Genomic DNA, 86532 nt, shown 5'->3' with positions numbered 1-86532 from the left:
GGGCCAGCTATGAGGCCCGCGCCGTTCTGTTCGTCAGCAAGGCAGCGCTCGAGACGATCGTCGCGCCCGACCTCATCCGGAAGCTCTTCAAGCTGACGCCGGCCGAGCTGCGCGTCTTCCTGGCCATCGTCGAAATCGGCGGGGCTCCTGACGTGGCCAGAGGCATGGGCATCGCCGAAACGACGATCAAGACCCATCTCACCAGGATCTTCACGAAGACCGGAACCAAACGACTGGCGGATCTGGTTCGGCTCGTGGCGGCCTTTACATCGCCCATCAAGATTTGAAGCCACCCCTGTCGCACCGGCCGCATGTTTGTCCGAAGAATGCTATAAATGCACCGGCGTGTGACGGAATCTGATCGAACATGATCGCAAAACTGCTGTTGCAGAACACGATCACCACCGCCGGCATGGGCGCGCTGCTGTTCGCTTGCGCCGGGACGATGCATTGGCCTTCGGCCTGGGTGTTCCTCGCCACCTGCGCCCTGCTCGGCCCGCTCTGCGGCTGGTGGCTTTATCGGGTCGATCCGGCGCTGCTCGCCGAACGTCTGCGGCCGGTCCTGCAAAAGGACCAGCCTGCCGCCGACAAGGCCTTCATGATCGTCTTCGTCATTGCGATGCTGGCCTGGCTGGCCGCGATGGGGCTCGACCGGCGCACGCAATCCTCCGACATGCCGGTTGCGTTGCAGGCGCTCGGTCTCGTGCTGTTCGTCCTCTCGACGCTGTTCATCCTGTGGGTGTTCCGCGAGAACTCGTTCGCCGCGCCCGTGGTGAAGCTCCAGGCCGCACAACGCGTGGTCTCGACGGGGCCTTACGCGCATGTGCGCCATCCCATGTACAGCGGCATGATCCTGTTCTTCGCCGGAGTGCCGCTGCTGCTGGGCTCGTGGTGGGGCCTTGCAATGGCGCCGGTCATCGTCGTTTTGTTTGCTGTCCGCATCGGCATCGAGGAGCGCTCGCTGCGTGAGGGCCTGCCGGGCTATTCCGACTATATGACGCGCGTGCGCTATCGCCTGCTGCCCGGCGTGTGGTGAGCCGCTATCCGGACCGGCTAATTGTCCAATTCCTTGTAGCGGCGGAAAATGCCCTGCTCGTTGAAGGGAATGCGGCGTTCGCTCGCAAGATAGGCCTTGATGTTCGGCCGCGCGGCGATGCGGTCGTGCAGGGCGACGAGGCCCGGGATATTTCCCTCGAACGCCTTCATGCGCTTGGGGAAGGCGTAGCGCAGCCCATCGACGATCTGGAACAGCGAGAGATCGACGTAAGTCAGCCTGCGACCGGTGACATAGGCACCCCCATTGCCGGCGAGAAGCTCTTCGAAATAGCCGAGATATTTCGGCACGCGCTCGTCCCAGAACTCGGCCGTGCGCTTCTTGGCCGCCGGCTTCTGATCTTCATAGTACATCGAAGGCCCGAGCGGGTGATGGGTGTCGTGGATCTCGGTCACGAGGTCGGTGATGGTGAGCTGAAGCTGGTGCACCCAGAGCTTGCCCGCCTCCGTCTTCGGCGCGAGTCCGTGGCGGGCGCCGAGATAAAACAGGATGTTGGCGGTCTGGCCGACGACGAGCTTGCCCGCTTTCAGGAACGGCGGCGCAAAGGGCGGCGTGCCCTTATGCGCATCCATCATCTTCATCATCGCAGCGGTGCCGCGCGGGCCGCGCGCAACGTCGACATAAGCGGCCCCCGCCTCCTCCAGCGCCAGCCGCACATATTCACCGCGGCCCTGGATCTCGGGCCAGTAGTAGAGCTCGTATTTCATGGGAGGGATCCGTGATTGCGTGCTCATCAGCGTAGCACGCAACCCCACGCTCCGTCATTGCGAGCCAACTGGGCCGCGCTTGGCGCGGACCCGTTGGCCCCCAATGACGATGAGGCGAGAGCAGACGTCCTCAGTTCACTGCAAAACAATACAGCAGCCCGTCGCCGCCGGTGCTTTTCAGGTCGGCCTGCGAACAACCGCCCTCCGATCCGCGCGAGGGATGGGCGGCGTTCCAGGACTTCACCGTCGGATTGGTCGCCGGGCCGTTGACATCGGAATGGCCGAGCATCGCCGCGCCTTGCGTGCTCGACGTCCAGTTCTTGCAGGTGCGGTCATCGGCGCCCGCGAACGCCGTACCGTCAGGCTGCGATCCCGTGAGAATGTCGTGACGGTTGGGCTGGTCGCCAAAGCCGTTGACCACCTCGCCCTTCTCGGTCAGCGAACTATCCTTGTTGACCTTGTTGGCGCTGTGCAGTTCAGCGACGTCCTTGGCGATCACGACGCCTTTTGCATTCTGCCAGGGTCCCTTGCCAATGCGGTCCTTGGCATTGACCGCCGGCTTACCGTCCGCGGCCTGTGTCGATAGATAGGCATGCCAGGTCTTGGTTCCGGCGCCGACCGTCTGTGCGAGCTTCTGGCACTGCGCATCGGCCCCTTCAAGGCCGCCGAGATCGGCTCCCTTGCCCGGCCCGCTCGAAGTCACAAAGAAGGTCATGTCGGCTGACTGCGCCTGCACCGATGGACTTGCGAAGAGCGCGAGCGCAACGCCTGCTGGCACGATGACCCTGGCAAAAATGCTCATCCTATCCTCCCGATTGTTCCTGCAGATTGTTCCTGCGATTGCTTCTGGCTGACGGTCTTTGATCTGCTGACATGAACCCGTCACGACAGACATTATTCCGGCGGCCATCCGCCGCACGGGCGTTGCCTCGAGCGRCGGCCCGCGACCGGTCGCCCCAAGGGCCATGTCGATTAATTGCTTCCCGAGACCGTAGCGCCGGGCGAGCATACCAACGCGGGGCCGATCCTCAAGCGATCGCCCAGGGGAGGACGCGGGAGTCCGTTGCGGAGCCGTTCAGGGCGGTATCCGCGATCACATCGGGGCTGCCGCCCGGCGCGGCGCGAGGGGAGATCGTCATGCACTGGAACACCGTCCGCCCAATTGCGGCAATCGCCGGCTATGCCGCGCTTTGCTACCTCGCCATTGGTCCGGGCTGCGCCTCGGCCGCGGAATTGCTCAAAGCCCGGCTTGCGCAAAACCTCGGACCGATCTCCGGCCTTGCGATCGTCGCCAAATCGAAGGGGATTTTCGAAAAGAAGGGACTGGACATCACCGTCTCGAACTTCACGTCCGGCAAGCAGTGCCTGGACACCGTGATCGGGGGCGGCGCCGACATCGCGACGACGGCGGAGGCGCCGGTCACCGCTTCGGCGATGGCAAACCAGCCTATCGCCTTCGTCGCCGGCATGGAATATTCCGACCTCAAGACGGTCGTCGTGGCCAAGGCCGGCGTCAAGACCAAGGCAGATCTTCGCGGCAAGCGAATCGGATTCACTGCCGGCACCGGCAGCGAGGTCTACACGGCGACGTTGCTGAAGTCGGCGGGATTGACTCCCAAGGATGTCACCCTCGTCAACCTGCGGCCGCAGGAGATGCTGCCGGCACTTGCAGCAGGAAGCATCGACGCGATCGACACTTGGGAACCCCACATCGCCAACGCCAAGAAGGCCCTCGGCGAAGCCGTCGCTGAGCTCGATACAACGGGCACTTACTCCGAGACGTTCAACATCGTCGTCACGAGACCCTATCTGGATGCCAACCCTGCGCTGGTTGAGAAGTTCATCGCCGCGCTGATCGACGCCGAGGTCTGGATGAAAGCACACCCGGATGAAGCGATCACGGTCGTGGCGGACGCGGTCGGCATGAAGCGGGACGACCTCGCTCCGATCTGGGCCGACTATGTTTACCGGGTGCGTCTCGACGACCGGCTGATCGAGATTCTCAAGACCCACTCCGCATGGCGCCTCGAGAGCGGCAACCATCCTCCGGGAGCGGTGATGCCCGACTTCAGCAAGGTCGTCGTCGCCGAGCCGCTGAAGAAGGTCGACCCCGCACGCGTCACGCTCTCGTGGAAATAGGCACCCGCACAGCCATGCAGGACGGCACCTCAGCAGGACAAGAAATTGCTCTCCGCACCGACGGTCGCGGTCGGCGGCCGGATTCAGTTCGTCTTCGCCGCATCAATATTCTGGTCGGGGCGCTTTCGCTTCCCCTGTTCGTCGGCCTCTGGGAACTGGTCTCCCGTTCCGGGGCCGTCAACATGGTGCTGTTTCCGCCGCCGACAGTGGTAGCTGCGGCGGTCCTTGAGTGGATACGAAGCGGACAGTTCCTTGGCGATCTACTGGCCAGCCTCTTTCGCGTCACCACGGGGTTCATCGTAGGCGGCCTGCTCGGCATCCTGCTCGGTATCCTCACCGGCCAATTCCCTGTTATTTCGAGCTTGCTGTCTCCGCTATTCCATATCCTGCGGCCAATTCCGCCGATTGCTTTCGTGCCGATCGTCATCCTCTGGTTCGGCCTGTCGGAGGCGGGAAAACTGTTCCTCGTCGTATGGGGCGTGTTCTTCACGGTTTGGCTTTCGACCCACATCGGCGTGCAGAAGGTTGACCGCGGCCTGATCAGGGCGGCGCTAATACTTGGCACGCCCCGGCGGCAGATGCTCCAGGAGATCGTGCTGCTGGGCGCGCTTCCCTACATCGTGGTCGGGTTGCGCACCGCCGTCAGCATCTCCTTTTACACGCTCGTCGCGGCCGAACTCGCAGGCGCTTTCGCCGGCATCGTCTACAGGATCGAGATTGCGCAGCAGAATTTGCAAACGGGCCAGGTCATGGGCGGGCTCGCAGCGCTCGGGTTGATTTCGTTCATTGCCGACCGGCTGTTTTCAGCTCTTGCGGAACGTACTGTCTGGTGGCGTTGATGTCGGGAGCTCGATCGATCATGAAACTGGCTCTGGCAAGTTCGCCAGCCCCCGTCGAATCGGTGCGGAGACAACCGRCCATTCAAGTCTCAAACCTGAGCATCGTTTTTGACACCCGCCGCGGGCAGACCATCGCGGTGGATCGCGTGTCCTTCGACGTGGCGCCTGGCGAGTTCGTTTGCATCGTCGGGCCCTCCGGTTGTGGCAAGTCGACGGTGCTCAATACGATCGCCGGACTGGAAGTGCCGTTTGAGGGCGACATCCTGGTAGAGGGCTCGCGTGTCTACAGCCCGCGACCCGATGTCGGCATGGTGTTCCAGCAGCCGCATCTTTTCCCTTGGAAGTCGGTCCGCAGGAACATCGCCCATGGCCCCAGGATGCTTGGGAAGTCCAGGATGGAAGCGAATGCCATCGCCGACGATCTGATCGCGACGGTCGGTCTCAAGCGTTTCGCCGACGCCTATCCGAACACGCTGTCMGGCGGCATGCAACAGCGCGTGGCGATCGCGCGAGCCTTGGCCAATCAGCCCCGCGTGCTGCTGATGGACGAGCCCTTCGGGGCCCTCGATGCGCAGACCCGGGCGGTGATGCAAGACAATCTGCTGGAGCTGCGCGACCGGATCAAGGCGACGATCGTGTTCGTCACGCATGACATCGATGAAGCCATCGTGCTGGCCGACCGTGTTCTCATCATGAGCGCGGGGCCCGGCCGCATCCTGCGCGAAGTCGCGGTCAAGCTGCCGCGCCCGCGGTCGAGTTCTGTCATGGTCGAGCCAACCTATCTTTCCCTCAAGAAGGATTGTCTCGACGTCATCCGCGCAGAAGGGCTGCGGGCGTTCAATCAGTCGGACGCGAGCTGATCGCCCAGAACTTGGAAATCGCGAAGCAGCCCGCAGCTCGCTGGCATGGTTCTTGAATAATCGATGCCGGGTCTCACGGTGGAGCCGGCGATGCACAGGGCGAATAGCGCGATAGCGGCAGGTGTGATGCTGGCCGAGTCGGACAATCTCGTCAGGCCGCTGCCCGGCTTGCTGGACGGTCTCAACCGGGCTGATTGCAATCGGCTGCGTGCGATCGGACGCGAGAAGGCCCTGGAAGCCGGCCAACTGGTTTGGTCTCAGGGCGACACACAGGCTGGGATCTACCTGATCAGCGAGGGACGCATACGCAGCTACTATGCGGCGCCGTCGGGGCGCGAGGTCACGCTCGCCTACTGGTTTCCCGGCAACTTCGTTGGCGGCCCCGATATATTCGGAACGGGCCCGCATATGTGGTCATCGGTTGCGGCCGAACCCAGCCTGTTGACGTTCATGCCGGGACTGGCGCTGCGGCGGCTTGCGCTGGAATCGCCGGCGATCGCCGTCGCCTTGCTGGATGCCCTGGCATTCAAGGCGCGATGCTATTCGGCGATGGCCCAGATGCTCGGGACGCGCTCGGTGACCGAGCGGCTGCATAGCCTGTTGATCTTCCTGTCGCACGTCTACGGCGTGAAGCGCGACGGCGAGGTCGTCATCGGGATGCCGTTTACCCACGGCGATCTCGCCAATCTCATCGGATCCACCCGCCAATGGGTGACAGTACAGCTCGCGCGGCTCCAGGAGGAAGGCGTGATCAGGTACGACAGATCCGTGATTTCGATCCTGGATCTTTCGACGCTCGAGCAAGAGATGGAATAAATTCCGTCCGTCAGCCGCCAGACTTCAATTCGAACGCCGCTCGGCCTGCACTGGCCTCGAACCGCCGCGCCAGTCCGATCAGCGCGCGATCATGCCAGGCCGGCGCCAGAAGGGTCACGCCCATGGGCATGCCGTTCGACAATGTCGCGTTCGGAACCGCCACGCCGCAGAGATCAAGCAGATTGGCAAAGTACGAGTAGTAGCCGAGGCGATTGTTGAGGGTGATCGGATCGCGCTCCATCTCCTCCAGCGTGAACGGCCGCGGTGCGGTCGGGACCACCAGCGCATCGATACCCGCAAAGATCGCCTCGGCGTCGCGGCGAAGCCGGTGCAGCCGGTGAATGGCACCAAATGTGTCGATCGCTGAATAGCCGGCGGCCGAGCCCAGCACGGTCCTCGTGACATCAAGCAGGGAGCCAGAATCGATGTCCATCAGCGAAGCGATGGCCGAGTGCCGCTCCGCGACCCAGGGTCCGCTGAACATCAACTCCCCGGCCTGGCGGAACGGCGCGAGGTCCACCTCGATCGCCGTTCCCCCGATCTGCGTGAAACGCTCGCAGGCGCGCTCATAGAGCTCGCCGCATTCCGGCATGCCGAAGCATTCGAGATCGGCGGACGCGATGCGGCCGAAGCGGAAGGATGGCACCGCCCCGCTGGCGAAAGAAAAGGCCCTGGGCAGGCGGCTGTAGGGATCTTCGAAATCGAACCCTTCGATAATTTCGAGGATTGCCTCGCCATCACTGACGGTATTGCAGAACACCGAGACGCAATCGATCGTCGGGCAATTCGGCACCAGCCCGCGTGATGACACCAGCCCAACGGTCGGCTTGATTCCGACGATGTTGTTGAAGCCGGCAGGTATGCGGCCGGACCCGCCGGTATCGGTGCCGAGCGCGAACGCGACGTGCCCGGCCGCGACGGCGACCGCGGACCCGGAACTGGAGCCGCCCGCAATATAGCGCGCATCGGCAACCGACGCGCAGGGGCCATAGGGCGAACGCGCGCCGGACAGGCCTGTGGCGAACTGATCGAGATTGGTCTTTCCGAGGCAAATTGCGCCGGCCGCGGTGAGGCGTTCGACGCTGTGAGCGGAATGCCAGGGCGTGTAGCTGAACGCCGGGCATGCGGCAGTGGTTGGCATTCCCTCGACATCGATATTGTCCTTCACACCAAAGGGAATGCCGAGCAGCGGAAGATTTTCGCCCGTCCGCGCGCGCGCCACGAGCTTCCGGCATGCTTCGAGCGCCTCCTCCCGCGGGCGAAGATAGATCCAGCAATTGCGGTCGCGCTCGGCCTCGATCCGGTCATACGCCGTTTCGATCGCCTCCAGCGGCAGGGACGAATTCCTGGCAATGGTTTCGTGATTTGTCCTGGAGCGCGCGACAGACTGGCTCACCGAATATCTCCCTCTCTAACCGGCAGGCGCGAAATTGCGGGAGCTCTGCGCGGGCAACAAGCAATTAAGTGCTTCGCGCAAAATGGTCGGCCGTATCGGGACATAAGCGGCTCAAAGAAAAAGGGCGCCGTGCCGAAGCACGACGCCCTTGTCTTTAATCTGCGTACGATCAGTTGGTCTGCTGGATCGCCGACAATTCCCAGCCGCTGCCCGGACGGCGGGCGAAGGTCCAGATCTCGGTCGCCTCGGCCGGCTGCTCGCTGCCGGCGACAACCGCACCGCTGTTGCGGTCCAGCGTCTTGTCGGTGAGGGCGAAGCGCAGCGCCACCGTGGCGTATTCGGTCTCGCCTTCGCGCCAGGCTTCCGCGAGGTCGCCCTGCAACAGCTTGACGTTGGTCACCTTGTTGACGACGTTGCGCGCGCGGTTCTGGCCGAGGTCCTGCTCGAAATAGGAGACCATTTCCGGCGTCGCGAGCGTGTGCAGCTTTGCCACGTCCTCGTTCGACCAGGCGGCCTGGACATCGCCGAGCAGGCGCTCGAACGCCTCATAGTCATCCGGCTTGATCTCGAGCGGTGCGTTGTTGGCGCCGCCGAAGCCGAAGCCGCCGAGACCACCGCCAAGTCCACCACCGACGCTACCGCCACCGAGGCCGCTGCGATAGTTCGGCTGCGGTCCCTGACCGCTGCCTGCATCAGCATTGGCATAGGCCGCCTGCTGCGAGTGGCGGCGCTGCCACCAGGACATCGCCAGCCGCACCACCAACACCACGAGCGCGATCTGGATGATCAGGCCAATGATTGACGACAGGCCGCCGAGGCCACCGAACAGGCCGCCGCCGAACAGCATGCCGAGCAGGCCTGCGCCGAGGAAGCCGGCCGCAAGGCCGCCCATGAAGCCGCCGGCGCGGCCGAACAGGCCGCCACGGGCGGGTGCGGCGGCAGCCGAATTCATGCCGGCACCCGGCTGGGTATAGGTGCGGTTGAACTGCGAGGTCGAGCCCGGCGCGGTCGTGGTCGAAGGCGGCGCCGAATAGGTGCGCGAGCCGCGCGAACCCGACGACATGCCACCACCGACGCGGGCGTCGGCGGACGAAATCACCAGCGCAGTCGGCAGCGCAAGCGCCAGCATGACGGCGAGGGTCTTGAAGAGAGTGCGGGAGCGTTGCGAGAAAGTCATGTGCGTTTCCCAAATCCCCGGCATGGGGACGTGCTCCTAAGATGGGCAGACTTCCCGAAAAGTGAAGCCGGTTTCGGAACTTATGGCTGCGGCCCTCAGTCGCGGGGATGTGGCAAAAGCCCATATTTGGCGGGGGTTTGGCCGGGGAGCCAGAGGAATTGCGGTCGCGGGTTACCGGCGGGTTTACGACAGGAATGCCGCTTTTTCCTCGTCGTTTCGAGGAACTCTCGCAAATCGACAGTGGTCGTCGCCGTCATCCCGCCTTTGCCATCGTCTCCTTTACGGCCGCCACGAGCTGGCTGAGCGTGAACGGCTTTGGCAGGAAGTCGAATTGCTGGCCTTCCGGCAGGCTCTTCTCGAAGGCGTCCTCGGCGTAGCCGGAGACGAAGATGAACTTGATGTCGGGATTCTTCTCGCGCATCGCCTTCAGCAGCGTCGGGCCGTCCATCTCAGGCATCACGACGTCGGAGACGACGAGATCGATCGCACCGCTTTGCTCCTCAAGGACCTCCATGGCCTCGACGCCGTTCTCGGCCTCCACCACGGTGTAGCCGCGCGAGCGCAGGCCGCGTGCGTTCAGCGCGCGCAGGCCCTCTTCGTCCTCGACGAGAAGAATGGTGCCCTGTCCGGTGAGATCGGTGCGCGGCTTGGCCTCCGCCGCCGCAGGCGCGGTCTCCTTCGCGGCGCCATTGGCCGCGCCGACCACTGCTGCGGGCTGCTCCTGCACCTCCGGCTCGGCGTGATGGCGCGGCAGGAAGATATGGAACGAAGTCCCCTGCCCCGGTTCCGAGTCCACGTAAATGAAGCCGCCGGTCTGCTTGACGATGCCGTAGACGGTGGAGAGCCCGAGGCCGGTGCCCTTGCCCACTTCCTTGGTCGAGAAGAACGGCTCGAAAATCTTGTCGCGGATATCGGCGGGGATGCCGGTGCCGGTGTCGGCGACCTCGATCCGCACATAGTCCGCAGCCGGCATGCCCTTGTAGGCGAGCTTGGCCGCTTCTTCCGCCGTGACGTTGGCGGTGCGGATGATCAGCTTGCCGCCGTCGGGCATGGCGTCGCGCGCGTTCACCGCGAGGTTGACGATCACCTGTTCGAACTGGGAGACGTCGACCTTCACCGGCCAGAGATCGCGGCCGTGGATGGTCTCCTGCTTGACCTTCTCGCCGATCAGCCGGCGCAGCAGCATGGCGAGATCGGACAGCGCATCGCCGAGGTCGAGCACCTGCGGCCGCAGCGTCTGCCGCCGCGAGAACGCCAGCAACTGCCGCACCAGCGTCGCGGCGCGCGTCGCGTTCTGCTTGATCTGCATGATGTCCTGGAACGACGGATCGGTCGGCTTGTGCGCGTTCAGCAGGAAGTCGTTCGCCATCATGATGGCGGAGAGCACGTTGTTGAAGTCGTGGGCGATGCCGCCGGCGAGCTGGCCGACCGTCTCCATCTTCTGCGACTGGTTGATCTGGTTCTCCAGCGCGCGCCGCTCGGTGGTCTCGAGCATGTGCACGATGGCGGCTTCGGCGTCGTTCTCGGCGGCATCCACCGGCGTGACGAAGAACTGGCCCCAGCGTTCCTTGGTTCCTTCGAGCGCCACCTCGACCGGCGCGACGTCGGCCTGGCCCTCCGCGGCCTGGTTGATGGCCGTGATCAAAAGGTGCCGGTCGCGCGAATTGACCGCGCGGAAGATCGACTTGCTGGCGCTGTCGAGCCCGAGGGCCTGCCCGAGCTTGGCGTAGCGCGCGTTGGCGCGCACGACGTTGCCGCCGCGGTCGACGGTCGCGATCGCCATTGGCGTGTGGTCGAAGAAGCGCATGAAGCGCACTTCGGCGGCGCGGTCGGGATCGCTGCGCTCGTCGCGGGCGCGGCTGATGACGAGCGTGCGCGAYGGCCCCGGCGCGCCGTCGGCGCCGAAGGCGAGCTTGTGATAGAGCCGCACCGGCATGGTCTTACCGGTGCGCATGCGCAGGTCGATGTCGAAGACTTCCGTCTTCACCTCACCCGGCACCGCAACGATCGCGGTGAGCAGCGAGGCGCCATCGCCGGAGACGATGTCGGTGAGCTTCAGCCCGCCCGAGCCGATCTCGGCGAGATCGTAATCGAGCCAGTTCGCCAGCGTCGCGTTGACATAGGCGAGCTCGCCGGCCGGATTGACCGAAAAGAAGCCGCAGGGCGCGTGATCGAGATATTCGATCGCGTGCTGGAGTTCCTGGAACACGTCCTCCTGGCGTTCGCGGTCGCGGGTAATGTCGGAGATCGACCACACCGCGTATTTCGCCTCGCGCTTCCCGGTGCCGAGCGGGCGCACCCGCATGCGCAGCCAGCGGCCCTGGCTGCCGTCATGGCCGGAGATGCGCACCTCTTCCTGCTGCCGTTTTCCTTCGCGCGCGGCCTTGAGCAGGCGGAACACGGCTTCGGAGACGTCGGGGTTGCCGATGAAGACGCGCTCCACGGGCCGCACCTCCTGCGGTCCGCTGGCACCGGTGAGCGTCAGATAGGCGGCATTGGAATAGACCACGTGGCCGCGGGGATCGGTCACGGCCAGGCCGTCGAAGGCGTGGTCGGCAATGCGCCCCATCACGGGATCGTCGAGACTACGGTCGACGAAGCGGATGATGCCGGCGGCGAAGGCGAACAGGTTGAACAAGCCGACCATCGCCAGCACGGCGAGGATGCCGAGGATATAGGGCTGCGCCTGCGCGCGCCCGAGCGTCATCAGCCCGACGGCGACGGCGACGAGGCCGGCGGCCACCAGCAGCACCAGCGCAATGCTGCCCGATCGCGGCGACGGCTCGTGCGCCGCAACGGGCTCGCGTGTGAGGTCGTGGTCGGTCTCGGCAGTCATTTCAAGCTGGCACAGCCTGTCGGCAGAGAATCAACGCGCTACGGGGCGCGTGGGGTCCTCCCTGCCTGAATCGGACCCGCAGGCGCAAGGGCAGCAAGGGCGAAAGGTACGCTGATTCCCAGATTACGGCCATTTCCGGTACTTTTCGGGCATTTTATCCGCGTCCGGCACCGAATCCGTGTTTCAGCCGCATGACGTAACCGATGACCTCGGCGACCGCATGGTAGTGCTCGGTCGGGATTTCCTGGTCGATTTCGACGGTGGCGTAGAGCGCACGGGCGAGCGGCACGTTCTCGACGATCGGGATGTCGTGCTCGCGCGCGATCTCCCGGATCTTGAAGGCGAGGTTGTCGACGCCCTTGGCGACGCAGATCGGCGCAGACATGCCGCGCTCGTAGGACAGCGCAATCGAATAGTGGGTCGGATTGGTGATGATCACGGAGGCCTTGGGAACCGCCGCCATCATGCGCTTCTTGGAGCGCTGCTGGCGCAATTGCCGGAGCTTGCCCTTGATGTGCGGGTCGCCTTCGGACTGCTTGAACTCTTCCTTGATCTCCTGGAGCGACATCTTCTGCCGCTGGAACCAACTGCGATACTGGAAGAAATAGTCGCCAATGGCGATGATCGCGAGCGCCGCGACCACTGCGCCGAGCAGATGAATGGTCAGGCTGGTGCTGGCGCCCAGCATGGCGGCCGGATCGAGCCTGACCATCGCCTCCATGCGATGGCGCTCCGGCCACAGGACCACGGTCATGACCGCGCCGAGCACGATCAGCTTGCCGAGCCCCTTGAGGAAGTTCGCGGCCGCCTGCTTGCCGAAGATGCGCTTGAGGCCCTCGGCCGGCGACAGTTTGCTGAATTTGGGTTTCAGGGATTCGGCCGACCAGACCAGGCGGTGCTGGAGCACGTTGCCGGCAATCGCCGCCAGCACCAGCATCAGCAGGGGCACGCCGATCGCTGCGAGCACGGCGACCTCGATCTGCTGCATCAGCGCGAGCAGAGCCCTGCCGTCGGTCTTGATCATCCAGGAATTGGCAAGCAGGTTGCGCATCGGCGTCACCAGCCCGCTGCCCACCGAGCCCGAGAAGGTGGAGACCACGAGCGTGCCGCCCGCGATCATGAACCAGGTGTTGATCTCCTGGCTCTTGGCGACGTCGCCGCGTTCGAGCGCCTCTTCGAGACGCTTTTGTGTCGGGTCTTCTGTTTGACTGTCGGGATCGTTGTCGTCTGCCATCGATCACCTATTTAAGCGGCATCATCTGGTGCATCACACCGATGAAATAGTCGAGATACGTGCCCATCATCGCGGTGAGCACCACGGCGAGCACCAGGAAGCCCACGAAGATCGACAGCGGCACGCCGACGAAATAGACCTGCATCTGCGGCATCAGCCGCGCCAGCACGCCGAGCCCGATATTGAAGACGAGGCCGAACACAAGGAACGGTCCGGAAAGTTGCAAGCCCAGGCTGAACGCGGCGGCAAAGGCGCGCGTCGCCAGCGAAGCGACGTCGCCGCTCGATACGGTCTCGCCGGGCGCGAAGATCGTGTAGCTGTCGTTCAGCGCTGCGATCACCAGATGATGGCTGTCGGTGGCAAACAGCAGCGTCACCCCGAGCATGGTCAGGAAATTGCCGACCAGCACGCCCTGCTGTCCCTGTGTCGGATCGACCGAAGTGACGAAGCCGAGCCCCATCTGCTGCGCAATCACGGCGCCCGCGACCTGAAGCGCCGACAACGTCACGCGCGCGGTCGCCCCCAGCACGATGCCGATCACGATCTCATGCAGCATCATGACCAGCAGCGGCGCGATCGAGCCCATGTCGACGTGGTAGGCGTTGCGATGCAGCGGCAGGATGATCAGCGTGAGCAGCAGCGCGATCGCCAGCTTGATCCGCGTCGGAATGTTGGTCTCGCCCAGCCCCGGCAACAGCATCACCATCGCACCGACCCGGGCGAAGGCGAGCATGAAAGAAGCGGCGAGCGCCGGCAGCAGCGAGACGTCGATGCGCATGACGGGCGCATTGTGCCTCAGCCGCCGATGATTCGCGACGAGATCCGCATCATGTGGGAATGGAGTGCGTCGGCCATGAACGGCAGCGCCAGCAGCATCGTGGCGAAGATGGCCAGGATCTTCGGCACGTAGATCAGCGTCTGCTCCTGGATCTGCGTCAGCGCCTGGAACAGCGACACGACGACGCCGACCACGAGGCCGACCACCATCAGCGGCGACGACACGATCACGATGGTCCAGATCGCATCACGCGCGACGTCGAGGGTTTCAGGTCCGGTCATGTGCAGAATTCCTTGTTCATTTCTCGCCTCCTCACCGCTGTTCCGAGCGAAGCAAAGGCTTATCCCCGTCTTTGCGAGCGCAGCGAAGCAATCCAGACTGTCGCCAGCGGAAAGATTCAGGATTGCTTCGCTGCGCTCGCAATGACGATTGGGGCGAGCGCGAGCGCCAAAACTCAGATCGGCATCTTCATGATGTCTTCATATGCCGCGATCACGCGGTCGCGGACCGAGACCAGCGTGGACACCGCGACGTCGGTGTCGGCGACCGCCGTCACCACGTCCATTACGTTGGCCTTGCCGGCGGCCATCGCCACGGTCTGGGCGTCGGACTTGCGGCCGGACTCCATGACGCCGCCGACAGCGTCTTTCAGGAGCGACGCGAAGGACTGCCCGCTCGCTTCGCTGCCCTTGCCGGCGCCGCTGTTCTCCAGCACGCGGGCGAGGTTGGCATAAGTATTGGCTGCGATTGTCGGTGATGCCATGGCTCAAATGTCCTGTTCAGCTCTTGAGGATGTCGAGCGTGCGCTGGATCATCCGGCGCGTCGCACTGATGATGTTGAGGTTGGCCTCGTAGGACCGCTGCGCGTCGCGCATGTCGGTCATCTCGACCACCGAGTTCACGTTGGGATATTTGACGTTGCCGGTCGCATCGGCGGCCGGATTGCTCGGTTCGTATTTGGTGCGGAAGTTCGACTGGTCCGGCTTGATCCTGCCGAGGGTGACGACCTGCGCGTCGAGCGTGCGGTCCAGCGCGGAGGAGAAGGTCGGCACCTTGCGCCGGTAGGGATCGCCACCTGATGTCTGCGAAGTCGAATCCGCGTTCGCGATGTTCTCCGAGATCACCCGCATGCGCCCGGCCTGCGCGCGCAGGCCGGAGGTCGCGATCGCCATCGAGCGGGCAAAGTCGCTGCTGTCATTCGCCATGATGCGCTTCCCTCAGCTCTTGAGCATGATCTCCGCGCAAACGCGTTCCGCGTTTGTCGCGAGGGAAAACCGCCCGCACACTTTTCCGGATCATGCTCTAGCCTTTGCCGATCGCGGTCTTGAGCAGATGCAGGCTCTTGGAATAGAGCGAGGTCGCCGCCGCGTAGTCCATCTGGTTGCTGGCGGCCTTCATCATCTCCTCCTCGAGATTGACGGCGTTGCCCGCGGGACGGGTCTCGAAACCCGCATTCCTGTTCTGGTCGAAGCCCGAGGCCGCGCCGGATGGCGTCATGTGGGAGCCGCTGGTGCGGGTGAGCGCCAGGGGGCCCATCGAGCCAGTGACGGCGCCTGATTTGTCGAGCTTCGGCTCGACCAGGTCGCGCGGCCGGAATTTGGGCGTGTCGGAATTGGAGACGTTCTCGGACAGGACGCGCTGGCGTTCCTGGTGCCACTGCATCTTGGTGCGAAGCGCCGACAGTACCGGGAGGTCGTTGATGGACATCGTTGCGGCTCCTTCCGCCTCTCGGACCAAAGGCCCGAAGCTAGGCAGAATTTGCCGCGTGTATGGTTAACAGGTGGTTAAAGGTGGCGTCGATGCATGTCCCTTGACGGAACACCAGTTTGCGCCCCCGTGATTCTACGCATCCAAAAGCGGCATTAACCCAACCGTTTGGCGGGCCATGCACAGGCCAAGAAGTCGTTTTGGATCGAGCGATTCATAGGTTATTAAGAGCTGGGGACGGCAAAACTTGCCGTGGGACGTTAAGAAATCGCAGTTTGGGGCATCCCACGCCGATGGTTGGCGCGTCTGACCATGGGCACGAGAAAAGCGCCATTTGTCGGGGACAAGTATGCAAGGCAGCCCAATCACCTTCATCGTGGCGTTCATCGTCGTTCTGGCGTTGATCGGCGTCGCCGCATRGTTGGTTCGCCGATTCGCCTCCAGCCGGCTCGGTGCCAACACCCAGCGCGGCCGAATGCCCCGGCTTGCCGTGATCGATGCCGCCGCGGTCGATGGCCGGCGCCGCCTGGTGCTGGTCCGGCGTGACAATGTCGAGCATCTTCTGATGATTGGCGGCCCCACCGACATCGTCGTCGAGCCCAATATCGTGCGCGCCGCGCCCGGCCGCGACCAGCTTCCGCAGCGTTCCAATGCCGCYGAGCCGCCGCGCCTTGCCCCGATGCCCGATACCAGCAGCTGGACCGACGAAGCTCCGCGGCCCGAACTGCTCGATCATCCCGAACCGCAAATGCCCGAGCCGCCGCCGCGGCCGCGTCCCTCCTTCGCCGACGAGGTACGCCGGCCCGCTCCCGCACTGGCCGAGCGCCGCAACGAACCGCCACTGGCGGGCTTTCCGCCCGAGCCGATCCTGCCGCCGCGCCCCGAGCGCGAGGCACGCCCCGAGCCGGTTCCGCCGCGCATCGCCCGCAGCGAGCCTCCGCTGATGCCACGTCCCCCGCGGCAGAGCGAGCCGGTGAAAGTGCCCCCGGTGCGCGCCGAGCGCGCGGCCGCGCCACCGCCTCCTCCGCCCGTGCCGCAGGCTCCGGCCGTTCCGCCGCCGGCCCCCGCTCCTGCCGCGCCCTCGAACGCCGAGCAGAATCTCGCCGAGATGGCGCAGCGGCTCGAAGCCGCGCTGCGCCGCCCCGCCGGCGAGACAGTCGCGCCTCCGGTTGCGCCCGAGCCGCCCGCGCCACCACCGCCCCGCGCCGCACGCAGCGAGCCGCCGGCCCCCCCGGCTCCGCCCGCAAAGCCGGCCGCGGAGAAGACCAGCTTTGAAAATCTCGAAGACGAGATGGCCTCGCTGCTCGGCCGTCCGAAGCCGTCTTCGTGAGGCTGCCGGCCCTCCCGCGTAGAGTTGTTTTTCTTTCTGTCCTGATCGCCGCGGCTTCGCTCGCGATGCCTGCGCATGCGCAGGACATCAGCATCAATCTCGGCGGTCAGGGGGGCGGCGTCACCGAGCGCGCGATCCAGCTCATCGCGCTGCTCACGGTGCTGTCGATCGCGCCGTCGATCCTGATCATGATGACGTCATTCACGCGCATCGTGGTCGTCTTGTCGCTGCTGCGCACCGCGATGGGCACGGCGACCGCGCCGCCGAACTCGGTGATCATCGCGCTCGCAATGTTCCTCACCTTCTTCGTGATGGGACCTGTGCTGCAGAAGTCCTACGACGAGGGCATCCGCCCGCTCGTCGCCAACCAGCTTGGCGTCGAGGACGCACTCCAGCGCGCTTCCGTCCCCTTGCGCGGCTTCATGCAGAAGAACGTGCGCGAGAAGGACCTCAAGCTGTTCCTGGATCTCTCGGGCGAGCCGCCGCCGGCCACGCCGGATGACCTCGCGCTTCGCATCCTCGTCCCCGCCTTCATGATCTCCGAGTTGAAGCGCGCCTTCGAGATCGGCTTCCTGCTGTTTCTCCCCTTCCTGATCATCGACCTCGTCGTCGCCTCCGTGCTGATGTCGATGGGCATGATGATGCTGCCGCCCGCAACGATCTCGCTGCCGTTCAAGCTGATCTTCTTCGTGCTGGTCGATGGCTGGTCGCTGGTGGCGGGAAGCCTGGTGCAGAGTTACGGGGGCGGATAGCTGCGGCTCCATCCGCCGTCATGCCCCGGCTTGACCGGGGCATCCGGTACGCCGCGGCCTTTCGATTTCATCACTGCGGTCTCTGGAATACTGGATCGCCTGATCAAGTCGGGCGATGACACCGAGAACGTGGCGTACAGTGAGACGGCGTCGACAGCGCCCCTACCCCTTCACGTCATACTGCTTGCTGAGGTGATCGCCGATCTGCACCAGCATGGCGACGCTTTCGGGGAAGCCCGGCTTATCCGTCGCGGCCTGGTCGGCATCGGCGCGGAATTCCCAGCTATCGCCGTCGCGGACGATCGAGATGACGAGGTCATCCGGACCATCGGCATGGACCTTCAATTCGGCCCGCGCCATGGCGATGAGTTCGGCTTCGGTCTTGGCAGGCTTGCTCATATCGACGCTCTCCCGGCATGAAGACGCGCAGGTTGCCGCTTCAACAGGCACCTGTCGAGAGGCCTCGTGGTAGCAGGGTTCCTACCGCGTCATCTTGATCTGCCGCACGACGGGGATCGTGGGCAGCGAGCCGGTGTGGTCGGCCTCGTCCTTGGCTTGCGGCGAGGCCGGCGCGCGGGCGGTTGCGTCGGGGAAGCGCTGCTTCATCTCGCGCAGGAAGCCGTCGAGCGTGTCGACGCTGGCAGCGAGCTTGGCGATCTCGGCGAATTCGGCGCTGGAGGACGCTGCCGGCTTGCTCGCGATGTCGAAGGCGACCCGGTCCGCACTCTCGCTCATCAGCGGCGCATATTTCTCGCGGAAGCGCGACAGGCCGATCGAATCGTCGGCAAGCGCATAGCCGACGGCAGCGCGGATGATGTCGCTCTTCTCCACCGCGTTGAGCGGCTTGAAGTCGCGGAAGCGGTCGCCGTAATAGAGCTCGATCTGCTCGGCGGATTCGCGCCAGCGCCGCGCCGCCCAGAAGATGTCGGAGCGCAGGCGGAGCACCTCGCGTCCGGAAACGTTGGAGACGATGTCGAGCGCGAGATCGTGGCGGCCGACGTCGCTTTGCGCGCGCGCCTCCAGCAGCAGCCGCTGCTGCCGCAGCTCGCCAGAGAGATCGCTGATACGGCTCGCGCGCAGCGCCGAGATCGCCATGTCGGGCTTGCGGTTGGCGAGGTAGATCATGGACAGGCGCGCGGCGACCTGGGCGCGGGCTGCGCCTTCGAGGCGATGGTCGACCTGGTACTGCAACAGCTCGGCGGCCTGGTCGAGCAGGTCGATCGAGGCGAGACGGTCGGCAAGGCGGCGGATCAGCTCGTCGCCGCGGCGGCCGATCGGCGTCAGCTCGCGGAACTCGTAGAACATCCCGAGCGCCTCGACCGGCGGCAGCTCGTCGCCCTTGGGCCCCAGGAAGATCTGCGTGAACAGGTCGGAGGCGAGGTCCTGCGCCTGACGCGAGGCCTCGGCGTTCGGCTGGAGCCTTGTCGCGGTGCGCGCCGCCCTGAGCGCGTCCCGGTAGCGCCCGTTCTCGGCATACATCTGCGACAGCATCTGGAGCGTCTTGACCTCGATCGAGTCGCCCCGCCAGGTCATCGACAGCGTCTCGAGCTCACGCAGCGCGTCTTCCTTGCTGATCTCGTCGCGCTTCTGCCGCAGCGCCACTTCGAGCTGCTTGGCCTCGGCCGCCGCCTGACGATCGTTCGAGGCAACCGCGAATTTGTAGTCGTCGAGCGCGTCCTTGTCGTGGCCGAGCGCCTCGGCGAGCCGGCCGCGCAGCACGGCGAAGCCGGGCGCCGCCTCTGGCGATATGCCGACCACCTCGATCTCGCTGCGGCGCTTGGAGGCACCGGCATAATCCTTCACCTCGAGCGAGGCGCGCATCGCCTCCATCGTCACGATGCGCTGGAGGTCGATCGGCAGCGAGGCGATGGCGAATTCGACGTTCTTGAACTTCTCGCGCGCATCCGCCCACTTGCCCTGGCGCGCATAGGCGAGCGCCTTCCAGAGTTGGGAATCGTGGCTGTTGCCGATCACGGGATTGGCGAGGTCCTTCAAGCCCTGCGCCGGCCGGCCGATCAAGATGTTCGCGATCGCATGCATGATCAGCGCGCYGCTCTCCTCCTTGTTGAGGGGATCGGCCAGCATCAGGTCGGTCACCGACTTGGCTTCGTGGTACATGGCGCGCGACATGTAGAACTGCGCGAGATCGAGCCGCGGCAGCGAGCGCTGCGCCGGCTCGACGGCCGCGATCGCCGTGATCAGACTGCCCTGGCGCGTCCAGAAATCCTCCGACTGGCCCTTGCGCCAGCCTTCCGGACTGAAGACCGGCCGCACCGCGGTCGGCGCGCGCTCGGCGGAGATATCGACCGGCGACAGCGTCAGTCCGCCCTTCTTGCCGAGAATGACCTTGTCGGATCCGACCTCGACGCCGACCTCGTCGGAGTTCGGCCGGATCGCGATGCCGTGCGCGGATTCCAGCAGCGAGAGATCGACGAGATCCTGCCGCTTGATGAAGCCGCGCACCGGCCKCTGCCCGGTGACGACATAGAGCGTGTCGCCGGCGTCGGGATCGGTCAGCTTGTGCAACAGGCCCGGATTGGCGAAGGGGATCGCGATATTGGCGAGTGCGGGGTCGGTGATGTTGCGCGACATCATCAGCGGCAGCGGCGTCGCCTGGATCTTGTCGGCGAGCGTCAGGAGCCAATTGGTCTCCTTGCCGACCTCCTCGCTCGTCAGCGAGTAGACCAGCGGCCGGGTGAGACGGATGCGGACCGCCTGCCCCTTGTCGAGCGGCATGCGGCTGACCTCGCCGATCATCGCACCGCCCCGACTGCGGATCGCCTCGACGTCGATCGGCTTCGGCGTATCGAACACCAGCCACACCGTATCACCGCGGCGGAACGCCGCCGCAGGCGTTGCCACCTGAAACGGGAAGATCACGCGCAAGCCATCGCTGTCGCGGCGGACATCGACGCTGGCCACGGTGGGCTGCGGCGCGGCCGGCGCCTCGGCAGGTGCGGCCTTGACGTTGTCCTTGACCGGCTCTTTCGCAGCCTCCTTCACGACCTCCTTGGGCGCTTCGGACACCGCGGGCTTGGCGGGCGCGACCGCAGCTTCCGTTGCCGGCGCCGCAGGCTTCGACAGGTCCTTGGGCGGTTCCGCGGCGTGCGGTGCTTCCGCCGCGGGAGCCGGCGCGGGCTTCGGTGCCTCGACCGACGGCATCGCCGCCGGAGCTTCCGGCTTCACCTCGGGCTTCGCTTCGATCCTGGCTTCGATCCCGGCTTCGATCCTGGCTTCGATCTTGGCTTCGCGCGCGATCGTCTCGGACGTCGGCGGCGCGATCTCGCGATGGACCTCCTTCGGCTTCTCGGCCGCCGGCTTTTCCGAAGCCGGTCCATGGCTTTGGGCCACAGGCTTCGCCTGCGCGATCACCGCCTCAGCCGTCGCGGCGGTCTTGCCCTTGTCGGGTTGGAAGGAGATGTCGACGACGTAATTCTTCTCGTCGCGGAAGGAGTGCACGTCCGAATCGCCGATCAGCGCGATCTCGACACTGGTCTGGTCGATGTCGGACTTCTGCTTGATCGAGGCGACGTTCGGGGGCGCGGCGACGACGGCGTCCGCCAGATCGAAATTGAGGCCGGCATTGAACGCCAGCGTCAGCTTCTGCTCGTTGAGCACGGAGGACACGCCGACGCCGTCGGGCATCTCGAACACGAAGCGCACGAAAGTCGGCTGCACCGAGGCGCGCACGCGGATCTGCGGACGCTTCTTGGTCTCTGCCACGGCGCGCTGGGCGCGCAAGGCACGTTCGGCGACACGCGCACGCTCGGCCAGTTCCTTGACCACGTCCATGGGCAGGCTTGGCGGCGGCCCCTTCCAGCCCTCCGGCAAGAGGTCGATGAATGTGCGCTCGCCGGCATTCATGGTGTTGACGGTGACGCGCCGCGCCAGCGACAGGCGGATGGCGCTGCCGTCGGGATCGCGGCGGGCAGAATTAACGTAGTCGGGCGCACCTTCCGGAACGCGATCGACGGGAACGTCGACCGCCCGGTCGAAGCGAATGATGAGAATGGAGCCGGCCGTCGTCACCTCGGAGGGAACGTCCTCGCCGAGCTTGATCACCAGACGGGCAAAGCCGCCACCGGCCGAGAAAGTCGCCTCGCCCCGGACCACATCGGCGGCGCGGGCGGGCGCACCAAGGCCGATAAGCAGGCAGGCCGCCAACACGGGCGCCTTGCGGACATGGCGCGACAACCCCCGCGCCAAAGCGCCGGCTCGCGACATAAATCCAGCGGCAGCTTTCTGCGCCATTGGCGGCGTTTCTTCCAATTCGGCGGTCCATGCCGGCACTGGCGCCGGCCCGTGCCGTCGACTGTAGGTTTTGCCAATTAAGGACTTGTTAATGCTGTAATGACGAATTCACCCGGCACAGTGCGTCGCGACGCCTGCTTGCGGGCTCGGGCGTTCGTGCTTCGAAATCTGGGGAGCAAGTGGTTAAGGAGGTGTTAACACCCCCTTCGTCCGCACCCGTCAGGAATGCCAATCAAACCCCGCGATTGGCCGGCAAGGCATTCAACTTGCCTCGCGCTTCGCGAATTGACTGCAAGGTCAATCGCTTTTCCGAGATTCGGCTCTCGATGTACTCACGCTCGAGATCGGTCAGCTGTGTGTTCAACAACCGCTGATAGCGACGAATGCTATCGTCGTGAGCTTGAATGAGCGCGAACCTTGCATCCATATTCACCTCCGATTCGTTCCGCCTCACCGGGCCAACTCAGTCGTAATCGACGCCATAACGAGCGAACTCGTCGCCGATGTTCTTCTGAATTGTCCTTGCAGTCGAAATGTCAGATTTTCCGCCGATCGCATCGCCTTGCTTCAGCTTGGCAAGCCCGCGACCAAAAAGCGCGCTCGCCAGTTCGGGGGCGACTCGCAAGGCAGCATTGTAGTCATCGATCGCCGCACCGAACTCACCCATCTTCAGGTGGATCAGCCCACGCGAGTCGTACACGGCAGCGCTGGTCGATCCCGACTGAAGCGCTCTGTCGCAATCCGCCAGCGCTTCTCGCGAGGCACCGAGAACCGCCCTGGTCCAACATCGTCCACTCCATGCCGCCCGCGAGGCGGGCTGGAGACGGATTGCCTCGTCGTAATCATGCGCCGCGCGCTGGTGGTCGTTCTTCTTCAGGTAGGCTCCGGCGCGGTTGACGAAGGCAGCGCCATAGCCGGGATCGAGCTTGATCGCATCATCAAAGGCTTCGATCGCGAGCTCATATTCACGTCTCCTCAAGTGAGCCACGCCGCGGTTGTTGAAGGCCTTTGCGTATGTCGGATTGAGTGCGATCGACTGATCGAAGTCGCTGATGGCGCTGTCGTAGTCGCCCTTTGCCGTGTAGGCGTTGCCGCGATTGTTATACGCGATTGCCAGAGCTGCCGACGAATCTGGACGCGCCTGTATGAAAGTCGTGCAGGCACCGATCCGGGCATCGAGCGAGGTGGTACCCGTCCCGTTGCACAGTTCGATATTGCTGAGATAGCTATCCTTCACGCTGGAGTTCTGGGCCACGACCGGCAAGCCGACCAGCATCAGGACGACAAGCGCCAGTCCGCCTTCGGCAACGGAGGATCCTGGTTTCATGTCAGGCTCCCGATCTTCTGAGATCTGGCGATTGCACGGGCTCGGACCAATTCTCTAGCAGCCGCGACAGATGTTCAGATTGAGCCTTTGCTCGGGTTGGCGTGGCCCCGCTGCGCCGGGCTTCTTCGTATATTTGTTCTTGCCCTCTTCGATCAGAGTGGAAAACCTGGTGGTTCCGTCGTCCGAGATTTCGACGTGAGGTGTAGTGCCTCGAATGCCCATCGTCGCGACCGGCGTTTCGATCTTCATGTCACCGGTCTTCGCAACCTGGCCGGCAACAAAAACGAACGTACCCTTGGTCAGGTTGAAGGCTGTCGAATTGGACTTTCCACCCGGCTCGTAGACGTATTCGTCCAATGTCATGCGGGCGTTGCTCGACAAGTTGAACGAAGTTCCATCGACGAAATTGATGCCGACCCGACTGTCGGCACCGGTTCGAACCACGTCGCCCAAATAGACGGGATCACCGACTTTCGTCTGGATGGATTCGGCCCCGACGTTTGCCTGGACAATGGCGGCGCCCGCATGCTCGATGATGACCGAGCCATCGGCTGTCACAACTTTCCCGATTGGCTTTGACGACGAGTCCAGCACGGCACGCCGCGGGGAATCGTCCTGCGCCTGAACCGGGCGGGGTGACGAAGCGGCCAGCGCAAGGACGAGACCTGCCACGAGAACAATCGCTGCACGAGTGCCCATGGCTTCCTCCTTTTCGAAGATATGATCCTCGAGCATCCGAACGGCTCCGACAGCGCCGACGAAAGCCATCGGGGATAATGGCAGACCAGCCGCAGCAAACCACGACAGCCAAAATGGTTATTCCGGGGTAATCCGAATGGCTGATCACCGTGTCCAAAAGAGTCACTATCCGCGCCGGGCAATTTCAAACAGCTTTTGGCGCTGAAAGCGGTACCGTCGGGCGAAACGACAGCAATTCTGCCGTGATCCACCTGGGCGGAATTCTCAGAAACGACAACTTTTTAGCGGGCATAGCTGAGGTTGCCGGCACAAAATTGTTCCCGATCGCGTGACGCGGCAAGCCGGCCAAGACGCGGCGGCATAGGGCGACGCCTGAGGCCGACCGCTAGGGCAATCGAGGTTGAAAAATGGCCGTCACGTCCACTGCAGAGCACGGGGGCGAGCGCGAAGCCGCTGCGGGCCTGCATCGCCGCGTGAAGACGGCGAAGAGCAATCCTCCTGATGTACCCGCTATTCAATCTCATGAGCGAGCCTCTGCCGGCCGTTTCGGGATGCTGTCGCTCACGGCATTGCTCTTCTCGATGATCAAAGAGGTCAGGGCCGCAGACCCGAACGCAACGTTCCTGGACGACGATACGATTACATACAAGGACTTTGCACACGGCACGTTCGAGCTCACGACCAAGGAATCAATCCCGCGGCACATCATCGTCGAGGACCCCGGACAAACGGTCGTGCTGAGCAAGGTCGGCTCCGGGCTTACCGTGAATCAGCTCGACAACAGCGCGACCCGCATGGAGGAGTTGCGGGTGGCCCAGCAGGAGGCGCTCGAAAATTTCTCGAAGGGATTTGGCAAGAACGGGTCCGGCACGCCTCCGTTCGTCGAATCTCTGCCGCTGGAGCCGATCAATTTCATAGCGCCCGCGGCGCCAAGCGCACTGCTGCCGTTGCAGCCGATCATCGTCACGGTGCCCGACATCATCACGCCCGTGACACCCGTGCGGACGCCGCCGATCTTGAATGTGCAGGCGGGCCCGCTTGAACTCGACACGGTCGCGTTCGACGTCTTCGCCGCAACGAGGGGAACCTTCAGCGCCAGCAGCTCCAGCGCCGCGCTGACTTTCGGCATCAGCGGAGGCGCTACGGGCGCTACCGCGCTGGAGGGAGCGATCTACGACGTATCGAAGACCAGCTCGTATGGCACGCTTTATCTGAACAGCTCGATTGGCGCCTATGCCTTCGTTCCCAACAGTGGCGCGATCAACGCGCTGAAGACGCCGACCACCGATAGCTTTGTGATCACCGTGTCCGACGGATCGCTTTCGGCTCAACAGGCCTTCACGATCAACATCAACGGAGCCGACGACGCGGCGATCATCTCCGGCACGACGACCGGCTTGTCAATCGAATCCGGCGGCGTCGCCAATGCCCCATCCGGCCCACCTGTCACAACCGGCCCACCTGTCACAACCGGCAAGCTTTCGGATATCGACGTCGACGACCCCGCCAACACTTTCTCGGCCGTCAATTCCCCGACGAAGAGTGCACACGGTTACGGCACTTTCACCATGACCGCCGACGGCGTCTGGAGCTACACGCTCGATCAATCCAACAGCGCAGTGCAGGCTCTGAACGTCGGCCAGACGCTGACCGACACCTTCACGGTGACCAGCATCGGCGGGACCCCGCAGTTGATTACCATCACGATCAACGGCTCCAACGACGCTGCCGTCATTTCCGGGACGACGACCGGCACCGTGACGGAAGCCGCGTGTTGGAAGCCCGGGACTCCGATCGCGACCGGCAAGCTTGCAGATACGGATGTCGACAATACTCCCGACAGCTTCACGCCGGTGACCTCGCCAAGGGCGAGCGACCATGGTTACGGCTGCTTCCGGATGACGGCTGACGGCGTCTGGACCTACACGCTCGATGACACCAATTGCGCCGTCCAGGCGCTGAACGCCCACGACACCCTGACCGACACCTTCACCGTGACCACCATCGACGGCACCGCGCAGGTGGTGACGATCACCATCCACGGCACGAACGATCCGGCCATCATCCACGGCTGCATCACTGGCTCGGTGACCGAGCCCGATTGCAGGGAACACGGCAAGCCGACGGCGAGCGGCAGACTGACTGACACCGACGTCGACAACACGCCGAACACATTCACGCCGGTCACTTGCGCGACACGGAGCGCGGGCGGCTACGGCGCTTTCACGATGACCGCCGCCGGTGTGTGGACCTACACGCTCGACACCACCAACTGTGCCGTGCAGGCGCTTCCTTCCTGCGAGACTTTGACCGACACCTTCACGGTCACGACCATCGATGGGACGGAACAGACCATAGCCATCACAATCCACGGCGCCGACGATCGCGACCATTTCGGCCACGCGGCAGCTCTCAATGCCGCCGATCCGCCCCACGCCACCGCGCCCCCCGAAGACAATGCGGCTGCGAGAGCCTTTGCCGCCGGTCCGACGGTGGCTGCGAGCACCCATGACGCGAACACGGATGGCATCGGCGCCTCCGGCGAAAGTCCGGATCATGGCAAGATCGGCACAAACGGCGGTCGCGACACCTCTCACGACGGGCACGAACAGACCCTTCTTGCCGGCGGCTCCAGAGACGATCATTTCGTCTTTGCCTCGACGTCGAATTCCAGTGCAGCTCGCCCTGATATCATCTCTGGCTTCAAGGCAGACTCTGAGCGGGGCGACCTGATAGCGCTCGGCGCGCTCACCCTCTCCGTTCTGGCACTCGCCCCCTCCAGCACGACAGTGCCCGCACATACGATCGCCTGGCTCTACGACAGCTCGGCGAACCAGACCATCGTTTACGTCAATCCGACGGATCAAAGCCTGAGCATCGGCGATTCCAGTCTGGTGGAAATCCATCTCGATGGCTTCTCCACCGTCCAGACGTCGGATTTCATGCTCGCGCTGGAAACGTCGGGTCATGCGATGGCAGCCGCGCCGGCCAATCTGGAACCGGGCGCGGACAACGACGCGACCGGTAGCCCGACGACGGCGGCCAGCCTCTCATCGGGCGAAATCGTCCATGAGCGAGCCGCCCTGATCGACGGAGAAGGGCCCGGGCAAGCTGCGAAGGCGAGCGGGTGCAGGTTCGATGCCGATTGCGACCGGATTGCCCTCGTCAGGCACACCGAGTTCGTTCAGCCCGACGATACGAACACGCGATCGGACGCCCCCACCGGCGGGAACGTGGCCTCCGCGGTGAGCCATGTGCAGGCCGTCCACCAGCTTCATTCCACGGCAGTCGCGGAGAATAGGTTCGTATTCGACAAGCTGACACCGTTCGACAACGGCAAGGAGATCGCGCCCGCTCCAGAGAGCGTGGCCGCCAAGGACAGCGGCCCGGTCGCACCGTCCACGGTCGACCCAAGCGTCGAGTCCGGCCCAGACTCCATCGAGACGTCACGCCACGAAAATCACTTGCGCGAGCATCATCATGGGGAGCCGATAGCCGAGAACGATCTTCCTCGAGTTGCTTTTGTTCACCTCGGGGACTCATTTCATTTCAAGCAGCACGGCTCTGACGGTTCGGGTGACATTGCGCCCGCGCCCTGGCACACGGCGGTCGAACCCTACGCCATCAAGGATGGCGCTGTGCATGGCCACCATTCAGAGCTCAGCGCAGGATGGGACGATCCTTCGGACCCGTCCGGTCATCACGAACATGCTGGCGTCGTCCACGGATTCAGGGCGGCGTCGATGCCTGAGCCGTCCCCGCCGCATATTGATCCGGCTCACGGCGCAGGCTCGGCTCACGCCCATGTGCCGCACGATCTGATCGTGTGATGTCCGCAGGGCAATTGATCTTCAGTGTTGTTTCCCCGTGCCATCCGATGCGGCGGAGCTGTCCCGCTCGGGACAAGCATCGTCAATGTCGCCATCCTCTTCTTGCGGCGGCAATGCATGCTGATGGTCAAGCGCGGATGTCCAGGCCAACGTCATCGCCGCGATGAGCAGCCGATTGACGGCTTCGATTGCGCGTTCTGCTACGGACGAGTAATTCATGGCTTCCGCCCGCGCGGCTGATTGCCGATGGCGGGAGCCTAGGACGAACTCTCCAGCACCACTGTACTCCAGTTCACAGTTGCACGCGTCAACTCATCGCAGCCTCAGAAGATGCCGCTTGCTTCAGCTGCATCTGCAACGCGAGCCGACGAGCTTCGTGCGGCAAAGACATCAAGCTCGCGATCACCCCACTCCCCGGCGCGTTTGATCTGCGTATTTGGTTGCCGAGTAGGCTCGCACAACCTCAGAGGTGTTGCGGTCCATCAACGACTCTGAATCAAATGTGATCATTGCGATGCGAATGCGATTGGTCAACTTTTTGGGGGAGCAATCAATGAGCGGAGAAGCCAACTGCATTGTATGTAGCCAGGCAAGAGCGGTCGTAGCCGTCTTTCCAATCGCGCGGGGCTATGCACTAAAGGTATACGAGTGTTCCTGCTGCCACAGCACCCTTCATCTCGTGACTCGCACGACGAAGGCTGCGCTGATCAGGCAGCACTGCGAGACCCTCCTTCCCGTCGAGAAGCCGCTGAGCGCGACGGGTCCCAGGGTTCAACAGCGGTTCGCGAACTAGACACGCAAGGCGTCTAGCCGCGTACAGGCCGAACGACCGCGCGATTGCGCGCAGGCTGCCGCAGCGCGCCGCGCCTCCGGAGCCTTCAATTCGGCTTTTGCGGCGGCTTGCCGTCGATCTTGGGGAGGTCGCCGGCCGCGGCCGATTGATCGCCGCCCCCATTGGCCCGGCGGGCCATCTCGACCGTCAGCCGCTCGGCGGCCTCCGGCGACATCACGCCCATGATGTCCGACATCTTTCGCGGCGCGATCTGCGAGGCGATCTCGATCAGCACGCCCATCTCGAGCCGGTCGAACACCCGCGCGGCATCCTTGGGCTTCATGCCCTCATACATGGTCACGAGGCCCTTCATGCGCTGGGCTTCAGCGGCCTTCTGCTCGGCCTGGGTCGCGGAGATGCGGGATTCCACCGCCTTCATCTCCTCGACCTTGTTTTCGATGCGCTTCTCGGCCGACTTCAGCAGGCTCTCGCGGATGTCGATCTCGCGCTGGCGGGACTCGATCTCCTGGCGGCGTGCCTGCAAGCGCTCAAGGATCGCGCGCTCGGAGGCCGAGACCTGCGGCTGGGCCTCGTCCATCTTGACCACGGTGCCCTCGGGCTTGGTCTCGGGCGCGGCGGGCTTCGGCGCCTCCTTCGGCGCGCCGTGGGTAGATCCCGTGATATCGGGGTCTTCCCGCCCCGTCGGAAAGTTCAGATTCTCCTGCGCCCAGGATTTCTTGATCTGGCTCGGCTGGTAGTCGAAGACATAGCCGCCATTGATCACGAGGCCCACGACCTTGAGCGTGGCGAGCCCTGCGACGGCGACCAGGACGACTGGAATGACGCGGATGTTACGAAAGGATTTCATACCCTGACTTTATGCCGCAAGGCCGTTGGATCGTCGGCGCTCGGAGAAGGCTTCGGCCGCAGCCGCCACCGCCTTCGCCGATGAGGGCTTGGCCGCGGGCACCGCGGCCGCTTCCGGGCTCGCCGCAGGGCGCGCGGCGATCGCGATCTTGGACAGGCGCCGCACCACATTGTCGGCTTCGCCGAGCTGCTTGTAGAGCTGGTCCGACATCTGCGTCGCCGCCGCCAGCTGGCTGCCGAGGTTCTCGTTGACGTCGCGTACCGCGAGCTTCAGCCCGCCAATCGCGCGCTCGGCGATCTCGGTGGCAGTGATCAGCTCGCCGATGACCGCCTTCAGCGAATGCTCGTCCGCCTTCAGCCGCGTCAGCCGCTTGTTGAGCATGACACAGTAGACGATGGTCAGCATCAGCAGGATAGCCACCAGCGTCTCGATCGCCATTCCCAGGGAGTGGTTCATGGGGCCTCCATCATCTTGTTCTGCTCGTCCACCTTCTCGAACATCGCAAGTGTCGTACTTGGCTTGCGCAGGGGTTTCGTCACCCGTATCGCGACGCGGTCGCCGACCCGACCCATCCGCCCCTCGGTCAGGGTGACGTCGCCGCAACGCACGGTCACGTTGGCATCCGCGCGCATGTCGAGCGGCAGGGTGTCGCCGACCTTGAGCCGCATCAGCTGCTTGAGCGGGATTTCGGCCTCGTAGAGCACGGCATCGACCGCGATCTCGGCCTGGTTGATCTCGGTGGCGAAATGGCCCTCCCAGATCGTGTCGCGGCCGAATTTTTCGCCCATGAACATCTGGAGCAGGACGCCCCGGATCGGCTCGATGGTCGCGTAAGGCAGCAGCAGCTCGATGTTGCCGCCGCGATCTTCCATGTCGATGCGCAGGCGCACCAGGATCGCGGCGTTGGCGGGACGGCTGATCGCGGCGAAACGCGGATTGGTCTCGAGCCGGTCGATCGTGAAGGTGACCGGCGACAGCGGCCGGAACGCCTGCTCGGCGTCGACCAGCACCACCTCGACCAGCCGCTTGACCAGCTCGGTCTCGATCGTGGTGTAGGGCCGGCCCTCGATGCGGAGCTGGCTCGCGCCGCGGCGGCCGCCGAGCAGCACGTCGATCATCGAATAGATCAGGCTGGAATCGACCACCGCCATACCGAAGTTTTCCCACTCCTCGGCCTTGAACACCGAGAGAACGGCCGGCAGCGGGATCGAGTTCATGTAGTCGCCGAAGCGCACCGAGGTGATGCGGTCGAGCGAGACTTCGACGTTGTCGGAGGTGAAATTGCGCAAGGAGGTCGTCAGCAACCGCACCAGGCGGTCGAAGACGATTTCGAGCATCGGCAGACGCTCGTAGGAGACCATCGCTGAATCGATGATCGCGCGAATGCCGGAATGATCGTCGAGCGTGACGTCGCCGACCGCGAAGCCGAGAAGATTGTCGATCTCCTCCTGCGACAGCACCCGCTCGCCGGAATTCTTGCCGGCGCCGAGATCGCGGCTGCCGTCCTCGACCATGGCCGCCCATTGCAGGGCCATGGTCTCGGATAGTTCGTTTTCGGCAGCAGCCTTCGCGGCCTCGGCGGGATCCTCGGAATCAAGCGAGGCCTCCCATTGGGCGGCAATTGCATCCTGGTCTGGTTGGTCGGTGCCTGCCATGATCCCTAGCCCGTCATGCTCACTGGATCACGACTTCCTTGAACAGCACTGCGCTGACCTGGACCGGGGCGACCGCCGCGTTGACGCGCTTGGTCAGCTCTTCCTTGAGGCGGAAGACGCCGGCGGACCCGTTGAGGTCGGAGGAGCGCAGCTCGCGCACATAGGTCTGGAAGATGTCGGTGATGCGCGGCATCGTCGGCTTGATCGCCTCGATCTGCTTCTCTTCCTTGAGCTCCAGCACGATCTTGAGCTTGAGATATTGCACGCGCTCACCGGGCGCGCCGGCGAGGTTGACCATGATGTCGGGCACGTCGACGAAGGCCGGCGGCTTCGGCGGCGGCGCCACCTCGGCGTGATGCTCGTCGTCGCCATGACGGAAGAAGAAGAACCAGGTCGCGGCACCGCCACCGAGGACGGCGAGCAGACCGACGGCCATGATGATGAGCTTGAGCTTGTTCTTCGGCGGGGCGGCTTCCGCGCCTTCGGCGGCTCCGCCGCCTTCCGCTTCATTGTCTGCCATGGTCGATAGGCTCGCTCATCTCATAAGGGGTCGAAAGAGCGAAGCCTCCTGGCAGACAGTGACGCGATACAACTGCCCCAGCGCAGTGCGCTCCTCTTACACGCAAACGCTACGGTAATAATGGTTAACGGAATCTTTCGATTGGGCCTCCACTAGGAAAAATCTGCCGGGCAAACATGGCTAACAGAACCTTTCTGCCGCCTCCCCACGCTCCTCAAAAATCGACAAGCCTTTGAAATTACACATCTTTACGAGTTGGCACGCCTTTCGCTCAGAGAGGACCGAGGCCGGAGGGTTTGGGAGAACCTGGCGGTCTCGTTCACGGGTCGGCCAAGGCGCTTGGGAGAGCGAGGTGGCAGGCCCACTCAGGGGAGATTTCCGATGCAGAACGCGCTTCTGATCGGGTTGTCACGGCAGATGACGTTGGAACGGCAGATGGATGTCATCGCCAACAACGTCGCCAATGCCAACACCAACGGCTTCAAGGCCGACCATTCGCTGTTCGAGGAGTTTCTCAACTCGAACGCGCGTGAGGACAATTTCATCGCGTCCGACCGCCGGGTCTCCTATGTGCAGGACCGCGGCACCTTCCGCGACGTCGGCCAGGGGCCGATGGAGCCGACCAACAACCCGCTCGACATGGCGATCGACGGCAACGCCTTCTTCGCGGTGCAGGCCAATGGCGGCGAACGCTACACCCGCGACGGCAAGTTCTCGCTCAACAGCACCGGCCAGCTCGTCACCTCCGACGGCAACCTCGTGCTCGGCACCGGCGGCCCGATCACCTTCCAGCCCACCGACCACGACATCAATGTCGCGCCCGACGGCACCGTCACGGTGCTCGAGGGCACCGCCAAGACCGACTCGATCCGCGGCAAGATCCGCATGGCTGCGTTCGACGATGCGGCGAAGCTGACCAAGCTCGGCGCCAACCTCTATGACGTCGGCTCCGCGACCCCGCAGGCCATCACCAAGTCGACCGTGCGCCAGGGCTACATCGAGAAGTCCAACGTGAACTCGGTCGGCGAGATGAGCCGCATGGTCGAGGTCATGCGCAGCTACACCGCCATCGCCAACCTGCTCCAGCAGCAGAGCGACCTCCACAAATCGGCGATCGAGAAGCTCGCCGACGTTCCGGCCTGATTAGGGGATCATTGACATGCAAGCGCTCCACACCGCTGCGACCGGAATGGCGGCCCAGGAACTCAACGTCCAGGTCATCTCCAACAACATCGCCAACCTGCGCACCACCGGTTTCAAGAAGCAGACGGCGGCGTTCCAGGACCTGATCTACGAGCACGTCCGCCGCGTCGGCGCGCAGGCCTCGGACCAGGGCACCATCGTGCCCGTCGGCGTCGACATCGGCGGCGGCGTCAAGACCGTCGGCACGCCGCGCAGCATGACGCAGGGCACGCTGTCGCAGACCGGCAACGACCTCGACCTCGCGATCTCGGGCGAAGGCTTCTTCAAGATCCTGATGCCAGACGGCACCTTCCAGTACACCCGCGACGGCACCTTCCAGATGGACAACCAGGGCCGCGTCGTCACCGCGCAGGGCAACCCGGTGCAGCCGACCATCACCATTCCGAACAACGCCTCCGGCCTCGCCGTCAACGAGCAGGGCCAGGTCTCGGTGACGCTGCCGGGTTCGTCGACGTCGGCCGTTCAGGGCCAGATTGGCGTGACCCGCTTCATCAACAAGGCGGGCCTCCAGCCCGTCGGCAACAATCAGTTCGTCGAGACGCCCTCTTCCGGCCCGCCGCAGGACGGCACCGCGAACTCCGAAGGCTACGGCAAGGTCACGCAGGGCAGCCTGGAGCAGGCCAATGTCGACGTCGTCTCGGAGATGAGCGACCTGATCGCCGCGCAGCGCGCCTACGAGATGAACGCCAAGGTCATCAGCGCCGCCGACCAGATGATGCAATCGACCACGGCGTTGTTCCGCTGAGGTGATGACGATGATCCGCACCAACCTCGCCACGATCTCCGCTTTCCTGCTGCTGGCGCTGCCGGCGCAGGCCGCCGACGATTTCATCGCAGCGCCGACGCTGCGCGCGAGCGTCACCGTGACCTCGGACGTGGTGCGGGTCGGCGATCTCATCGACAATGCCGGCTCGGCCGCGCTGATCCCCGTCTACCGCTCGCCCGATCTCGGCACCACCGGCGCGCTGCCGGTCGCGCATGTGCTGTCGGTGCTGCGCGCAAAGCAGGTGATCGGCGTGATGACCGGCGACATCAAGGAAGTCCAGGTCACCCGCCTCGCCCGCACGCTCGCCAACAAGGACCTCGAAACCGCGGTGGCCTCGGCGCTCGAGCGCCGCTTCGGCCTTGGGGAAGCCACCAACATCGCCGTCACGTTCGACCGCGGCGTCGCCGACATGCGGCTCGACGCCTCCAACACCGGTGCGCTCCAGCCGGTCGCAACCCGCTATGACGCCCGCAACGGCCGTTTCGACATCGCCTTCGAGATCAACAACGACAACAATCCGACGCCGACCAAGCTGCGCTTCACCGGCACCGCGATCGAGACGGTGGAAGTGGCCGTGCTGACGCGCGACATCGACCGCGCCGATCTCCTCAAGTCCTCCGACATCGCGCTGGAGCGCCGGCCCAAGGCCGAAATCACCGGCGAGCCCGCCTCGCGCGATCGCACACTTGGCATGCAGCTGCGCCGGCCGATGCGGGCGGGCATGCCGATCCGCGTCGCCGACATCGTCAAGCCCGACTTCGTGTCGCGCGACCAGAGCGTCACCGTCATCTACCAGGTCCCCGGGATCTACCTCACCACGCGCGGCAAGGCGCTCGAAAGCGGCGCCGAGGGCGACACCGTGAGCGTGCTCAATCTCCAGACCAAGCGCACGCTGGCAGGCATTGTCACCGGTCGCGGCCAGGTGACGATCCAGGGCGCGAGCCAGTCCGCGCCGATGGCGCCTGCGGTCGAGCAGACCTCCTCGCTCAAGCGCGACGAAACGCCCACCCCCGCGGCCGCTGCTGCAGCGCTCGCCCAGAGCCTGGTCCAGGCCCCCGCGTCTCCAGCCCAAGCCGCTCAAGCTCAGATCGCCCAAGCCCATATTCCGCAAGTTCGCGTCCCGCAAGCTCCAGCCAAGTCAGAGTAAGTCATGTCCAGGTTCAGTTCGGCTTCCCGCCTTCGTCGCGTCGCGATCTCTGGTCTGCTGCTGGCAGTTTGCGCGCTGGCGAGCGGCTGCTCCTCGATCGACCGCCTGTCGCAGATCGGCGAGCAACCGAAATTGTCGGCGATCGACAATCCGACGACGCAGCCCGGCTACAAGCCGGTGCAGATGCCGATGCCGAAGCCGGAAGTCGCCTCCTACAATCCGAACTCATTGTGGCGCAACGGCAGCCGGGCCTTCTTCAAGGATCAGCGCGCGACCCATGTCGGCGACCTCCTCACCGTGACCGTGAACATCACCGACAAGGCCAACATCGCCAACGAGACCCAACGCAGCCGCACCGCCAAGGAGGATTCGGGGATTACCGATTTTATCGGCAGCCAGACGATCACGCAGCCGCTCAAGATCCTGCCCGGCCGCCTTCTCACCACCGACTCGACATCCTCCGCCGACGGCAAGGGCTCGGTCAATCGCACGGAGGCCTTGCAGACCAACGTCGCCGCGGTCGTGACCCAGGTGCTGCCGAACGGCAACCTCGTGGTCGAAGGCAAGCAGGAGATCCGCGTCAACTACGAGATCCGCGAACTCATCGTCGCCGGCATCGTCCGCCCCGAAGACATCCAGAGCGACAACACCATCGATTCCAGCAAGATCGCACAGGCCCGCATCGCCTATGGCGGCCGCGGCCAGATCACGGACGTGCAGCAGCCGCGCTACGGTCAGCAGGTCATGGACGTGCTGCTGCCCTTCTAAGCCTCTCCCGAGCTCCCACATCGTGTTCGCGAACCTAGGCGCGAACGACGATGTACTACGCGGCCTCCGGTAGCTCCCCTGCCGGAGGCCGCATGTATTTTGTAAAGGCGATTGGGACGACTGACGGCGGGGATTGCCGTAGGAGCCTCACGTAAACTCCGCCTCCACCACGCCCAGCCCGTCCAGCTCCATCCGCACCTTGTCGCCGGCCTTCAGCCACAGCGTCTTCACCAGGCTCCCCGTCAGCACGAGTTGCCCCGCGTGCAGACCCTTGCCTTCGGCGGCGAGGTGGTTGGCGAGCCAGGCGAGTGCATTGTGGGGATGGCCGAGCACGTCGGCGCCGGTGCCGTGGCTGACCTCTTCGCCATTGACGATGGCGCGGCCCTTGACCACCTTCAGATCCGGCACCGACGAGCGCGGCACCGCCTCACCCAGCACGCAGCCGGCGGCGAAGAAATCGTCGGCGATCAACGTCGGCGCGCCCATCGATTCCCACTTCACATAGCGGTCGTCGACGATCTCGATCGCGGGATGATAGAACTCAACGGCCTCGCCGACCCATTCGGCCGTGAACGGCGCCTCGCCGGCGGCGAGGTCGCGCTTCAATCGCACCGCGATCTCGCACTCGACGCCGACACGGACATAGTCGGCAGCCGCGAGCTTGGCCCCGCTCTCGTGCACGCCCTTCTGGAACACGCTGCCGCCGCAGGGATGCGGGATGCCGATATAGTCCTGCATCACCTGACTGGTGCAGCCGATCTTGTAGCCGACGAGCGGCCCGACATGCGGCAGCAGCAGATCATGCAGCGCGCGCTGGACCTGATAGCCCTCGGCTTCGTCGGCCGGCGGATGGTCCAGGGCCGCGAGCGGCGCGTGGTTGCGGCGCGCGAGCGCAATCGCCTTTGCGGCTTTGAGAATTTTGTCCATCGGCGCCGGCTCCCACGCTACGCAATTGAGGTCGGCACTTCAGCATCCCCGCCGGGGCGTGACAAGCGCGGGCCAAAGGCAAAGGATGGCCCAAGGGCGCCCTCAGCCCTTGACGAGACCGAGCCGGATCAGGCTCTCGGCCGTCGCGAGGATCGCCTCGTCGTTGGAACGGGCCTGCCAGCCGAGCAGCGACCTCGCCTTGGCGCTGGTGGAATGCCGAACCCTTCCAAGCATCGGCACGACCGCGCGCAGCAGCGGAATCCGGTTGGCGGCCAGCCGCACCAGCCAGTCCGGGGCCTGGAGCCGCGGAACCCGGCGCGCCCTGGACCCGAGTTCCCGCCGCAGCACCCTGGCGATATCGAGGATCGACATCGTCCCACCGGAGACCGCGATGAAGCGCTCGCCTTTCGCTTCGGGCGCCGTCATCGCGCGCAGGTGCAAATCGGCCACGTCGCGCACGTCGACCACGCCGAAATAGACCCGCGGCACCGCCGGCATGGCGCCGTCGAGCAGCGATTTGACGATCTCGATCGAGCCGGAGAAGTCCGGCCCCAGCACGGGGCCAAAAATGCCGGCGGGATTGACAACGGACAATTCGAGCCCACCGCCCTCGCGCGCGACGAAATCCCAGGCCGCCCGCTCGGCCAGCGTCTTGGATTTGATGTAGGGCTGCACGTCGGCGCCGTTGAGATTGGTCCAGTCGGTCTCGTCGAACGGCCTGTCGCGCGCCGGATGGCCATAGCCGATCGCGCCCAGCGACGAGGTGACGACGGCCCGCCTGACGCCGGCCTCGCGTGCGGCACGCAGCACCCGCAGCGTGCCGTCGCGGGCCGGGATGATCATCTCGTTCTCGTCCTTGGGAACACTGGTCGACAATGGCGAGGCGACATGGAGCACGTATTCACAGCCGGCGACGGCGTCGTGCCAGCCGTCGTCCGCGGTGAGATCGGCGGTGAAAAAGGACAGGCTTTCGGGCGACGCAGCCCCGCCCTCGCGCAACATCGCCAGCACGTCGGCCTGCCGGTCCGGGCGGCGCACCGTGGTCCGCACCTGATGGCCGGCGGCCAGAAGCTGCAGGACGACATGGATGCCGACGAAGCCGGACCCGCCGGTGACCAGAACAATGCTCATTGCCGAATTCCCCTCATTGCGCAGGCTGGGCGAATTGGTTCCGCCACCCTGCTCAAGGCCGCATCTGGTCACTATCTCCCGGGGAACAAGTAGAATGGATTTCGAGACCGGTATGGAAAACCTGACCAGCGTTTGCGACGGCGACTGCGATTGCAGCCCCGACCCTGCCCTGCTCGCCGACTTCAAGCGGGCCATCCATGCGCTTGGCGGCAAGTGGAAGCTGGAGATCCTGTTCGCGCTGATGAACGGCGCCGTCCGTTTCGGCGCGTTGCGGCGATCGATCGGCGGCATCACCCAGCACATGCTGACCACGCAGCTGCGCGAACTCGAGCAGGACGGCCTGGTGTCGCGAACCGTCTTCGCGGAGAAACCCTTGAGGGTCGAGTACGAGTTGACGGATGCGGCCTACGGCCTGTTGCCGGCGTTTAAGGAAATATTGAGCTGGTCAAGGCTTTATGGCGATGCGCGCCTTGTGGCGTCGCAGCAAGCCTGATTGCAGCCAAGCCTGATTGCAGCCAAGTCTGATTGCAGCGATGTGTGAAGCTGCCGGATCGTTGCCTCAGCATTCGAGTCGATCTCGTTGACGCGACTCGCAAAACCTCCCGCACCTGAAGTGAATGCTGTTTCTCATCCGAACTTACGTGAGCTCGGAGGAAGTGACTCTAGCCCATTGATCGCGATTCATTTTCGCGATCGCGACGATGAGCGCCATGTCGTGGTGCCTGAACCGGCACCACGACATGACCAAACCGAAGCTGCGCGCCTCAGGCGTAGCCGAGCGCCATCCGGATTGCGGTCTCGACCGGAGAGTAGACGCCATCGGGCCGCTCCAGCCTGTAAGGCTCTGCGAGAGGAAGCGACGGCTGGCCCATGAAACGCGGCCGCGTCCCCTGGTGCCTCTGCGCGGCATGAACCAGGAAGGGATGGCAGAGATAGACAGTGCCGGCGGCACCGGTCGCGAGCGCAATGGGACAATCGGCTCCCATCTCGTCCAGCACCATGCGTGCCATGCCCGCCTCGCCTGCCGGCGCCAGATAGCGCGCCATCGGAACATGCGAGCCGACCCGAATGCGCGTCGGTGCATCGTCCTCGCCGACGTCGGAGAACAGGAACAGAAGCAACAGCGACCGTCCGCGCGAAGTAATGTTGACGCGCCAGGCCGAGAAAGCGCGCGTCTCGTTCGGGTCGCAATCCGCACCGGGAAAGCTGAGATCGACATGCCAGCCGGCGTCGCCTGGATCGTCTGGATGTGGAAAGCGCACCGGAAAGGTGCCGATGTCGCGGCGCGGGCGCCACCGTGCAGGTCCGACGATCTGGTCGAATGCGCCATGGAGGACGGCCGTATTAATTGCGTCGCGGAACGGAGGATCGCCATAGCCCGGCAGCCGGATCACCGGCCGCGTCCAGGTCGACGGGTCGTCCTCGCTGCATGGTAGGTCGCGCCACATGATGGCACGCGCCGCCTCCGCCAGGTCGCGGGGAAAGGCATTGTCGATCCGGATAAAACCTTCGCGAATGAATTGATCTATTTGCGCGTCGTCGAGCGCGCGGGGATTGGCAGTCATGATGTCTCTCAATTGCTCGCCAGCCCTCGTCGTCCGCTCGTTGCGGAACCGGCCGGCTCAATCGGTTGGGAATCCGCGGGTGGAACTCGCGGGACGCGATGCCTCCGCGACGGAGGCGCCTGCGCTCAGCCCAGGAAGAAAACCGAAGCGATATTGAAAGTGCAAATCATCATAGCGGCGCGAATCTACGCGCCAAACCAGCGGCGCTCAAGCGGCACCGTGAGCCCAAAAACAAAGAGCCGCATCGCTGCGGCTCGGACTCTATTCGTCGCGGTAGACCTTCTCGCGTTTCTCGTGGCGCTCCTGCGCTTCCACCGAGAGCGTTGCGATGGGCCGGGCTTCGAGCCGCTTCAAAGAGATCGGCTCGCCGGTGTCCTCGCAATAGCCGTAGGTGTTGTCCTCGATACGCTGGAGCGCGGCGTCGATCTTGGCGATCAACTTGCGCTGGCGGTCGCGGGCGCGGAGTTCGATGGCGCGGTCAGTTTCGGACGATGCCCGATCGGCGAGATCGGGGTGGTTCACGTTCTCCTCCTGCAGAGCCTGCAGGGTGAGCTTGGACTCTTTGAGGATCTCATCCTTCCAGGCGAGGAGCTTCAAACGGAAGTACTCCTTCTGCCGGTCGTTCATGAAAGGCTCTTTTTCGGTCGGTCGGTAGTTTTTCAACTTTTCCAAGGGCGGCCTATCTGTCTAAGCAACGACTCGCAACGGAACGGGGTCCGTTAAGCCGGGCTTATATAGCGGCCTCCTGTGACAGACAATATTTCCCTGATCGTTCGGTTAGCGCCCCCAAGCCCTTGCACAGGAAGGTTTATCCTGGAGAACCCGGGGGCGGCCGAAGGTTTAGTAACCGACCGTGAAACGCTGCCTCGGATGGGCCGGCCGCTCGATCTCGTCGACGAGCGCAATGGCGTAGTCGGCGAAGCTGATCCAGCTTTTCCCGTTCGCATCTGCGAGAAGCTGATCGGTCCCGAGCCGGAACTTGCCGGTTCGCTCGCCCTCGATGAAGAGGGCCGACGGCGAGATGAAGGTCCAGTTCAGGTCCTTTTCCTGTCGCAGCAGCTCAAGGAAAGCCCCGCCCGCCTCCGCTTCGGCCTTGTATTGGGCGGGAAAACCGGGGGTTGTAACCAGTTTGACGCCGGGAGCGACTTCCAGGCTACCGGCACCGCCGACAACAAGGTAGCGACCAACGCCGGACGCCTTCGCCGCGCCGATCAGCTTGAGCGGGTCGCTGGCCAGGAAGTGCACGGAACTCACGGCGACGTCATGCCCCGCCCACAGCTTGGCAAGGCCAGCCTGGTCGAGCACGTCGCCCTTGGTGGACGTGACGTTCGGCAAGGCCGCGATCTTCTCGGGGTTCCGGGCGATGGCGGTGACGGCATGGCCGCGGCGCGACAGTTCCTTGGTGATCTCCGACCCGGCCCGGCCCGAGGCACCGGCGACTGCGATTTTCATGGAAGGCTCCTTTGCTTCTTTTGGTAACTATCAGTTACTAGATATCGCAAAGGATGCTGGTGTTAAGAGAGCACTTTGTGCTTACCTGATTACGCAAGAGTAACCGGGACCCGTCACCGGCGCGCGAGCCGGCAAGGGGCCAAACGGATCGTGAGGAGTTGACGATGAAGCCAGACGTCTATGCAGCGAACTGCCCCACGCGCCAGATCCTCGACCGCGTCGGCGACAAATGGGCGGTGCTGATCCTGCTGCTGCTGCGCGAGGAGCCGATGCGCTTCAATCAGTTGCGCCGAACGATTGAAGGCATTTCGCAGAAGATGTTGAGCCAGGTTCTCAAGTCGCTCGAGCGCGACGGCCTGATCAAGCGTCACGCCATCGCAACTGTACCGGTGACGGTGGAGTATTCGATCACGCAGCTCGGGGTGACGCTCGCGGCCGCCGTCGATCCCCTGCGCGATTGGGCCGAGCAGAATCTGAAGGACGTGCTCGCCGCCCAGCGCCGCTACGACACGCTGCAGAAGGACGAAGCGGCCTAAGCCTGCCCGGCCTTGGCCAGCTCGACCTCGACGCGCAGCTCGATCTCGGACAGCAGGGAATCCAAACCAGGATCGCCCGAGGATGATTTCAGGTTCGCCGCGGCATCGCGCAGCCGCATCACGGTCGAGGCGTCGAGATTGCCGGACAGTAGTCCCATCTTGAGATCGTCGAGCACGTCGAGCGCGGTCCTGCCGCGGGCGACCGAGCGCTTGCGGCGCTCGACCGGATCTTCCTCGATGCCCTGCAGTGCGAGCAGCCCGTCGATGTTCGCGGCGGCCTTCGGTGCGGCAGCGCCCCGCGTCTCCTGCGCCGACGAGGTGTCGGGCAGCACGAAGGTTCCGGAGCTCGTCCGCCTGGCCTGGCTGGCCGGCGCACCAAGCGTGGTGCCGTTCGGTCCGTAGATGCGCATCGCAGGAATCCGGGTGATCGATGCCGTCACCTTCACCGTCTTATGGTTAACGGCGCGTAAACGGCCCGGCAAAATCTGCCGACAGGCGGCAGTTTCGCTCCTCAGGGAGAACGCTCCCTGACACCGGTGGAAACAGGTTTATTCAACCTATTCAATCGCGTAACCCCGCTGCCCCGCGTTGGCACAGCACTCGCAAGGAAAGCGTCGGACCAGCTCGTCATGGGAGTGTCGTGGATGGTCCGAGATGTGAGGAGCCTCGGGGAGCAGAGGATGCCAGGCGTTCGTTGGGTGAGGATTGTTGGGGTGGCCTGCGCCGCGCTGTCAGCGCTGGCGCTCTCGGTCACGTCTGCAAGCGCGACATCGCGCATCAAAGACCTCGCCAATATCGAGGGCGTGCGGCAGAACCAGCTCATCGGCTACGGCCTCGTCGTCGGCCTCAACGGCACCGGCGATACGCTCAACAACATCCCCTTCACCAAGCAGTCGCTGCAAGCGATGCTCGAGCGCATGGGCGTCAACATCCGCGGCGCCACCATCCGCACCGGCAACGTCGCCGCCGTGATGGTCACGGGCAATCTGCCGGCCTTCGCCACCCAGGGCACGCGCATGGACGTCACCGTCTCCGCGCTGGGCGACGCCAAGGATCTGCGCGGCGGCACCCTGCTGGTCACGCCCCTGTTAGGTGCCGACGGCAATGTCTACGCGGTCGGACAGGGCTCGCTCGCGATCTCCGGTTTCCAGGCCGAAGGCGAAGCGGCGAAAATCGTGCGCGGCGTTCCGACCGTCGGCCGCATCGCCAACGGCGCCATCATTGAGCGCGAGATCGAGTTCGCGCTCAATCGGCTGCCGAACGTGCGGCTCGCGCTGCGCAACGCCGACTTCACCACGGCCAAGCGGATCGCGGCCGCGATCAACGACTATCTCGGCGTCAAGACCGCCGAGCCGATCGATCCCTCGACGGTGCAGCTTTCGATCCCGCCGGAGTTCAAGGGCAACGTCGTCGCCTTCCTCACCGAGATCGAGCAGCTCCAGGTCGATCCTGATCTCGCCGCCAAGATCGTCATCGACGAACGCAGCGGCATCATCGTGATGGGCCGCGACGTTCGCGTCGCAACCGTCGCGGTGGCGCAAGGCAACCTCACCGTCACCATCTCCGAGAGCCCGCAGGTCAGCCAGCCCAACCCGCTGTCACGCGGGCGCACCGTGGTCACGCCGCGCACCGGCGTCAGCGTCACCGAAGACGGCAAGAAGTTCGCCGTCGTCAAGGACGGCGTCTCGCTTCAGCAGCTCGTCGACGGCCTCAACGGCCTCGGCATCGGCCCGCGCGACCTCATCAGCATCCTCCAGGCGATCAAGGCCGCCGGCGCGATCGAAGCCGACATCGAGGTGATGTGATGCAGACCAGCATGATCAACACCCCCCACGTCGTCACCTCCTCGGCCTTCTCGGTGGAGAGCCGCAACGGCCGGCCCGACTTCGAGCTCGCCGCCGCGTTGCAGAAGGTCTCGCCACAGCAGCAGTCGAAGGCGCAGAAAACCGCCACCGATTTCGAGGCGATGTTCCTCAACAGCATGTTCTCGCAGATGACCTCGGGCCTGAAGGGCGAAGGTCCGTTCGGCGACACCCCGGGCACCGGCGTGTGGCGTTCGATGCTGACCGAGCAATATTCCAAGAACTTCGCCAAGGCCGGCGGCGTCGGTGTCGCCACCGAAGTCTACCGCACCCTCATCATGCAGCAGGCGAAAACGATCCGCACGGCATAAGGTCAACCGAGATGAACCATTTCAACGCCTCACGTCAGCCGGTGCAAGCGCAGCGCCCGAACACCGCACCCGGCAACGCCGAGGCTCGCAAGGTCGCCGAGCAGCTGATGGATGCGATGAACGCCCTGCTCGGACTGGTCGAGCGCGAGACCGAGCTCGTCCGCGCCGGCCAGGTCCGCGAAGCGATGACACTCGAGAGCAAGAAGCAGGAGCTGTCGCGCAACTATGTCAGCGCCGTCAGCGAGTTGAAGACGAACCAGGCCCAGCTCGCGAAATCCGCGCCCGAGCTGCTCTCGACGCTGCATCGGCATCACGACGCGTTCCGCGCGATGCTCCAGGTCAATCTCACCGTGCTCGCGACCGCACACGCGGTCTCGGAGAGCGTGGTGCGCGGCGTCAACGCCGAGATCCAGAAGCGCAACGTGCCCAACACCTATACGGCGGCGGGACGCCGCGCGGCTCCAGGCCCACGCCACATCACCCCGCTCGCGGTCAGCCGCTCGCTCTGAGCGCGCGCGCGAAAACTCCCTGCAATTTTACGAAAAACCGCGCGGCGATATCGTCGCGCGGTTAGTCACGTTTCCTTACCCGGTCTTCAATCCTGGTGTTCCATGGTTGCGTATTGAGAGGGGTTGGGATTTGACTCAGACGAGGCAACCAGGAGGCTGCCATGAGTACAGATTTCAGCATCAGGCCGGTGGGGATACCGGCCCCCGTGCAGATCATAACGACGTCCAATGCGGCGGCGAACGAGGCCGTGCAAACTGATTTGCCGGTGAGCCAGACGGTCGCCGCGAGCGATACGAGCGCGGCTGCGCGCAATGATTTGCAGAGCACCAACGACAGCGTTTCACGCCAGGTCGTTTTCAACCAGCCCGCCGCGTCCTTCGTGTTCCAGGTCGTGAACGAAAGGACCGATGCGGTTGTCGATCAGTTTCCGGACGAAGCGATGCTGCGGCGGCGGGCCTATTTCCACGCACTGGACATGAAGTCCGAGCCCCCGCGTCCACTCAGCACCGATCGCAGCGCCTGACGCTCACGCCGGGGGTCGCGACGGCTTCATCGAGGTCGTTCGAAACCGGTCGCGTTACGACCGTCCCGAAAGACCGGCGGCGATATTGCGATTGATCTCGATCAGCGGGCGGAAGTGATCGAGCTGCGGGCTCATCAGCAGCGCAGCAGTCTGGCTCAGCACGAACACGCTGATATTGGCGATCCTCTGCCGAACGTCGAGCGGCTGCGGATTGGTGTCGCGCATCGCCTCGCTCAGGAAGATGGTCCAGAGCTTGCGGTTGAACATCAACGCCTGCGTCGTCTGCTCATTGAAGGGATCGGCACTGTTGATGGCGTCCTGCAGCTTGTTGGCGGCCTTCAGGAGCGTCTGCGCCTCGATATCGCGAGGAGACGCAGTGGTCGTGGCTACACGCGCGTAGGCCGAAGCAGCAGAACTCGACATCGATCACCCTGGAGGTTTCCTCGCCCGTTGTACAGGCTTAAGGATTTCTTTCCCAACCCTAGGCAGCACCGCTTAAGATTTGCTTACGTGAGAGTGCGGACGATCTCCGGACAATTACGGGTCGCGGCATCCACCTTCACCTCAAGGCTAAATCCGAGTGCTCGCACTGTAAACGATTGCATCCATCATGCGCTGATCTGAGCTAATCGACAGTTAGCGATCTCGCTCAAAACAACGGCGAAGCCTAGGCTTCGCCGTTGAATGATTCATCGTGTACATCAGCGTCGCGCTTAGCGGAGGAGCTGAAGCACGCTCTGCTGCGACTGGTTGGCGAGCGACAGCGCGGAGACTGCGATCGACTGACGCGTCGAGAGCGCCTGGCTGTTGGCCGCTTCCTCGTTGGTGTCCGCAAGCGTCAAGCTCGACGAGCCGGTCTGCAGCACGTTGATCAGGTTCTTGCTGAAGTCCTGACGGATCTGCACGATCGACAGGTTCGAACCGAGCGTCGACGCCTCGGCACGCAGCGTGGTGCTGGCCGAGTTGAGCGAAGTCAGAATGGCGTTCGCCGATTTCGAGTCCAGGAAATCAACGCCCGAGGTCAAGGGAGCAAGGTTGAGGCCGGCGTCGTTGAAGGTGACGCCCTGAATGTTCAGCGTCGAACGCCCGGTTTCGTTGAACACGAGCTTGAGCGTATCGCCGTTCAGCAGATTGACGCCGTTGTAGGAAGAGTCCTGCGCCGTGGTGTTGATTTGCGCGAGCACGTTGTTGTACTGCCCGACCAGATTGGCGCGCGTGGCTTGCGAATCCGGGTCGACGGTGGGCGCCTGCGCGATCAGGCCATAGAAGGGCTGGCCGCTCGCCGCGGCCGTGCCGCCGATTGCGCCGATCGTCGAGGACGCCGAGTCGTTGGAGGTCACGATGTTGAGATGACCGGTCGTGTCGATCGTCGCCTGCAGGTTGTTCGCCGCCAGCGCCGCGTTGAGCTGATTGAGCGTGGAAATCTGCCCGACTCCGGCGCCGAAGGTGATGCTGGTGGCGGTACCGCCGCCGGTCGCGCCGATCGTCAACGTCTTGCCGCTGAGCGGGGGCGGAACGCGGGCGGTGGTGCCGGCAGTGAGGCCGAGCGCCGTGAGCACGTTGCCCGAGCCGGAGATCGCCAGATCCTGGCTCGTGCCGGTGCTGAGCACGAGCTTGCCGCCGGAAACGGTCGAGGCCGTGCCCGTACCCGTGATGCCGTCGATCGCGCTCAGTACCGACTGCACCGTGAGTGTGCTGCCGGCACCGATGCCGATCGTGACGTTGCCGAAGGAGTCGGTGGTCGAGGTGGTTTGCGCGGTCGAGAAGGTGATCGTCTTGCCGTCGACAGTCAGGACCGAACCGTTGGTAATCGTCGTACCGAGATCGTCGGAACCCGCACCGGCGGTACCGACCAGCTTGGTCGCGCCCGTGATCGGCGCCGCGCCGCTCGTATCGTCATTGTTGACGACGGTGCCGGTGACCGTGTTGTTGGTGTATGCCGTGCCCAGCAGGTTGTTGGCGGTCGCACCGGGGACCGCGGCCGCCGTCACGTTGGATTTGGGCGAATAGCCTGTCGGGCTCTGCAGCACCTGGCTGGCGATCGATTTGGCGCTGTCGACCAGCTTTTGCAGCGAGGTGATGCCGGTGTTCGCGGCCTGCAGCACCTGCACGCCGTTGCTGATGCCATCCAGGAGATTGCTGATGTCGCTGGCGCGATTGTCGAGCCCCTGTGCGGTGAAGAAGTTGGTCGGATTGTCCAGCGCCGTGTTGACCTTCTTGCCGGTTGCAAGACGTTCCTGCGTGGTAGCGAGCAGGTCGGCTGTCGACTGCAGCGACAACAGGTTCTGGCGGACTGATGCCGAGAGAACGATGTTGGACATTGGCAGATCTTCCTCTTGGAGCGCGACGCGTACGAATCGGAGCCCGCCGGTCTGGCAAATGGGCTTTTGTCTAGTTCTAGGCGCACTCCTTTAAATTAAGGTTAATGGCCGCTTAAGCCACAGGGTTAACAAGGTATTAACCGGTCAGGGTTCCCTGAAACCCGGCTCACGCCGCATCACGCGCAAAAAAAACGGCGGGGCAAAAGCCCCGCCGTAATGCCTTGTTTGACGATTTTCGCCGCGTATCAGCGCAGGAGCTGCAACACGCTCTGCTGCGACTGGTTGGCCAGCGACAGCGCCGAGACTGCGATCGACTGGCGGGTCGACAGCGCCTGGCTGTTGGCCGCTTCCTCGTTGGTGTCGGCCAGCGTCAGGTTGGACGAACCGGTCTGCAGGACGTTGATCAGGTTCTTGTTGAAGTCCTGGCGGATCTGCACGACCGACAGGTTCGAACCCAGCGTCGATGCTTCCGAACGCAGCGTGCTGCTGGCGGCATTGAGCGAGGTCAGGACCTTGTTGGCCGAAGCGTTGTCCAGGAAGTCGGTGCCCGAGGCGAGGGTCGAGATGTTGAGACCCGCGGTGTTGAAGGTCACACCAGTGATRCTCAGCGTCGACTTGCCGGTTTCGTTGAACGTCAGCTTCAGCGTGTCGCCGTTGAGCAGGTTGACGCCGTTGAAGGAGGCATCCTGCGCGGTCGTGTTGATCTGCGCGAGCACGTTGTTGTACTGCGCAACCAAGCCTGCACGCTGGGTCTGCGAGGTCGGATCGGCAACCGGAGCCGCGATGGCAGCGCTGTGGAACGGTCCGGTGGCGGTAAAGGCCGAGCCGCCGAGCGTACCGATCGTCGAGGAGGCCGCGTCGTTCGTGGTCGTGATGGAGATCACGCCGGTCGAGTCGATCGAGGCCTGCAGGTTGTTGGCCGCCAGCGCCGAATTGAGCCCGTTCAGCGTCGAGATCTGGCCGGTGCCGGTGCCGAAGGTGATGCTGGTGGGCGTGCCGCCGCCGGTGGCTGCGATCGTCAGCGTCTGGCCGGAGATGGCGGGCGGGACGCGGGCGGTGGTGCCGGCGGTGAGACCGAGCGCGGCGAGCACGTTGCCCGAACCCGCGATCGTGAGATCCGAGGTCGTGCCGGTGCTCAGCGTGAGCTTACCAGCCGCGACGGTCGAGGCGGTGCCGGTGCCGGTGATGCCGTCGATCGCAGTCAGCACGCTCTGCACCGTCAAGGTGCTGCCCGTGCCGATGCCGATGGTGACGTTGCCGGCGGTGTCCGTGGTCGAAGTGGTCTGCGCGGTCGAGAACGTGATGGTCTTGCCGTTGACCGTCAGGACCGAGCCGTTGGTGATGGCGGTGCCGAGGTCGTCGGAACCCGCACCGGCGGTACCGACCAGCTGGGTGGAGGCCRTGATGTTGACCGCAGTGCCGGTGTTGTCGTTCAGCACGGCGGTGCCGGCGACCGTGTTGTTGGTGTAGCCGGTGCCGAGCAGGTTGTTGGCGGTTGCGCCGGTGATGGCGGTCGAGGTCACGGTCGACTTGGTGGAGTAGCCCGTCGGGCTCTGCAACACCTGGTTGGCAATCGACTTGGCGCTGTCCACCAGCTTCTGCAGCGAGGTGATGCCGGTGTTGGCTGCCTGGAGAACCTGAACGCCGTTGCCGATGCCATCGAGCAGATTGCCGATGTCGCTGGCGCGGTTATCAAGGCCCTGGGCGGTGAAGAAGTTGGTGGGATTATCCAGAGCCGAGTTCACCTTGCGGCCAGTCGAAAGACGGGACTGGGTGGTGGCGAGGAGGTCGGCGGTGGACTGGAGGGAGAGCAGGTTCTGGCGAACCGATGCGGAGAGAACGACGGACATACTGTTACCTTTCTGGTAGCTACGCGTCCTATCTGACCAAAATTGATCAGACGACCGCCGGACCGTGCGTCCAAGCCTCTAACAATCCGTGAAATGAAACCCGCACTTTTCCCGCCGCGACGCTGAAAGCGCCCTTCGAGGCCGCGGCAGACGGCTGGACATGCCGCTATCGGCCTTGAAATTGTTGCATTTTCCGTCCCCGCCGCCGTCGTTTACGACCTGTTAACCATGTTGCGCAAGGATCGGCTCCAAATCACGAACGATCGCCCTCATCGCACGAACGCCGCGACGGATCGTTGTAAAAGGGTTGATGGAGAACAGGCATGGCTCTCAAGGTTGAGCTCAAACCGCACGAACGCATCATCGTCGGCAATTCGGTGATCACCAACACCGACCAGCGCGCCCGCCTCCTGATCGACGGCGAGAACGTGCCGATCCTGCGCGAGCGCGACATCCTCACGCCGGAGACCGCCGACACGCCGGCCAAGCTCGTCTATCTCGCGGTCCAGCTCATGTACATCTCGCCGGATCCGCAGAGCCAGCACGGCACCTACTTCAACCTGGTGCGCGACATCGTCACTGCGGTGCCGAGCGCCTGGCCGATCATCGAAAGCATCAACAACAACATCATGAGCGGCGATCTCTACCGGGCGCTGAAGGATGCCCGCAAGCTGATCGCCTATGAAGAGAAGCTGCGGGACCAGTACCAAGCGACGCATCCCAAGAGCGACGTCAGCTCGGCCGCCTGATCGGCACGCATCAGCCTGCCCAAACGACAACGGCCCCGGATCATCACCGGGGCCGTTGTCGTTTCAGCCGCGTTCCTGGTCACTGCGCCGCCAGCGGCGGCGCCTCGACCTCGATCAGACCACCGCCGGTCCGCCGCGCGCCGAACTCCAGCACCGCAGCGACAAGCGCGTCGATGTCCGTCTCGTCGGTACGATGATTGACGATGGCAGCGCGGATCGCGAACCTGCCGTCCAGCGTCGTGCTCGAGGACGCCGCAACGCCGGACTCCTGGACATCGGCGACAATCTCGCGATTGACCGCATCGTCGGCGCGGTAGCGGAAGCAGACGATGTTGAGATTCACCGGCGCCAACAATTGCAGCCGCGGCTCGGCCAGCACGCGCGTCTCCAGATATTTCGCCAGCGCGCAGCTTCGCGCGATCACCGCGCCCAGCCGGTCGGTGCCGAACGTCTTCAGCGTGAACCAGGTCTTCAGCGCGCGGAAGCCGCGCGACAGGTCTGGGCCGAGATCGCAGGGCCAGACCGCGCCCGCTGCAAGCCCCCTCGCCTCGCGGCGCAGATAGGCCGCCGGCTGCGCAAAGGCCTGCCGGTGCTGCTCGCCGTCGCGTACCAGCAGGAAGCCGGCATCGTAGGGCACCTGCCCCCATTTGTGGAAGTCGAGCGCAATGGAATCGGCGAGCTCGATGCCGCCGAGCATGGGCGCGAGTTCGGGCGAGAAGATCGCGAGCGCCCCGAAGGCGCCATCGACGTGAAACCAGATTCCTTCCTCGCGGCACAGTTCAGCGATCGCCTTGAGGTCGTCGATCGCGCCGATATCCACCGTGCCGGCAGATGCGACCACCAGGAACGGCTTGAAGCCGACTTCGCGATCGATCGCGATCTGCGCGCGCAACGCGGCGACGTCGATGCGATGATCGGCATCGACATCGATCTTGCGCAGCGCATCGGTGCCGAGCCCGGCAATGTCCATCGCCCTGGAGACACAGCCATGCGCAGCCTGCGACGTGTAGGCCGTGAGCAGCGCGCCGTCATTGCCGATGCCGTGCTGCCGCGCCAGCGTGCCGAGCGCGCTCGTGCGCGCCACCAGCACCGCCATCAAATTGGCCATCGACGTGCCCGTGACGAAGATGCCGCTCGCGCGCTCCGGGAAATCAAACAGGCGCCGCATCCACGCGACGATCTGGCGCTCGACTTCGATCGGCATGTGATCGCGTCCGCCGAGATTGGCATTGAGGCCAGCCGCGAGCATCTCCGCGAGCATGCCGACCGCGGTGCCGCCCCCATGCACCCAGCCCATGAACCCGGGATGGACGTTGCCGGTCGCATAGGGCGCGACATGCTCGGCGAATTCGCGATAGACATCGGCAAGGTCGCTCGCCTCGCGCGGCACGTCGGCCTTCAATGCCGCGCGGATGCCGTCGGGAATCGGCTGCCACACCGGCCGCGCGCGGACATTGGCGATGCCGTCGATCGCCTCGTCCAGCATGCGATGGGCGAGCGTGYGAAATTCGCTCCAGTCCTGCGGATCGAGCGAAGCCTGCGCGACGGAGCTTTGCGCGTTACGGATGATCTCGTTCATGCTGCGCTCGCCTTGCCTTCTCTTGCGTGCCGCGACAGCATCGCCGTGAACGCGGCAAAGATCTTGCGCATCTGCGGTGGCTTGTACGGAAACACGACCGGCGAATCCATGTTGTGCACGACGGCGGTGTTGTCGGCTTCGAAGACCAGCAGCTCGCGGTCCTGGTTCTCGGCGCAATCCACGATGAAATAATCGAGGCCGACGCGCCGGCTCATCTCGTCGAGCGCGGCCTTGTGGCGCGCGGCGAAGGCGTGGTCGAAGTCCAGCATGAAGACGGCCTCTTCAGCCCGCTTCTCCTCGCTGAACGCCATGTAGGCGTTGAGATACCAGATGTCCCAGCGATCGGCGATCGCCATGTGGCAGGCGTAGGGCTTGCCGTCGACCATGGCGAGACGGTATTTGCGGTAGAGCCCGTCGGGGCTCACATAATCGACGAAACGCGCGACGAAGAAATCCTGCTCCTCGCGCTCGGCGAGATAGGCCGCGAGTGCCGGCGCATCGTCGAGCTTCGCCAGCCCGACACCGGCATGCGTGCCGCGCGGCCGCGCGATCATCGGAAAGCGTAGTTCGCCGGCGATGTCCTCGCAAGCGATCCGGCCCTGCGCGAGATCCGTCAATTGCGCGCGCGTCGCGTGGATGGTCGACGGAATCTCGAGACCAGGGATGCCCGCCAGCAGCCGATACAGCTTGTCGCGATCGAGGTTGCCGATGAGATCGGGGCGATTGAGCAGCGGCCGCGGCCAGCACGGCGCCGCCTTTTCGATCAGGGCGAGCGGTTCCCGGCATTCCTCGGAATCGGATGCGATCACGATGGCGACGTCGTGATCGGGCAAATTCTCCGGGAGACCGGAGCCCTTGACCACGTAGAGCGTCAACAGCTCGATGTCGGAGCCCTCGAGCAGGAAATCGATCGGCGTGTTGCCGCCCATGTCGATGTCGGCCGCAAGGGCGAGCACGCGCAAGCTGGGCTTCGGAGCCGCAGCGGGCGTGCGAAACAATTGATGGAAGGTCAGCACCTCCGACTGGATCGCCAGCCCCGCCGCCTTGTCGCCGAGTAGCTGGACGATCAGCGATAGGTCAAGGCCTTCGCCCGCGTGCGCTGCTCCTTCCGTGATCCGCGTGACGAGCTGATCGCGCAGTGGCTGCAGATCGACACCTTCGAACGCCTGGCGCGTCAGCTGCGCAAAGCCGATGCGGTCGGCACAGTTTGGCACGGTCACGCCGATCGGCGCGGAAACTGGATGCTGCATCTCATACCTCGAACGCGGACTTTTCCGGCGCGGTTGCGGCTGCGCCGCGGCCAAGCAGCAGCTCGATCTTCACCACGACATGAGCGATGCGATCGAGCAGGTGCTGCACATTGCGTCGTGCCTGCGCCATATCCGGCGACCAGGCCTCGGTCACGAGCCGGGCGCCGACGCAGAGGCGCAGCACGGCCTGCGGCGCGTCGTCCTGCCGCTCCAGCCGGACCGGCTGGCCGATCAGGCTACGCTGGACGGCGACCTGCCGGTCCGCCGCGCTGCCGCTGACCTCCTCGTTCACGTCACGCCGCAGCGCCCGGTGGACGGCGCTGGTCTCGGCCATCGAGACCGGCTTGCCGTCGCGCAGCAGCATGAACGGAAAGATCGTGGCGTACGCGAACTCCTCGTCGTCTCCGGCAGTCTTCTCGGTCGCCGTTGGAACGGGTTGAAGCGACGGCGACAGCGCGATCATGCTGTCGATGCCGGCGGCAAGCTCGGCCAGCGCCCTGACGCGGAAAGCTCCGGGCACGGCGTAGTAGCTGCCGATTTCCGCAAGCGCCGCCTCCCAGCGCAGCCATTGTCCGAAATTCGGCCGGCGCTCGAAGCGTGAGCGCAGCGCCGTCCAGGCCATCGGCCAATCGCAGCGGCCGGCATAGTCGAAGAAGCCCGGCGCAATCCCCTCAATCCGGTCGAGCGACCGCGAAAGCCCCTTCGGCACCAGCAGCGCGCCGCTGAAGGCAGRGCCACCGAAGAATTTCGAGCCGGTGATCAGCACCATATAGCCGCGGTCGAGATAGGAGCGCAGCCGGCGGCGGCCGAGCCGCGCCTGACAGGCGTCGACGACGACCTGAACCTTGCGCGGCCAGCGCCGCGCGATCTCGTCGAGACAGGCCACGCCCGGCGCGCGCCAGCCGAGCTTCGAGGAATCCAAGATCTGAAGCAGCACGGGCGCACCTTGCGCGATCGTCGCTTCAATCGCCTCCAGCACCGCGGCATCGGTGTCGGCGCGCATCGCGATCCCGGGCCCGGCCCGAAGCAGCGGCAACGTCACGCTGGCGCCGGCGAGTCCGGCAACCGCGCCGTCCTTGCGCACGGCAAGGCCGCTCGCCGTCATGGAGCTGAAATGGTGACCGCGCGCGGTATGGGCCGTGCCGCTACCGGTCTGGTCGGCGCCGACCACGATCGTCACGGGCGGGGCGCCGAGCACCGCACGCGCCAGGAACAGGGCGTGGAGCTGAGAATCCGTCCCGGACGGCGAGAACACGACGTCGACGCGCGGCGAGAGCTGGAGATGGCCGCGCAACTCCTCGCGCATGGCCTCGCAGCGCGCATCGAAGGCGATCTCGACCTCATCGAACAGGCACCTGTGCATCAGCTCTTCGCGCGCCAGCGCGGCGCGGTCATAGGCGAGTTGCGAGATCGTCAATGCCGTCGAGGAGGCGAAATTCCAGATCTCGGGTTCCGGCGAGGCCGCACAGCCATAGGCATTGACGCGATCCCCAGCGTCGAGCGCCAGCCGCGGATCTCCGCCGGAGACGAGCAGCGTGTCCAATGGCGTGAAGAGATCGCGCAGGCGGTAGCGCGAGCCGCCGTCGAATGTGCGCTCGGGGACCGACAGACCGGATGCGCCGGCGCTCATCCCGGAAGGCTCACGCCGCATCGGCAGCTGCCGCGGGCGCGGCTGCGAATTGCGAGGCGATGTCGCCGTGGAACACCGACGGCCCGACGTGATCCAGCGAGCTCTCGATGTCGGCCCAGATCTCGCCGCCGATGTCGGTCCAGCGCTTGCAGAAGGCGAAGTCCTCGGAAAGATAAGTCCCCGTCGCCTGATCGATCATGCATTCGAACAGCGCGAAGCGGTTCTGGCTCGCCGCCAGCGTGTCGTGCGAATGCTCGCGGAAGAATTGCAGGTCGGCATAGTTGGGGTGGCGGCACATCGCCTCCAGCACGTGGCGGCGGATCATCAGGAAGCCGGTGCCGGCGTAGCGCACGCGGGTAAAACCGTTGACCACTACGATGCGGTCGGGATCCTCGATCTCGAGCACATAATCGAGCGCGGCCGCCGGCACATCCGCGCGGCCGGACTCGATCGCCCGCCTGGCCTTGTCCCAGTTGACCCGCTTGATCGGATAACAGCCGGCGACGACATCCGCGCCGCATTCGATCAGCCGGAACACCTGCTCGGGCTTGAAGCCGATGTCGGCGTCGATGAACAGGAAATGGGTCGCCTTTGGATCGTCGAGAAACATCGCGGCCAGATTGGCCCGCGCGCGCGTGATCAGCGCATCGCCGTCGCGCAAGAGCACCTTGAGCTCGAGATTGGACATGCCGTGCACGGCGCGCTGGAGCGCGAAGATCGAGCTTGCATAAATGCTCGAGACCTGCCCGCCGAAGCACGGCGTGGCCACCACCAGCTGCATCTTGTCCGACATCGACGGCCCCCGCCCCGCTCAACTCCTCACCAAAAGGTAAAGAGGCATGGTTAACGGCGTCTTAATGCGCGCTTACAGGAACTTGACGAGCGAGAGCTGCGAGAGGTTCGAGGTGACCTGGTAGGACGCCTGAAGCGCGTTCTGCAGCGACAGGATCTCGCTCGCCACCTGGTCCGGCGAGGCCGATTCCGCCTGGTCGATGATGGACTGCAGCTGCGCCTTGGCCTGGGTCTGGCGCGTGCCTGCGTCCTTCATCGTGTTCTGGGCCATCGCGAGGTCCGTCTGGATGTCCTCGATGTGCTGCTGGCCGGGCTGCTTCGTCAACGACTGCGTCACCCGCAGGCTCAGCGCGGAGACCTGCCCGCCCGCATACTGGCTGGTCGGCGAGGTTGAGAACGTCCCGAATACGGCGATCGCCTGCAATTGCTGGCGGATCGCGTCCTCGTTGGCCTGCGCGCCATATTGCACCGTGACTGAATCATCGACCCGCGCCATCGCCGTGGAGCGCGGCGAGCCGGGCCCGTCATTGCCGGTGTACCATTTCACCGTGTTGGCCGAGCCGTTGACCAGCGTCGTCGCCGAACTCGCCGGTGAAGAACCGACGCGCAAAGGCGGCTGCGTCGCGGTGACCGGGGTCGAGCCGAAGCCGAGCGCGTTGAGTGCGCCCGAGTTCGAGGTCGTGATGTTGAGGCTCGCCGCGTCGTCCGTGTTGATCGTGATCGAGCCGCCATGCACGGTCGAAGGCTTCGACGTGCCCGTGATCTGGTCGATCTTGCTCATCAGCGTCTGGATGCTGTCGCCGACATTGAGCTGGTTGCCGGTCGCGCCCGAACTGACGAAGGTCAGCGTGGTGCCGTTCACGGTGATGGTGTCACCGGCGGCGAAGCCCGGCGAGATCGAATTCGAGGGGCTCGCGCCGGACAGCGCCGTTGCGCCGCTGATCGGAGCCGGTGGCGCCGCCTGGTTGTTGACGGGCGCACCGATCGCGGAGCTTGCGGTGTTGAAGAAATTGTCGCCGGCCGTGATCGCGGATGCCGCGACAAGCGAAGTGTTGGCGAGCTTCGTGATCGCGGTGTTCAATGCCGTGTTGAGGTTCGCGGCCGTGTTGGCCGGGGTCGTCGCGTCGATCGCAAAGCTGCCGATCGGCGTCGGCGTGGCCGTGGACGCGGTCAGGTCGACCTGCCCGGTGGTGCCGTCCGGCAGCGTGAACTGGACGCTCAGCTTGTCGCCGTCGTTCGGGTTGAGGCCGTTGAGATCGACCGAGAACGACACCGGCGAGCCGCTCGGGCCGGTGACCGTCGCACCCGTCAGCGTCGAGGACACCGCCGCGATCTTCATTCCGAACGGCGATCCGGCGACGTCCTCGGATACCCGCACCGAGCTCGGCGTCGGCTGCGTCTGCACCAGCCGTCCCATGCCGTTGGCACCGAGGTCGGCGGCCTGGCGCTCCGCCATGACGGTCTTGAAGCCCGCCTGCGTGGTCGTGCCGTTGATGATGTCGCCGGCATTGGCAACCGACTGCGTGTTGAACGCGGTCCCGGAGAACAGATAGCGGTTGCCCGACTGCGTGTTGAGAACGCCGACCATCGAGCTGAACTGCGAAGCGGCCGTGTTCTGCGCGACGGTCTGTCCGTTGACGTTGAGATCCTGCGCGGTGCTCGCGGAGCCGGTCTGCACCGTGTTGCGGATCGTCGTGAGCGACTGGAGCGCGGTATTGGCGAGGTTGATGTTCACGTTCACGTTCGTGATCGTGTCGGTATAGGCGGCGATGTTGGAGAGCTGCGAGCGCCCGGCGATCGCAAAGCCCTCGTTGGTGCCCATCCCGGAATAGTTCTGCGACAGCTTGCCGGTCGCGAGCTGCGTCGACAGGTCGGTGAGCTGCTGATTGATGTTGCGGATCTGCGCGCCGAGGACCGACGAAGAGTAGTTGATGCTGCTGATCGACATCTTTCAGAACCCTGTACTGGTTACACTTGAGCCTGGATCAACGTGTTCATCATGCTCTGCACCACCGACATGACGTGGGCGTTGGCGGCATAGGCATTCTGGAGCTGGATCAGGTTCGACATCTCCGAGTCCAGATTGACGCTGGAGGTCGAGTCGAACTTGGCCTGGAGCGTCGAGACCACGACGCTCTGGCCCTGCTGGAGCTGGGTGGCCTGGGTCGAGGCGTTGGCCTGGATGCTCAGGAACTGCTGGAGGTAGTTCGAGACGCTGCCGGTGAAGGGCTGGTTCGCCGAGCCGAGGCCGGTCGTCGGCGAATAGGAAAACACCGCATTGGTGAGCTGCGAATAGAGATAGTCCGAGCGCGTGGTATCGCCGGCGGGCGTCACCGGCGAGGTGTTGTAGACGGACAGCCGCGTGGGATCGCTGACCAGCTGCGTGTTCACGGCGATGCGCCCGGCAAGGCCGGTCATCTGCGAGCCCGAGGCGGTGATCGCACCGGTGTAGAGCGCCTGCCCGCCGTCGGTGAACACCGCCAGCTGCGGGCTGCCCGAGGTCAGCGACGAGATCGTCTTGGTGGTCGAGGCCGAATTGACCTGGGCAAGGCCGGTATTGTCATCAGTCACCCGCAGCGTCGTGGCCGTCGCCGGCGACGGAGCGGCGGAGAACGTCAGGTGCGAGCCTGAGAGCGCGGTGTTGAGCGCAGCGGCGATCGCACTCATGCCGCCGGAGAAATTGACGCCCACCCGCATCGGGTTGGCATTGGTGGCGTTCTGGAGCGGCAGCGCCGCCGGGTCGGTCACGTTGACGAGCGTGATCTGGCGCTGGGTGTTGGTCGCCGTGTCCTTGTAGGTGATGTTGACCGTATTGCCCGGCTGCGCACCGGCAAGGTCGAGATCGAATCCGGCCGGCGGGCCTGAGACCGTGCTGCCGGCCGTGGTCTTGTCCGACAGCGCGCTCGACATCGTGGCGGCGAGCTGGTCGATCTGGTTCTGCGCCTGCACCAGCGTCTGGTCGCGCAGCTTGAGATCAGCCGCGATCTGGCCGGAGGAGACCACGTTGTTGGCGACGACGTCGAGCTGCGAGCCGTTCGGCAGCTTGATGTTGAGTGCACCGACGCCGGACTTGGCGGGATCGCTGTTGTAGAGGGAGGTCGCCGACAGCGCGCCGGCAGAGGCAAAGGTGAATTGCGAGGCGAGCCCGGCGCCGACCAGCTGGATACCGGTGGTGGTGTAGATGTTGGCCTGATTCGAACCGTCGGTGGTGACGCGAACGTCGACATATTTCGACAGCGTGTTGATGGCCTGATCGCGCTGGTCCATCAGCGTCGCGGCCGAGGGATCGTTGGCCGACAGGCCCTGGAGCTTGGTGTTGATGTCGGCGATCTGCTGCATCGCCGCGTTGGCCTGCTGTGCCGAGGTGCCGAGGTCCTGCTCGACATTGGAGCGCAGCGACTGGATGCCCTTGGTGGTCACGTTGAGCTGCTGGGCCAGGGCCTGCGCCGCGCCGAGGGCAACCGTCTGCGCCGACGACGAGCCCGCGCTGGTCGACAGCGCCTGCAACGCCGTGGTAAAATTGTTCAGCGCGGTTTCGAGCGTGCCGCTGTTGCCGGGCGTGCCGTAGACACTCTGAAGCTGCTTCAGGATGTTGGCCATCTGGTCGGCGTAACCGCTGCCGCCGGTCTCGGTGCGCAGCTGGTTCTGCACAAAGGTGTCGAGCTCCCGGCTGACGCCGGTCGTCATCGCCGTCGAGCCGAAATCGCCGGTGGTGACCTCGATCTGGTTCGGCCTCTGGACGACGTAACCCGGCGTCTGCGAGTTGGCGACGTTCGAGGAGACGATCGAGAGCGCGGCCTGGTTGGCACGCAGACCGCTCATCGCACTGGCGAGGGCTGAACTCAAACCCATATCACTAGCCGCCTTTGGTTACGTCACGCGCCGATCAGCGCAACACGTTCAAGAGATCCTGCACCATCGAATTCGCTGTCGTGATCACCTTGGTGTTGGCCGAATAGGCCTGCTGGGTCACGATCAGCTTGGTGAATTCGTCGGCGATGTCGGTGTTCGAGCCTTCCAGCGACGAGCCGCTGATGCTGCCCGACGCGCCGTCGATCGCTGTGCCCGACTGTTCGGTCGCGGCGTAGGCGCCACCGTCGAGGGCCTTGAGGTAATTGGTGCCGTTGAAGTGCGACAGCGTCACCTGGGCGAGGTTAAGGTTCTGGCCGTTGGAGAAGGTGCCGACCACGAGGCCGCTGTTGTTGACGGCAACCGAGCGGAGCTGACCGGCGGCGTAGCCGTTCTGCGTGATGGTGTTGATCGTCACCGCGCCGCTGGTGCTGGCATATTGCGTCAGCCCGCCCGAGGACATGTTGAAAGCGACCGAGCCGAGCGACTGGCCGCCGACGCTGACGTTGTTGATGGTGATGCCCGATCCGCTCGGCGAGGTCAGCGAGCCGTCGCTGGCAAAGGTGAAGGCCTGCCCGGTGTTGACCCAGCCGACCGTCGTGCCCGTCGCATTCGGATCGGTTTGGTAGAACAAGTTCCAGGTGTCGGAATGGCCGGTGCCCAGCGAGGCGCTGTCGGTCTTGGCCCAACGCAGCTGCAGGTTCACCGGCGTGCCCGCGGCGTTGTAGGCGGTGACCGCACCGCCGCTGATCGATTCCTTGGTGAACGTGGCGATATCGTTGCCGATCACGCCGCCGGTGCCGGCAGTGCCGCCACCGCCGCGGTTCTTGGAGATTGACGACGTGAAGCCGAGCGCGGCGAAGGCGCTGCTGTTGTTGGGGCTCGTCACCGTCAAGGTGGGATTGGCGATACCGGTATTCAGGGTGATCACGCCGTTGCTGATCGAAGAACCGCTCGCACCGCTGAGCGTGTCGATCTGGCTGAGCAGAGTCGCTATGGAGTCGGTGATGTTGATCTGGTTCGGAGGGGTAGCGCCGGAGGCCACGAAGGTGATCGTATTGGCAGCTCCCGTGCCGTTGACCTGGATCGTGTTGCCGACCACGAAGGGCGTCGAGAGGACTTCCGCCCCGCCGGGCGTCGCGGTGCCGCCGAGCTGTGTACCACTCGTAATCGCGGGAGTGGACAGCACGTTACCGCCGCGCGTYACGCTGCTGACGCCGAGCAATCCTGCCGCAGTGCCGCCGATCGTCACGTCGGCCGTGGTGCTGGTCGTGATCTGGATGTTGCCGCTGGCATTCATAGTCACGCTGGAGGCGGGAACGCCGGCTCCAGACGCGATCGCGCTGAGGACATCCGACATCAGTGCGCTGGTGGGCGACTTCAGACCAATCGTAGTGACCGCCGGGGGGCCCGCAACCGTCGAAACGCCCGAGACGGTGTTGTCGAAGTTGATTGTTTGGCCGTTGACCGTCAACGACTTGCCGGCCAGGTTGGTGAGAAGGCTGGTGTTGAGGTGCGTGGCCAAGCCCGCATCGAGAGACGTGCTGCCAGTTGCCACCGCCGAAGCGCTGTCCAGCAGTGCCACCGAGCCAGTCGCGGTCGTCGCCGTATAGGCCGAGCGCAGATTGCCGGTGGCCGCCGCGCCGGAGACCGTCGCATTCGAATAGGGCGGCGGCGGCGAGCCGACAATCAGCGGGTTGGCGGCGAAATCGGACGGGTTCAGGCCGCCGGCCGCCAGCAGCGTGCCGCTCGCCGCGGTCGAGCTCGCCCCCGTGTTCGGCACGCTCGGCAGGTTCGCGGCGTACTGAATCGAGGTTGTCGCCTGTGCCGGGATGAAGTTGTTCTGGAATTTCAGGACGGACGCCACATTGCCGGTCGGGTTGCCGGTCTTGGGGTCGACCGTGACGCCCATCAGATAGTAGCCGGCGCCATTGACGAGATTGCCGTTGGAATTGAGCTGGAAGTCGCCGCGGCGGGTGTAATAGGTGACGCCGCTGAACTGCGGCAAGTTGTCGACGACGTTAGTCGCCTTCTGGATCGAGAAGAAGCCGTCGCCGGTGATCGCCATGTTGGTCGCGACGGAGGAGGACGAGATCGTACCCTGGGTGGTGATGGTCGCCTTGGCGTTGGCCGTCACACCGCCCGCGACCTGCTTGCTCGGGACCGAGGCGTCGGGGATGAGATCGACGAAGCTGGTGCCGATGCCCTTGTAACCGGTGGTGGATGAGTTCGCGATGTTGCCTGAAATGTTCTGCAGCGCGTAGGACTGCGCCTGCAGGCCACCCACCGAGGTGTTCATTGCATCGAAGATACCCATAACTTTGTCTCCAGATCCGATCTCGGCGGCCGGTCGACCATGGCCGCAGTCGGAAGAGACAGTCGCAAGGGCTATGCCAATGCGGGTATTCTCAGGAAATCAATGACTTGAATGGGGAGGCCCCGGTCCGATGACCGGGGCACAATTGCCGGGCCGGCAACAATTGCCGGGGCATCGGGTCATCCCGGCGCGGTCCAAGGGACCGAACTCAGGTGCGCAATTGCGCACCTGAGAAGCTCGAGATTCCGGATTCGATGCTCGCGCATCGCTCCGGAATGACTCCAGCGAAACCTACGTTGCCGACGCGGCGGCCGGGTGGAAGACCAGCCCGAAACCGTCGATGCAATAGCGCAATCCGGTCGGCTTCGGACCGTCGTCGAAGACGTGGCCGAGATGGCCGCCGCAGCGCCGGCAATGCACTTCGGTGCGCACCATGCCGAAGGTGCGATCCTCGGTCTTGCCGACATTGCCTTCGATCGGCTGGTAGAAGCTCGGCCAACCCGTGCCGCTCTCGAACTTGGTCTCGGACGAGAACAGCGGCAGGTCGCAGCCGGCGCAGGCGAAGATGCCCTTGCGGTGCTCCTTGAGCAGCGGGCTGGAGCCCGGCCTCTCGGTGCCCTCCTTGCGGAGGATTTCATATTGCTGCGGCGTGAGCTGGGCGCGCCACTCGGCGTCCGTCTTCTCGATCTCGAATTTTTGCGTGGCCTTCTCTCCAGCCTCGGCAGGCGTTCCTCTCAGCCAGCGGAAGGCCGAAAGGCCGAACAGGCCGGCAACAGTCGTCAGCAGGATGCGGCGATCAAACATCTCATTCTCCGTGCGCGGGGAGTCCACGCCCTGAGATACGGGCTCTAACGGCCGACGTTACACGTCCGGCCGGGGTTTTTCTCAACTTATTGCGAGACGATGTCGTCCTGCGGAACCGGTTCCACGCGCTCAGCCGCAGGTTTCGACGGAGGGGCCGGCCGCGGCCGGACGCCCGGCGGCGGACGGCGCGGACCGGTGCCGGCGGCCCGGTTGGCTTCGGCCAGCCGCGCCTCGCGTTCCCGGTCCTTAACCCGCGCCCGCTCGCGGTAGCGAGCAAGCGAGCCTGCGGCGGCGGAACTCGCCCTGCCCCAGACTCCCACCAATTGGCCCGCGACCCGTCCGGTCGTGCCGCCCGCCCAGACCAGCTCGAATGGCGAGAACAGCTTCCAGCGGTCGTCGCCCCCCAAAATGCTGCGCGCGATCAGCTGCCCGGCCATGGCCGAGGTGTTCATGCCCTGGCGGCCGAACCCGCTTGCCACCCACAGGCCTTTGCGCAACTGGCCGATCTGCGGCATGCCGTGCACGGTCTGGCCGGTGGCGCCGCCGAACATGTCGGTAATCTCGACATCGCCGAACTGGGGGAAAATCGATATGATCCGCCGCCTGACCGCGCCCGCAAAGCGCTGCGGACGCGCGGCCCAGGTGGTCTCGGGGCTTTCCCACATCAGGCGGTCGCCGTCGACGACACGGAAATGGTCGACCCCGTCGGAATCCATCACCGATCCCTTGAACGCCACGATCTCGTGCACGCGCTCGCCGAGCGGGGCGGTAATCCCGGCATAGCGCCAGACCGGCAGCAGCGTCTCCGACAGGCGCCTCAAGGGCGCGCCGAGGTGGATGTTGCCCGCGAGCACGATGTGGGTGGCGCGCAGCCGCGCCGACGGCGTGACGATGCGCTTGCGGATGCCGGAATGATCGATGCTGACGACCGGCGTATCTTCGAAGATGCGCGCTCCCGCCCGCCGCGCCAGCGCTGCGAGGCCGTGCACATATTTGCGGCCGTCGACCTGGAACGCCCGGGGATAATAGACGCCGTGGAAGTAACGGTCGGTCTTGAGCGCCTCGCGGACGCGATCCACCTGCCAGCCCTCGACCTCCGTGTCGAAATCCTCGTGGAGCATCTGCAACCGGCTGATCAGCCGGTCGCCGGCATCGACGTTGGAGACCTCCAGCACGCCATCGCTCGGGCCAATGCCGGGGATGTTCTCTTCGGTGGCGTTGGCCCGGACGAACTCGGCGCCCTCCTTCGCCAGTGTCCACAATTCGCGCGCGTCCTCGAAGCCGATGCGCTCGATCAAATCTGCGAGCGGCAGCGCAAAGCCCGGCATCACGGTGCCGAGCTGGTTTCCGGAGGCGTTCCAGCCGATATGGCGGCCCTCGAGCACCGCGACGCTGGCTCCGAGCCGGGCTGCCTCCAGCGCGATGGAGAGCCCGGCAAGCCCGGCCCCGATCACGCAGATGTCGGCGTCGAGATCAAACGACAGTCGCGTGCGTTCACGAAAGCCGGCTTCTTCCTGGGACACGCTTGTGAAAGTCTCGCTCATGTCGTTTCCTTAAAGGACCGATCGGGCCCTTGTCACCTTGTCCTCAACCGGCGCCTGTAGATTATCTGGACGCGTAACGATTCGAGAATGCCATGCGCCGTTTGATGCTGCTGCGTCACGCCAAGACCGAGACTGACGCGCCGAGCGGCCGTGACCAGGATCGTCGCCTCGACGACCGCGGCCACAAGGATGCCGCGCAGATCGGGGATTGGCTCGCCACCCATCCCCCCTTCCCCGCGGCCGTGCTGGTGTCGCACGCCGTCCGGGCCCGGCAGACCTGGGACATTGCCTGGGAGACGATGAAGGACCGCGTCGCAGCGCCGCAGGTGGAGGTCCTGCCCGAACTCTACGGCGCCGATCCCGCCCAGATCCTGGAATCCATTCGCACTGCAACTGTTCCGGCCAACCCGAAGCAGTTGCTGCTGGTGGGCCACAATCCCGGCATGCACGAGGCCGCGCTGATGCTGATGGGCGGCGGCGATCCGGCCGGCGTCAAGGCGCTCGCTCACAATCTGCCCACGTCGGGGCTTGCGATCTTCGACTTTGACGTCAAGGATTGGGGTGACGTGGCCTACCGCCGCGGCAAACTGGTGCTGTTCGTCAGCCCCAAGCTGCTTCGATCGGGTTGAGACGCGCGGGGCGCGCCGTCTCGACCGGTTGATCCTAGCTTGGTCAATTGGGAGACGCAGATGTTCAAGTCCATCCTCGTGCCCATCGACCTCGCCGACACCGATCTGGCCAAGCCGGCGCTCGCGACCGCGATAACGCTGTCGCAGACCTGGAGCGGATCGATACGACTGCTCAACGTGCTGCCGATGACGCCGGTGATGCTCGCCGAATACGTCCCGGCCGATTTCGACGAGCAGCAGCGCCAGACCTCCGAGGAAGCACTCGCCATCGTCGCGCGGGAGTCAGGCATCGAGACGGGGCGCATTTCCAGCGTGGTGCGACAGGGCGGCATCTATCATGAGATCCTGGAGGAGGCCATGCACATGAAGGCCGACCTGATTGTGATGACCTCGCACCGGCCGGCGATGCGCACCTATTTCCTCGGCTCCAATGCCGGGCACGTCGTGCGCTACGCCAAGTGCTCGGTGCTAGTGGTCAGGCACTGAGCGCCACAACAAACGCTGTCATTGCGAGCGGAGGCATTGTCACCACGCCCGGACTTGCGGGCGTGGCGGCCGAACAAACTCACAGATACCGCGTCAGCTCGGCCTTGAACTGCCCGTAGACGGCGTCCTCGATCTGGCTGCGCGTGATCCCGATGTCGCGCAAGGCGTGGTCGTCGAGCTCGTTCAGCGTCTTGACGGCAGAGCGGCGCTCCAGGCGATCGAACAGCGCATGGGCAACGTTGGCGAGCGTGCTGAAAAATCCGCCCGACGAGGATGGGCGTAAACTCCGCCCGGCAGTTTGCGAGATCGTGGTCATTTTTCTTCTCCGGCCTATTGTCCGCGCAGCGAAGCAGGTGCCGTTGGCGCGGACGCTGTGAGCGCCTGCACCTCATTTGCCCTCGGATTGCTCTCGCTCTCCTCGGCTCAATCGCGGAACTTGATGGAACTTAAATGCTCCAGTACACTACTCGGAGCAAGTAAAACATTGCTCTCGGTGCAATAATGTCCAAGTTCGAATACGTGAAGCTTGCCGATGCCATTGCGGCCGATATCACTAAAGGCACGTTAAGGCCCGGCGACCGGCTGCCGCCACAGCGCAACTTTGCCTATGACCGCGGCATCGCGGTCTCGACCGCGAGCCGGGTTTATACGGAGTTGCTTCGCCGCGGGCTCGTCGTCGGCGAGGTCGGCCGCGGCACGTTCATCTCCGGCGACATCAAGCGCGAGGTCGAGGCGTTGAGCGAGCCGCGCGACGCGCGGATCGATTTCGAGGTCAATTATCCGTTATTGCCGCAGCAATGGGCGATGATCGCCAAGAGCCTTGCCGGGCTCGAGCGCGTCGACGCGCTCGAATCCGCCCTGCGCGTCTCGACCAGCACCGGCACCAAGAGCGCGCGCAATGCGGCCGTCGCCTATCTCGCGCGCAAGGATTTCACGCCGCAGGCCGAGCAGATCGTCTTCACCGCCAACGGCAAGCAGTCGCTCGCCGCCGCGCTCGCCGCCCTCGTTCCCACCGGCGGCCGCTGCGGCGTCGAGGCGCTGACCTACCCTTACGTCAAGAGCATCGCGGCGCGGCTCGGCGTGACGCTGGTCCCGATTCCGATGGACGAATACGGCGCACGGCCCGATGCGATCCAGAAAGCGCATCGCGAAGCGCATCTGTCGGCGCTGTATCTCCAGCCCATCATCCAGAACCCGCTCGGCGTCACCATGAACGCGACGCGGCGCGCCGACATCATGCGCGTTGCCGAGAAGCTCGATCTCACCATCATCGAGGACGCCGTCTACGGCTTCCTCGCCGACGACACACCGCTGGCAGCGCTCGGGCCGGACCGTTGCATCGTGATCGACAGCCTGTCCAAGAAGGTCGCACCGGGCCTCGCGCTCGGCATCCTCGTGACCCCGCCGCATCTGCGCGAGAGCGTGATGAGCGCGGTCCGGACCGGCGGCTGGATCGCCTCGGGCCACGCGCTGGCGTCCGGGCAGCGGCTGATGGCCGACGGCACCGTCGCCGAGCTGACGCGGCTGAAACGGATCGACGCTGCGCGCCGGCAGCAGACCGCGGCAAGGCTGCTTGCCGGCTACCAGATCGCGGCCGACGCGCGCTCCTATCATTTGTGGCTGACGCTGCCGCCACACTGGCGCTCGCAGACCTTCGTCGCCGCAGCAGCCCGGCGGGGCATCGCACTGACACCATCCTCGACGTTTGCAATTGCGCACGGACATGCACCGAACGCGGTGCGGCTCGCGCTCGCCCCGCCCTCGCTCGAGCAGCTCGATTCCGGCCTGCGCACACTCGTGTCGCTGCTCGGCACCAAGGAAGAGGATTTCGACTCGACGGAGTAAGCCAGAGCGTTGCGAGCGAAGTGATACCGGTTCGAAAACGCGTCGCAACAAAGATCCGGCCCTTCGCCGCTCAGGTCGCCGGCCATTCCGCGAAGCCCCTCGCCTTGTACGGCTCGATCTTGTCCCATTCGTGCAGGACACGCCGGCGAAACTCGACATTGGTGTGCCAGAGCGCGCGCGGCGTCGCAAAGCTGTCGACGGTGAGCAGCATCTTCTCGACGTCAGGCCAGTACCGGTGCAGCGTCATCGGGTAGCGGCGCGCCGTCCAGGTGTTGCCGAGGCAGATCACGCTCCGGATGTTTCGCAGTCCAAGCGCCGCATCAATGATCGGCAGCGAGAAAATCACGTTCTCGCCGGTGTTCATCGCGCGATGTTCCTCGAGGATGAGGTCCGCGGGAATGCCGGCCGCGACCATCGCTGCCTTGATGATGGTGCACTCAGATTGCTCCGAGCCCGGCGTCACGCCACCGCTGACAATCGACCTGCGGAAAAGGCCCTCGCGCCACAGCGTCGCGGCGGTGTCCGCGCGCAAGCCAACGTCCTCGCGGGTGCCGAACATGAACAACAGATCGGCCGGCCGGAGCGGCGTATCGATCAGATGCGTACGGTTGATTTCGACGATCTCATCCGCTGTAGGCTGCTGCCTGTTGCGATCCATGGTTGGCATGACAGCACGATTCGACACCGGCGCAGGAGCGCAAAGTCACGTTTGATTGCGGCCGATTGCACCTAAGGCAGCAAGGCCTTCGGCACACGATCGAAACTGTAGCTGTGCGGCTGGTTGCGCCGCACGAAGCCACCGACCTGCCAGGCGAACAGCGCGGCAAAACCGATGATGAACAGGGCGCCGGCGAATTCGCCGATCAGGAGCGCGCGGATCAGCAGCCCCGTCATCGCCACCGTCAGCACCGCCAGGAAGGCCAGCACCGCCGCATAGGTCTTGCGGCCGAGGCCTGCGGTCAATTCGGCGCGGCTGCCGGCTTGCGCCATACGTGCGTGCAGTTCGATGATGAAATCGCGAAAACCGTTGCCCTGCGGCGCCATTAACGCCGCGGTCTGCCAGCTCGTCGACAGGATCCTGATGCGGCCGCCGCCGGTGTGGCTGACATCGGCGCGAAAGCGGTGCTGCTGCATCGACACCGGGCGAAACGACAGCCGGATCGCCGAGATCTCGTCATAGCGCCACAGGCCGGAGCGGCCGGCGATGTGCCAGGACAGGCCCTCGTCCGTCAGCTCGAAACGATGCGCCGAGCCGATCAGCGACGCCTTGTAGGCGTAGCTCGTGACCGACGGGCCTTGCGCTCCCGAAACCTGTATCCCCACAATCAATCCCGTCCGCGCAATCCCGCCTGCGATCGGCTTGCGCGATCGCCCTCGCCCATCCTACAAGCGGGGCATGGCTGAGACGACCTTTTTTCCGCGCCGCCTGATTCTCGGCGCCGCCGTGATCTCCGGAGTGCTGCTCGCGCTCGCGGTGCACATGCTGGGCGCGCGCTACGGGCTCGACCTCGGCGGGCTCTGGCATTCCGACACGCACGAATTCATACCCGCGGGCGCAGCGATCGCCTGGTGGTTGATTGCCACGGTGGGTTTCTCCGGCGGCTATTTCACGGCGACATTGATGCAGAGCGCCGTCTCCGGACAGATCCCGCAGCGGATGCGGCAGTTCCTGATCGCGGTCGGCGTGCTGCTGCTTGCCGGTGCGGGCCAGGTGGCCTCGGCGCCGAGCCCGATCCCGTCCGTCTCGGTCGTGCTCGCCGGGCTCGCCGCGCTATGTCTTGGCGCCGTGATGGCGTTTTGCGGCGCGCATTTCGCGCTGCGCCGCGGCTAGACATCAGGCCGAGGCGAGCAGCCGCGGCCGGTTCAGCATCAACGCGACATCGGATGCGGGCCGCGGCTTGCTGAAAAGATAGCCCTGCGCCTGGGTGCAGCCCTCGCGCCGCAGCAGCTCGAGCTGCGCGTCGTTCTCGACGCCTTCCGCCGTGGTGACGATGCCGAGGCTGCGCCCGAGGCCGGTCACGGCGCGGATGATCGCCATGGAATCCTCGCGCGTCGCAAGCTCCGACACGAAGGAGCGGTCGATCTTGATCTTGTCGAACGGGAAGCTGCGCAGGTAGCTCAGCGACGAATAGCCGGTGCCGAAATCGTCGAGCGAGATCCGCACGCCCATGGCCCGCAGCTCGTGCAGGGTGGTCAGCGTCGCCTCGCTGTTCTGGAGCAGCACCGATTCGGTGATCTCGAGCTCGAGCCGCCGCGCCGCGAGCCCCGAGGCGGCCAGCGCATCGGTCACGGATGCAATCAGGTTCGGGCTCTTGAACTGCACCGGCGACAGGTTGACGGCGACATCGACATCGTCCGGCCAGGTGGCGGCGTCACTGCAGGCGCTGCGCAGCACGAACTCGCCGAGCTGGACGATGAGGCCGGTCTCCTCGGCCACCGGAATGAAGTTGATGGGGGCGATCAGGCCGCGCTGCGGATGGTTCCAGCGCAGCAGCGCCTCGAAGGCGACGACGCGACCGCTGGCGACGTCGCGGATCGGCTGGTAGTACGCCTCGAACTCGTCGCGCAGCAACGCCGCCCGCAAGTCCATCTCCAGCAGCCGCCGCGCCTGCGCAYGCGCATCCATGCCGGTCTCGAAGAAGCGATAGGTGCCGCGGCCGTCCGCCTTGGCGCGGTACAGCGCGAGGTCGGCGTTCTTCAACAGCTCGTCCGGATTGTCGCTGTCCTGCGGCGACAGCGAGATGCCGATCGAGACGCCGATCACGATCTGATGGTCGTCGATCTCGTAAGGCGCAGAGATCACCTCGACGAGGCGGCCGGCAAGGGCTCGCGCCGCGGCTTCCTCGGAGCGCCCGATCTGGACCACGGCGAACTCGTCGCCACCGAGCCGCGCCACGGTGTCGCTCGCGCCGACAGTGGCCTTCAGCCTGCGACCGACTTCCTTGAGCAGCGCATCGCCGATGGGATGGCCGAGCGAGTCGTTGACGTCCTTGAAGTGATCGAGATCGAGGCACAGCACCGCGAGCTGGTCGCCCGACTTCGCCCGGCGCAGTCCCTGCTCGAGCTGCTCGTGGAACAGCACGCGGTTCGGCAGATTGGTCAGCGCGTCATGGCGCGCCATGTGCGAGATCTTGGCCTGCGCCTCCAGCCATTCGGTGATGTCCTCGAAAGTCGCGACCCAGCCGCCGCCCTGCATCGGCTGGTTGACGACGCGGATGGAGCGACCGAACCGGGTGACGACCTGGCTGGTCGTGCGGCCCTCGCACGCGTCGGCCACGAGGCGCGCGAAGAATTCGCCCGCATCGCCCTGCCACTGGCCCTTGGCCTGCTCTTCCCGCAACACGTCGACGAGCAGGCGGCCGGCGAGCGGAATGTCGGTGCGGCCGAGCAACGCTGCGTAGCGCTCGTTGAAGAGCTGGATCTTGCCGTCCGCATCGAACATGCACAATCCCTGCGACATGTTCTCGAGCGCGGTATCCAGCACGACTTGCTGGCGTCCCAGTTCGCCCTTGGCGCGGCGGTCGAGCAGAGCCGCCGCGAGCGCGATCGCGATGATCGCAGCGGCGGCGCTGGCGGTGAGGATCGACAATGAGGCCGGCGGGATCGACAGGCCGCTGATCACGACCGCAGGATCCGGCGTCAGCTCCACGGCGCCCATGGCGGTGAAATGATGTGAGACGATGGCAAGCGTCAGCAGCACCGTCGCGCCGAGCGCGCCCGCAAGGCTGTCGCGCCGCCCTGCAACGACCAGGGCAAGCGACCCGAGAACGATACCGAGGATGATCGAGACCGTCACTGTGCCGGTCGTCCAGCCGATGTGCGCGGGAATCTCGAGCGCCATCATGCCGGTGTAATGCATGGCGGCAACGCCGCCACCAACGACGGCGCCGCCGAGCGCAACCAGGCCCGCCCGCGTCACCGACACCGAGATGCTCAGCCCGATGAAGGTGACCGCGATCGCGAAGATCAGCGACAGGACCGTCAACGGAATGTTGTAAGCGCCGCCCGCACCAGGCCCGTAAGCCTGCATCGCGATGAAATGGGTCGCCCAAATGCCGCCGCCGGCGACAACGGCATCAAGCGCGACCCACGATACGCGAGCTCCCCCGCGCGCCGCACGCGCGCGGTGGAACAGGCTGATCGCCGCCGCGCTGGCGAGCAGACACACCGCTCCACCGAGTGCGACCAGACGCCAATCATGCTGATCCGTCAGGCAGTAAAGAACTTGATACATTGCCGGTCCCTATTCCAACCGCACTAGAACCGGCAGAGATGGACAGTCGGTAACCGGCTATGTGCCGGTTTCGGGAATGGTGAACAGAGAATGTGTGGGATCGCTCACATTGAGTGCCCTTGCGCCTTTGCGTCAGGTGCATTTGCGCCGAGGCCGATCACGGCGGCGGCGAGCAGCAGGACGGCCGCCGATATGATTAGCGACTGGTGAAGGCCCGTCATGAATGCACTGTCCGAGGCCACCAGCGAGCCGAACAGCGCGACGCCGAGCACGCTGCCGGTCTGCCGCGTCGCGTTCAGGACGCCGGCGGCGATGCCGGAGCGCGCCTTGTCGATGCTGCCAAGCAAGGTGGAGGTCAGCGGCGGCACCAGCAGGCCAAGTCCACCGCTGATCGCGATCATCTGCGCAAAGATCGCCCAGTAGCTGGTCCCGGCTTCGGTCCAGAGCAGCCCGAGACAGCCGAGCGCCGAGATACAGGCGCCGACCACGATGGTCGGGCACGAGCCGAAGCGCTCGGCCAGACGCGGCGCCAGCAGGTTGACCGGCAGCACCGCGCCCATCATCGGCACGAAGGCGAGCCCGGTCCACCAGGCCGACAGCCCGTTGATCCTCTGGAAATACAAGCTCAGCACGAAGATCAGGCCGTAGATCGCAATGTTGACGAGGAGGCCGACGATCGTGGTCAGGGTAAACAGCCGGTGACTGAACAGCGCCAGCGGCAGCATCGGCTGCACGGTGCGGCTCTCGCGCCAGACGAAGAGCACGGCGAATGCGGCTGAGGCAACGAATGCTGCGATCACGGCTGGATGGCTCCAGCCGAGCGCGCCAGCTTCGATGATCGCGCCGGCAAGCGCGCCCAACGCACCGATCGCGGCGAGCTGTCCCGGCAGATCGATCTCGCGCGCGCGCGAGCGCGTGGTCTCGCTGGCGTAGCGCCAGCTCAGCCACAAGCCGGCAAGACCGATCGGCAGGTTAACCAGGAAGATCGCGCGCCAGCCAACCAGCGTGATCAGCGCGCCGCCGACGAAGGGACCGGCAGTCAGCGCCAGGCTCGCTCCGGCGGCCCAGACCGCCACGGCACGGCCACGCTCGCGGTCGTCCGCATAGGCATGATTGAGCAGCGCCAGGGAATTCGGCACCAGGATCGCCGCCGCCAGCCCCTGGACTAGCCGTGCTGCGATCAGCACGATGGCGTTGGGCGACAGCGCGCAGGCGAGCGAGGCCGCGGTGAAGATTGCGAACCCCGCCATGAAGATGCGCTTGGCGCCGATGCGGTCGCCGAGCGCACCTGCGGTCAGAATGAAGGCGGCAAAGGCGATGGTGTAGGTGCTGACCACCCATTGCAGCTCAGCGACGCCGCCGCCGAGCGTTTTACCCATCGCGTCGAGCGCGGTGTTGACGATGGTGACGTCGAGTTGCACCACGCCATAGCCGAGGCTCATCGCGGCAAGCGTGAGGGAGGTCGCAAGGCGCGAGCCGGCACGCTGCGCGCCGGCTCCGTTGTCGAGGGGTTCATATTTGATGGTGCTGGCTCGCATGCTGCCACCTCGGTTGCAGCCCCATGCGAAACATACGCTTCCAGCCCGCATTCATGCTTCGACAATGATCGTATTATGGATGCGTCAAATGCGAACGCCGCGCGGATGACCGCGCGACGCCTTTTTCGCAGCTACGCCCGGTCCTAGCTCGCCGCGCGCAGGTTCACCTTGCTCTCGGCGAGCGCGGTCAGCTTCCTGTCGGTCGCCTTCTCTTCTTCCAGCGTCTTGGCGAGCACGGTGGCGCAGTCGTTGCGGCCGAGCTGTTTGGCCCAGGCGATCAGGCTGCCGTAGCGGACGATCTCGTAATGCTCCGCGGCCTGGGCCGCGTTGATCAGGGCGGCGTCCAGCACTGCCTTGTCGGCGACTTCACCGGCGGTCTCGTCGGCTTCCTCGATGATGCCGTCGATGGCCGGGCAGTCGACCGCCTTCACCTGCGTGCCGTGCATCTTGAATACTTCCTCGAGCCGCTTGACGTGCTGCTTGGTTTCTTCGAGGTGCGTCAAAAAGCCCTGCTTCAACTGCGGATCGGTGGCCTTATCTGCCATTTTCGGAAGCGCCTTGGTGAGCTGCTGCTCGGCATAATAGATGTCCTGAAGCTGGTGCACGAACAGGTCGTTCATGGTTTTGATATCTTTTGTGAACAGTCCCATCGTTCCGATCCTCTCGGTTTCGGGAACACGGAGGCGTCGGCTCGCACGAAAAGCCGATTATTCCGCCATGTTCGATTGCTGATGGAGCGCTAACCAGCGCACGGTACCGACGTTCCAAAAAAGCTCGCATCGCTTGCGCTGGAACAATGCCGACTGCGGGCGGACACGAAATCATGTCAAGATGCGGACGCGCGTTCCGGGCAGGTGCCCCGACTCATATGCTTAACGCGCGCCCGATATGAACCACATATGACAAAAGCGGCGGTCCACCGCAGAACCTATCGGTCGAACGCAGAACCTATCGTTGTCAAGGGCTGCACAAGTCGCTGTTTTTGCCTTAAATGAGCTACAACATGCCTAGCGGTCGAAGCCCATTTCGGGCAGTGATCGCGCCCGACCGGTCAATGTCTGGCCGATCGGTCTTGCCCCCCGCCGGGAGGATGAATGCACGGACTGCTGCCCGCGCTGAAGCGCGGCTTCAAGAGATGGATCGGCTGGCGACGGCTCGGTGTTGCCGCGAGCGTCTTCATCATCGCCTTCGCGATCACCACGCTTGCGCGCACCCTCAAGGACATCGATACCGGCGTCATCCTGACCGCGTTGACCGAGATTCCCCGCGGGAATATCGGGCTGGCGGCGATCTGCGTCGTCTTCGCGTTCTGTACGCTGACCTTCTACGACTATTTTGCACTGCGAACGATCGGCAAGAAGCATGTGCCCTATCGCATCGCAGCACTCTCCAGCTTCACGTCCTATTCGATCGGCCACAACATCGGCGCCACCGTTTTTACCGGCGGCGCGATCCGCTTCCGGATCTATTCGGACTACGGGCTGAACGCGATCGACGTCGCGAAGATCTGCTTCCTGTCAGGCCTGACCTTCTGGCTCGGTAACATCTTCGTGCTCTCGATCGGCATGGTCATCCATCCGGATGCCGCCTCATCGATGGATCAACTGCCGTCGTCGATCAACCGGCTGATCGGGCTCGGCGGCCTCGCCTCGATTGGCGCCTATCTGGTCTGGCTCTGCATGGGCGAGAAGCGCCGCGAGCTCGGCCAGAAGGGCTGGAAGGTGGTGCTGCCCTCGGCGCCGCTGACGCTGGTCCAGATCCTGATCGGCGTGGTCGATCTCGGCTTCTGCGCGACGGCGATGTACCTGCTGATGCCGGCCAATCCGTCGATCGACTTCATGTCGCTGGCGGTGGTGTTCATCCTGGCGACGCTGATCGGCTTTGCCAGCCACGCGCCCGGCTCGATCGGCGTGTTCGATGTCGCCATGCTGGTCGCGCTGCCCGAATTCGGCCGCGAGCAGCTTCTGGCGACCCTGCTGGTCTTCCGCATCCTCTATTTCGTGATCCCGTTCGGCCTCGCCATCTCCATCATGGGCGCGCGCGAGCTCTGGATGAACGTGGTGGAGCCCTGGCAGGAGCGGCGGCGGCTGGCCGAGGCCTGCGCGCAAGGCAACCTGCCCAAGCAGGTAGCAGCGATGGAACGCGAGCGGTCGTTGCGACAGGCCAGCAAGCGGTAAGGCGGGCGGGCGACCGTCAGACAGAGGTTGCGGGCGGCGCAGCAATGCTCTCTTATTTCCGCCTCAACTTTGCCGTTGAACACGCGGGCCATGATCCCTTTTTCCTTTCGTACCCTTCCCGCAGGCCTCCTGCTGCTTGCCGGGATTCTGACGTCTTTGCCGCTCGAGCGCGCCGCCGCGCAGGGCGCCGGTGCGATGCAAATATCCTGGGAGGTGCGCAACCGCTTCCGCCTGTTCCGCGAGGAGCGCGACTTCCAGCTCCATGTCGAGAACGCGCGTAACCGCAGCATCCTCGCCGCCGAGCAGTCGCTGGAGCTCCAGAGCGAGGGCCGCGGCTGGGCCCGCAACATGGTCAACCGGCTCTGCATCGACCTCCAGGGCCGGGTCAACCAGCCCTGCACCCGCGACAACGTAAAAGAGAATTACCTCACCCCGACCGATCATCCGGTGACCGTGCGCCTGACCGGCGCAGTGCCGGTCGGCGCCACCTGCGCCTGGTCGTTCGACGACGGCGACGGGCCGCAGACCTCGACTTTCGATTGCGCCGAGCCGATCAACCTGCGCGTCCGCTACGGCAAGCAGACGGTCGCGAGCGTCGACGTCTCCTCCGGCTCCGATCCGACCCAGCGCGTCCAGGCCGAGATCCAGGTCCGCGACATCTTCGTCGCCGGGCTCGGCGACAGCATCGCCTCCGGCGAAGGCAACCCGGACCGGCCGCTGGCGCTGTCGGACGAGGGCTTCTGCTTCCGCTCCTATCTCGGTACCGCCGGTGCGCAATACTACCGGCCGAGCCGTGCCGGCTATAAAGGTGGCCGCGCCTGCGAAGCACCCGACACGCTCGCCAACTGGCAGCATTACGGCGCGCTCTGGTTCAACTCGCCCTGCCACCGCTCGCTCTACAGCTACCAGGCCCGCACGGCTCTCGCGCTCGCGGTGCGCTACACCCACATCGCGGTGACCTTTCTGCCACTCGCCTGCACCGGCGCCAGCATCGGCGACGGTCTGCTGGGCTCGCAGCGCGCCCGCGAATGCCCGCCCGGCAAGACGGGCGTCTGCAACACCAGCGTGAACGCCCAGGTCGCCGAGCTGCGTGAGGCGCTCACCGCGGCGAAAAAGCGCCAGCCGGACCGCACGCTCGATCTCGTGCTGCTCTCGGTCGGCGCCAACGACGTCTATTTCTCCGGCCTCGTCGCCGACGTCATCGTCGACACCGCGACCGAGCGCGCGCTGTTCCGCCGCTCCGGCGTAATGGCGAGCGTCGACGATTCCCGCGATGCACTGGCGCGCGAGCTGCCGCAGAATTTCGCCAAGCTGCGCGAGGCGCTGAAGCCGCTCGTCAGCGGCGACCTCTCGCACGTGGTCTATGTCTCCTACGCCAATCCAGCGCTCGCCGATGGCGGCGTGCCCTGCCGCGGCGGCCGCGCCGGGTTCGACATCCATCCGTCCTTCAACGCCGATCCGCAGCGCCTCGCTCGCGTCTCGACCTTCGTCGACACCGAATTCCTGCCGCAGCTGAAGGGGCTCGCCACCTGCACGCGCGGCGCACTGTGCCGCGATCCCGAAGCCGATCGCATGACCTTTGTGGACTCGCACCAGGCAGTGTTCGCCGATCACGGCTTCTGCGCCCATGCGGGCAACGATCCCGAATTCGACCGCACGTGTTTCGCCGAGAACGGCCAGAGCTTCAATCCCGATATCGTGAGCGCAGCCAGCCAGCCGATGCTGTGCGGCCGCGGCGCCTCGGAGTATCGCGCCTACCTGCCGCGCGCGCGCTGGGTCCGCGATGCCAATGACAGCTATTTTGCCGCGATGACCTATCCGCAAGGTCTGCCGGCGGCGAGCCAGCCGACCGACATCCACGACGCCACCTGGGGCGTGCTCTCCGCCGTCTACGGCGGCGCCGTGCATCCAAGCGCGGAAGGCCACGCCGCGATGGCGGACGCAGCACTGCCCGCCGCAAGCAGCGTGCTCGGCCTCGATGCTGTGCCGCCCGGCGTGACGCGCGGACTGTTGGCGCCGCTGCTGGGCACGCAGCAATAGCACGATACTGCTCCCACATACTCGGTGTCATCGCCCGCGAAAGCGGGCGATCCAGTACTCCGTGACAGCGGTGATTGAATCGAGAAGCTGCGGCGTACTGGATTCCCCGCTCTCGCGGGGAATGACGGTGGTGTGCGGAGCACGACCTCGCGCATCACGATCGCACATTCTCGTCACCTCACGATCGTTCCCCGCACCTGCCGTTCCATCGATCCAAAAACGGCATCGATCGATACTCCCTTGAACTTGGACACTTTGCCGCGCGCGCCTCTAGGAGTCGCGGTGAGGAAATTTCGAGTTCTAAGGAGGCGCGTGATGAGCGCAGTGGTGTCGTCCGCAGCGGACGTGAGGAGGTCTCGCGTCAGGCTGTTCATCGTGACCATGTTGTTCCTGGTCACGACCGTGAACTATGCCGACCGCGCCACCCTGTCGATCGCGGGCCCCGCACTCTCGAAAGAGCTGCATCTCGATCCCGTCGCCATGGGCTGGATCTTCTCGGCCTTCGGCTGGTCCTATGTCGCGGCGCAGGTGCCGGGCGGCTGGCTGCTCGACCGCTACGGCTCGCGCCTCGTCTATGCCTTCAGCATCATCGTCTGGTCGCTGTTCACGATGATGCAGGGCTGGGTCGGCTTCCTCAGCGCCGGCGCCGCCATCATCGTGCTGTTCGCACTTCGCCTCCTTGTCGGCGTCGCGGAAGCGCCCTCGTTCCCCGCCAACGCCCGCATCGTCGCCGCCTGGTTTCCCGGCAATGAGCGCGGCACCGCATCGGCCTTCTTCAATTCGGGACAGTATTTCGCCACCGTGATCTTCGCGCCGCTAATGGGCTGGATCGCGCATGATTACGGCTGGCGCTTCGTATTCTTCGTGATGGGTGGGCTCGGCGTCATCATGGGCCTGGTCTGGATCAAGACCGTTTACGGCCCGAAGGAGCATCCCGGCATCAACGAGGCCGAGTTCGATTACATCAAGGAAGGCGGCGCGCTGGTCGATCTCGACGCGCCCAAAAACGATCTGGTGCAGGAGCGTGCGCCCGAGTCCGGCTCCGGGTGGGATCACATCCGCCAGTTGCTCTCCAACCGCATGATGCTCGGCGTCTATCTCGGCCAGTACTGCATCAACACGCTGACCTATTTCTTCCTGACATGGTTCCCGGTCTACCTCGTCAAGGAGCGCGGCCTGTCGATCCTGCAAGCCGGCTTCGTCGCGACGCTGCCCGCGCTGTGCGGCTTCATCGGCGGCGTGCTCGGCGGCGTCATCTCCGACGCCATTCTCCGCAAGACCGGCTCGCTCACCATGGCGCGCAAGATCCCGATCGTCGGCGGCATGCTGCTGTCGATGTCGATCATCGCCTGCAACTATGTCGACGGACAGGCGCTGGTGGTCGGCTTCATGGCGCTCGCCTTCTTCGGCAAGGGCATCGGCGCACTCGGCTGGGCGGTCGTCTCCGACACCTCGCCCAAGGAAGCCGGCGGCGTCTCCGGCGGCCTGTTCAACACCTTCGGCAACCTCTCCTCGATCAGCACCCCGATCGTGATCGGCTACATCCTGGCCGCGACCGGCTCATTCAACGGCGCACTGCTGTTCGTCGGCGCCAATGCGCTGGTGGCCGCGTTCGCCTATCTCGTGGTGGTCGGCAAGATCGAGCGGGTGGTGCTCAAACGTTCCTCCTGAGGGCTCCCGCGGGAGCTTGACCAGGCAACTCAACGGCGGCTCCTCAGCCGCCGTCTTTGTTTTCGGGATGATCGATGCTAGAAGTGCCGGGGAAACGCCTTATCCATCTAAGGCATGTATCGATGTTCGACCTCAACCAGCTCCGCTGTTTCGTCACGGTGGCCGAAGAACTGCATTTCGGCCGCGCCGCCGCGCGACTGAACATGACCCAGCCACCGCTGTCGCGGCAGATCCAGGTGCTCGAGCACATCATCGACGCGCCGCTGCTGGAGCGCACCAGCCGCTCGGTGCGCCTGACGCCGGCGGGGCGCAGCTTCCTGCCCGAGGCAAGGCGCATCCTGAAGCTTGCGGAAAGCGCCTCGCAAGTCGCCCGCCGCATCGCGCTCGGCAAAACCGGCTCGCTGAAAATCGGCTTCACGGCGGCTGCCGCCTACGGCTTCCTCCCGGAGCTCGTCGCCGCCTGCCGCGCCAAGCTGCCCGAGGTCGATTTCTCGCTGAAGGAGATGGTGTCCGGTGATCAGTTCGAGGCGCTCAGCTCCGGCCAGATCGACGCCGGGCTGTTGCGGCCGCCGATCGCGCGCCCCGAAGTGGCCAGCCGCCGTGTCGTCGCCGAGCCCCTGCTCGCCGCGATCCCGAAGAAGCATCCGCTGGCGAATGCCGAGACCATCACCATCAAGGATTTCGACGACCAGCCCTTCGTGATGTACTCGCCCTATGAGAGCCGATATTTCCACGATCTGCTGGTGGCGCTGTTCACCCGCGCCGACGTGCTGCCGCGCTATGTGCAGCATCTGAGCCAGATCCATTCGATCCTCGCCATGGTCCGCGCCGGCCTCGGCCTTGCCATCGTGCCGGCCGCGGCTGCGAGCCTGAAGATCTCCGACGTGCGACTGCGGCCGTTGAAGCTGCGCACCCGCGTCCCCGTCGAGCTGTTCATGGTCTGGCGCCGCGACGACGAGAACCCGCTGCTCTCCGCTCTGGTCAAAATCGCAGGCGAATTGTCCTCCGCGGAGGTAGCGGACGATTGATGCTCAATCCGCATCGGTCGATATAGGCTTTGGCTTGGACGCGCATCGAACGGTCTCCTAAACAACGGCGCATGGACGCGCAGGCTTCGGCCCGCGTCCTCCACAACACGCAAATTAAGGGAGCAGCGCCCATGAGCAAGATGACCCCGCAGGAAATGGCCCAGAAGATCGGATCGGGCCTCCTGTCCTTCCCCGTCACGCCCTTCAAGGCGGACTATTCGTTCGATGAGGCGACCTACCGCGCCAACATGGACTGGCTGTGCGGCTATGACGTTGCCGGCCTGTTCGCCGCCGGCGGCACCGGCGAGTTCTTCTCGCTGACGCCGACCGAGGTTCCGCAGGTGGTCAAGATCGCCGTCGACGAGACCAAGGGCCGCGTGCCCGTGCTCGCCGGCACCGGTTACGGCACCGCCACCGCGCGCGAGATCGCGATCGGCGCGGAAAAGGCCGGCGCCGACGGCCTGTTGCTGCTGCCGCCCTATCTGACCCATTCCGAGCAGGACGGCCTTGCCGCCCACGTGGAAGCCGTGTGCGCCGCCGTGAAGATCGGCGTCATCGTCTACAACCGCGACAACGCCATCCTGCAGCCCGATACGCTGGCGCGCCTCGCCGAGCGCTGCCCGAACCTCGTCGGCTACAAGGACGGCATCGGCGACATCGAGCTGATGACCCGCGTCTACACCAAGCTCGGCGACCGCCTCACCTATATCGGCGGCCTGCCGACCGCGGAAACCTTCGCGCTGCCCTATCTCGACATGGGCGTGACGACCTATTCCTCGGCCGTGTTCAACTTCGTTCCAGAATTCGCCACCAACTTCTACGCCGCGGTGCGCAAGCGCGACCATGAGACGATCCATGCCGGCCTGAAGAACTTCATCCTGCCGCTGATCGCAATCCGCAACCGCAAGAAGGGCTATGCGGTCTCGATCATCAAGGCCGGCATGAAGGTGATCGGCCGCGATTCCGGCCCGGTCCGCCCGCCGCTGACCGATCTCACCGAGCAGGAGGTTGCGGAGCTGACCGCGCTGGTGAAGAATCTCCCCGCCATCCGATCGTCACAACAAGCTGCAGAATAACAGACAACAACAGGGAGGAGCGTGCGATGGCCCAGACTGAGGTCTCCGGCGCACCGGTCGTCACATCGATGCAGGTGATCCCGGTCGCGGGCCGCGACAGCATGCTCCTCAATCTGAGCGGCGCGCACGCGCCGTTCTTCACCCGCAACATCGTCATCCTCACCGACAATTCCGGACACACCGGCGTCGGCGAGGTACCGGGCGGGCAAAAGATCTGGCAGACGCTCCAGGATGCCCGCGATCTCGTGATCGGCAAGACCGTCGGCGCGATGAACAACATCCTTGCCGACGTCCGCACGGCGTTCGCCGACCGAGATGCCGGCGGCCGCGGCAAGCAGACGTTCGACCTGCGCGTGATGATCCATGCGGTCACGGCGATCGAGTCCGCACTGCTCGACCTGCTCGGCCAGCACCTCAACCTGCCCGTCGCCGCACTGCTCGGCGAAGGCCAGCAGCGCAAGAGCGTCGAGACGCTCGGCTATCTCTTCTTCGTCGGCGACCGGCGCAAGAGCAAGCTTGACTACGTCAGCGGCGAGACCGGCAAGCCCGAATGGTTCAACCTGCGCCACCAGGAGGCGATGACGCCGGAGACCGTGGTGCGGCTCGCGGAAGCCACCCACGACCATTATGGCTTCGCGGACTTCAAGCTCAAGGGCGGCGTGCTCCGCGGCGAGCAGGAGATCGAGGCCGTCACCGCCATCGCAAAGCGCTTCCCCAGCGCACGCGTCACGCTCGATCCCAACGGCGCATGGTCGCTCGACGAGGCGATCAGCCTCTGCAAGGGCATGCACGGCATCCTGGCCTATGCCGAGGATCCCTGCGGCGCCGAAGCCGGCTTCTCGGGTCGCGAGATCATGGCCGAGTTCCGCCGTGCCACGGGCCTGCCGACCGCGACCAACATGATCGCGACCGACTGGCGCCAGCTCTCCCATGCACTACGCTTGGGGGCGGTGGACATYCCGCTGGCCGACCCCCACTTCTGGACCATGCAGGGCTCGGTGCGCGTCGCCCAGACCTGCCGCGACAACGGCCTGACCTGGGGCTCGCACTCCAACAATCACTTTGACATTTCGCTCGCGATGTTCACCCATGTCGGCGCCGCCGCGCCCGGCAAGGTCACCGCGATCGATACCCACTGGATCTGGCAGGACGGCCAGGCGCTGACCAAGGAGCCGCTCCAGATCAAGGGCGGCAAGATCGCCGTGCCCGAGCGGCCGGGCCTCGGCATCGAAATCGACCGCCCGGCCATCGAAACCGCGCATGAGCTTTACAAGAAGCATGGACTCGGCGCCCGCGATGACGCTACTGCCATGCAGGACCTGATCCCCGGCTGGACCTTTGACGACAAGCGTCCCTGCCTCGTGCGTTAAGAAAATCTCGGAGGACTACATGACTGCGATCCTGAAGAACTTCATCGGCGGCGAATGGGTCGACGGCTCCGGCGTCACCAAGAACATCAACCCCTCCAACACCAACGACCTCGTCGGCGAGTACGCCAAGGCCGACAAGGCGCAGACCGAGAAGGCGATCGCGGCAGCCAAGGCCGCCTTCCCGGCCTGGGCGCAGTCGACGCCGCAGGTGCGCTATGACGCGCTGAACAAGATTTCTCTCGAAATCCTCGCCCGCAAGGAAGAGCTCGGCCGCCTGCTCGCCCGCGAGGAAGGCAAGACGCTCCCCGAGGGCATCGGCGAGGTCGCGCGCGCCGGCCAGATCTTTGCGTTCTTCGCCGGCGAAGCGCTGCGCCTGATCGGCGAGAAGGGCGCCTCCGTCCGTCCCGGCCTCGACGTCGAGCTCACCCGTGAGCCCGTCGGCGTCGTCGGCATGATCACGCCCTGGAATTTCCCGATCGCGATCCCCGCCTGGAAGATCGCGCCCGCGCTCTGCTACGGCAACACGGTGGTGTTCAAGCCGGCCGAGCTGGTGCCGGGCTCGGGACATGCGCTGTCCGAGATCATCACCCGCTCCGGCATTCCGGCCGGCGTGTTCAACCTCGTGGTCGGCTCCGGCTCCGTCGTCGGCCAGACCCTGCTCGACCATCCGGATGTGGCCGCGATCTCCTTCACCGGTTCGGTGCAGACCGGCCGCAAGATCGCGCAGGCCTGCGTGCTGTCGAACCCGATGAAGAAGTTCCAGCTCGAGATGGGCGGCAAGAACCCGCTGGTCGTGCTCGACGATGCCGACCTGAAGACCGCCGTCGAGGTCGCCGTCAACGGCGCCTATTTCTCGACCGGCCAGCGCTGCACCGCCTCCTCCCGCCTGATCGTCACCGAAGGCATCCACGATCGCTTCGTCGCGGCGGTGGCCGAGCGTCTGAAGGGCCTGTCGGTGGACGACGCGCTCAAGGCCGGCGTGCATATCGGCCCCGTGGTCGACCAGAGCCAGCTCGACCAGGATCTGCGCTACATCAAGATCGGCCAGGACGAAGGCGCAAAGCTCGCCTTCGGCGGCGAGCTGCTCAAGCGCGAGACGCCCGGCCATTACCTCCAGCCGGCGCTGTTCACCGAGGCCAACAACAATATGCGCATCGCGCGTGAGGAGATTTTTGGCCCCGTCGCCGCCGTCATCCGCGCCAAGAACTACGAGGAAGCGCTGGCGATCTCCAACGACACCGAGTTCGGCCTCGCCTCGGGCATCTGCACGAGCAGCCTGAAATACGCCTCGCACTACAAGCGCAACAGCGAGTCCGGCATGGTGATGGTCAACCTGCCGACCGCCGGCGTCGACTATCACGTGCCGTTCGGCGGCCGGAAGGGTTCGAGCTACGGCGCCCGCGAGCAGGGCTCCTATGCGCGCGAGTTCTATACCACGGTGAAGACCGCCTATACCTATCCGGGTTGATAGGCCACGATCGTAGGGTGGGTTAGCCCGCGGCTGCGCAACGCGCGGTCCGCTGGCGTAACCCACCTCTTCTGCCTCCGCGGATGAAGACATTGGTGGGTTACGCTACGCTAACCCACCCTACACTTTCGGAGTCCTCCCATGGACCAGGACGTCGCAGCGAAAGAGCAGCCCCGCTACATCAAGCTCAACGAGCGCGACAATGTCGCGATCGTGGTCAATGATTTCGGGCTTCCCGCCGGCTCCCGCTTCGCCAGCGGGCTGACGCTGCGCGCCTTCGTGCCGCAGGGGCACAAGACGGCACTGGTCGATATCGCGCAAGATCAGCCGATTATCCGCTACGGCGAGGTGATCGGCCACGCGTTGTCGCCGATCCTGGCCGGCGAATGGGTCGACGAAGCGCGCATCCGCATGCCGGAGGCCCCTGCCCTCGACAAGCTGGAAATCTCGACCGCCGTCCCCGCGCCGCTGCCGCCGCTCGAAGGCTTCACCTTCGAAGGCTTTCGCAACACCGACGGCTCGGTCGGCACCAAGAACATCCTCGGCATCTCCTCCTCCGTGCAATGCGTCAAGGGCACGATGGAATACGCCGTGAAGCGCATCCGCGCCGAGCTGCTGCCGAAATACCCGAACGTCGACGACGTCGTGCCGCTGACGCACGCCTATGGCTGCGGCGTCGCCATCAATGCCCCCGATGCGGTCGTTCCGATCCGCACGCTGCAGAACATCGCGCAGAACCCGAATTTCGGCGGCGAGATCCTGGTCATCAGCCTCGGCTGCGAAAAGCTCGCGCCCGAGCGACTGGTGCCGGAGGGCGTCAGCGATGCCATCGTGCGCATGCAGGACGAAGCCTTCGACGGCTTTGGCGCCATCGTCGATGCGATCATGACCCAGGCCGAAGCCCGCCTGAAGATCCTCAACACCCGCACCCGTGAGACCTGCCCGGCCGCCGACCTCGTCATCGGCCTGCAATGCGGCGGCAGCGACGCCTTCTCCGGCGTCACCGCGAACCCCGCGCTGGGCTTTGCCGCGGACCTGCTGGTGCGTGCCGGCGCGACCGTGATGTTCTCCGAGGTCACCGAAGTCCGCGACGCGATCCAGCTCCTCACCCGCCGCGCCATCAACGAGGATGTCGGCCGCGCGCTGGTGCGCGAGATGGCCTGGTACGACTCTTATCTCGCCCGCGGCGGCGCCGATCGCAGCGCCAACACCACGCCCGGCAACAAGAAGGGCGGCCTCGCCAACATCGTCGAAAAGTCACTCGGCTCGATCGTCAAGTCCGGCTCGTCTGCCATCACCGGCGTGCTCTCGCCCGGCGAGAGGGCGACGCAGAAGGGCATGCTATTTGCGGCGACGCCCGCGTCCGACTTCATCTGCGGCACGCTCCAGCTCGCCTCCGGCATGACGCTGCAGGTGTTCACCACCGGCCGCGGCACACCCTACGGTCTTGCGGCTGCGCCTGTGATCAAGGTTGCGACCCGCACCGAGCTCGCGCGCCGCTGGAAGGACCTGATCGATTTCGATGCCGGCAGCATCGCCACCGGCGAGAAGACCATCGAGGAAACCGGCTGGGACCTGTTCCGCCTGATCCTCGATGTCGCCAGCGGCCGCACGAAGCCGTGGTCGGACCGTTGGGGCATCCACAACGACCTCACGCTGTTCAATCCGGCGCCGGTGACCTGAGCATGATCCGGAAAAGTGCAAAGCGGTTTTCCGAAAGATCATGCTCAAACAATAACCTAAAGCGCGATGACGATTCATACCAATCTCATCGCGCTTTAGAAGCCGGGCCAACCGGCCTCACTGACCGTCGATCAGGTGCATGTCGCCCAGCGTGACGGGCAAGCTGCGCGTGATGAGATCCGTGATCGCCGCGCGTAGCCGTTCGCTCGCAGCGGGCCCCTCGAACGTCGCGTCGATCGGTCCGCTGGGTCCGGCGAGCCGCATGGTCCCCGTGTTGTCGAGCGGCGCGGCCGCCCGCTTCTCGATCACGTCGAACGACTTGCCGTCGATCACGCGCACCTCGTAGAGCGCGTGGATCAGGCCGTAATCCGCAAGCAGCGTCCGATATTGGGCGAGCCCGATGCCCTCGACGTTGCGGCCGTTGCCGAGCTTCGATCTGGCCCGGGTGATGACGATGTACGCATCCAACCCCTGGGGCGCGACATCGCTGCGAACCAGCTCCTTGAACGGATCGCTGCGCAGGAGATTGACGGGCGCAACCGCCGAATCCCTGATCGCGGCAAACGCGGCGCGTCGGTAGCTCACCGCCTGCACGCGAAAGCGTCCGCCGAGCAGCTTCGTCGCCTGCTGGACGATCAGCTCGTCCAGCCCCCAAGCGCTGATCGAGAGGCTTTGCCCGGCGTTGCCGAGCGCGATCAGGCCGGCTTGCGTCAGGCTCATCTCCTCGCCGATGGCCGAGACGATGCCGACGGTCTTGATTGCCTGGAGCCGAGTCGCGCGCGTCTCGAACGCCGCGGCCGCGCCGAGGGCGATGCAAGCGATCGCCAGGCCAACCCATAGAAAAGCAATGCGGCGCATGGTGACCTATCGAATCCTGAAATCGAATGAATAGGACGCACCGAGGCCGATCGTCGTCTGGTTCGACGATCCCCGCAGCTTCACGAGCGGGCTGTCTGCGGCGTCGCCCAGCAGCTTCTCGTACTCGACATAGGCATGGACTTCCCACTGCGGATTGATGCGATAGGAGATCTGGCCGCCGAAGCCGACCGAATGCGCACCGCCTCTGGCATCGTACATCGGCAGCCCGGACGCCACGGACTGCGCGGCGTCGACGCCGAAATAGGGCGCAGTCGCCTTGGTGCTTTTCCAGGTGAAGCGCGGGCCGGCCGAGATCGTGAGCCTTTGGATCAGCGGCACGATGACGTCGGCGGAGACATCGGCGACCGTGCCGGTATTTCCGCCCATGCCTGGCGCAATTCACTGCGCAGGCGCAGCCAGTCGACCGGGAAATATTCGACGAACCCGCCGAGCTCGTATGGGGCCTTGACGTCGCCAAGGCCGGTCAGCTCGGCATATTTATCGCTCCTACGCGACGCTACGTATTTGAACGCAGGGCCCGCGCGAAAATTTCCGACGTCGAACAGCGCGATACTGGCGCTGTCGCGGGGCCCGCGAAACTGGTCGACCGATCCGGCACGGCGAATGGAGAAGATCGGGATCGGCATGAGCTTCCCGTTCTTCGATCCGACGAAATCCGGCGTGTACTCTCCGCCGATGCCGACCATGACGGTCCAGTTGCCGGAAGGTGACGGCAGCATCGGCACGTCGAACGGCGGGGCTGGCAACGTGAACGCCGTCTGCGCCGATGCCGACTGCGGGATTGCCAGGATTGCGCCGAACGCGGCGAGGAAGGCGGTCAGCAAGGTCTGCTGCGCTCTCGCCGCAGGATCGAGAGCTGCTTCGTCAAAATGCTTCATTTACAGGGCCCCGGACCGGCCTTGCTGGCCTGGTCGACTCGTGTGGTTAGGAGCCACAGCATGTGGTCCGGCAAAATTGCCCCAAGATTGCAAGGGGCAGACAGCGCCCCGATCCATTCGCGGCGCATGCCGGGCGCGCCGCCGGATCAATGTTGCCCGAACATTGCCGGGCCGCGCTCACGCTCGCAAACTTTGAGCGCTAGAGCCGGTCGGCGCCCGCGTTCCTGCCTTTTATTCGCCAAGCTCGCTGCCTTAATGGGAACCCTGCGCACGAGCCGGAACGCCAGACTTCGGCCAGGGAGCGTCACGCTCAGGGTTTTGTTGCCCCAGCAGAGTCAAGGACGACCCGCGTGCGCTCCCTCGTAATCGAAGACGAACCGCAGATCGGCGCCTATGTCAGCCGCCTGCTCGGACAATTGCACGGCATTGTCGACGTCGTCGGCTCGATTGCCGATGCCCGTCAGGCGCTGGACAATTTCAAATATGATCTCGCGATCATCGACCGGATGCTGCCCGATGGAGATGCGCTCCAGGTGGTGACGGCGCTGAGCCGATCGGCGGACCGTCCCGCGATCATCATGCTGACCTCCAAGGACG

The 86532-nt window shown here is 64.8% G+C and carries 82 protein-coding genes (1 of these 82 cut by a window edge); 34 read left to right on the top strand and 48 right to left on the bottom strand.

From position 1 onward, the window contains the following. Both AB4Z51_RS02880 and AB4Z51_RS02875 read left to right on the top strand, forming a co-directional pair. On the top strand, positions 1 to 287 hold a 287-nt coding region (locus tag AB4Z51_RS02880; RefSeq protein WP_441497013.1), incomplete at its 5' end, for a helix-turn-helix transcriptional regulator. An 80-nt stretch (positions 288 to 367) separates the two neighbouring features. Next, positions 368 to 1036: a methyltransferase family protein gene (locus AB4Z51_RS02875; RefSeq protein ID WP_441497012.1), complete on the top strand. Its 669-nt coding sequence runs from the start codon at positions 368 to 370 to the stop codon at positions 1034 to 1036. Positions 1037 to 1053: 17 nt separating this feature from the next. Here AB4Z51_RS02875 and AB4Z51_RS02870 read toward each other — a convergent pair whose 3' ends face one another. After that, a complete protein-coding gene (locus tag AB4Z51_RS02870) occupies positions 1054 to 1761 on the bottom strand; it encodes a glutathione S-transferase (RefSeq protein ID WP_135214606.1) in 708 nt (235 codons plus the stop codon). A gap of 130 nt (positions 1762 to 1891) precedes the next feature. Beyond that, complete coding sequence (locus tag AB4Z51_RS02865) at positions 1892 to 2563, bottom strand: lectin (protein WP_135214605.1); 672 nt, start codon at positions 2561 to 2563, stop codon at positions 1892 to 1894. Positions 2564 to 2898: 335 nt separating this feature from the next. Between AB4Z51_RS02865 and AB4Z51_RS02860 the strand changes: the two genes are divergently transcribed. The 4 genes from AB4Z51_RS02860 (at position 2899) to AB4Z51_RS02845 (ending at position 6415) form a co-directional block, all read left to right on the top strand. Further along, a complete protein-coding gene (locus AB4Z51_RS02860) occupies positions 2899 to 3900 on the top strand; it encodes an NrtA/SsuA/CpmA family ABC transporter substrate-binding protein (RefSeq protein WP_167768015.1) in 1002 nt (333 codons plus the stop codon). A gap of 14 nt (positions 3901 to 3914) precedes the next feature. Continuing rightward, the gene (locus AB4Z51_RS02855; protein ID WP_244623138.1) at positions 3915 to 4739 is read left to right on the top strand and encodes an ABC transporter permease; all 825 of its coding nucleotides are present in this window, start codon (positions 3915 to 3917) and stop codon (positions 4737 to 4739) included. Between the two features lie 20 nt (positions 4740 to 4759). Continuing rightward, complete coding sequence (locus AB4Z51_RS02850; RefSeq protein WP_441497019.1) at positions 4760 to 5599, top strand: ABC transporter ATP-binding protein; 840 nt, start codon at positions 4760 to 4762, stop codon at positions 5597 to 5599. Between the two features lie 90 nt (positions 5600 to 5689). Then, complete coding sequence (locus tag AB4Z51_RS02845; RefSeq protein ID WP_063986244.1) at positions 5690 to 6415, top strand: Crp/Fnr family transcriptional regulator; 726 nt, start codon at positions 5690 to 5692, stop codon at positions 6413 to 6415. 10 nt (positions 6416 to 6425) lie between these two features. Here the strand turns inward: AB4Z51_RS02845 and atzF are convergent, their stop codons facing one another. The 9 genes from atzF to flgB all read right to left on the bottom strand — a co-directional run bounded on the left by atzF (position 6426) and on the right by flgB (position 15543). After that, entirely contained in the window at positions 6426 to 7811 is a 1386-nt protein-coding gene (atzF, locus tag AB4Z51_RS02840; protein ID WP_441497011.1) for an allophanate hydrolase, read from the bottom strand. Positions 7812 to 7980: 169 nt separating this feature from the next. Continuing rightward, a complete protein-coding gene (locus tag AB4Z51_RS02835; protein ID WP_135214601.1) occupies positions 7981 to 9012 on the bottom strand; it encodes a Tim44 domain-containing protein in 1032 nt (343 codons plus the stop codon). A gap of 229 nt (positions 9013 to 9241) precedes the next feature. Then, positions 9242 to 11824, bottom strand: coding sequence for a cell cycle histidine kinase CckA (gene cckA / locus AB4Z51_RS02830; protein ID WP_441497010.1), 2583 nt, complete (start codon positions 11822 to 11824; stop codon positions 9242 to 9244). A gap of 154 nt (positions 11825 to 11978) precedes the next feature. Further along, positions 11979 to 13058, bottom strand: a complete 1080-nt coding sequence (flhB, locus tag AB4Z51_RS02825) for a flagellar biosynthesis protein FlhB (protein WP_135214599.1) — start codon at positions 13056 to 13058, stop codon at positions 11979 to 11981. Positions 13059 to 13065: 7 nt separating this feature from the next. After that, positions 13066 to 13836, bottom strand: coding sequence for a flagellar biosynthetic protein FliR (gene fliR, locus AB4Z51_RS02820; protein WP_028148497.1), 771 nt, complete (start codon positions 13834 to 13836; stop codon positions 13066 to 13068). Positions 13837 to 13853: 17 nt separating this feature from the next. Beyond that, positions 13854 to 14117 (bottom strand): flagellar biosynthesis protein FliQ, encoded by a 264-nt coding sequence (gene fliQ / locus AB4Z51_RS02815; RefSeq protein WP_014494021.1) that lies wholly within the window; start codon positions 14115 to 14117, stop codon positions 13854 to 13856. Positions 14118 to 14290: 173 nt separating this feature from the next. Next, positions 14291 to 14599: a flagellar hook-basal body complex protein FliE gene (gene fliE / locus AB4Z51_RS02810; RefSeq protein WP_135214598.1), complete on the bottom strand. Its 309-nt coding sequence runs from the start codon at positions 14597 to 14599 to the stop codon at positions 14291 to 14293. A 16-nt stretch (positions 14600 to 14615) separates the two neighbouring features. Continuing rightward, the gene (flgC, locus tag AB4Z51_RS02805) at positions 14616 to 15041 is read right to left on the bottom strand and encodes a flagellar basal body rod protein FlgC (protein ID WP_028148498.1); all 426 of its coding nucleotides are present in this window, start codon (positions 15039 to 15041) and stop codon (positions 14616 to 14618) included. Between the two features lie 97 nt (positions 15042 to 15138). After that, positions 15139 to 15543, bottom strand: coding sequence for a flagellar basal body rod protein FlgB (gene flgB / locus AB4Z51_RS02800; RefSeq protein WP_063982288.1), 405 nt, complete (start codon positions 15541 to 15543; stop codon positions 15139 to 15141). Positions 15544 to 15892: 349 nt separating this feature from the next. On the opposite strand from flgB, the gene AB4Z51_RS02795 reads away from it, so the two are divergent. Beyond that, positions 15893 to 16873, top strand: coding sequence for a flagellar biosynthetic protein FliO (locus tag AB4Z51_RS02795; RefSeq protein WP_441497009.1), 981 nt, complete (start codon positions 15893 to 15895; stop codon positions 16871 to 16873). After that, complete coding sequence (fliP, locus tag AB4Z51_RS02790; protein ID WP_063982286.1) at positions 16870 to 17625, top strand: flagellar type III secretion system pore protein FliP; 756 nt, start codon at positions 16870 to 16872, stop codon at positions 17623 to 17625. Before AB4Z51_RS02795 ends, fliP begins: the two co-directional genes overlap by 4 nt. 162 nt (positions 17626 to 17787) lie before the next feature. Here fliP and AB4Z51_RS02785 read toward each other — a convergent pair whose 3' ends face one another. From AB4Z51_RS02785 to AB4Z51_RS02765, 5 genes are all read right to left on the bottom strand, one after another. Further along, positions 17788 to 18024, bottom strand: coding sequence for a hypothetical protein (locus AB4Z51_RS02785; protein WP_028148501.1), 237 nt, complete (start codon positions 18022 to 18024; stop codon positions 17788 to 17790). 81 nt (positions 18025 to 18105) lie between these two features. Further along, positions 18106 to 21876: a tetratricopeptide repeat protein gene (locus AB4Z51_RS02780; protein WP_441497008.1), complete on the bottom strand. Its 3771-nt coding sequence runs from the start codon at positions 21874 to 21876 to the stop codon at positions 18106 to 18108. A 232-nt stretch (positions 21877 to 22108) separates the two neighbouring features. Continuing rightward, the gene (locus tag AB4Z51_RS02775; protein ID WP_135214595.1) at positions 22109 to 22303 is read right to left on the bottom strand and encodes a hypothetical protein; all 195 of its coding nucleotides are present in this window, start codon (positions 22301 to 22303) and stop codon (positions 22109 to 22111) included. A 36-nt stretch (positions 22304 to 22339) separates the two neighbouring features. Next, positions 22340 to 23152, bottom strand: coding sequence for a tetratricopeptide repeat protein (locus AB4Z51_RS02770; protein ID WP_244623137.1), 813 nt, complete (start codon positions 23150 to 23152; stop codon positions 22340 to 22342). 105 nt (positions 23153 to 23257) lie between these two features. Beyond that, positions 23258 to 23938, bottom strand: a complete 681-nt coding sequence (locus AB4Z51_RS02765; RefSeq protein WP_441497007.1) for a FecR family protein — start codon at positions 23936 to 23938, stop codon at positions 23258 to 23260. 113 nt (positions 23939 to 24051) lie between these two features. Here AB4Z51_RS02765 and AB4Z51_RS02760 point away from each other — a divergent pair, with 113 nt between their 5' ends. Further along, entirely contained in the window at positions 24052 to 24234 is a 183-nt protein-coding gene (locus tag AB4Z51_RS02760; RefSeq protein WP_441497006.1) for a hypothetical protein, read from the top strand. A 75-nt stretch (positions 24235 to 24309) separates the two neighbouring features. Continuing rightward, entirely contained in the window at positions 24310 to 27732 is a 3423-nt protein-coding gene (locus AB4Z51_RS02755) for a VCBS domain-containing protein (RefSeq protein WP_441497005.1), read from the top strand. A gap of 21 nt (positions 27733 to 27753) precedes the next feature. Here the strand turns inward: AB4Z51_RS02755 and AB4Z51_RS02750 are convergent, their stop codons facing one another. From AB4Z51_RS02750 to fliL, 5 genes are all read right to left on the bottom strand, one after another. Next, positions 27754 to 27951, bottom strand: a complete 198-nt coding sequence (locus tag AB4Z51_RS02750) for a hypothetical protein (protein WP_071912220.1) — start codon at positions 27949 to 27951, stop codon at positions 27754 to 27756. 659 nt (positions 27952 to 28610) lie between these two features. Next, positions 28611 to 29372 carry a MotE family protein gene (locus tag AB4Z51_RS02745; RefSeq protein WP_441497004.1) on the bottom strand — a complete coding sequence of 254 codons (762 nt, stop codon included), beginning with the start codon at positions 29370 to 29372 and terminating at the stop codon, positions 28611 to 28613. A 9-nt stretch (positions 29373 to 29381) separates the two neighbouring features. Further along, positions 29382 to 29828: a DUF6468 domain-containing protein gene (locus AB4Z51_RS02740; protein WP_063982280.1), complete on the bottom strand. Its 447-nt coding sequence runs from the start codon at positions 29826 to 29828 to the stop codon at positions 29382 to 29384. Next, a complete protein-coding gene (gene fliM / locus AB4Z51_RS02735) occupies positions 29825 to 31027 on the bottom strand; it encodes a flagellar motor switch protein FliM (RefSeq protein ID WP_071912214.1) in 1203 nt (400 codons plus the stop codon). The genes AB4Z51_RS02740 and fliM overlap by 4 nt, the downstream gene beginning before the upstream one ends. Before the next feature lie 19 nt (positions 31028 to 31046). Further along, the gene (fliL, locus tag AB4Z51_RS02730; protein ID WP_441497003.1) at positions 31047 to 31547 is read right to left on the bottom strand and encodes a flagellar basal body-associated protein FliL; all 501 of its coding nucleotides are present in this window, start codon (positions 31545 to 31547) and stop codon (positions 31047 to 31049) included. A gap of 381 nt (positions 31548 to 31928) precedes the next feature. Here fliL and flgF point away from each other — a divergent pair, with 381 nt between their 5' ends. Genes flgF through flgH form a run of 4 tightly spaced genes read left to right on the top strand, consistent with a single transcriptional unit; the run spans position 31929 to position 35431 of the window. After that, complete coding sequence (gene flgF / locus AB4Z51_RS02725; RefSeq protein ID WP_063982277.1) at positions 31929 to 32690, top strand: flagellar basal-body rod protein FlgF; 762 nt, start codon at positions 31929 to 31931, stop codon at positions 32688 to 32690. Between the two features lie 16 nt (positions 32691 to 32706). Further along, a complete protein-coding gene (gene flgG / locus AB4Z51_RS02720; RefSeq protein ID WP_014494004.1) occupies positions 32707 to 33495 on the top strand; it encodes a flagellar basal-body rod protein FlgG in 789 nt (262 codons plus the stop codon). 10 nt (positions 33496 to 33505) lie between these two features. Continuing rightward, positions 33506 to 34663, top strand: coding sequence for a flagellar basal body P-ring formation chaperone FlgA (flgA, locus tag AB4Z51_RS02715; protein WP_441497002.1), 1158 nt, complete (start codon positions 33506 to 33508; stop codon positions 34661 to 34663). 3 nt (positions 34664 to 34666) lie between these two features. After that, positions 34667 to 35431 carry a flagellar basal body L-ring protein FlgH gene (gene flgH / locus AB4Z51_RS02710; RefSeq protein ID WP_441497001.1) on the top strand — a complete coding sequence of 255 codons (765 nt, stop codon included), beginning with the start codon at positions 34667 to 34669 and terminating at the stop codon, positions 35429 to 35431. A gap of 147 nt (positions 35432 to 35578) precedes the next feature. Here the strand turns inward: flgH and AB4Z51_RS02705 are convergent, their stop codons facing one another. Both AB4Z51_RS02705 and AB4Z51_RS02700 read right to left on the bottom strand, forming a co-directional pair. Next, on the bottom strand, positions 35579 to 36358 hold the full coding sequence (locus AB4Z51_RS02705) for a 2-keto-4-pentenoate hydratase (RefSeq protein ID WP_441497000.1): 780 nt from the start codon (positions 36356 to 36358) through the stop codon (positions 35579 to 35581). 102 nt (positions 36359 to 36460) lie between these two features. Beyond that, the gene (locus tag AB4Z51_RS02700) at positions 36461 to 37489 is read right to left on the bottom strand and encodes an SDR family oxidoreductase (RefSeq protein WP_441496999.1); all 1029 of its coding nucleotides are present in this window, start codon (positions 37487 to 37489) and stop codon (positions 36461 to 36463) included. 94 nt (positions 37490 to 37583) lie between these two features. On the opposite strand from AB4Z51_RS02700, the gene AB4Z51_RS02695 reads away from it, so the two are divergent. Beyond that, positions 37584 to 37982, top strand: a complete 399-nt coding sequence (locus AB4Z51_RS02695; protein ID WP_175627373.1) for a winged helix-turn-helix transcriptional regulator — start codon at positions 37584 to 37586, stop codon at positions 37980 to 37982. A gap of 271 nt (positions 37983 to 38253) precedes the next feature. On the opposite strand, the gene AB4Z51_RS02690 is transcribed toward AB4Z51_RS02695, so the two are convergent. From AB4Z51_RS02690 to AB4Z51_RS02680, 3 genes are all read right to left on the bottom strand, one after another. Continuing rightward, on the bottom strand, positions 38254 to 39054 hold the full coding sequence (locus tag AB4Z51_RS02690; protein ID WP_441496998.1) for a phytanoyl-CoA dioxygenase: 801 nt from the start codon (positions 39052 to 39054) through the stop codon (positions 38254 to 38256). A gap of 261 nt (positions 39055 to 39315) precedes the next feature. Next, positions 39316 to 39681, bottom strand: coding sequence for an RNA polymerase-binding protein DksA (dksA, locus tag AB4Z51_RS02685; RefSeq protein WP_008554760.1), 366 nt, complete (start codon positions 39679 to 39681; stop codon positions 39316 to 39318). A 213-nt stretch (positions 39682 to 39894) separates the two neighbouring features. Then, positions 39895 to 40506 (bottom strand): NAD(P)-dependent oxidoreductase, encoded by a 612-nt coding sequence (locus AB4Z51_RS02680; RefSeq protein WP_135214585.1) that lies wholly within the window; start codon positions 40504 to 40506, stop codon positions 39895 to 39897. Between the two features lie 164 nt (positions 40507 to 40670). On the opposite strand from AB4Z51_RS02680, the gene AB4Z51_RS02675 reads away from it, so the two are divergent. Beyond that, positions 40671 to 41042, top strand: coding sequence for a winged helix-turn-helix transcriptional regulator (locus AB4Z51_RS02675; protein WP_135214584.1), 372 nt, complete (start codon positions 40671 to 40673; stop codon positions 41040 to 41042). Here AB4Z51_RS02675 and AB4Z51_RS02670 read toward each other — a convergent pair. Further along, complete coding sequence (locus AB4Z51_RS02670) at positions 41039 to 41452, bottom strand: flagellar assembly protein FliX (RefSeq protein ID WP_135214583.1); 414 nt, start codon at positions 41450 to 41452, stop codon at positions 41039 to 41041. The genes AB4Z51_RS02675 and AB4Z51_RS02670 overlap by 4 nt on opposite strands. Positions 41453 to 41722: 270 nt before the next feature. On the opposite strand from AB4Z51_RS02670, the gene AB4Z51_RS02665 reads away from it, so the two are divergent. From AB4Z51_RS02665 to AB4Z51_RS02650, 4 genes are all read left to right on the top strand, one after another. Then, positions 41723 to 42847 carry a flagellar basal body P-ring protein FlgI gene (locus AB4Z51_RS02665; RefSeq protein WP_135214582.1) on the top strand — a complete coding sequence of 375 codons (1125 nt, stop codon included), beginning with the start codon at positions 41723 to 41725 and terminating at the stop codon, positions 42845 to 42847. Next, entirely contained in the window at positions 42847 to 43215 is a 369-nt protein-coding gene (gene flgJ, locus AB4Z51_RS02660) for a flagellar assembly peptidoglycan hydrolase FlgJ (protein WP_028148518.1), read from the top strand. Before AB4Z51_RS02665 ends, flgJ begins: the two co-directional genes overlap by 1 nt. A gap of 11 nt (positions 43216 to 43226) precedes the next feature. Further along, positions 43227 to 43724, top strand: a complete 498-nt coding sequence (locus AB4Z51_RS02655) for a hypothetical protein (protein ID WP_028158316.1) — start codon at positions 43227 to 43229, stop codon at positions 43722 to 43724. A 161-nt stretch (positions 43725 to 43885) separates the two neighbouring features. Beyond that, positions 43886 to 44248 (top strand): hypothetical protein, encoded by a 363-nt coding sequence (locus tag AB4Z51_RS02650; protein ID WP_028148520.1) that lies wholly within the window; start codon positions 43886 to 43888, stop codon positions 44246 to 44248. A 54-nt stretch (positions 44249 to 44302) separates the two neighbouring features. On the opposite strand, the gene flaF is transcribed toward AB4Z51_RS02650, so the two are convergent. The 3 genes from flaF to AB4Z51_RS02635 form a co-directional block, all read right to left on the bottom strand. Beyond that, positions 44303 to 44671, bottom strand: a complete 369-nt coding sequence (gene flaF / locus AB4Z51_RS02645; RefSeq protein ID WP_014493991.1) for a flagellar biosynthesis regulator FlaF — start codon at positions 44669 to 44671, stop codon at positions 44303 to 44305. Between the two features lie 290 nt (positions 44672 to 44961). After that, on the bottom strand, positions 44962 to 46569 hold the full coding sequence (locus AB4Z51_RS02640; RefSeq protein ID WP_135214581.1) for a flagellin N-terminal helical domain-containing protein: 1608 nt from the start codon (positions 46567 to 46569) through the stop codon (positions 44962 to 44964). Positions 46570 to 46814: 245 nt separating this feature from the next. Beyond that, positions 46815 to 48419, bottom strand: a complete 1605-nt coding sequence (locus AB4Z51_RS02635; protein ID WP_441496997.1) for a flagellin N-terminal helical domain-containing protein — start codon at positions 48417 to 48419, stop codon at positions 46815 to 46817. Positions 48420 to 48742: 323 nt separating this feature from the next. Here AB4Z51_RS02635 and flbT point away from each other — a divergent pair, with 323 nt between their 5' ends. Next, positions 48743 to 49168: a flagellar biosynthesis repressor FlbT gene (gene flbT, locus AB4Z51_RS02630; protein ID WP_028148524.1), complete on the top strand. Its 426-nt coding sequence runs from the start codon at positions 48743 to 48745 to the stop codon at positions 49166 to 49168. 79 nt (positions 49169 to 49247) lie between these two features. On the opposite strand, the gene AB4Z51_RS02625 is transcribed toward flbT, so the two are convergent. The 9 genes from AB4Z51_RS02625 to AB4Z51_RS02585 all read right to left on the bottom strand — a co-directional run bounded on the left by AB4Z51_RS02625 (position 49248) and on the right by AB4Z51_RS02585 (position 62933). Then, a complete protein-coding gene (locus tag AB4Z51_RS02625) occupies positions 49248 to 50747 on the bottom strand; it encodes a pyridoxal phosphate-dependent decarboxylase family protein (RefSeq protein ID WP_441496996.1) in 1500 nt (499 codons plus the stop codon). Continuing rightward, positions 50744 to 51997, bottom strand: coding sequence for an ATP-grasp domain-containing protein (locus tag AB4Z51_RS02620; protein ID WP_441496995.1), 1254 nt, complete (start codon positions 51995 to 51997; stop codon positions 50744 to 50746). The genes AB4Z51_RS02625 and AB4Z51_RS02620 overlap by 4 nt, the downstream gene beginning before the upstream one ends. Before the next feature lies 1 nt (position 51998). Continuing rightward, positions 51999 to 53648, bottom strand: a complete 1650-nt coding sequence (locus AB4Z51_RS02615) for a hypothetical protein (protein WP_441496994.1) — start codon at positions 53646 to 53648, stop codon at positions 51999 to 52001. After that, complete coding sequence (locus AB4Z51_RS02610) at positions 53638 to 54420, bottom strand: hypothetical protein (protein ID WP_135214576.1); 783 nt, start codon at positions 54418 to 54420, stop codon at positions 53638 to 53640. Before AB4Z51_RS02610 ends, AB4Z51_RS02615 begins: the two co-directional genes overlap by 11 nt. A gap of 72 nt (positions 54421 to 54492) precedes the next feature. Next, positions 54493 to 56367 (bottom strand): flagellar protein, encoded by a 1875-nt coding sequence (locus AB4Z51_RS02605; RefSeq protein ID WP_441496993.1) that lies wholly within the window; start codon positions 56365 to 56367, stop codon positions 54493 to 54495. 20 nt (positions 56368 to 56387) lie between these two features. Then, on the bottom strand, positions 56388 to 58271 hold the full coding sequence (gene flgK / locus AB4Z51_RS02600) for a flagellar hook-associated protein FlgK (RefSeq protein WP_441496992.1): 1884 nt from the start codon (positions 58269 to 58271) through the stop codon (positions 56388 to 56390). Positions 58272 to 58305: 34 nt separating this feature from the next. Continuing rightward, on the bottom strand, positions 58306 to 60585 hold the full coding sequence (locus tag AB4Z51_RS02595) for a flagellar hook-basal body complex protein (protein ID WP_028148531.1): 2280 nt from the start codon (positions 60583 to 60585) through the stop codon (positions 58306 to 58308). 291 nt (positions 60586 to 60876) lie between these two features. Next, positions 60877 to 61389 carry a peptide-methionine (R)-S-oxide reductase MsrB gene (msrB, locus tag AB4Z51_RS02590; protein WP_028148532.1) on the bottom strand — a complete coding sequence of 171 codons (513 nt, stop codon included), beginning with the start codon at positions 61387 to 61389 and terminating at the stop codon, positions 60877 to 60879. Positions 61390 to 61475: 86 nt separating this feature from the next. After that, on the bottom strand, positions 61476 to 62933 hold the full coding sequence (locus tag AB4Z51_RS02585; protein WP_441496991.1) for an NAD(P)/FAD-dependent oxidoreductase: 1458 nt from the start codon (positions 62931 to 62933) through the stop codon (positions 61476 to 61478). A 92-nt stretch (positions 62934 to 63025) separates the two neighbouring features. On the opposite strand from AB4Z51_RS02585, the gene AB4Z51_RS02580 reads away from it, so the two are divergent. Then, a complete protein-coding gene (locus AB4Z51_RS02580) occupies positions 63026 to 63562 on the top strand; it encodes a SixA phosphatase family protein (protein ID WP_441496990.1) in 537 nt (178 codons plus the stop codon). A 60-nt stretch (positions 63563 to 63622) separates the two neighbouring features. Then, the gene (locus AB4Z51_RS02575) at positions 63623 to 64048 is read left to right on the top strand and encodes a universal stress protein (protein ID WP_071917342.1); all 426 of its coding nucleotides are present in this window, start codon (positions 63623 to 63625) and stop codon (positions 64046 to 64048) included. A 79-nt stretch (positions 64049 to 64127) separates the two neighbouring features. Here the strand turns inward: AB4Z51_RS02575 and AB4Z51_RS02570 are convergent, their stop codons facing one another. Beyond that, the gene (locus tag AB4Z51_RS02570) at positions 64128 to 64364 is read right to left on the bottom strand and encodes a DUF1127 domain-containing protein (protein WP_071912174.1); all 237 of its coding nucleotides are present in this window, start codon (positions 64362 to 64364) and stop codon (positions 64128 to 64130) included. A 185-nt stretch (positions 64365 to 64549) separates the two neighbouring features. Here AB4Z51_RS02570 and AB4Z51_RS02565 point away from each other — a divergent pair, with 185 nt between their 5' ends. Then, a complete protein-coding gene (locus AB4Z51_RS02565) occupies positions 64550 to 65893 on the top strand; it encodes an aminotransferase-like domain-containing protein (protein WP_014493975.1) in 1344 nt (447 codons plus the stop codon). 70 nt (positions 65894 to 65963) lie between these two features. Here the strand turns inward: AB4Z51_RS02565 and AB4Z51_RS02560 are convergent, their stop codons facing one another. Both AB4Z51_RS02560 and AB4Z51_RS02555 read right to left on the bottom strand, forming a co-directional pair. After that, positions 65964 to 66551, bottom strand: coding sequence for a YdcF family protein (locus AB4Z51_RS02560; protein WP_441497018.1), 588 nt, complete (start codon positions 66549 to 66551; stop codon positions 65964 to 65966). Positions 66552 to 66622: 71 nt separating this feature from the next. Beyond that, entirely contained in the window at positions 66623 to 67210 is a 588-nt protein-coding gene (locus AB4Z51_RS02555) for a hypothetical protein (RefSeq protein WP_441497017.1), read from the bottom strand. Positions 67211 to 67289: 79 nt separating this feature from the next. Here AB4Z51_RS02555 and AB4Z51_RS02550 point away from each other — a divergent pair, with 79 nt between their 5' ends. Then, complete coding sequence (locus AB4Z51_RS02550) at positions 67290 to 67724, top strand: hypothetical protein (RefSeq protein WP_441496989.1); 435 nt, start codon at positions 67290 to 67292, stop codon at positions 67722 to 67724. Between the two features lie 3 nt (positions 67725 to 67727). Here AB4Z51_RS02550 and AB4Z51_RS02545 read toward each other — a convergent pair whose 3' ends face one another. The 3 genes from AB4Z51_RS02545 to AB4Z51_RS02535 all read right to left on the bottom strand — a co-directional run bounded on the left by AB4Z51_RS02545 (position 67728) and on the right by AB4Z51_RS02535 (position 72315). After that, a complete protein-coding gene (locus AB4Z51_RS02545) occupies positions 67728 to 70127 on the bottom strand; it encodes a bifunctional diguanylate cyclase/phosphodiesterase (protein WP_441496988.1) in 2400 nt (799 codons plus the stop codon). A 104-nt stretch (positions 70128 to 70231) separates the two neighbouring features. Next, positions 70232 to 71665 carry an MFS transporter gene (locus AB4Z51_RS02540; protein ID WP_441496987.1) on the bottom strand — a complete coding sequence of 478 codons (1434 nt, stop codon included), beginning with the start codon at positions 71663 to 71665 and terminating at the stop codon, positions 70232 to 70234. A gap of 143 nt (positions 71666 to 71808) precedes the next feature. Continuing rightward, a complete protein-coding gene (locus AB4Z51_RS02535) occupies positions 71809 to 72315 on the bottom strand; it encodes a YciE/YciF ferroxidase family protein (protein WP_283017057.1) in 507 nt (168 codons plus the stop codon). Positions 72316 to 72759: 444 nt separating this feature from the next. On the opposite strand from AB4Z51_RS02535, the gene AB4Z51_RS02530 reads away from it, so the two are divergent. The 8 genes from AB4Z51_RS02530 (at position 72760) to garD (ending at position 84178) form a co-directional block, all read left to right on the top strand. Next, positions 72760 to 73842 carry a lysylphosphatidylglycerol synthase transmembrane domain-containing protein gene (locus AB4Z51_RS02530; RefSeq protein WP_063982249.1) on the top strand — a complete coding sequence of 361 codons (1083 nt, stop codon included), beginning with the start codon at positions 72760 to 72762 and terminating at the stop codon, positions 73840 to 73842. A gap of 90 nt (positions 73843 to 73932) precedes the next feature. After that, entirely contained in the window at positions 73933 to 75882 is a 1950-nt protein-coding gene (locus AB4Z51_RS02525; protein ID WP_135214563.1) for a hypothetical protein, read from the top strand. Between the two features lie 315 nt (positions 75883 to 76197). Further along, entirely contained in the window at positions 76198 to 77553 is a 1356-nt protein-coding gene (locus AB4Z51_RS02520) for an MFS transporter (RefSeq protein ID WP_063982247.1), read from the top strand. A 122-nt stretch (positions 77554 to 77675) separates the two neighbouring features. Next, positions 77676 to 78581, top strand: coding sequence for a LysR substrate-binding domain-containing protein (locus tag AB4Z51_RS02515; RefSeq protein ID WP_063982246.1), 906 nt, complete (start codon positions 77676 to 77678; stop codon positions 78579 to 78581). A gap of 131 nt (positions 78582 to 78712) precedes the next feature. Next, a complete protein-coding gene (kdgD, locus tag AB4Z51_RS02510; protein ID WP_038952797.1) occupies positions 78713 to 79657 on the top strand; it encodes a 5-dehydro-4-deoxyglucarate dehydratase in 945 nt (314 codons plus the stop codon). A gap of 26 nt (positions 79658 to 79683) precedes the next feature. Continuing rightward, positions 79684 to 81027, top strand: a complete 1344-nt coding sequence (gudD, locus tag AB4Z51_RS02505; protein ID WP_085405880.1) for a glucarate dehydratase — start codon at positions 79684 to 79686, stop codon at positions 81025 to 81027. A 19-nt stretch (positions 81028 to 81046) separates the two neighbouring features. Then, positions 81047 to 82495, top strand: coding sequence for an aldehyde dehydrogenase family protein (locus AB4Z51_RS02500; RefSeq protein ID WP_063982243.1), 1449 nt, complete (start codon positions 81047 to 81049; stop codon positions 82493 to 82495). Between the two features lie 141 nt (positions 82496 to 82636). Continuing rightward, positions 82637 to 84178 (top strand): galactarate dehydratase, encoded by a 1542-nt coding sequence (garD, locus tag AB4Z51_RS02495; protein ID WP_135214562.1) that lies wholly within the window; start codon positions 82637 to 82639, stop codon positions 84176 to 84178. A gap of 117 nt (positions 84179 to 84295) precedes the next feature. Here the strand turns inward: garD and AB4Z51_RS02490 are convergent, their stop codons facing one another. From AB4Z51_RS02490 to AB4Z51_RS02480, 3 genes are read right to left on the bottom strand one after another with little or no spacing between them, the layout of a single operon-like run. Continuing rightward, a complete protein-coding gene (locus AB4Z51_RS02490) occupies positions 84296 to 85036 on the bottom strand; it encodes a hypothetical protein (RefSeq protein WP_135214561.1) in 741 nt (246 codons plus the stop codon). Positions 85037 to 85042: 6 nt separating this feature from the next. After that, complete coding sequence (locus AB4Z51_RS02485; protein WP_441496986.1) at positions 85043 to 85423, bottom strand: MipA/OmpV family protein; 381 nt, start codon at positions 85421 to 85423, stop codon at positions 85043 to 85045. Continuing rightward, on the bottom strand, positions 85366 to 85935 hold the full coding sequence (locus AB4Z51_RS02480; RefSeq protein ID WP_441496985.1) for a MipA/OmpV family protein: 570 nt from the start codon (positions 85933 to 85935) through the stop codon (positions 85366 to 85368). Before AB4Z51_RS02480 ends, AB4Z51_RS02485 begins: the two co-directional genes overlap by 58 nt. A 350-nt stretch (positions 85936 to 86285) precedes the next feature. On the opposite strand from AB4Z51_RS02480, the gene AB4Z51_RS02475 reads away from it, so the two are divergent. Beyond that, on the top strand, positions 86286 to 86532 hold the 5' portion of the coding sequence (locus AB4Z51_RS02475; RefSeq protein ID WP_441496984.1) for a response regulator transcription factor. The gene runs 434 nt beyond the window's last position; the window shows 247 of its 681 coding nt (coding positions 1–247); its start codon is at positions 86286 to 86288; its stop codon lies beyond the right edge, outside the window.

This window comes from Bradyrhizobium sp. 2TAF36 (assembly GCF_052114925.1).
In the GTDB taxonomy this organism is placed as follows: Bacteria; Pseudomonadota; Alphaproteobacteria; order Rhizobiales; family Xanthobacteraceae; genus Bradyrhizobium; species Bradyrhizobium barranii.
This window is presented reverse-complemented; position numbering and strand designations above follow the sequence as displayed.

What these genes read in the sequence shown, in the direction of transcription:
- AB4Z51_RS02875 (WP_441497012.1), top strand. Translation starts at nt 368, where the DNA reads ATGATCGCAAAACTGCTGTTGCAGAACACGATCACCACCGCCGGCATG.
- AB4Z51_RS02870 (WP_135214606.1), bottom strand. Translation starts at nt 1,761, where the DNA reads ATGAAATACGAGCTCTACTACTGGCCCGAGATCCAGGGCCGCGGTGAA.
- AB4Z51_RS02865 (WP_135214605.1), bottom strand. Translation starts at nt 2,563, where the DNA reads ATGAGCATTTTTGCCAGGGTCATCGTGCCAGCAGGCGTTGCGCTCGCG.
- AB4Z51_RS02860 (WP_167768015.1), top strand. Translation starts at nt 2,899, where the DNA reads ATGCACTGGAACACCGTCCGCCCAATTGCGGCAATCGCCGGCTATGCC.
- AB4Z51_RS02855 (WP_244623138.1), top strand. Translation starts at nt 3,915, where the DNA reads ATGCAGGACGGCACCTCAGCAGGACAAGAAATTGCTCTCCGCACCGAC.
- AB4Z51_RS02845 (WP_063986244.1), top strand. Translation starts at nt 5,690, where the DNA reads ATGCACAGGGCGAATAGCGCGATAGCGGCAGGTGTGATGCTGGCCGAG.
- AB4Z51_RS02835 (WP_135214601.1), bottom strand. Translation starts at nt 9,012, where the DNA reads ATGCCGGGGATTTGGGAAACGCACATGACTTTCTCGCAACGCTCCCGC.
- flhB (WP_135214599.1), bottom strand. Translation starts at nt 13,058, where the DNA reads ATGGCAGACGACAACGATCCCGACAGTCAAACAGAAGACCCGACACAA.
- fliR (WP_028148497.1), bottom strand. Translation starts at nt 13,836, where the DNA reads ATGCGCATCGACGTCTCGCTGCTGCCGGCGCTCGCCGCTTCTTTCATG.
- fliQ (WP_014494021.1), bottom strand. Translation starts at nt 14,117, where the DNA reads ATGACCGGACCTGAAACCCTCGACGTCGCGCGTGATGCGATCTGGACC.
- fliE (WP_135214598.1), bottom strand. Translation starts at nt 14,599, where the DNA reads ATGGCATCACCGACAATCGCAGCCAATACTTATGCCAACCTCGCCCGC.
- flgC (WP_028148498.1), bottom strand. Translation starts at nt 15,041, where the DNA reads ATGGCGAATGACAGCAGCGACTTTGCCCGCTCGATGGCGATCGCGACC.
- flgB (WP_063982288.1), bottom strand. Translation starts at nt 15,543, where the DNA reads ATGTCCATCAACGACCTCCCGGTACTGTCGGCGCTTCGCACCAAGATG.
- AB4Z51_RS02785 (WP_028148501.1), bottom strand. Translation starts at nt 18,024, where the DNA reads ATGAGCAAGCCTGCCAAGACCGAAGCCGAACTCATCGCCATGGCGCGG.
- AB4Z51_RS02775 (WP_135214595.1), bottom strand. Translation starts at nt 22,303, where the DNA reads ATGGATGCAAGGTTCGCGCTCATTCAAGCTCACGACGATAGCATTCGT.
- AB4Z51_RS02770 (WP_244623137.1), bottom strand. Translation starts at nt 23,152, where the DNA reads ATGCTGGTCGGCTTGCCGGTCGTGGCCCAGAACTCCAGCGTGAAGGAT.
- AB4Z51_RS02765 (WP_441497007.1), bottom strand. Translation starts at nt 23,938, where the DNA reads ATGCTCGAGGATCATATCTTCGAAAAGGAGGAAGCCATGGGCACTCGT.
- AB4Z51_RS02755 (WP_441497005.1), top strand. Translation starts at nt 24,310, where the DNA reads ATGGCCGTCACGTCCACTGCAGAGCACGGGGGCGAGCGCGAAGCCGCT.
- AB4Z51_RS02750 (WP_071912220.1), bottom strand. Translation starts at nt 27,951, where the DNA reads ATGAATTACTCGTCCGTAGCAGAACGCGCAATCGAAGCCGTCAATCGG.
- AB4Z51_RS02745 (WP_441497004.1), bottom strand. Translation starts at nt 29,372, where the DNA reads ATGAAATCCTTTCGTAACATCCGCGTCATTCCAGTCGTCCTGGTCGCC.
- AB4Z51_RS02740 (WP_063982280.1), bottom strand. Translation starts at nt 29,828, where the DNA reads ATGAACCACTCCCTGGGAATGGCGATCGAGACGCTGGTGGCTATCCTG.
- fliM (WP_071912214.1), bottom strand. Translation starts at nt 31,027, where the DNA reads ATGGCAGGCACCGACCAACCAGACCAGGATGCAATTGCCGCCCAATGG.
- fliL (WP_441497003.1), bottom strand. Translation starts at nt 31,547, where the DNA reads ATGGCAGACAATGAAGCGGAAGGCGGCGGAGCCGCCGAAGGCGCGGAA.
- flgF (WP_063982277.1), top strand. Translation starts at nt 31,929, where the DNA reads ATGCAGAACGCGCTTCTGATCGGGTTGTCACGGCAGATGACGTTGGAA.
- flgG (WP_014494004.1), top strand. Translation starts at nt 32,707, where the DNA reads ATGCAAGCGCTCCACACCGCTGCGACCGGAATGGCGGCCCAGGAACTC.
- flgA (WP_441497002.1), top strand. Translation starts at nt 33,506, where the DNA reads ATGATCCGCACCAACCTCGCCACGATCTCCGCTTTCCTGCTGCTGGCG.
- flgH (WP_441497001.1), top strand. Translation starts at nt 34,667, where the DNA reads ATGTCCAGGTTCAGTTCGGCTTCCCGCCTTCGTCGCGTCGCGATCTCT.
- AB4Z51_RS02705 (WP_441497000.1), bottom strand. Translation starts at nt 36,358, where the DNA reads ATGGACAAAATTCTCAAAGCCGCAAAGGCGATTGCGCTCGCGCGCCGC.
- AB4Z51_RS02700 (WP_441496999.1), bottom strand. Translation starts at nt 37,489, where the DNA reads ATGAGCATTGTTCTGGTCACCGGCGGGTCCGGCTTCGTCGGCATCCAT.
- AB4Z51_RS02695 (WP_175627373.1), top strand. Translation starts at nt 37,584, where the DNA reads ATGGATTTCGAGACCGGTATGGAAAACCTGACCAGCGTTTGCGACGGC.
- AB4Z51_RS02690 (WP_441496998.1), bottom strand. Translation starts at nt 39,054, where the DNA reads ATGACTGCCAATCCCCGCGCGCTCGACGACGCGCAAATAGATCAATTC.
- dksA (WP_008554760.1), bottom strand. Translation starts at nt 39,681, where the DNA reads ATGAACGACCGGCAGAAGGAGTACTTCCGTTTGAAGCTCCTCGCCTGG.
- AB4Z51_RS02680 (WP_135214585.1), bottom strand. Translation starts at nt 40,506, where the DNA reads ATGAAAATCGCAGTCGCCGGTGCCTCGGGCCGGGCCGGGTCGGAGATC.
- AB4Z51_RS02675 (WP_135214584.1), top strand. Translation starts at nt 40,671, where the DNA reads ATGAAGCCAGACGTCTATGCAGCGAACTGCCCCACGCGCCAGATCCTC.
- AB4Z51_RS02670 (WP_135214583.1), bottom strand. Translation starts at nt 41,452, where the DNA reads ATGCGCATCTACGGACCGAACGGCACCACGCTTGGTGCGCCGGCCAGC.
- AB4Z51_RS02665 (WP_135214582.1), top strand. Translation starts at nt 41,723, where the DNA reads ATGCCAGGCGTTCGTTGGGTGAGGATTGTTGGGGTGGCCTGCGCCGCG.
- flgJ (WP_028148518.1), top strand. Translation starts at nt 42,847, where the DNA reads ATGCAGACCAGCATGATCAACACCCCCCACGTCGTCACCTCCTCGGCC.
- AB4Z51_RS02655 (WP_028158316.1), top strand. Translation starts at nt 43,227, where the DNA reads ATGAACCATTTCAACGCCTCACGTCAGCCGGTGCAAGCGCAGCGCCCG.
- AB4Z51_RS02650 (WP_028148520.1), top strand. Translation starts at nt 43,886, where the DNA reads ATGAGTACAGATTTCAGCATCAGGCCGGTGGGGATACCGGCCCCCGTG.
- flaF (WP_014493991.1), bottom strand. Translation starts at nt 44,671, where the DNA reads ATGTCGAGTTCTGCTGCTTCGGCCTACGCGCGTGTAGCCACGACCACT.
- AB4Z51_RS02640 (WP_135214581.1), bottom strand. Translation starts at nt 46,569, where the DNA reads ATGTCCAACATCGTTCTCTCGGCATCAGTCCGCCAGAACCTGTTGTCG.
- flbT (WP_028148524.1), top strand. Translation starts at nt 48,743, where the DNA reads ATGGCTCTCAAGGTTGAGCTCAAACCGCACGAACGCATCATCGTCGGC.
- AB4Z51_RS02620 (WP_441496995.1), bottom strand. Translation starts at nt 51,997, where the DNA reads ATGCAGCATCCAGTTTCCGCGCCGATCGGCGTGACCGTGCCAAACTGT.
- AB4Z51_RS02610 (WP_135214576.1), bottom strand. Translation starts at nt 54,420, where the DNA reads ATGTCGGACAAGATGCAGCTGGTGGTGGCCACGCCGTGCTTCGGCGGG.
- AB4Z51_RS02605 (WP_441496993.1), bottom strand. Translation starts at nt 56,367, where the DNA reads ATGTCGATCAGCAGCATCAACTACTCTTCGTCGGTCCTCGGCGCGCAG.
- flgK (WP_441496992.1), bottom strand. Translation starts at nt 58,271, where the DNA reads ATGGGTTTGAGTTCAGCCCTCGCCAGTGCGATGAGCGGTCTGCGTGCC.
- msrB (WP_028148532.1), bottom strand. Translation starts at nt 61,389, where the DNA reads ATGTTTGATCGCCGCATCCTGCTGACGACTGTTGCCGGCCTGTTCGGC.
- AB4Z51_RS02585 (WP_441496991.1), bottom strand. Translation starts at nt 62,933, where the DNA reads ATGAGCGAGACTTTCACAAGCGTGTCCCAGGAAGAAGCCGGCTTTCGT.
- AB4Z51_RS02580 (WP_441496990.1), top strand. Translation starts at nt 63,026, where the DNA reads ATGCGCCGTTTGATGCTGCTGCGTCACGCCAAGACCGAGACTGACGCG.
- AB4Z51_RS02575 (WP_071917342.1), top strand. Translation starts at nt 63,623, where the DNA reads ATGTTCAAGTCCATCCTCGTGCCCATCGACCTCGCCGACACCGATCTG.
- AB4Z51_RS02570 (WP_071912174.1), bottom strand. Translation starts at nt 64,364, where the DNA reads ATGACCACGATCTCGCAAACTGCCGGGCGGAGTTTACGCCCATCCTCG.
- AB4Z51_RS02565 (WP_014493975.1), top strand. Translation starts at nt 64,550, where the DNA reads ATGTCCAAGTTCGAATACGTGAAGCTTGCCGATGCCATTGCGGCCGAT.
- AB4Z51_RS02560 (WP_441497018.1), bottom strand. Translation starts at nt 66,551, where the DNA reads ATGGATCGCAACAGGCAGCAGCCTACAGCGGATGAGATCGTCGAAATC.
- AB4Z51_RS02550 (WP_441496989.1), top strand. Translation starts at nt 67,290, where the DNA reads ATGGCTGAGACGACCTTTTTTCCGCGCCGCCTGATTCTCGGCGCCGCC.
- AB4Z51_RS02540 (WP_441496987.1), bottom strand. Translation starts at nt 71,665, where the DNA reads ATGCGAGCCAGCACCATCAAATATGAACCCCTCGACAACGGAGCCGGC.
- AB4Z51_RS02535 (WP_283017057.1), bottom strand. Translation starts at nt 72,315, where the DNA reads ATGGGACTGTTCACAAAAGATATCAAAACCATGAACGACCTGTTCGTG.
- AB4Z51_RS02530 (WP_063982249.1), top strand. Translation starts at nt 72,760, where the DNA reads ATGCACGGACTGCTGCCCGCGCTGAAGCGCGGCTTCAAGAGATGGATC.
- AB4Z51_RS02525 (WP_135214563.1), top strand. Translation starts at nt 73,933, where the DNA reads ATGATCCCTTTTTCCTTTCGTACCCTTCCCGCAGGCCTCCTGCTGCTT.
- AB4Z51_RS02520 (WP_063982247.1), top strand. Translation starts at nt 76,198, where the DNA reads ATGAGCGCAGTGGTGTCGTCCGCAGCGGACGTGAGGAGGTCTCGCGTC.
- AB4Z51_RS02515 (WP_063982246.1), top strand. Translation starts at nt 77,676, where the DNA reads ATGTTCGACCTCAACCAGCTCCGCTGTTTCGTCACGGTGGCCGAAGAA.
- kdgD (WP_038952797.1), top strand. Translation starts at nt 78,713, where the DNA reads ATGAGCAAGATGACCCCGCAGGAAATGGCCCAGAAGATCGGATCGGGC.
- AB4Z51_RS02500 (WP_063982243.1), top strand. Translation starts at nt 81,047, where the DNA reads ATGACTGCGATCCTGAAGAACTTCATCGGCGGCGAATGGGTCGACGGC.
- garD (WP_135214562.1), top strand. Translation starts at nt 82,637, where the DNA reads ATGGACCAGGACGTCGCAGCGAAAGAGCAGCCCCGCTACATCAAGCTC.
- AB4Z51_RS02490 (WP_135214561.1), bottom strand. Translation starts at nt 85,036, where the DNA reads ATGCGCCGCATTGCTTTTCTATGGGTTGGCCTGGCGATCGCTTGCATC.
- AB4Z51_RS02485 (WP_441496986.1), bottom strand. Translation starts at nt 85,423, where the DNA reads ATGGGCGGAAATACCGGCACGGTCGCCGATGTCTCCGCCGACGTCATC.
- AB4Z51_RS02480 (WP_441496985.1), bottom strand. Translation starts at nt 85,935, where the DNA reads ATGAAGCATTTTGACGAAGCAGCTCTCGATCCTGCGGCGAGAGCGCAG.